Here is a 113,590-nt window from a genome sequence, read left to right as displayed (position 1 = left end):
CTCGATGCGGCCCTTGCTCATCACCACGATCCGGTCCGACAGCGCCATCGCCTCGGCCTGATCGTGGGTGACGAGGATGGTGGTGAGGCCGGTGCGCTCCTGAATGTCGCGCAACTCGCCCTGCATCTCCTCGCGCAGCTTGGCGTCGAGGTTGGACAGAGGTTCGTCGAGCAGCAGCAGATGCGGCTCGATCACCAGCGCCCGCGCCAGCGCGACGCGCTGCTGCTGGCCGCCGGACATGCGCTTCGGGTAGCGGTCGGCCATCGCCGACAGGCCCACGAGCTGGAGCGCCGCCGCGACGCGGCGATCGCGATCGGCGCGGTTCACCTTCCGCATCTCCAGCCCGAACCCGACGTTTTCCGCCACGGTCATGTGCGGGAAGAGCGCATAGCTCTGGAACACGATGCCGAGGCCGCGCCGGGCGGGATGCACCCGGGCCAGATCCTGGCCCTCGAGCAGGATCCGGCCGGAGGTCACGTCGACGAAGCCGGCGATCATCTGCAGCGTCGTCGTCTTCCCGCAGCCGGATGGCCCCAGCAGCGAGACGAACTCACCGCGCTCGATGTCGAGCGAGATGCCGTCGACGGCCGTGATGCTGTCGTAGACCTTGGTCAGGCGTTCGATCGTAAGGAAGCTCATCGACGGATCTCTCGTCCGGTGGACCCGCCCGCGCTCGCGGGCGGGCGTCGCGTTCGACGCTACGCCGCTCAGCGCTCGACCTCACGCGTCCAGCGGGTGTTCCACTCCTCGCGATGCTGGTTGACGTAGTCCCAGTCGACCTTGCGCAGCTTGCCGACCCGCTCCGGGCCGTAGGGAATGTCGGCGGCCTGCTCGTCGGTCAGCTTGGCGTTCTTGTTGACCGGACCGTAGCCGTAGCCGATGGCGAGCTTCTGCTGCACCTCGGGCGAGAGCAGGTACTGGAGGAACGCCTGTGCCTCCGGCTGGCTGCGGCCGGCGACCGGGCAGCCGAGAATGCCGAGCGCGACGGCACCCTCCTTGGGATAAACCATCTGGACCGGGAAGCCGGTCGTCTTCAGCGAGTTGATGCGCGCCGAGCCCCACACGCTGAGCACCGCCTGGCCGTTCTGGAACAGCGCGGTCATCTGACCGGGCGACGGCTCGTAGGCGAGGACGTTCGGGCCGATCTCGTCCGTGAAGGCCTTGAAACCCGGATCGATGTCCTGCTCGCTGCCGCCGGCCAGTCCCGCTTCCATGATGAGCGCGTGCAGGCCGTAGGTGTTGGACAGCGGCGGCACCACCAGCTTGCCCTTGTATTTCGCGTCCTTGAGGTCTGCCCAGGAGGTCGGGGCGTCCCAGCCCTGCTGCTTGAAGTAGTCGGTGTTGTACATCAGGCCGGTGGCGACCACGCCGAGCCCGGTGGCCTTGTTCCCGGAGACCTTGGCCGTGTCGTAGAGATCGCCGTAGACCGGCGCCGATGTCAGGTCCTGGCAGAGGCCGAGGGCGATCGCCTGGTACATCGGACCGTCGTCCATGATCGCGACGTCGATCTGCGGGCCGGACTTGGTGGCGACCAGCCGCGCCAGCGTGTCGGTCGAGTTGCCTGCCGTGTATTCGATGCGGACGTTGTGCTCCTTCTCGAAGGCCGGGAACACCTGCTCGCGCATCAGCTGCTCGAAGGAGCCACCATAAGCTGCGACGGAGAGAACCTTCTCCTGCGCGGCTGCCGTGGCCGCAGCCGAGAGCGTGAAGATCGCGGCCGAAGCCAGAAGGGTACGCCGAGTGCTCATCATCGCATCCTGTTCAGAAATTGCTCACACAAGAAGCTTTCAAAACTGGGCGACATAAGTCAAATACGTTTTCAGACCAACTCCATTATAGAATGTTATAGGTTGGAAGGATAGGACGCGTGTTGAAGAGTCGCCAGCTCGAGGCCTTCCGAGCCGTCATCCTGATCGGATCGGCCTCCGAGGCGGCCGCCTCGCTGGGGATCAGCCAACCGGCCGTCAGCCGCCTGATCGCCGATCTCGAGCAGCAGTTGAAGCTGCAGCTGTTCGAGCGACGCGGCGGCAAACTCCTGCCGACGGCCGACGGGATCACGCTCTACCGCGAGGTGGATCGCTCCTTCGTCGGCCTCGAACGCATCGAACTTGCCGCGCGCGACATCCGGGAGCGGCGAGGCGGCGCACTCCGGGTGGCCGGTCTGCCGGCTCTGGCCGGGAGCTTCCTGCCCGGCGTCGTCGCCGAGTTCGTCAAGGAGCGGCCGGCCGTCGACATCACCCTCTATGGCATGACGTCGCCTTCGGTCCTCGACTGGGTCGTCGCGGGCCGCTGCGACGTCGGCTTCGTCCAGGAGCGCATTCCGCACTCCGCGATCGTCTCGGAAGATCTTCCGGCGGTCCCGGGCGTCTTCGCCGCGCCTGTCGGCCATCCGCTTCTCGCCAAGGAGACCATCGTTCCGCAGGACCTGCACGGATGCGACCTCGTCGCACTCGCCGGCCCGTCGCTGATGCGCAGCAAATTCGACGCGGTGATGACCACCCATTCGGTCCTGCCGGTGATCCGGGCCGAAACTCCGCTGACGATGATCGCCTGCGGCCTGGTCAGCGCCGGTCTCGGCTGCGCCATCGTCGACTTCTTCACCGCCCGCCACATCCGCTGGCCGAACGTCGAACTGCGGCCCTTCCGGCCGACCATCACCTTCGAGTGGTCGCTGATCACGCCCGGCTTCTCGGCGTCCTCATCGATTTCGCGCGAGTTCATCGAGACGTTCCACCGGCGGTTTCGCGCCAGGATCGCGGAGTTCGACGGGTGATCCGGCACCCGCCGCTGAGGTGGCCCACCGGCACGGGACCCCTCGCACAGAGGGGCGGAGACCCACATGTGGTCGCTCGCCTCGACCGGCGGTCGAGCGCCGAGCCGGTTCGAAAAAGCGAGCGGTTCAGTTCAACCGCGCTCCTATGGCTTTGTCGAACAGGTGGATGCCGCCCGCCGGGAAGGCGAAGGGGACGACGTCACCCTCGCGGACGGCCGGACATCCCCGGAGCGTGGCTGTGACGGCCGTCGTTCCGACCTTTCCGAACACCTGCAGGTCGGCACCCTTCGGCTCGATCATGTCCACCCAATCCCGACCGGCACCCTGCGCAACATCTACAGAATAGGCGGGCGGTGCTGACCGCGCTGGTGACGGTCGACCTTCCGGGCCGCTCCAAGCGCCTCAACATCTCGATGGACGAGCGCCTGATGGACCGGGTGGATGCCCGCGCGGCCGCACTCGGCAAGAGCCGCCCGGCCTTTCTCGCGCTGGCGGCGCGCCAGCGCCTGCAGGAGAGCGCCTGACGGGGCAAGAGATCCCGATCTGCGCCATGCAATGGACGTCGGCCGCTGGCACCTTTTCTCGGGCCTCGTCCGAGCGGCAGAGGCAGGGCCCGCGGCGCGGTCGAGGATCGCGGCGGGGGCGCCGCCGTCACCCGTCAGATCGCGCCGACGCTCTCCTGACCCGCGGCCTGCGAGCGGCGCATCGTCTGACCCCTTGAGCGGAGCGCCTTGGCGGGCCACCGACCTGTCGCCGCCAGCGGTCGGAGTCCGTCGGCCCGACACGGAAGGAATCGTGTCAGGCGCTTTCGCCGTCCGCGCCGCCCGCGCCTCGCTTGTAGAAGCGCCGGATCGCAAGGTTGGAGGAGCGGATGTCGAGCTTGATGGCCCAGCGCGCGGCGGCCGGATCCCGCCGTGCGACGGCGTCGATGGCCTCGCCGTGGATACGGACACCGGCATGGAACAGCCGGTCGAACAGTGCCGCGTCCGTGCGCGCCGAGGCGACGATCGGACCGGTCCGCAGCCAGAGCGTCGAGACGACGTCGAGCAGCTGCGGATACCCCGCTCCGCGATAGAGTTCGAAGTGGAACGCCTGGTTGCTCGCCAGCGCCGCCTCGAGATCGTCGGCGCGCAGCGCCTGCGCAATGCCGTCGTTGTGGTGCCGCAGCAGATCGATCAGCTTCGGGTCTTTCGGCGCGCTCGCAGCCCGCTCGGCAGCATAGCCCTCGAGCTGCATGCGGATGCGGATGTAGTTTTCGTGATCCGTCGCCTGGTAGGGGACCACCCGCAGGCTTCGGGGCCCCGACTGTTCGAGAGCACGCTCGGCGATCAGCCGCGCCACCGCGTCGCGCACCGGCATCGGGCTGGTCCCGAGGACCTCGGCCAGGCCGCGGATGGAGACCTGTTCGCCGGGCAGGAATTCGCCCCGCAGGAGCCCCAGTCGGAGGCTCTGGTAGACCCGTTCCTGCACCGTCGTGACGTCGACGGGTGCAAGCGTGCTCTTTTTCCTCGGCGGATCGAAGGTACTCACGTGCTGGGGGCCTCGCTGGGCTCGGTCTGCAGATCGTCCGGTCGCCATTGCTCGAACGGTCGGGGGTGCGGCGCGCGCCGGCCTTGATACACTGCCCCGGGGGGAACGTAAGTTCCATGATATGGGCCCGCCCTCCTCGGCAACCACCACGATGTTCAGCCGGAAAGTGAGATCACACATCAGATATCTTTACGACTGACGATGATGTGGTAGTCTTGCCTCGCTGCCCGGAGGAGGGCCGCCTCCCCACGCGGGAGAGGCGGCAGCGGCAGCGGACAGGGAACTCTGGGAGGAGACCACCGTGCATCGCCTTGCTTTTCTCGCGGCAGCGTCAGCTGTCGCCCTTGCCGCGCCCGCGCAGGCCGAACCGCTGAAGATCGGCATCATCGAGAGCCTGTCGGGCGCGCAGACCTCGACCGGGCGCCTCTACGCCAACGCCGTCGAGTACGGCGTCGACCAGATCAACAAGGCCGGCGGCTTCAACGGGGAGCCGGTGCAGGTCACCGAGTACGACAATGCCGGCGGCGCGCCGGAAGCGGCCGACAAGTTCCGCCAGGCCGTCGCCGACGGCGTCGACATCATCTTCCAGGGCGCCTCGTCGGCGATCGCCGGCCAGCTGACCGAGGACGTGCGCAAGCACAACATCCGCAATGCCGGCCACGAGGTGATGTTCATCAATCTCGGCGGCGAAGCGATGGAACTGACCGGCGAGAAGTGCCAGTTCTACCACTTCCGCTTCACCACGACCGCGCCGATGCGCGTGAACGCGCTGGTGAACGCGATGAAGGCGGACGGAGACCTTGGCACCAAGGTCTACTCGATCAACCAGAACTACTCCTGGGGCCAGGACATGCAGAAGGCGGTCGAGGCCGCCGCCGACACCGGCGGCTACGAGGTCGTCGGCGAGGTCCTGCACGACGTCAACAAGATCCAGGACTTCGCGCCCTTCGTGGCGCGCATCAAGGCCGCCGCTCCCGACACCGTCTTCACCGGCAACTGGTCGAACGACCTCCTGCTCCTGATGAAGGCCACCGGCGACGCCGGGCTCGACGTCACCTTCGCGACCGCCTTCCTCGACCAGCCCGGCAACATCGCCAATGCCGGCAAGACCGCGATCGGCCACTACATCGCCAACAACTACGACAACGCCGCCAGCGACGGCAAATTCGCCGAGGACTACAAGGCGGCGACCGGCCACTATCCGATCTTCGTCGAGGGGCATTCCGCCTTCGCGCTGGCGCAGTTGAAGCAGGCGCTCGACACGCTCGACTTCGGCGGCGGCGAGATCGACGTGACCAAGATCGCGCTCGCGCTGGAAGACTCGACCTATGACAGCCCGGTCGGGCCGAGCTCGGTGCGCAAGGCGGACCATCAGACGATCCGCCCGGTGGTCGTCTCGAAGGTGGTCGAGAACCCGAAATATCCGGCCGACGACACCGACATGGGGTTCCAGACGGTGAAGGTCGTTCCCGGCGAGGACGCGATCTATCCGGTGCAGGACAGCTGCCAGATGAAGCGTCCGGGCGAATAGCCGGCCTGTCCTGCGGATCCGGCCGGACATCGCTCCGGCCGGCGACCGCTGCACGATCCTGTGCGGGAAGCCCTCGATGGAATTTGCGATCGTCTCCACGCTCAACGGCGTGACCTACGGCCTGTTGCTGTTCATGGTCTCGGCCGGATTGACGCTGATCTTCGGCATGATGGGCGTCCTGAACTTCGCCCATGCCTCCTTCTACATGCTCGGCGCGTACGTCGCCTATGCGGTGTCGTCGGCCTTCGGCTTTCTGGCCGGGCTGGTGGTGGCGCCGATCCTCGTCGGCATCGTCGGCATGCTGGTCGAGCGCTTCCTGCTGCCGCGCGTCCACGCCCACGGCCACGCCCACGAGCTGCTGCTGACCTTCGGCCTGGCGCTGATCATCGAGGAGCTGATCAAGCTGTTCTTCGGCGACTTCCCGGTGAACTACCAGATGCCGGGTGACCTGCGCTTCTCCGCCTTCACGATCTTCGGCAGCGACTATCCCTTCTACCGCCTGTTCATCGGCGGCATGGCGGTGGTGATGTTCGCCCTTCTCTGGCTGCTCCTGACGCGGACCCGCACCGGCATCGTCGTGCGGGCCGCCGAGCGTCTGCCCGCGATGGCCGAGGCGCTGGGGCACAACATCCCCGTGGTCTTCATGGCCGTCTTCGGCACCGGCGCGGCGCTGGCGGGCCTTGCGGGTGCGGTGGCGGGCGCGTTCTACCCGACCAATCCCAACATGGGGATCGAGCTCGGGGTGATCGTCTTCGTGGTGGTGGTGGTCGGCGGCCTCGGCTCGCTCAAGGGCTCGCTCCTCGCCTCGCTGCTGATCGGCCTCTTCTCCTCGTTCGCCGTCGGCCTCGACTGGTCGCTGGCGGGTCTGTTCGGGCTCGTCGGGCTCGGCGACTGGGCCCGCGCCATCGGCGGTCTGATGACGCTGAAGCTGTCTTCCGTCAGCGCCACCATCCCGTTCGCGCTGATGCTCCTCGTTCTTCTGGTGCGGCCGGCGGGCCTGATGGGCGAGCGCAACTGACATGGGGTCCATGCGCATCCTCGCCCTTCTCGCCGTGCTGCTGGCGCTCCTGATCGCCGTGCCGCCCTTCCTCGACCTGTCCTGGCAGAACGCCCTGGTGAACGTGCTGATCGCCAGCCTCTTCGCCCTCGCCTTCAACCTCCTCGCCGGACAGGCGGGCCTCCTCTCCTTCGGCCACGCCGCCTATTTCGGCATCGGCGCCTTCGCGGCGCTGCATCTGATGATCGCCGTGGAGGACGGGCTCGCCTTCCCGACCCCGCTCCTGCCGCTCGCCGGCGCCGCGGCCGGATTCCTCGCGGGGCTGGTCGCCGGCTATTTCGCGACGATGCGCTCCGGCGTCTATTTCGCCCTCGTGACGCTCGCCATCGCCGAGCTGCTCCACTCGCTGGCGCCGCATCTTGCCGGCACCTTCGGCGGCGAGGCCGGCATCTCCTCGATGCGCATGCCCTGGCAGGGCATCGTCTTCGGCTCGATGCTCGAGGTGTACTACCTGACGCTCGGCTGGGTGATGCTCTGCGGCCTCGGGCTCTGGGCCTACACCCGCACGCCCTTCGGCCGGCTGACGCTGGCGCTGCGCGACAACGAGCAGCGGGTGCTCTTCCTCGGCTATGACGCCCACCGCGCCAAGGTCGTCGTCTTCGCCATCTCCGCGATGGCGTCCGGCGTCGCCGGGTCGCTGCTGGCGATCTCCAACGAGACGGCGAACTACTCGCTGTTTGCGACCGACGTCTCGGCGCAGGTGGTGCTGCAGACCTTCGTCGGCGGCTCCACCGTCTTCTTCGGCCCGGTGATCGGCGCGACGCTCTTCACGCTGTTCTCCTTCCTGATCTCCGACCTGACGCGATCCTGGGTGTTCTACCAGGGGCTGATCTTCGTCCTGGTGATGCTCTTTGCCCCGACCGGGATCGGCGGCATCCTCTACGAACTCGTCCGGCACCGCCGGCAGCTCGACTGGTCGCGGCTGGCCTGGCCCGCCCTGCAGTCGATCCTCGGTGGGCTGCTGCTCGCCGGCGGCATCGTCTATCTCACCGAGACGGCGGCGGTCCTGTTCGGTCAGGACTACGCCATGCGGCGATCGGGCGCCGCCGGCGCTCTGCCGCCATACGAGCTCTTCGGCATCGGCTGGGAGCCTGCCGGCGTCCTCACCTGGCTGCTGCCGGCCGTCCTCCTGCTCGGCGGCGGCGGGCTGCTCGTCGCGGGCCGTCGGCAGATCGACGGGGTGCGGGGCCGACGGAGTGCCCCGGCGGCGGATGCCGCTCCGCTCGGAGGTACGCCATGAGCCCGACGACGAACCCGCCGGCGTTGCGGCTCGCCGCGGTCAGCAAGTCGTTCGGCCCGATCGACGTGCTGCAGAAGCTCGACCTCGACATCGCGCCGGGCGAGCGCCACGCGGTGATCGGCCCGAACGGCGCCGGGAAGTCCACCCTTTTCAACCTTATCTCCGGCCTGTTCGCGCCCTCGTCCGGCGACATCGCACTCAACGGGCGGAGCATCGCCGGCCTGTCGCCGCACCGCATCAACCGGGCGGGGCTGGCACGCTCCTTCCAGATCACCAACATCTTCCACCGCCTCAGCGTGTTCGAGAACGTGCGGATCGGCGTCTTGGCGCGCCACCGCGTGCGCTACGGCCTGTTCCGCTCGGTGGCGCACATGCGCGCGGTGAACGAGGAGAGCGCGGCCGTGCTTGCCCGTGTCGGCCTAGAGCCGCGCGCCGACACGCTCGCCGGCGATCTGACCTATTCGGAGCAGCGCGCCCTCGAGATCGGGATGACGCTCACCACCGGTGCCGAGGTGATCCTCCTGGACGAGCCGACCGCCGGCATGTCGCGCGAGGAGACTGCGCAGGCGGCCGAGCTGATCCGCTCCGTCACCGCGGGCAAGACGCTGCTGATGGTCGAGCACGACATGAGTGTCGTCTTCAGCCTCTGCGACCGGGTGTCGGTGCTGGTCTATGGCAGCATCCTCGCCACCGACACGCCCGAGCGCATCAGCGCCAACCGGGCGGTGCAGGAAGCCTATCTCGGCGAGGAGACGTCATGAGCCTGCTCGAGGTGCGCGGGCTGCACGCCCACTACGGCAAGAGCCACATCCTGCACGGCATCGACATGGAGGTGCCGCAAGCCACCATCGTCTCGCTCCTCGGCCGCAATGGCTCGGGCCGCTCGACGCTCCTGAAGGCGATGATGGGCCTCGTGCCGCCGACCGCAGGAACGGTGACGCTCGACGGCACCCAGCTCGCCGGCCGGCGGCCCTTCGACATCTGCCGCAAGGGCATCGGGTACGTGCCGGAGGAGCGGCTGGTCTTTCCCAACCTGACGGTCGAGGAAAATCTCGCGATGGGCAGCCAGAAGGGCGCCGCCGGCGCGCCGCGCTGGTCGATCGAGGAGATGTACGCGTACTTTCCACGCCTGAAGGAGCGGCGCGCCATCCGGGCCGGCTACCTCTCCGGCGGCGAGCAGCAGATGCTGACCATCTGCCGCTCGCTGCTCGGCAATCCGCGGGTGCTTCTGATCGACGAGCCGACGGAGGGCCTCGCCCCGCGCATCGTCGACGTCGTGATGGAGGTGATCCTCGACATCGGCCGGCGCGGCGTTGCGGTCGTGCTGGTGGAGCAGAAGCTGACGATCGCCCTCAAGGTCGCCGAAGAGGTCATGGTGATGGGCCATGGCGAACTCGTCTTCCGGGGCTCGCCCGCCGAACTCGACGCAGCGCCGCAGGTGCGGCGCAACTGGCTGGAAGTGGCCTGACGTGCCACTCCGCGAACCTACCGACGGACAGCCCATGAGCATGATCGAACGGATGCGCCCGCGTCCCAATCTGCGGGTGCTGGTCACCGCCGGCGCCTCCGGCATCGGCGCGGCGATCGCCGAAGCCTTTCTCCAAGCCGATGCGAAGGTGATGATCTGCGACATCGACGAGGCTGCCCTCGCCGCCTTCGCGGCCAGACACCCCAGGGTCGAGGCGCTGCGCGCCGACGTCTCCGACGCGGCAGAGGTCGACGCCCTGTTCGATGCCGCGAGCGACCGGTTGGGCGGGCTCGACGTTCTCGTCAACAATGCCGGGATCGCCGGTCCGACCGGTGCGATCGACGCTGTCCCGCTCGACGAGATCCGCCGCACGCTCGACATCGACCTGATGGGCCCGTTCCTCGTGCTGCGCCGCGCCGCGCCGCTGCTGCGTCGGAGCGAGGCGGGTGCCATCGTCAACATCTCCTCGGTCGCCGGGCGGCTCGGTTATGCGCTGCGCACCCCTTATTCCGCCGCAAAGTGGGGCATCGTCGGCCTCACCGCGAGCCTTGCCAAGGAGATGGGGCCCGACGGCATCCGGGTGAACGCCATCCTGCCCGGCGTGGTGCGCGGCGCGCGCATCGAGGGCGTCATCCGCGAGCGGGCCGCGGCCTCCGGGCGGAGCTACGAGGACATGGAGGCGCAGTACCTCGCCAACATTTCGCTGCGCCGGATGGTCGAGCCGGAGGACGTCGCCGGCCTCGCGCTGTTCCTCTGTTCGCCGGCGGGCGCCAACATTTCCGGCCAGGCGATCAGCGTCTGCGGCAACGTCGAAACCATCTGAGCCGCCGAGAGGAAGAAGACCGTGGCAAGCCCCCGCAAAGTCATCATCACCTGCGCCATCACCGGCGGCATCCACACGCCCAGCATGTCGCCGCACCTGCCGGTCACGCCGGACGAGATCACCGAGCAGGCGCTGGAGGCGGCGAAGGCCGGGGCGGCGATCCTGCACCTGCACGCCCGCGACCCGCAGGACGGACGACCGACGCAGGACCCGGCGGCCTTCGCCGCCTTCCTGCCGCGCATCAAGCAGGCGAGCGACGCGGTGATCAACCTCACCACAGGCGGCAGCCCGGTGATGACCGTCGAGGAACGCCTGCAGCCGGCGAAGACCTTTCAGCCGGAGGTCGCCTCGCTCAACATGGGATCGATGAATTTCGGCCTGTTCCCGATGCTCGGCCGTTATGCTGAGTTCCAGCACGACTGGGAGCCGGCCTATCTGGAAAAGACCCGCGACACCGTCTTCCGCAACACCTTCAAGGACATCGAGCACATCCTCGAAACCTGTTCCGGGAACGGCACGCGCTTCGAGTTCGAGTGCTACGACATCGGTCACCTCTATACGCTCGCGCATTTCCTCGACCGCGGCCTCGTGAAGGCGCCGCTGTTCGTGCAGTCGGTGTTCGGCATCCTCGGCGGCATCGGCACGCATGCCGAGGACGTGGCGCACATGCGCCGCACCGCTGACCGGCTGTTCGGCGGCGACTATGTCTGGTCGGTGCTCGGCGCCGGACGGCACCAGCTGCCGATCACCACGATGGCCGCGGCGATGGGCGGCAATGTCCGGGTCGGACTGGAGGACTCGCTCTGGAACGGCCCCGGCCAGCTGGCCGGGTCGAATGCCGCACAGGTGCGGCGCATCCGGCAGGTGCTGGACGGCCTCGGGCTGGAGGTTGCGTCCCCGACGGAAGCCCGCGAACTGTTGTCGCTCAAAGGCGGCGACCGGGTGAACTTCTGAGCGCCGGAACTGGAGACGATGCATGACGAGTGAATTCGAAGGGCGCGTGGCGATCGTCACGGGCGCCGGCGCCGGGCTCGGCCGCTCCCACGCCCTGGCGCTGGCGGAAGCGGGCGCGCGGGTCGTCGTCAACGACATCGCCGGCCCGGATGGGGCCGCCGGCGAAGCCGCACTGTCCGTCGTCCGCGAGATCGAAGCGCTCGGCGGCGAGGCCGTCGCCGAACCCGCCGACGTCTCCCGCTTCGCCGAGGTCGAGGCCATGGCCGAGCGCGTGGTCGCACGCTGGGGCCGGATCGACATCCTCGTCAACAATGCCGGCATCCTGCGCGACCGGTCCTTCGCCAAGATGGAGATGACGGACTTCGACGCCGTTGTCGCCGTCCACCTCACCGGATCGGCGAACTGCTGCCGCGCGGTCTGGGAGACGATGCGGCAGCAGGGCTACGGGCGGATCGTGCTCACCACCTCCTGCTCCGGCCTCTACGGCAATTTCGGCCAGGCCAACTACGCCGCGGCCAAGACCGGCATGATCGGCCTGATGACGACGCTGCAGCAGGAGGGCGAAAAGCATGGCATTCGCGTCAACTGCCTCTCGCCGCTCGCGACGACGGGCATGACCGAGGGCCTGTTCGCGGCCGGCGACGCCGCCCTTCTCACGCCGGAGGCGGTCTCTCCGGCGGTCGTCTACATGGCCTCGCAGGAGGCGCCGGAAAAGACGATCATCGGCGCCGGCGCCGGCGCCTACACCGTGGTGCACGTGGTCGAGACGGCGGGGGTGTACCTGCCGCCCGGCGCCCGCACGCCCGCCGACTTCAGCGCCGCCTTCGCGCAGATGAGCGACCTGTCCACCGCCCGGTCCTTCGCGACCGGCTTCGACCAGGGCGGTGGCTTCATCGAGGCCGTCAACCGCGAGCGCGTCGCGACCGCCTGAGGACTGGCGCGACGGGACGCTTCGAGCGACGCCGTCGCGGCTTCGACCGTCACGGCTCGCGGTCGAGGCGGCGGGCCGCAAGCACCCTGCGCAGCCGGATGTCGCGGTCCTCGACCAGCGCCCGCACCGGGCGGCCGGCATAGGAGCGCTCCACCGCCTCCGTCACGCGCGCCTGGACGCCGGCATCGGGAACCGGGCTCCCGAGGTCGCCCCAGAGGCGCTCCTGCATCGGCGCGAACATCTCCCAGAAGCCTGCCATGCCGCGCTCGCCCCCGGCGAGATGGTAGGTGAGGAACGGCCCCATCAGCGCCCAGCGCAGGCCCGGGCCCTCGCTCACCGCCCGGTCGATGTCCTCGGCGGAGGCGACGCCGCTCTCGAGGAGGTGGACCGCCTCGCGGAAGATCGCGGCCTGCAGCCGATTGGCGACGTGGCCGTAGAGCTCCTTGTTCAACCGGATCGGCACCTTGCCGACGCGGCCGTAGAAGGCTTCGGCGGTGGCGAGAGCGGTCTCCCGCGTTGCTTCCCCGCCCGCCACTTCCACCAGCGGCACGAGATGCGGCGGATTGAAGGGATGGCCGAGGACCACCCGGCCCGGATCGGCGCAGGCGCTCTGCATGGCGGTGACGGAGATCGCCGACGAGCTCGAAGCGATCACGGCGTGCGCCGGCGCCGCGGCATCGATGCGGCGCATCAGCTCGATCTTGGCGTCCTGCCGCTCGATGGCGTTCTCCTGGACGAAGTCGGCCGCCGCGCAGGCCGCCGCGAGATCGGACGCGAAGCGCAGGGTCCCGCGCTCGCCCCGGGCGAGGACGGCATCCGGAAGCGAGGGCCAGAACCGCTCGACCGCCGCACTCAGCTCGGCCTCGGCCCCCTCGCGGATGTCGGTCGCCATCACGTCGAATCCATGCGCCAGAAACAGGCAGGACCAGCTCGCGCCGATGATCCCGGTTCCAACGACTGCGACCGTTCGGATCTCTTGCAAGGTGCTCTCCGTCGTTCCCCTGGCGACTCACCCGAGTGTATCAGGCGCAGTCGGGACTCGCGGGCACGATCTGGGCGAGCGCTGCCCGGACAGCCCGTGAACATCCTTCGGGCGTGACCTGAGCAGATCGAGGACAATGGTGATCCCGACTGGATTCGAACCAGTGACCCTCAGATTAGGAATCTGATGCTCTATCCTGCTGAGCTACGGGACCACGCGCGCGCACCCTAGTCGAAAGCCTCTCATGAGCCAAGCGCGACGGCGGCCGGGACAGGCGCAGGGGCCGCCTCACATCGCCTCCTCCGGCTCCTGCACGACGACGATCGCCTCGCCCCGCCGCGCATGGATCTCGATCGCCCCGAGCGCCTCGTTCGACAGCGTGAGGATCGAATGCGGCGGCACGCTCACCTCCGTCAGCGGCCACTTCGCGCCGGCGATCGTCAGGCCGTCGAGATCGCCGAAGTGCAGGACCGAGAAGGTCTGCCCGGGCGAGAGCTCGAACCGCCGCCGTTCGTTGCCGAGCGGCCAGCCGGTCTCCTCCCCGCTCGCCAGCGTCACCGCGATGCCGCGCGCGGCATAGCGCAGCGCCAGGATCAGGTGCATGAAGGCGTGGTCGCTGCGCGGGCCACCGAAGGCGCCGACGAGGATCAGGCTTGTCGCGCCGCGCTCGATCGCCGCCTCGATGGCGAGTTCGCCGTCGGTGCGATCCTTGTCGCGTGGAAAGATCCGGCGCTCGACGGGCGGCAGCAGGGCGGCCAGCGCCGGCGGCATCGAATCGAAGTCGCCGACCCAGAGCTCCGGCGTCAGGCCGAGGGTCGCGGCATGGCGCATGCCCTCGTCCGCGGCGATGACGTGGCTGCCCGCGACGCGCGCCGCAAGGCGCGTCGTCGGGCGGATCGGACCGGCAAGGAGAATGGTGAAGCAGCTCATCTCAGCGGGGGTAGATCGCTTTGGGCGCGGAGGGAAGCCGGCGCGCCGCCAGCGCCGCCCTCGTGCCGCTTCGCCACCGCCAGCGGCCGGCCCGCGCCGGCTTGCCCTGCCGGGATGGCTCGCCTAAGTCAGGACTGCTCGCACGGGGTGCCATGGCCGTTCTGCCTTGGCTGAGAGGCATGCTGCCAACCCGCCGAACCTGATCCGGATCGTACCGGCGGAGGGATGGGAGCGGTCGCGGACCTCCAGGGAGCTTCGATCGCATCCCCCCTCCCCGACAGTGGAGGAAGACCGATGCGCCGCCCGACCCACACCGCCACCCTCGGCCTCGCCCTGGCCCTCCCGATTCTCGCCGGTGCGACGGCGCAGGCACAGGAGAAGCCCGTTCTGACCGTCTACACCTATGAGAGCTTCACGGCCGACTGGGGCCCGGGGCCCGAGGTCAAGCAGGGCTTCGAGGCGACCTGCGGCTGCACCCTGCGCTTCGTCGGGCTGGAGGATGGGGTCGCCATCCTCAACCGGCTGAAGCTCGAAGGCGCCTCAACGGATGCCGATGTCGTGCTCGGGCTCGACACCAGCCTCCTCGCCGAGGCGAAGGCGACGGGGCTGTTCGCCGAGAGCGGCGTCGACATGACCCCCGTCAGCGTGCCCGGCGGCTACAGCGACCCGGTCTTCGTGCCGTTCGACTATGGCTGGTTCGCCGTCGTCTACGACAGCGAGGTGATCAAGACCCCGCCGACGAGCCTCGAGGCCCTCGTCTCGGGTGACCCCGGCCAGAAGATCGCCATCGAGGACCCGCGCACCTCGACCCCCGGCCTCGGGCTCCTGCTCTGGATGAAGGCGGTCTACGGCGACGATGCCGCGGCGAAGTGGAAGCAGCTGTCCGGCCGCATCCTCACCGTCACCCCCGGCTGGAGCGAGGCCTATGGGCTCCTGACCAGCGGCGAGGCGCCGATGGTGCTGAGCTACACCACCTCGCCGGCCTACCACCTGATCGAGGAGAGCAGCGACCGCTACAAGGCGGCCGCCTTCTCCGAAGGGCACTACATCCAGGTCGAGGTCGCGGCCCGTACGGCCAAGTCGGACCAGCCCGATCTGGCGAGCCGGTTCCTGACCTATCTCGTCAGCCCCGATGTGCAGAACGTCCTGCCGACGACCAACTGGATGATGCCGGCCGCCCAGACCGACAAGCCCCTGCCCGCTGCCTTCGGCACCCTGGTGAAGCCGGAGAAGACGCTGATGCTCGATCCGCAGGCGGTCGCCGACCACCGGCGCGCTTGGACGGACGAGTGGCTGCAGGCGCTCGGCCGCTGACGGACGGCCGGCGGTGACGCGACGCGCGGATCGCGGCTGGCGCCTCGCGGCGGCCGCGACGGCAGGGATGTCGCTCGCGCTGTTCCTCGGGGGCGCGCTTGCCGCGCTCCTCGCGACGCCGGGGGTGCGCCTCGATCCCGTCGGCGTCCTCGCCGATCCCTACCTGCGCTCCGTCGTGCTGTTCACGCTCGAGCAGGCGAGCCTGTCGACGCTGCTGTCGGTCGCCGGCGCCCTGCCGCTGGCGCTGGCGCTGCATCGCACCCGGTTCGCCGGACGCGGCCTGCTGCTCCGGCTGTTCCTGCTGCCGCAGGCGCTGCCCGTGCTCGTCGGGGCGCTCGCCATCATCGCCGTCTGGGGCCGCAACGGCATCATGTCCAACGGGCTCGCCGGCCTCGGTCTGCCGCGGCTCGACGTCTACGGGCTGCCCGGCATCCTGATCGCGCACGTCTTCTTCAACCTGCCGCTCGCCACGCGCCTGATGGTGGCCGCGCTCGACGCGGTGCCGGCCGAAAGCTGGCGGCTCGCCGGGCAACTCGCCTTTCCGCCCGCGACCACCTTCCGGGTGATCGAATGGCCCGCGATCCGCCGGGCGCTGCCCGGCGCAGCGAGCCTCGTCTTCATGCTCTGCGCGACCTCGTTCACGCTCGTCCTGACGCTCGGCGGCGGCCCCGCCGCGACGACGCTCGAGGTCGCGATCTACCAGGCCTTGCGTTACGACTTCGATCCCGGGCGCGCGGTCGTCCTCGCCCTGGTGCAGGTCGTCCTGACGGGACTCGTCCTCGCGCTCCTCCTGCGCCTGAACACCGCTCCGGCCAACGGCTTCAGCCTCGGGCGCCGTCCGGTGCGCCATGACGGCCCGTCCCTCCCAGTCCGCACGGCGGCCATCGTGATCCTGAGCCTTGGCGGCGGCTTCGTCCTCTCGCCCTTCGCCGCGGTGGTGGCGCGCGGGCTGGCGGCGGACCTTCCGCGTCTCCTCGGGGAAGCGGCGGTGCAGGATGCGGCGCTGACGAGCCTCCTTGTCGCGACGGCCGCGGCCACGCTGGCGCTTGCGCTGTCGACGGCCTTGCTGCTCGCCGTCTACGCTCCGCGCGCCACCGCCGGCTCCGCGACCGCTCACTCCAGGGCGCGCCTCCTCGACCACGCCGGCGGGCTGGTGCTGGTGGTGCCGCCCGTGGTGATCGGCGCCGGCTGGTTCCTGGCGCTGCGGCAGGTCGCGGATGTCTTCGCCGCCGCCCCGGTCGTGGTTGTGGCGATCAACGCGGTGATGGCGATGCCCTTCGTCCTGCGCATCCTCGGCCCGGCGCTCGCGACCTCGGCTGCGCGCCACGACCGGCTGGCCGAGAGCCTCGGCCTCTACGGCCTCGCCCGGCTGCGCCACGTCGAATGGCCGGCCGTGCGCGGTCCGCTCGGGCTCGCCTTTGCCTTCGCGCTTGCGCTGTCCCTCGGCGATCTCGGTGCGGCCGCGTTGTTCGGCAGCGAGAACTTCACCACCCTGCCTCTGCTGCTGCTCAATCGCATGGGCAGCTATCGTACGGCCGACGCGGCCGGGCTCGCCTTGATCCTCGGGGTGTCGTGCCTGGCGCTGATGCTCTGCGCCGAGCGGGCCTTCGCGCCGCGGGAGAATGTCGCGTGAGCGCCGCCGCCCCGCCCGCACTTGTCTTCGACCGCGTCACCTTCGCCTACCAGGGCGCGGTGATGCGGTTCGATCTTGCGGTCCCGGCCGGCGAATGGCTGGCGATCATCGGGCCGAGCGGCGCCGGCAAGTCCACCCTCCTCGATCTCGCGGCCGGTTTCGTCGCGCCCGACGCGGGCCGCATCCGGATCGGTGATGCCGACGTCACGACGCTGCCGCCGTCCGAGCGGCCGGTGTCGTTCGTCTTTCAGGAGAACAACCTCTTCGCCCATCTGACGGCCGCCGAAAACGTCGCGCTCGGCCTCGCGCCGCGCCTGCGGCTGTCGCGCGCGGTCCGGGCGAAGGCCGGCGAGGCGCTGGCGGCCGTCGGCCTCGCGGGCTTCGAGCGGCGCCGGCCGGGCGAGATGTCGGGCGGCGAGCGGCAGCGTGTCGCCCTTGCCCGCGCATTCCTGCGCGATCGACCGCTGATTCTCCTCGACGAGCCCTTCGCCGCGCTGGGGCCAGCCCTGCGCCTGGAGATGCTGCACCTCCTGCAGAACCTGCGGGCGCGGAACGGCGCCCGACCGACGACGATCCTGATGGTCACCCACCAGCCCGAGGATGCACGCGGCTTCGCCGACCGCACCGCCTTCGTCGGCGAAGGGCAGATCCGGGCGCTCGGGCCGACCGCCGCGATCCTGTCGGGGGCCGACGACCCGGCCGTGGCCGCCTATCTCGGGCGCGCCTGATCTCGCCACGGCGGCACGCGGGAGGGTCGACCTCCGTCGGGCCGGCGACGCATTTCAGGCGGATTTCGCCGCTACCCGCGTCCATGGCGAAGGCGCGCGCCTGGCCGGAGCAGCCGATCCGCATTTTGCCGGCGGCTGTGGCGCAGCGACACTTTGAAGTCCGTGCGCGTTGGTCTAGGCATCGGGATCGTTGTTGACGGTGAGTGGGACGGGCATGGCGTCGACACCCTTGGGGGACGCACGCGAAACTTCTGGAGCGCAGAAGGCAGGGCGGGCGCCGCGGAGCGCCGCCGCGCCCGTGGCCGCGCTCGTCCTTCTTGCGGCCGCCCTGTCCGGCTGTACCTCACTCGGCGCCGGGCTCGAACAGGCTGCCGACGGCGTCGATCCCTCGCCGGTGCAGTCCGGCTACCTGCCGACGCCGCGCAACCCGGTCGATTTCGACACCGTGCGCGCCAACGACCCGCAGTCCTCGATCGGCCAGAGCCAGCATCCGAAGATTCTCGCGGCCTATGGCGGCGCCTATTCGGACACCAAGCTGGAGCAGACACTCGCCGGCATCGTCGGGCGGCTCGCCGAGGTGCCGGACGATCCCTCCCGCGCCTACTCGATCACGGTGCTGAATTCGCCCAACGTCAACGCCTTCGCGCTGCCGGGCGGCTATCTCTACGTGACGCGCGGGCTTCTGGCGCTGGCCAACGATTCGGCCGAGGTCGCCGCCGTCCTCGCCCACGAAATGGGGCACGTCACCGCCAATCATGGCATCGAGCGCCAGCAGCGCGAGCAGGCGGCCGAGCTTGCCGGCCGCGTCGTGTCGGAGGTGCTCGCCAGCGACAGTGCCGGCCAGGCCGCGCTGGCGCGCAGCCGTCTCAGCCTCGCCAGCTTCTCCCGCAACCAGGAGCTCCAGGCGGACGCGCTCGGCATCCGCCAGACCGGCCGTGCGGGCTACGATCCCTATGCCGCCGCCCGCTTCCTCAAGGCGATGGAGTCCTATTCGAACTTCCGCAACGCCTTCCAGGCGGAAAACCCGGATCTCGACTTCCTCGCCTCGCATCCGGCGGCGCCGCAGCGCATTGAGCTCGCCGAGCGCCATGCCCGCGTGTTCGGCCCGCCGGGCACCGGCATCACGGACCGTGACCGCTACCTTGCAGGCATCGACGGCATGCTGTTCGGCGATTCGGCCGCCGAGGGCTACGTGCGCGGACGGCGCTTCTTCCACCCCGGCCTCGGCATCACCTTCCAGGTGCCGGATGGGTTCGTCATCGACAACACTGCCGAGGCGGTGCTTGCGACCGGCCCCGGTGACGTCGCGATCCGCTTCGACGGCGTGGCGCTCCCCTCGAGCATGAGTCTCACCGACTACGTCAACAGCGGCTGGATCGGCGGGCTCGACAAGGCCAGCATCCGCCAGGAGAAGGTGGGGGACCTCGATGCGGTGACGGCGCGTGCCGCCGGCGGCGAATACGTGTTCGACGTCACGGTGATCCGCGTCGGCAACCAGGCCTACCGCTTCCTGACGGCGCTGCCGACCAGTGCCGCCCCGAGCCTCACGGCGACAGCCGAGACCGTCGGCCGCTCCTTCCGGCTGCTGACGCCGGCCGAGAAGGATGCGCTGAAGCCGCTGCGGATCCGCGTCGTCACCGCCAGGGCCGGTGACACGCAGACCTCCCTTTCGAACAAGATGCAGGGCGTCGACCGGGAGATCGAGATGTTCCGCCTCCTGAACGATCTCGACGAGTCGTCGCAGGTCAGAGCCGGCGAGAAGTACAAGATCGTCGCCGAGTGAGTCAGCCGGCGTCGGGGCCGAGCCGTCGCGGAAATACGAAGCGGCCCGGCATCGCCTGCCGGGCCGCTTCGCGTGTCCCGTACGTCGTCCGCGTCGTCGTCAGCTCACATAGGCGGCCTGATCCGGATTGGTCTGCAGCAGCGCGTTGCGCAGCTTCTCCAGCGCGCGGGTCTCGATCTGGCGCACCCGCTCCTTGGAGATGCCGAGCTTGCTGCCGAGCGCCTCCAGCGTCGCGCCGTCGTCCTGCAGCCGGCGCTCGCGAATGATCTTCAGCTCCCGCTCGGACAGGACGTCGAGCGCGCTGTGCAGCCAGTGCACCCGGCGCTCGTCGTCGATCGAGCTCGAGACCATCTCGTCCGGCAGCGGGTCGCTCGCGACGAGAAAGTCCTGCCGGTCGGCGCTGCCGGATTCGTCCTCGATCAGCGGCGCGTTGAGCGAAGAGTCCGGACCCGAAAGGCGCGAGTCCATCAGCGCGACGTCGCCTTCGGACACCTTCAGCGCGGTGGCGATCTCGCGATACATCGCGGTTCCGGACAGGCTCTCCGATCCCTGGCTGAGCCGCGCCCGGAGGCGGCGCAGGTTGAAGAACAGCGCCTTCTGTGCCGACGAGGTGCCGCCCCGCACGATCGACCAGTTGCGCAGGATGTAGTCCTGGATCGAAGCCCGGATCCACCAGGTGGCATAGGTCGAGAAGCGCACTTCCCGCTCCGGCTCGAAGCGCGCGGCCGCCTCGAGGAGGCCGACATGGCCCTCCTGGATCAGGTCGTTCATCGGCAGGCCGAAGTGCCGGAACTTCGAGGCCATCGAAATGACCAGGCGCATGTGTGCGGCGGTGATCTTGTGAAGCGCGTCCTGGTCCCGGTTCTCCTTCCACCGGACCGCAAGCTCGTACTCCTCTTCGCGCTGCAGATAAGGGGCGGCCATCGCGGCCCGGATCATCACACGACGCGCGGATTGGGATTTCATGTCTTGCCTCCGATGACGAACTCATTGCGGCACAGGCGTGCGAACGAAGCTGCGTCCGCGCGACGAGTGATGACGCAACGCGGCAGGAGCGCAGAACGTTCCCGGAGGGTGAAACTTTTTGGAGCGAAATAGAGAGCCGCGTCGAAACGACAAGGGGCAGGTGGCCGGCAGCTCGATGAGAGGGTTAGCATTAGCAGCTTCGCCAACCCGGGGATAGCCGGTGACCCGAACAAAAAATGCCGGCCCGCAAGGCGGACCGGCATCTCGTGCATTCATCCGGCGAGCCGCGCGGCGCGGCCCGCAGCTCGATCTCAGGCGGCTTCTTCCTGCTCGGCGTCCTCGTCGGTCTCCGCCGTCTTGGCACCGCGCTTCGGCCCCTTGTTGAGGTTCTGCTCGATCAGACGGACGGCTTCGGTCTCGGACACCGCATTCACGGCGGCGAGCTCGCGCGCCATGCGGCCGAGCGCCGCCTCGTAGAGCTGGCGCTCCGAGTAGGACTGCTCGGGCTGGCTCTCGGCGCGATAGAGGTCGCGGACCACCTCGGCGATTGCGATCAGGTCGCCGGAGTTGATCTTGGCGTCGTATTCCTGCGCGCGGCGGCTCCACATCGTGCGCTTCACGCGGGCGCGGCCCTGCACCACCTTCAGCGCGCGTTCGACGAAATCGGTCTCGGACAGCTTGCGCATGCCGACGGCCTCGGCCTTGGCGACCGGGACCTTGAGGCGCATCTTGTCCTTCTCGAAGTCGATCACGTAGAGTTCCAGGCGCAGCCCCGCAACTTCCTGCTCTTCGATCGCCACGATCTGGCCGACGCCGTGGGCAGGATAAACGATGCTCTCGCCGGTCTTGAAAGCCTGCCGCTGAGACGTCTTCTTCTGGCTGCTCATACGCTTGTCAAACTCCCTGTTGTGCCCGGCCGCCTCAGCCGCTAGACACTGACGGTGCGTCGCACCGCCGACCGCAACGAACTCCACCAAAGCGGAGCCACAGCCGCATCTCGAAGAGACCCGCTCAAGAACCGTAAGACCGGATAAAAGGGCTTGCCGCGACCACGTCGCCAAGCTAGCGGGAAACTGTCCTTTCGGATGATGCTTCGAGCGGCTCTGCCGGCCCGAAGGAGCTTTGTGCTCGACTGTGACAATAATGCTACCGCATCACAGCCGAAAATTCAAGGATTTCCTACTTGCCGCCGATGATGGCCCGCCTAACGATCCAGCGGGCGGATTTGCGGTGACGGGACGCCAGGTCAGTCGCCCTGGCCGCGCTCGGCAGAGAAGTACTTTTCGAACTTGCCCGTCTCGCCGTCGTGCTCCTTGGCATCGGCCGGCGCCTCACGCTTGATCGTGATGTTGGGCCACTTCTCGGCGTATTCCGCGTTGACCTGCAACCACTTGTCGAGGTTGGGCTCGGTGTCCGGCTTGATCGCTTCGGCCGGGCATTCGGGCTCGCAGACACCGCAATCGATGCATTCGTCCGGGTGAATGACGAGCATGTTCTCGCCCTCGTAGAAGCAGTCCACCGGACAGACCTCGACGCAATCCATGTACTTGCAGCGGATGCAGTTGTCGGTCACGACATAGGTCATTCGGTCATCCCCGGACTGAAACTGGGCGCGTGCTCGAGCGGCGGCCGCGTAAATAATTGGCCGCCCGAACCCGGGACGTAACCGGTCGTCCGGACCCTTTCAAGGGCAAAGCAGCGCGCCGACAGGGGCTCAAGCGGAATGTCATTCCCTGGGACAGATCGTCACGGCTTGGCGTTCGACCGCGAGGGCAGGCGCTCGGATCTCATGTCACCGCGGCATCGGCACCCGGTTCAGCGTCCGGAGCAACCGCGAGGTCCTCGTAGAGCAGCCGTGCCTCGGACGCGGGACCGCGCCGGGCGCCGCCATCGACGATCTTCAGCACGCGCACGCCCCCGTTCAGGCTGATCGTCAGAACGTCGCCAGGCCGCACGACGCGGGCGGCCTGGGTGACTTTGATCCGGTTGACGCGCACGCCGCCGGAGAGTGCGAGCTTCTGCGCAAGGCTGCGCGATTTCACCAGGCGCGCGAAGAACAGCCACTTGTCGATGCGCTGCTCGTTCACGCCGCCGACCTACTTCCCGAGCTTGTCGCGAAGCGCGGCGAGCTTGGCGAACGGCGAGTCCGGATCGACCCGCTGTGGCCGCGCCGGCGCCTTGTCGAACCGCGGCCGTTCGTTGCGCTCGCCCTGCGGCCGCTCCCCCTGCCCGCGCTCGCCCGAGCCCTTGCCACGCTTGCCGGCGGACTTGTCGAAACGCGGTGCGCGCTCGTCGCCATCGCCGCCCCGCTCCGGGCGCGGCCGGCGCTGACGGTCGGGACGCTCGGAGCGCTCGCCGTGCGCCTGTCCGACACCGCCCTCGCCCTCGGCCCGCTCGCCGCGACGTCCGCCGCCGAAGCGGCGATTGGCCTGACCGCCGCGTTCGCCGTGGCGGGCCCCGCCGCGCCCCTCGAACCGCTGCGGCCGCCAGAGCTGCACGGGCTTGGCCTCCGGCGCCTCCACGGGCTCCGCTGGAACGGGCTCGGCCGACGCGACAGCTTCGGATGCGGGTTCGGAAACGGCCGAAGGAGCCTCGGCGGGCTCAGCCTCGACGGCGGACGTCGCCGGTTCGGCCTCGGCGGGAGGCGGGGTCGTCACGGTCGCCGGGGTTTCGGCAGTCGCAGCGGTCGTCTCGGTCGGCTCGGCGGTCGGATCGGTCGGCGGGACGACGGCTGGATCGAGCCCATCAGCCTCGTCACCCGAAGTCGGCGCCGCATCGGCCGCCGGCGCGGCGTCCAGTGCATCCGGCGCGACCGCACTCGTCGGGGGCTCCGCCGCATCTTCTGCGCCGCCCGCGGTCACGGCCTCGGTTGCGACGGCATCGCCGCCGCCCTGAGCCGCCGAGGCAGGCGCAGCCTCTGCGGTCTGCGCTGCCTTCGCGGACTCCGCTGCGACCGCCGCCGCATCCTGTTCGGCGAGGAGCTTCTGCACCTCGGCGTTGTCGACGGTCTGCGCGCGATAGCCGAGGCCCTTGAGGATCTCGTCCATGTCCTCGGCGGTCGCGCCGAGGATCGACATCATCGCCGGCGTGACGATGAACTCGCGGCCGTTATAGGCCCCGTCCGGCCGCCGGCCGGTGCCGGGCTTCCAGGCGAGCGCCGGACGGATCAGGTCGGCGAGGCGCTCCAGGATGTCCACCCGCACGGCGCGGCGGCCGAGCACGCGGTAGCCGGCGAGCGGGTAGAAGATCGGATCGAAGGCGGGATCGGGCGCGACCGAGGTGCGGCCGGTCGCCAGTAGCTGCGTCACGTCACCGAAGCCCGGCTTCTCGCGGCCGTCACTGGCGATCGCCCAGAGCAGGGTCAGGAGACCTGCAGGCGCGGGCTTGATCAGCGCGGGAACGAAGATGTGGTAGGCGCCGAAGCGCACGCCGAGCTTGCGCAGGGCCGCCCGCGCATCCTGGTCGAGCGAGCGGACCTCCTCGGCGACCTCGCGGCGCTGGATCAGCCCGTAGGATTCCGCCAGCCGGTAGCCGAGTCCCTTGGCCGTGCCTTCGAGACCGTCACCGGACTTCAGATCGACCAGCGGCTTCAGAAGCGTCGACACCTGGTAGGTCAGGAACCGATCGGCGCGCGCTGCGACCTTATCGCGCGACGGACCCGTCAGCTGCTCGTCGGCGAACAGCACCGCGCGCGGCTTCAGCGGGTCCTCGCCGGATGTCAGCGCGGCGATGGGGGCGCCGAGCCAGCGCAGCAGCCCATCCGAGCCGAGGGCCAGGTCGCCGTTCGGGGCATTGGCGAAACGCTCGGCCCGGGTGTCGAACTCGCCGGCCAGCGCCTTCTGAGCGGCGGCGCGGACGGCCTTGGCGTCCTGTCCGTCGGCCTTCGAATCCGGCGTGAACCGGAATCCCTGCAGCTCGCCGACGTGATGGCCCTCCACCATCACGCTGCCGTCGCCGGCAATCTCAGCTTCCATGAGCGCGTTCTCTCTCAGCCGCTTCATCAAGACGCTTGTCCTGCGATCAACGAAGCGTTTCGTCAACCGGTCATGCAGTGCGTCGGACAGACGGTCTTCGATGCTCCGGGTGTTTTCCTGCCAGTGTGTCGGATCGGCCAGCCAGCCCGGACGATGCGAGATGTAGGTCCAGGTGCGGATTTCGGCGATACGCTGGGAGAGCGTGTCGATGTCCCCCTCGGTCCGGTCGGCGCGGCGCACCTGCGCGGCCATGTAGTCTTCCGACACATGGCCGTGGGCGACGAGGTCGGCATAGATCGACGCGATGATCTCCGCATGCTGGGCCGGCGCGATGCGACGGTAGTCGGGAAGCTTGCATGCCTCCCAGAGCAGCTCCACGCGGCGTGCGTCGGTGGCGCGCTCCACCACGTCGCGATCGCGGGACAGGAACTCAAGCGCCCGCTGGTCGACCGCAGGCAGCGCGCGCGTCAGTGCGCCGACGGGCGGCACGCGGTCCAGGCTCGCCTTGAGGCGGTCGATCGAGCCGAAGTCGAGATCGCGGCTGCGCCACTGCACCGTGCGCACGGGCTGGAAGGCGTGGGCTTCGAGGGCCTCGACGATCTCCGGCTCGAAGGGATCGACCTGGCCGGTGACGCCGAAGGTGCCGTCGCGCACGTGGCGGCCGGCGCGCCCGGCGATCTGGCCGAGCTCGGCAGGCGCGAGCCTGCGGTACTGGAAGCCGTCGTATTTCCAGTCCTGGGCGAAGGCGACATGGTCGAGATCGAGATTGAGGCCCATCCCGATCGCGTCGGTGGCGACCAGAAAGTCGACCTCGCCGGCCTGATAGAGTTCGACCTGAGCGTTGCGGGTCCGCGGGCTGAGCGCGCCGAGGACCACCGCCGCGCCGCCCCGCTGCCGGCGGATGAGCTCCGCGATCGCGTAGACCTCCTCGGCCGAGAACGCGACGATCGCCGTGCGGCGCGGCAGCCGGGTGATCTTCCTGGCGCCATCGTAGAAGAGGTTCGACATGCGCGGCCGCGTGACGACCGAGAGGCCCTTGAGCAGTTGCTCGAGGACGCCGCGCATCGTGCCGGCGCCGAGCAGCAGCGTCTCCTCGCGTCCGCGCGTGTGCAGGATGCGGTCGGTGAAGACGTGGCCGCGCTCCAGGTCGGCCGCCAGCTGCACCTCGTCGATCGCGACGAAGGCGGTGCCGGGATCGCGCGGCATCGCCTCGACGGTGCACACGGAATAGCGCGCGTTCGGAGGCTTGATCTTCTCTTCGCCGGTGATCAGCGAGACGGCGCCGGGGCCGACCCGCTCCACCACCCGCTGATAGACCTCCCGCGCCAACAGCCGCAGCGGCAGGCCGATCACGCCGCTGGAGTGGGCGACCATCCGCTCGATCGCGAGAAAGGTCTTGCCGGTGTTGGTCGGCCCCAGCACCGCAGTGACACCACGGCCCTCGAACGCTGCGTCGTGAAGATGCGACTGAGAAGGAAGGTGTGCGTCCATCATGTCTGGAGCATAGGTGGGACCGGACGGACGAAACGCAAACGCGCGATCCACCGCGACGGTCACCGCTGTCACAGAAAAAGGCCGCCCGGCAAGACCGGACGGCCTCTTATGAACAGTGGGCCGCGGGGATCAGCGGACCGCGACGACTTCGCCGCTGTAGCGGTCGACGTCGACCCGGATGTCATCGCCGCGACGGTCGAAGCCGTCCACGCGGTAGATGTTGCGCACGCGTCGCACCTCGTCAATGTCGCGCATGCCCTGGCGCCGAGCGATACGGACGGCGTCGTTCTCGCTGATCTCGCGCGGCGGACGGCGATCCCGTCCCGGAGGCGGCGGACCACGATGATCGTCGCGGCGCGGATCGAGGAGGCGCACGCCGTCCTTGCCGATGACGATGTCCTGGGCAAGCGCCGGCAGGACGGCAGTCGAGGCGACGGCAAGCGCCAGACCGGCAATCAATGTCTTCTTGTACATGACGGGCACTCCCTGACTTCTTCCTAGAGCCAATGGCCTAATCGGCCTGTGAACTCCCGGAAGCTGCCGAAGTTCCTCGCATCGAAGCGGCGGCAGCGCACGTCGCCGCGATCAGACCAAGTATTGACCCCCATTGGCCGACAGGGTCGAGCCGGTGATGTAGCCGGAGTCGTCGGAGGCGAGGAACAGGACGCAGCGCGCCACCTCGCCCGGCTGGCCGAGGCGACCCACCGGGATGTGCGGCAGGATCTTCCGGTCGAGCACCTCTTGCGGGATCGCGCTCACCATCTCCGTGGCGACGTAGCCGGGGCAGACGGCGTTGACGGTGATTCCCTTGGATGCGCCCTCGAGCGCCAGCGACTTGGTGAAGCCGATCTCGCCGGCCTTGGCCGCCGCATAGTTGGCCTGGCCCGCCTGCCCCTTCTGACCGTTGATCGAGGAGATGTTGACGATCCGGCCGAAGCCGCGGGTCCGCATCCCCTCCCACACCTGCCGGGTCATGTTGAACAGCCCGGTGAGGTTGGTGTCGATGACGGCGTGCCAGTGCTCCGGGGTCATCTTGTGGAACATCGTGTCCTTGGTGACCCCGGCGTTGTTGATGAGCACCTCGATCGGACCGAGATCGGCCTCGACCCGCGCGACGCCCTCCGCACAGGCGTCAAAGCTCGACACGTCCCAGCGGTAGACGGAGATGCCTGTCTCGACACGGAAGGCCTCGGCGGCCTGTTCGTTGCCCGCATAGCTGGAAGCCACCCGATATCCTGCCGACTGCAGCGCCACGGCGATTGCGGCGCCGATGCCACGGGTTCCTCCGGTCACGATCGCAACCCGACCCATCCTGCGTCCTCCCTGTGTTCGGGTGACCTTGTACCGGTCACTCCATGTCGCGCTACCTGACGGGCAAGAAGCGTGCCGCTACCGCGTCGCACCCATTGAGGCCTTCCCGGCGCGCGGGTCGCTCTCGCCCGGCGGTCGTGCAGCCCCCGCGGCGGCGGGTCGACACCCCGTGGCGTCAGAGCCCCTCGAGGCACATGGCGACCCCCATGCCGCCGCCGATGCAGAGCGTCGCAAGGCCCTTCTTCGCCCCGCGGCGCTTCATCTCGAACAGGAGCGTGTTGAGGATGCGCGCGCCCGAGGCGCCGATCGGATGGCCGATGGCGATCGCTCCGCCATTGACGTTGACGATGTCGGGATTCCAGCCGAGCTCCTTGTTGACCGCGCAGGCCTGCGCGGCGAAGGCCTCGTTGGCCTCCACGAGGTCGAGGTCGCCGACTGACCAGCCGGCCTTCTCGAGTGCCCGGCGCGAGGCGGGGATCGGGCCGGTGCCCATGACCGCCGGATCGACACCGGCGGTCGCCCAGGAGACGATCCGCGCCAGCGGCCGGATGCCCCGACGCTCGGCCTCGCTCTCGCGCATCAGCACGGCGGCGGCGGCGCCATCGTTGATGCCGGAGGCGTTGGCGGCGGTCACCGAGCCTTCCTTGTCGAAGGCCGGGCGGAGCTTGGCCACCCTGTCGAGGGTGGTGCCCGGCTTGATGTACTCGTCGGCCTCGACGACCGTATGGCCCTTGCGCCCCTTGACCGTGAAGGCGACGATCTCGTCCTTGAAGCGGCCCGCCGCCTGCGCCGCCTCGGCCTTGTTCTGCGAGGCGACGGCGAACTCGTCCTGCTGATCGCGGGTGATCTGCCACTGGCGCGAGACGTTCTCGGCGGTGATGCCCATGTGGTATCCGTTGAAGGCGTCGATCAAGCCGTCCTTCAGCATGGTGTCGACCATCGCGAGGTCGCCCATCTTCTGCCCCTGGCGCAGATGCGCCGCGTGCGGCGCCATCGACATCGACTCCTGGCCGCCGGCCACGATGATCTCGGCGTCGCCGGTCAGGATCTGTTGCAGGCCGATCGCCACGGCGCGCAGGCCCGAGCCGCAGAGCTGGTTGAGGCCCCAGGCGGTGGTCTCCTTCGGGCAGCCGGCGGCCATTGCCGCCTGCCGCGCCGGGTTCTGGCCCTCTGCGGCGGTCAGAATCTGGCCCATGATGACCTCGTCCACCTCGCCGGCCGCGACACCCGCGCGCGCCAGCGCCTCGCGGATGGCGGTGGCGCCGAGTTCATGCGCCGGGACCGAGGCGAACGCGCCGTTGAAGGCGCCGACCGGGGTGCGCGCGGCGCCGGCGATGACGACTGACTGTCCGTTGGTCATGGACTTTCCTCCCGCTGCTGCGTCTGGCGCCCGTCCGCCCGACGCGTCATGGTTGTTGTCGCCGAGGCGGGTCGCCGAAGTCAAACCGGATGCGACGCCGACCGGCGCCGCCACTCGCTAATACATACTGCCGGAGCCGCGGCGCGTCAGCCGATGATGCACCGCCGTTGGCGTGGCATTGCTTTTGTGCCTATGGTTTGTGCGCGGGCGCAACACAAAGACGCACCGCAAGAGCTCAGCGTAGGAGGGCGAGCCATGGCCAAAGCGGCGGACACCGTCACCGTCATAAAGAAGTACGCGAACCGGCGGCTCTACAACACCGGCACCAGCACCTACGTGACGCTGGAAAATCTCGCGGCCATGGTGAAGCGGAACGAGGAATTCGTGGTTCAGGACGCCAAGACGGGCGAGGACATCACCCACTCCGTCCTGACGCAGATCATCTTCGAACAGGAGAACAAGGGCGGGCAGAACCTGATGCCGATCGCCTTCCTGCGGCAGCTGATCCGCTTCTACGGCGACCAGATGCAGATGGTGATCCCGAGCTATCTGGAGCAGTCGATGTCGGCGCTGGCGCGCGAGCAGGAAAACTGGCGCGATCAGATGAAGGACAGCGTCGGCCAGTCGCCGATGCAGCTGATGGAAGCCCAGGTGCGCCGCAACACCGAGCTGTTCCGCCAGGCGATGACGATGTTCAACCCCTTCATGGCGGGCGCCATGCCACGCACCGAAGGCGGACGCGGGACAGAGAGCGCCGGAGGCTCGCCCGACGACCTTGCGGCGATGCGCCAGCAGATCGATGCCATGCAGCGCCGCCTCGAGGAGATGGACAAGCGCAAGCCGGGCTGACCCGAGTCGTCGCGCCGGGAGGGTCGCGACGCCGCTTCGAGCAATCGCCACAAAGCGAAAAGGCCGGGCGTCAGCCCGGCCTTTTCCATTTCCAGTTCCGGCACCAGACCGGAACGGTGGTGTCAGGCCTTGTCCTTGACCGTGAGGACCTGGCGGCCGCGATACATGCCGGTCTTCAGGTCGACGTGGTGCGGGCGGCGCAGCTCGCCGGTGTTCTTGTCCTCGATGTAGGTCGGCGCCGTCAGCGCATCCGCCGAACGGCGCATGCCGCGCTTGGAGGGCGAGGTCTTGCGTTTGGGTACTGCCATGGTCCTGCTCCGTGCATTCCTGCGGCCCCGCCTCGGCGACGCCCGATCGATCCTTGTGATCCCCGGTCCGGCCGCAGAGCCTGACGCTGCCAGCGGTCGCGCGCCGGATGGCGTCTCCGCGCAACGTTCGACCATGACCGCGCTATGACGGGAATTGCGCGTGCCCATAGCAAACCCATGCGCGGTTGAAAAGGCCCGGGACGGTTCAACGTCAGCGACTCGCGCTCTTCACGCAGCCGACATAGTCGCCCGAGGCGCGGGCGCGGGCCTCGATGGTGCGGGCCAGCCGCGACAGGCCGCGCCCGGGCTTGGCCGGGTTGCGGCTCTGGGGCGCCGGCAGGGTCACCGCCAGAAGCGCCGCCTGGCGGGGTGTCAGCCGCGAGGCCGGAACCTTGAAGTAGTGCTGCGCGGCAGCCTCGACGCCGTACACGCCCTCGTCCCATTCGACGATGTTGAGATAGATCTCGATCAGGCGCCGCTTCGACAGGATGGCGTCGGCATAGAGGGCGAGCGGCGCTTCCAGCACCTTGCGCACATAGGAGCGGCTGGTCCAGAGGAAGAGGTTCTTCATGGTCTGCATCGTGATCGTCGAGGCGCCGCGGGTCGCCTCACCCGACGCGGCCGCGTCGACCACCTCCGACATCGCGCCCCAGTCGATCCCGTCATGCTCGCAGAAGCGACCGTCCTCCGACATCATCACCGAATAGACCAGCACCGGCGCGATCGCATCGAGCCTCACCCAGACGCGCTCGCTGTCCTGGAAGGTGAAGTGGTCGTAGAGCATCAGCGTCGAAACCGGATGCACGGCCGGAATCGCATACACCGGCACCAGCACCAGCGGTACGGCGACCAGACAGGCCAGCACCATTGCGGCAATGCGCAAAGTCCGTCCGAACATGCCTAAGATCTGTTTCGGCAAAAGGCCGCGTCCGCGCGGAATGGAGAAGGGCCGCCTTTACTTATCGGCGCTAAAATCAAGGTGCAATGCCGCCAGCTCATTCGCGACAGCCTATCCGCGAAAATAAGTCAGACGAAGCACTACTGGCGGGAGGAATGATACGACACCATGAATCAATCGGCTCTCGAAACAAAATTGGATGACGTCGCCAAGGCGGTCGGAAGTGTTCTCGACGATGTTCTGGGCTCCCACCAGTTGGTCGCCGGCACTCCGCATCGTCTCCTCAACGCCATGCGCCATGGCGTGCTCAACGGCGGCAAGCGGCTGCGCCCGTTTCTCGTGGTCGAGGCCGCAAAACTGTTCGGCGCCGATGCGCGCAGCGCGCTCCAGATCGGTGCGGCGCTCGAGTGCATCCACTCCTACTCGCTGATCCACGACGACCTGCCGGCGATGGACGACGACGACCTGCGCCGCGGCCAGCCGACGGTGCACAAGGCCTATGACGAGGCGACGGCGATCCTCGCCGGCGACGCGCTGCTGACCCTCGGCTTCGGCATGGTCGGGGCGATGGAGAGCCTCGCGCCGCAAATCCGCGTCAAGCTCGTCGCGATGCTGGCCAAGCGCGCCGGCGCGCCCGGCATGGTGGGGGGTCAGATGCTGGACGTCGCAACGCCGACGCATCGCCAGAGCGAACTCGAGATCACCCGCATGCAGGCGATGAAGACCGGCGCGCTGATCGCATTCGCCTGCGAGGCGGGCGCGGTGGTCGCCGACGCGCCGGACGAGGATCGCAAGCGTCTGCGCCGCTTCGGCGAGATCTGCGGCCTCGCCTTCCAGCTCGCCGACGACCTCCTCGACGAGACCGGCGATGCGACCTCGCTCGGCAAGGCGACCGGCAAGGATCAGGCGCGCGGCAAGCAGACGCTGTCGGCCCTGCACGGCCGGGACTGGGCCGTCCAGCGGCTGGACGCGCTCGTCGGCGAGGCCGAGGAGGTGCTGGCCCCATATGGCGACAAGGCGGCCACGCTGCTCGAGGCGATGCGCTTCGTCGCCTGGCGCCAGCGCTGACGCCGGCCGCGCGCGGGGCGGCCGGAAAGCCGCGCCGAAGCGTCCGGGCGCCTCAGTTCTTGTAGACGGCGCAGGCGCCGCCGGCGCCGCGCAAGCGATCGCAGAGCGCATTCGCCTCGCCGCGCGTGTCGGCGCCGACCCGTACGGCCCAGATCGAGCGGCGGGCCATGCCGTTGCGCTCGCGCATGACGATCGGCTTTCTGCCCGACAGCACCGCAGGATAGGCGCTCTGGGCGTGGCGGAACATCTTCATCGCCACCGACTGGCTGAAGTGACCCGCCACCTGCACGCCCCAGGGCTGCATCGGAGCCGTGTCCACCGACGCGAAGACCGACCGCGTCTTCATCACCGGAAGCTTGCGGCACGCCTCCGCAAACGGCGTGCCGGCCTCGAGCGGCTTCAGCTCGACCTCATGGCCGGCCTCGCGGAACCAGTCCACCGGATGAGCGGCGATGGAAAGGACATAGTCCTCCGTTTCGGCGGCGAGCGTCGCCTCGTCGTCGAGCCAGGCCTTCACGCGGTTGATGCCGCCGTTGTAGGCCGCTGCCGCCAGCCCCCAGTTGCCGAGCTCGTCGTGCAGGTCCTTGAGGTAGAGCGCCGAGTGGCGGATCGCTTCGACCGCGTCGTAGGGATTGGAAAGTCCGCGTTCACGGGCCGTATAGGGCATGAACTGGGCGATGCCCTGGGCGCCGACCGGCGACAGGGCGGCAATGTCGAAGCGGCTCTCCTTCCAGATCAGCCGTGCGAAGAAGGCCGGTGTCATCCCGGTCGCACGGGCGTTCGCCTGGATCAGGTCGCAGATTCCGCCGGTGTCGAGGGGTGCCGGCCTGGCGGCGGGCGGCGACGAAGGGTTGAGTTTCGACGCGGCGTCGGCGGGTGCGGTCTCCCCGGGCGCAGCGTCGCCGGTACGCTCAGCAGATGCCTGCGCTCGTCCCGCCGCGGGTGCGGCGAGCGCGAGCCCGACCGCTGCAGCCACGAGGATCCGCCGCACCGCGCATGCCCGAAGGTGCCGTGTCATCGCGCCTCGCGTCCGATTGAATCTCCTGCCTCGGAAGAGAATGGGACTGCCTACTCCGCCGCCGTGCGCGTGCCGAACCGGGCCTCGATGTAGTCCGCGACCATCGCCTGGAACTCGGCGGCGATGTTCGGCCCGCGCAGCGTCACCGTCTTCTTGCCGTCGACGAAGACGGGCGCGGCCGGCGTCTCGCCGGTGCCCGGGAGCGAGATGCCGATATCGGCGTGCTTCGACTCGCCCGGTCCGTTGACGATGCACCCCATCACCGCGACGTTCAGCGCCTCGACGCCCGGATAGCGCTCGCGCCACAGCGGCATGTTGCGACGGATGTCGTTCTGGATCGTCTCGGCGAGCTCCTGGAACACGGTCGAGGTGGTCCGCCCGCAGCCCGGGCAGGCGGCCACGATGGGAATGAACTGGCGGAAGCCCATCACCTGCAGGAGCTCCTGCGCCACCTGCACCTCGCGGGTCCGGTCGCCGCCGGGCTCGGGCGTCAGCGATACGCGGATGGTGTCGCCGATGCCCTCCTGCAGCAGGATGCCCATTGCCGCCGAGGACGCGACGATCCCCTTGGTGCCCATGCCCGCCTCGGTGAGACCGAGATGCAGCGCGAGATCGGTGCGGCGCGACAGGTCGCGGTAGACCGCGATGAGGTCCTGCACCTGGCTGACCTTGGCCGACAGGATGATCTTGTCGCGCGACAGGCCGGTCTCCTCGGCGAGTTGCGCCGAGAGCAGCGCCGACTGGATGATCGCCTCGCGCGTCACCGCGCGCGCCGAGCGCGGCTGCGCCAGCGCCTGGTTCTCGTCCATCAGCCGGGTCAGCAGGTCCTGGTCGAGCGAGCCCCAGTTGACGCCGATCCGCACCGGCTTGTTCCAGCGGATCGCCGTCTCGACGATCTCGATGAACTGCCGGTCCTTCTTGTCCTTGAAGCCGACATTGCCGGGATTGATCCGGTATTTCGCCAAGGCCTCGGCACAGGCGGGATGATCGGCGAGGAGCTTGTGGCCGATGTAGTGGAAGTCGCCGACGAGCGGCACGTACACGCCGAGCCGCTCCAGCCGCTCGCGGATGCGCGGCACGGCGGCGGCGGCCTCGTCCCGGTCGACGGTGATCCGCACGATCTCCGAGCCGGCCTTGGCGAGTGCGGCGACCTGCGCCACGGTCGAGTCGACGTCGGCGGTGTCGGTGTTGGTCATCGACTGGACGACGACCGGCGCACTTCCGCCGACCTGCACGCCGCCGACGCGCACGCCGACCGTCGGGCGGCGCGGCAGGGGATCGGCGAGGAGGGGTTCGATCGGGGCCTGGATCGTCATGGCGCGCTTTCGGCTGCGAAGGGTCCGCGGCAACAGGTGGCGTGCGGCGGCGGCCCTGTCAAATCCACGCAAAGCGTGTCGCCGCGATGACACAGTGCCCGACGATGCGCGTACGGCGGCAGTGCGGCATCTTGTGGCACGCTGCGCCGTCCTCTAAGGAACACGCACACGAACGCGAACCGGGGAGACGTGCATGCCGATGCTGAACAACGTTGTCCCTCCCTGCTCCGGCCGCAGCTGACAGCCTGCAGCCGTCCGAGCCCGCCGGGCTCCGCCGCTTCGTTTTGCTGACCTTCCCCTTCGTCTGATCCGTCATTCGACCGGCCGGCCAGCTCGTTCCTCCCTTCGAGACTGGAGCCGCCGTGCCGCTCGGGCCGGTGGATCGACGATGACCCTTCTGACCTTCTTCGGGCGCGGCAGCGCGTTCCGCGACGTTCTCGGCTTCACATTCAAGCACTGGCGGCGGCAGCCGCTGCGGGCCTCGGCGATCGCCGCGGCGATCATCGGCGCAACCCTCGCCGACGTGATGACCCCCCTCTTCTCGGGCCGGCTCGTCAGCGCCGTCGCAGGCGGCTCCGCCCACGAACCAGCCGCCTGGGACGCAGCGATGTCCGCGTTCACGATGCTGGTCGCCTTGGCGCTCGTCACTGTCGTTCTGCGCTACTTCGCCTTCAACGGCATCACCGTCCTGACGCTGCGCATCATGCGCGACGTCGCAGCCGACGCCTTCTATCGGGTGCAGCGCTTCTCGACCGACTGGCATGCCAACAGCTTCGCCGGATCGACCGTGCGCAAGGTCACGCGCGGCATGTGGGCGCTCGACCTCCTCGACGACACGATCCTGCTCGCGCTGTTGCCGGCGGCCGTGATGCTGGCCGGCACGACGGTGCTCCTCGGCTGGTACTGGCCGCTGCTCGGGCTCGCGGTCGCCGTCGGCGCGATTCTCTACATCACCCTCACGCTCAGCCTGTCGCTCGGCTTCGTCGCGCCGGCTGCCCGGCTCGCCAACAGCTGGGACACGCGTCTCGGCGGTGCGCTCGCCGACGCCATCTCGTGCAACGCTGTCGTCAAGGCCTTCGGCGCCGAGGCGCGCGAGGACGCCCGGCTCGGCCGGGTGACCGCCAAGTGGCAGGCGCGCACCGGCCGCACCTGGCGCCGCGGCACGGTGAACGGCACGGCGCAGATGTCGATGCTCCTTGTCCTGCGCGCCGCGGTGATCGGGCTGGCCGTCCTGTTCTGGGTCGAAGGCGCCGCCGGTCCCGGCGACCTCGCCTTCGTGCTGACCTCGTTCTTCGTGCTGCAGGGCTATCTGCGCGAGATCGGCCAGCACATCCGCAACCTGCAGCGCTCGGTTAACGACATGGAAGAGCTGGTCGAGATGCACCGCCAGCCCCTCGGCGTCGTCGATGCACCGGACGCGCGGCCGATCGCGATCACCCGCGGCCGGATCGAGTTCGATCGCGTCACCTTCCACTACGGGGCGCACACGACACCGCTCTACCGCGACCTCTCGCTCGTCATCGAGGCGGGCGAGCGGGTCGGGCTCGTCGGCCATTCCGGCTCGGGCAAGACCACCTTCGTCAAGCTGATCCAGCGCCTCTACGACGTCAGCGGCGGCCAGATCCGTATCGACGGGCAGGACGTGGCGCAGGCCGCGCAGGCGTCGCTGCGGACGCAGATCGCCATCGTCCAGCAGGAGCCGATCCTGTTCCACCGTTCGCTCGCCGAGAACATCGCCTATGGCCGGCCGGGCGCCTCGATGGCCGACATCGTCGCGGCCGCCGAACTCGCCAATGCGCATGACTTCATCGCGCAGCTGCCGAAGGGCTACGGCACGCTCGTCGGCGAGCGTGGCGTCAAGCTCTCGGGCGGCGAGCGCCAGCGGGTCGCGATCGCGCGGGCCTTCCTGGCCGACGCGCCGATCCTGATCCTCGACGAGGCCACCTCCTCGCTGGACTCTGAATCGGAGCTCCTGATCCAGGAGGCGATGGAGCGGCTGATGCAGGGGCGCACGACCCTGGTGATCGCCCACCGGCTCTCGACGGTGCGCGCGCTCGACCGCCTGCTGGTCTTCGACAGGGGCCAAGTGGTGGAAGAAGGCGACCATGCGGCGCTGGTCGCCCGGCCGAACGGCATCTACCGCCGGCTCTTCGAGCGGCAGGCGCTGGAGCTGGTGCGCGGGCTTCAGCCGCAGGACGAAGCGCTGCGCGCGGGGTGAAGTGCGGGCGTGGCCGGGCTATGTCCGGCCACGCCGCGATGCCTGCCGTTCCTGCGAGAGACGAACCATGCAGTCCTTCGAACTTCTTTTCGCGCTGTGTGCCGGCGCCATCCTCGTCCTGCTGCTGGCGGTGCTCCCGGTCTGGCCCTGGGCGAAACGGTGGGGGCACAGACCGGCGCTCGCGCTCGGCGTCCTCCTCACCCTCTTCGTGGTGCTCGTGGCGATCGTCGGTGCTTGACCTCGACGGAGCCGGCGACGCGCGCAGCGCGCGGTCGGCCGCCTCCAACTCTGGCGGTGACGCATGCGGCAACGGAACCAATACCCGGCTAACGAGTTTGTGGCAGCGACGCCCCTCACGGGCCCTGGAGAGCTCTCATGTCCCTCGGCACAATCCTTCTGATCATCGTCATCCTGCTGCTCATCGGCGCGGTCCCGTCCTGGCCGTACTCGCGGGGCTGGGGCTACGGCCCGTCGGGCATTCTCGGCCTCGTGCTCGTCGTCATCCTGATCCTGTTCCTGCTCGGCCGGATCTGACGCCCTCCGATCTCAGGCGTCGCCGGTTATCCGGTCGGCGACGCCGATGATCCTCGCGAAGGCGAAGGTCACGAGAAGAAAGCAGGCGAGCGTCAGGAAGACGGGCGTGAAGCCCGTGTGCTCGGCGATGACGCCGATGAGCGACGGCGCGAGCAGCGTGCCGGAATAGCCGAGCGTGGTGACCACGCTGATCCCGATGCCGGGTTTCAGACCCGGCAGATTGCCGGCCGCCGAAAAGGCGATCGGCACCATGTTGGAAATCCCGACCCCCATCAGGGCGAAGCCGCAGAGCGCGAGCTCGATCGTCGGCGAAAGCGCGGCGACGATCAGCCCGAGCGCGGCCGCGAGGCTGCAGACCCTGGCGGTCACGACTGCGCCGAGGCGTCCGCGCACCGCATCGCCCGCAAAGCGGAAGCTCGCCATGGTCAGCGAGAAGGCCGCGAAGGCAAAGCCGGTGACGGTGGTGCCGGCGTCGAGTTCGTCCTGCAGATAGACGCCGCCCCAGTCGAGCACTGCGCCCTCCGGGATCATCGCGAACAGCGCGAACAGACCGACCACCACCGCGCGCAGGACGCCGGCGCGCCCTGAGACGAGCGCGGCAGCGGCGGTCTCCATCCCCTCGCCCGGTATGCCCCCTGCGCTCGGCGCGTGATGGTCGTCGAGGCCCCGCCTGACCCAGCCGGTCACCAGCGCAAGGGTGACGAGTCCGACGAGCGCTGCGTGTTCGGCGGCGCCGAGCCGAGCGATGATCCAGCCTCCCGTGCCCGCGCCGAAGAGGCCGCCGAGGCTCCAGAAGCCATGGCACGAGGACATGATCGCACGGGGGAGCCGCCGCTCGAGAGACACGGCATTGGCGTTCATCGCGACGTCCATGCCGCCGGCCATCGCGCCGGTGAAGAGAACGGCGAGGGCCACGAGCGGAAGGCCGGGTGCGAGCGCGATCGCCGGCAGGCCGAAGGCAAGCAGCACGCCGCAGCCCAGCATCGGGCGGCGCGACCCGCCGGCCGCGATCATGCGGCCGACGATGGGCATGGCGATCACCGCGCCGACGCCGAAGGTGAGGATCAAGAGGCCAAGGACCGACTTCGAGAGCGTCAGCCGCTCGGCCAGCACCGGGATCTGCGGCGCCCAGCTGCCGATCAGAAAGCCGTTGGCGAGGAAGGCCGCGGAGACGGCAAGCCGGTGTGGCGATGCAAAGCCCCGCCCCGGCGCCCGCGCACCGCGCAAATTCTGTTCCATGCCGATTCCCGCCGCTCGAAGTCCCCTTGGGGCACGCCGCCCGTCTTAGAGCGCTTCAGGGTCATACGGAACCGGTTCTGTTTCTCCGCGAGCGCGCCGCGCCGCAAGAAGGGCGGCGCGGGTCGTACCGCGGTACGGCCAAGTCCGTCCGATGTCGCGGGCCCGCTTTGCGGGAAACCGAAGGCCCGAGCCTGTTCGGGTCAGATCCTTCAGTCTTCGTCTCGACCGTACCCCGGTACGACCGTCACCGAAGTCCTCGACCCTGGAGCGAACGCGCTCCGGCAGGACGGTTCCGCGTGACCCTGAAGCGCTCGGGCCTTGGCAGAGCTCAGGTGGAATAGACCACGAGCAGGTCCTTGGCGTCGATCTGGTCGCCGACCTTTACGTTGACGGCTTCGACCGTGCCGGCGCGCTCGGCGTGCAGCGCGGTCTCCATCTTCATGGCCTCGATCGAGAGGAGGACGTCGCCCGCCGTCACCGCCTGCCCGGGCGTTACGCCGACGGTCGACACGACCCCCGGCATCGGCGCGCCCACCTGGGCCGGATTGCCCGGCTCCGCCTTCGGCCGCACCCGGCTGCCGGCCGCGCCATGCGCCCGGTCCGGAACCTTGATGCGCCGCGGCTGGCCGTTCAGCTCGAAGAACACCGCGCGCATCCCCTGCTCGTCGGTTTCGCCGTAGCCGAGGCAGCGGATGACGAGCGTCTTGCCGCGCTCGATGTCGATCAGCACCTCCTCCTCGATGCCGAGGCCGTAGAAATACGCGGGTGTCGGCAGCGAGGAGACCGGACCGTAGAGCTCCTGCGCCGCGGCGAAGTCGATGAACACCTTGGGATACATGAGGTAGGAGGCGAACTCCTGGTCGCTCGCCGCCCGAGCAAGCTTCGTTTCCAGCTCGCCGCGCATGGCCGCGAGATCGGCGTCCGGCAGAAGCGATCCCGGCCGCACGGTGATCGGCGCCTCGCCCTTCAGCACCTTCTTCTGGATGCCCTCCGGCCAGCCGCCCGGCGGCTGTCCAAGATCGCCGCGCAGCATCGAGATGACCGAGTCGGGGAAGGCGAAATCGCGCTGGGGGTCCTCGACATCGGCGACCGTCAGGTCCTGGCTCACCATCATCAGCGCCATGTCGCCGACGACCTTGGAGGACGGCGTCACCTTGACGATGTCGCCGAACATCCGGTTCACGTCGGCGTAGGTCTGCGCCACCTGATGCCAGCGGCTTTCAAGGCCGAGCGAGCGTGCCTGCTCCTTCAGGTTGGTGAACTGGCCTCCCGGCATCTCATGCAGATAGACCTCGGAGGCCGGTCCCTTCAGGTCGCTCTCGAACGCAGCGTACTGGTTGCGCACCGCCTCCCAGTAGAACGAGATGCGCCGGATGGCGTCCGACGACAGCCCGGGATCGCGCTCGGTGCCGGACAGCGCTTCCACGATCGAGCCGAGGCAGGGCTGCGAGGTGGCGCCCGAGACGGCGTCCATCGCGGCATCGACGGCATCGACCCCGGCCTCCACCGCGGCGAGCACGGACGCTGCCCCGATGCCCGAGGTGTCGTGGGTGTGGAAGTGGATCGGCAGCCCGACCGCCTCGCGCAGCGCCTTGAACAGGACGCGCGCGGCCGCCGGCTTCATCAGCCCGGCCATGTCCTTGACGCCGAGGATGTGGGCGCCCGCCGCCTCGAGCTCCTTGGCCAAGGCGACGTAGTAGGCGAGGTCGTATTTCGACCGGGCGGAATCGAGGAGGTCCGCCGTGTAGCAGAGCGTGCCCTCGCAGAGCTTGTCCGCCTCCTGCACCGCGTCCATCGCAACGCGCATGTTCTCGACCCAGTTCAGGCAGTCGAAGACGCGGAAGAGGTCGACGCCGCCTTTCGCGGCCTCGGCGACGAAGAGCTTCACCACGTTGTCCGGATAATTGGTGTAGCCGACGCCGTTGGAGCCGCGCAGCAGCATCTGCAGGAGGATGTTCGGCGCCTTCTCGCGGATCAGCGCCAGCCGTTCCCAGGGATCCTCGGTCAGGAAGCGCATGGCGACGTCGAAGGTCGCACCGCCCCAGCATTCGAGGCTGAGAAGCTGCGGCAGGCCGCGCGCATAGGCGTCGGCAATGCCGGCGATGTCGTGGGTGCGCATCCGCGTGGCGAGCAGCGACTGGTGGCCGTCGCGCATCGTCGTGTCGGTGACGAGCACCTGAGGCTGCTCGCGCATCCAGGCGGCAAAGCCCGCCGGCCCGAGGGCATCGAGCCGTTGCCGGCTGCCCTCGGCGAGCGGCGCCTCGAACAGCGGCGCGACGGGGCGCAGGAGGTCGGGGCTCGGCCGCGCCCGGTTCTTGGTCTCGGGATGGCCGTTCACCGTCACGTCGGCGAGATAGGTCATCAGCTTGGTCGCGCGGTCGCGGCGCTTGACCTGCTGGAACAGCTCCGGCGTCGTGTCGATGAAGCGCGTGGTGTAGCTGTTGTCCCGGAACTTCGGGTTGCCGATGATCGCCTCGAGGAAGGTGAGATTCGTCGCGACGCCCCGGATGCGGAACTCGCGCAGCGCCCGGTCCATGCGGGCGATTGCCTCCTCGGCGGTCGGCGCCCAGGCCGTCACCTTCTCGAGCAGGGGATCGTAGTAGCGGGTGATCACCGCGCCGGAATAGGCGGTGCCGCCGTCCAGCCGGATGCCGAAGCCGGTGGCGCCGCGATAGGCGGTGATGCGGCCGTAGTCGGGAATGAAGTTGTGCTCCGGATCCTCGGTGGTGATCCGGCACTGCAGGGCATGGCCATGGAGCCGGATGTCCTCCTGCCGCGGCACGCCGGACTCGGGGCTGCCGATCGCCGCCCCGTCGAGGATGTGGATCTGCGCCTTGACGATGTCGATGCCCGTCACCTCCTCGGTGACGGTGTGCTCGACCTGGATGCGCGGATTGACCTCGATGAAGTAGAAGGCGCCGGTGTCGGCATCCATCAGGAACTCAACCGTGCCGGCCCCGACATAGGCCGTCGCCTCGCCGATCCGGCGCGCGTGGGCGGCGAGCTCGCGCCGCTGCCCGTCGTCGAGATACGGCGCCGGCGCCCGCTCCACGACCTTCTGGTTGCGCCGCTGGATCGAGCAGTCGCGCTCGAAGAGGTCGACGACCGTGCCGTGCGTGTCGCCGAGGATCTGCACCTCGACGTGGCGGGCGCGCTCGACCAGCTTCTCCAGATAGACCTCGTCCTTGCCGAAGGCGGCCCGCGCCTCGCGCTTGGCCTCGACCACCTCGCGCTCGAGGTCAGCCTCGGCGCGGATCGCCCGCATGCCGCGCCCGCCGCCGCCCCACGAGGCCTTCAGCATCACCGGGTAGCCCACATCGGCGGCCATCCGCCGGACCGCCGCCATGTCGTCCGGCAGCGGCTCGGTCGCCGGCACCACCGGCACGCCGATCTCGACCGCGAGATTGCGCGCCGCCACCTTGTTGCCGAGCCGGCGCATCGTCTCCGGCGACGGGCCGATGAAGGTGATGCCGTTCGCCGCGCAGGCTTCGGCGAACTCCGGGCTCTCCGACAGGAGCCCATAGCCCGGATGTATCGCGTCGGCTTCGGACAGTTTCGCGACGCGGATGATCTCGTCGATCGACAGATAGCTCTCGATCGGCCCGAGATCGCGCGGAAGATGCGCACCGCGACCGACCTGATAGCTCTCGTCGGCCTTGAAGCGGTGCAGCGCGAGCTTGTCCTCCTCCGCCCAGATGGCGACGGTCTTGAGGCCAAGCTCGTTGGCGGCGCGAAACACCCGGATCGCGATCTCCGAGCGGTTGGCGACGAGAATCTTGCGGATGGGCACGGGCGACACTCTCCTCGTCAACGGCCGCGCGAGGACGGCAGTCTGCACACGATTGCGACGAGAGTTGCGCCGGATCAGCAATTTCGCAAGTGCGAAGCCTTAACGCTGTTTGCCGCGCGCGGGCCACCGTCAAGGTTCCGTTAACCATGACGCCCTATGCTCGCCCCAAGCGACGTCTGCCGTCGCACCCGAGCGATCAGCGAACCTGGCGGCATCATGGTCTCGACTCTCCTCAGCTACCGGCTCTACAGCGCCAATCTGGAGCGCAGCCTCGCGACCGTGACGGGCAACGCGGCCAACAAACGGGCAGGCGACTACTACGCCGACAACATCGGCAAGGTGCAGAGCGTCGACGACTTCATCTCCGACTTCCGCCTCTACAGCTATGCGATGAAGGCCTACGGGCTCGACGAGCAGATCAACCAGCAGGGCTTCATGCGCAAGGTGCTGGAGAGCGACCTGTCCGATGCGAACAGCTTCGCCAACCGGCTGGTCGACAAGAAGTTCGTCGCCTTCGCCAAGGCCTTCAACTTCGGCAGCGACGGCAAGATCAACGTCGATGTCGCGGCGCAGACGGCACTTCAGGAAGACACTACGGTCGACGCCTATTCCGAGGCCCGCGTGCGCAACGCCGCCGCCGCCGAGACCGAGGGCACATACTTCAAGAGCCAGCTGTCGACGATCACCACCGTCGATCAGCTGGTGAACAATGACCGCCTGTTCGACTACGCCCTGAAGGCCTTCGGGATCGACCCGACCTACATGTCGAAGTCCTACGTGAAGGAGGCGCTCACCGCCGACCGGTCGGACAAGACCGCCTACATCTCGAGCACCGCCAACAGCAAGTTCTTCGACCTCGCGACCCAGCTCGGCTTCGGCCCGTCGGGCAGCGCCACCGCGCAGACCTCGAACGCCACTGTCCTCGACGACACCGTCTACCGCTACAACGAGACGACCGGGAACGGCACCGGAGCGGCCGCCGTCCAGTACAAGACGGATTATTTCGAGAACACCATCGGCAACGTCACGCAGGTCACCGACCTCACCGGCAACGAGAAGCTGCTCGACTACGTCGTTACGGCCTTCGGCTTCAATCCCGACGCCGTTTCCGCCGGGACGATCGTCAACGTCCTGAAGATGGGCGACACCTACATCGACGGTCTCAACGCCTCGGCGAGCGACACCGCGAAGTACAAGGCGATGTACGCGGCCTTCAACTTCAACACCGACGGCAGCGTCGGTGCGGGCGGTCCGATTTCGGCCGCCGGCATCGAGACGGTGAAGGACGGCTACCAGGCGCACTACCTCGACAGCGTGAAGCAGAACGACGACCTCGACACCTCGATCTTCCGCCTCGAGTCCCGCAAGGTAACGAGCGTCGACGACCTCCTGCGCGACAAGTCGATGTACGAGTACGTGCTGACCGCCTACGGCTTCGATCCCAAGACGATCTCCAGGACCGATGTCCGCAAGATCCTTCTCAGCGACGCCTCCGATCCCAAGAGCTATGCCAGCAAGCAGAAGGACAGCCGCTACACCGACCTCGCAGCCGCCTTCAACTTCGGTGCGGACGGCAAGATCCAGGGCCAGCGACTGGCTCAGTCGACCAGCGAGCAGCAGTCGCTCGCGACCGAATACGTCAAGGCGCTCGGCAGCAATGCGAGCCAGATCCAGAAGGACAACGCCAAAGAGGAGGTCCAGTACTACCTGGACACGATGCCGACCATCACCAGCCTCGACGAGTTCGTCGCCGACAAGAAGCTGACGAGCTTCGTCCTGAAGGCCCACGGCCTGGAGGACCAGACCGTCACGCCGGCGATGTGGAAGAAGATCCTGACCAGCGACCTCGCCGACAAGTCGAGCTACGTCTACTCGCAGGACAGTCGCTTCCAGGAAATCGCGATGAGCTTCAACTTCGAGACGGATGGCTCGATCGCGCTCGGCGATACCGCCCAGAACGCCGCCAAGGTGGTCCAGACGCAGGATCTCTATGCCCGCCTGACGCTCGAGACGAACGTCGGCGACCAGAGCGAGGGCGCGCGCCTCGCGCTCTACTTCCAGCGCGTCGCACCCAATCTCAACAGCGCCTACGACATCCTCGCCGACAAGGCCGCCTTCGAGGTCGTGCGCACCGCGCTCGGGCTGCCGGCCAGCATGTCCCAGGCCGATCTCGACGTGCAGGCGCGCGTTCTCCAGAAGAAGCTGGACATCGCCGACTTCCACGACCCGAAATCGCTCGACAAGTTCATCTCGCGCTTCGCCGCCATGTACGATGTGCAGAACGACAACTCGGCCTCGAGCAACCCGGCGCTGATCCTGCTCGGCGGGTCCTCCGCGTCCTCCGGCGACGGCACCAACATCCTCGCCTATCTCTGAGGCCGGCAGCGCCTTCGCGGCGCTGCCTGGCTCAGCCGCGGTTGCGCAGCAGCGGCGTCTTGCGCGACCAACCGACCCGCTTCTCCTCGCGCACGAAGGTGAAGAGGCCGGAGCAGCCGACCATCGCCATGCCGGCGACGCTGATCGCGTCGGGATATTCGCCGAAGAAGGCGGCCCCGAGCAGCGCCGCCCAGATGATCTGGCTGTACTGCGTGGGCGCGACCCGGGCGGCAGGTGCGGTGCGGGTGGCGAACACGATGCACAGGTGCCCGAGACCGGCGGCGAGTCCCCCCAGGAGAAGCACGGCGAAATCGCCTCGTCCCGGATGGACGTAGGTGGTCGCCATCAGGACGCCGTTGACCGCGACCGCGCTCACCAGCACCGCGCCGATCAGCGTGATCCGCCGCTCGCTCGGGCCGAGGACGCGGAGCACGATGACCGTGACCGCGCCGCAGACCGCGCAGCCGAAGGCGGCGAAATGGCCCGGCAGGATCTCGCGGAAGCCGGGACGCACCACGAGGAGCACGCCGCACAGGCCGAGCAGCACCGCCGACCAGCGCTTCCAGCCGATCGTCTCCTTCAGGACGAGCCGCGAGAAGATCGTGACCAGCACCGGCAGGAGGAAGATCAGGGCATAGGCCTCGGCCAGCGGCAGCGTCGTGAAGGCGATTACCGAGAGGATGCCGCCGGTGGTGCCGCTGACGGCGCGCACGAGCACGAGCCAGGGCCGCGTCGGCCTGAGGATGCTCGCCCAGTCGTCCTCCGGTCGCTTGGTCAGGAGCGTCGGCACGAGCGCGAAGAGCGAGACGAAGAAGCCGATCTCGAACACCGGCAGCGTGTCGCCGAGCGCCTTCACCGAGGCGTCGCCGCAGGAGAAGGACAGATAGGCCATGAAGGCGAGGAGGATGCCGACCTGCATCGTGACGGGCTCGGGGGGAGGCGGCGCAGCCGGCGAGCGGACGACGCGGGAAGATGATTCGCAGACGTCATCGCTGATGGGCCGATGCGAAGCACCCCGCAATCCATGCCTGCGAGCTCGCCGATCACTTTTCCACCGGCCCCGGCGGCACTCCGTGACTCGCCGTCGGTGCCATCGGCTCCTCGTCAGCCAGACCGGCCGCGGTCGCGGCGGCACTGACGTGGCGACGAAAAGAGACTAAGCTGAGGCGACGAACTGTCGGGAGGCGGGCCATGCAGCGCGTGATCGAGACGGTAAGCCTGCGGCACCTCGTCGTCGCGGGATGTGTCCTCCTGGCGGCGCTCTTCGCCATCGGCTGGACGATGCGGGTGCCGCCCGCCGAGACGCCCTATGTGAAGATCGTCGGCAGCGGCTTCATGTTCAACTACCGCGTCGCCGACGCCTATTACGGCTTCACCGCCGTCGTCATGAAACCGGTGCGGGCCTTCTCCACCCTCGAGGCCGACTTCGACGATCCTGCCGGGGGGCCGCCGCACCATGTCAGCCAGGTGCTGACGCCGAGAAGCAATCGCTATGGCGTCCGATCTCCGCCGTTGCACGGCATCGAAAAGGGCAAGCCCTATGCGGTGCACGTGCGGCTGAAGCAGTGGGGCGACGGCGCCATCCTCTACGAGGGCAGGTTCACCGTGGCCTCCGACATGGACGACCAGGTGATGCCGAAGGCGCCGCTGACCATCGGCCCCGGCTATACCCGCAACCCCGCGCTGGAGCCGACCTCGGGCGGCTGAGCCTGCCGGCGCAGTCGACGGTCAGACCGTCGGCGGCTCCTTCGGCGGCGTCACCGCGTCGACGTCGAGCATCCGGCGCTCGACGTCGGACACGAAGGCGAGGTCCATCAGCTTCTGCACCTGGGCCGCATGGCGGAAGTCGGGTGCGCCGTTCTCGCCGGTGAGGAGCGCGAGCACGAAACGCTCGGCGTTCTTCGGCGTCGGCGGGCACTCGAGCGATCGCCAGGTCTGCGTCTCGATGTCCGGCCCGAGGCAGACCTGCATCGTCGAGTCCTGCTGGTTGGCCCAGATCTTCAGGGCCCCGGTCTCGCCATAGATCACCATGTCGAGGTCGTTGGCCTTGCCGGTCGCAAAGCGCGACATGTGGATCACGCCGAGCGCGCCGTTCTCGTACTCCACCGTCATCGCACAGGAGTCGTTGGCGTCGAGCCTGTAGGCGCCGATGGCGTTGCCCTCGGCCTTGTCGAAGGTCTTCAGGCGCGCCTGCATGCCCTTGATCGCGAGCCCGGTGCCGAAGGAGGCGAAGTCGAGGATGTGGATGCCGATGTCGCCGAGGACGCCCTTCGAGCCGTGCTCGGAGGACAGGCGCCAGAGCCAGCGCTCATCGGTGCGCCAGTCGCCCCAGTGCTTGCCGGTGAGCCAGCTCTGCATGTAGCCGGCATCGACATGGCGCACCGCCCCGATCTGCCCCTCCGCGATCATCCTGCGCGCCATCTGGATGGCATGGGCATTGCGGTAGGTGAGGTTGACCATGTTGACCACGCCCGCCCGCTCTGCGGCCTCGGTCATCTCCATGGCGTCCTGGTAGTTCAGCGCCAGCGGCTTTTCGCAGAAGACGTGCTTGCCGGCCGCGATCGCCTTCAGCGTCGTTGGCTTGTGCACCGGGTCGGGCGTCGCATTGACCACGGCGTCGAACTCGCCCCAGGCGAGCGCCGCATCGAGGTCGTCGAACACCGTCTCGATCTTGTGCAACTCGGCAAAGGCGCTGACGCGCTCGCGATTGATGTCGCAGGCGGCGACGACGCTGCAGCCGGGAATGGCGCTGAAATGCTCGGCATGGCGATGGGCAATCCCGCCGGTGCCGAGGATCATGATCCGCTTGTCGGTCATCGTGTCTGCGTGGTCCTCACGTTCGGCCCAAGTTGTTCGGCGCGCGGACGCCGATCCGCTCGCGCGCTTCGCCCACCGGCACGTTCGGCGCCTTGGCGACATCGGCCCACGGCTTCACCGGGTTGTACGCCCAACGCACCGCATTGCGCAGCACCGTCTGGATCGCCGGCTCGTGATAGATCGGGTAGGTCTCGTGCCCGGGGCGGAAGTAGAAGATCTTCCCGGCGCCGCGCTGGTAGGTGAGGCCGGATCGGAACACCTCGCCGCCCTCGAACCAGGAGATGAAGACCGTCTCCATCGGCTCCGGCACCAGGAACGGCTCGCCGTACATCTCCGCCCGCGGCAGCTCGATGCAAGGCCCGATCCCCTGTGCGATCGGATGCGAGCGGTTGATCGCCCAGAGCCGTTCCCGTTCGTCGGCCACACGCCATCGCAGCGAGCAGGGCGTGCCCATCAGCCGCTTGAAGATCTTCGAGTAATGGCCGGAGTGGAGGACGATCAGGCCCATCCCCTCGTGCACCCGCTGGGCCACGCGCTCGACCACCGCATCGTCGACCTCGTCATGCGCCTTGTGGCCCCACCAGAGGAGGACGTCGGTCTGGTCCAGCCGCGCCTGCGGCAGGCCGTGCTCGGGCTCCGGCAGCGTCGCGGTGGATACCTCGAACTCGGGATCCTCCCGCAATGCGCCGGCGATCGCGGCATGGATGCCGTCGGGATAGAGGCCGGTGACGGTCGCGTTCTCCCGTTCGTGCTTGAACTCGTTCCAGACGACCGTGCGGATCGACATGGCCTCCTCCTCCCCTCGCTTTCGTTACGACGCCCCGTCGCCGCCGATGCCGGAGGTCAGCAGTGCCACGGGCAGGACCGAGAGAACCTCCCGGACCAGAAGCCGACCCGAAGCCTGCATCGGCCGGCCCGTCAGCGCGTCGGTGAAGACGAGATCCCGCAGGGCGTCGGGCAGCACCACGGTCGTGTCCTGCCAGGCGTCCGGCGGCGGCAGGGGGTTCTCGGCGCCGCCCATCAAGGCGAGCACGAGGCGCGGCGCCAGCACGACCGCAGCACTCTCGGCGTCGAGGCGTGCGAAGGCGACGAGATGCTCGGCCATCGCACCTTCGACCTCGAGCGGCAGGTAGTCGCCGGCGGTGAACAGCGATGGGGCCGCCGCGCGCACCTTCAGCGCCGCGGCGGTCAGCTTCGCCTTGATGCGCCCGTCCCGCCAGTCGGCTAATGCGTCCGCCAGCGTCGCCCCGTCCTCGATCCCGCGGCCGCGGCCTTCGATGTCGACGTCGCGGCGGTTGTCGGGATCGACGAGGCTGTGGTCGTAGAACTCGGTGCCCTGGTAGATGTCCGGCACGCCCGGCACCGTGAACTTCAGCAGCGTCTGCGACAAGGTGTTGACGACGCCGGCGACGACGAAGGGCTGGATGTCCGCCCAGAAGGTGGCGAGGGCATCGCCGCTCCGCCCGGCGTCGAGCACCGCCTCGACGAAGTCGCGGATCGGCGCCTCGAAGGGCGCCGAAGGCGAGGTCCAGCTGGTGTAGCGCTTGGCTTCGCGCACCGCCTTCTCCATGAAGGCGTTGAGGCGCCCGGCCAGCTCGTGCCGCGTCGTCCGGTCGGAGGGGTCGAAGTCCGGCGGCAGGACCCCGACGAGCGATTGGTAGAACATCCATTCGCTGGCCGGGTCCGGGGACACCAGCCCCTCCTCGAGCTCCCGCCGGAACGGCGCGAGCATCCGGGCGAAGCGGCGGGCAATGTCCTCCCAGCGCTCCGGCGCCTCGCTCAGCGTGTAGAGACGGGCGCGAGCATCCTCGGCCCGCTTGGTGTCGTGGGTGGAGGTCGCGAGGAGGCCGAAGGGCTGATCCTCCAGCCGCACCGCCATTTCGCGGTGGAAGTCCTCGACCGTCCCGCCGTAGTGATCCGGCTCGCCGCCGACCTCGTTGAGCGCGATGAGCCGGTTGTAGCGATAGAACACGGTGTCCTCGACCGCCTTGGCCATCACCGCGCCCGTCGTCTGCTGAAAGCGCCGGGTGAAGTCGAGCGCGCCGGCAACGTCGAGGCCGTCCTCGAAGTCAAGCTTGAGGAGGCGGCCGATGAAGTCCACCGGCTCGTCGGCATCGATCCTCCGGCTCGCCTTGGCGCGCTCCACCACGCCGTCGATGACGGAATGGTCCTCGGACGGCACCCCCTCGACGCTGACATAGGTGCGGTAGACCGGAAGCTCGGTGGCGATCTCGACGATCGCGCGCGCCATCGTGTCGGGGCCGAGGTCGCGGGTGGACAATCCCCGGCTCGCAACCGCGATCGCCTCATTGGTGAGATAGAGGAGTTCGCCGGCAAGGTTGTGCGAGAAGATCTCCCGCTTCTGGCGGGCGATCATCGCCCGGAGGTTCTCCTCCTCGCCGATGAAGCCGGTGTAGGCGCGCGTCATCGCCCCTTCCCTGGAGGCGTCGACGTAAAGGCCGGCGAGCGCGGTGATGAACTCGTAGCCGGTCGTGCCCTCGATGTCCCAGCGCCGGCGGAGCCGCTCCGGCCCGGTCAGGATCTTCTCCACATGGATCGACAGGTTGCGCCGGACTCCATGGAAGGCCTGCTTGAGGTCGCCGAGATAGGCGCGCGGGTCGCCGAGCCCGTCGACGTGGTCGATGCGGATCCCGTCCAGGCGGCGCTCGCGCGCAAGGCGGATGACCGTGCGGTGTGAGTCCTGGAATACGCGCCGCCGCTCCTGGCGCACCCCAATGAGGTCGGTGATCTCGAAGAAGCGGCGATAGGTCAGCTTTTCGCGTGCCGTCCGCCACCAGGCGAGCCGCCAGTGCTGGGCCTCGTGCAGGAGGTGCAGTGCATTGTGATCGCGGTTGATCGCCTCGACACCCGCCTTCAGCGCGCTGCGGAAGCTCTCATCCTCCATGTGCTCGGCGAGGCGCTCTGTCAGCTCCTGCTGGTCCCACGGCGTCGCCACGGCGAGGCGGCGCAGCAGCCGGTCGCGCTCCTCGTGATCGAGGTAGCCGAAGACGTGGCCGAGCGTGCGCGGATCCAGCGGCAGCTGGTATCCGGCCGCATCGAAGCGCAACGTGCCGCGCGCCTCGTCGAGAATCACCGACAGGTCGCCGTCGCGCAGCGCGTCGCCGTACGGCTTGCCGAGGACGGGGACGAGGATCTTCTCGGCCATCCACGACATGTCGAAGACGTCGCGGTAGCGCGAGTCGGCGCCCCACGCGAGCACGTCCTCCCACCAGGCGTTCTCCGAGCTGACGCCCATGTGGTTCGGCACGAAGTCGAGGATCAGCCCGACGCCGTTCTCGATCAGCGCGTCGCTCATCTTCAGGAAGCCGGACTCGCCGCCGAGTTCGTCCTCGAAGCGGTTGTAGTCGACGACGTCGTAGCCGTGGGTCGAGCCCGGCGCCGCCGCGAAGATCGGCGACGCATAAAGGTGGCTCACCCCGAGGCGCTTCAGATAGGGCGCGAGATGGGTGGCACTGCCGAAATCGGTTCCGGAGCGGAACTGGAGCCGATAGGTCGCAACGAGCGGGTGGTTCATGATTTGAAGGGTGCACTCATGAGAGGCGCCGAGATGGCGCGTGGCGGGCTTGGTTCTGGCAAGACGAGACGAGACGGACGAGCGCGTGGCCTGAGCGGGCGGCCTGCCGATGCACCCGATCGGCTGCGATCGTGCTCCCTGCGCCCGGCCTTTCGACTTCGACCATGATCGACGTCCTTTAGGCGTTCCCGTCCGCGTTCGGTCGTTCCTGCCGCATCGCCGCGGCAAGGCTGCGGAACCGCTCGTGGGTGGGCAGCGCCTCGAGCGGCACGATCGAGCGGATGCGCCAGTTCGGATACTCGTCGGTGGTGCCCGGCAGGTTCGGCTGCCGTTCGGCGCCGATCATGTCGTCGAGCTGCACGGCGACCAGCCGGCTGCGGGTGCGGGCGATGAAGCGATGGATGGCATCGACCATCGACGTCGGAACCTCAGGCGGCATCGAGTCCTCGCCGCTGGCGATCCGGTCGAACGCCTCGGGCAGCAGCCCCGCCTCCTTCAGCGCCAGGACCAGGGCCCGCCGGTCGCGCCGACGCTCGTCCCAGGTGCGCTCCGTCGCCTCCGCATCCTGCCGTCCGGTGTCGGCGCGCAGTTGCATGTCGGTTCCCTTCCACCAGCCGCGCAGCGTCGGCAGGTCGTGGGTGGAGATGCAGGCGAGCGCGATCTCCGGATAGGCCTCCGGCATCAGGAAGCCCGTCTCGCCGTGCCGCTCGAAATAGAGCAGCCGGTAGGACAGGATCTTCGCCTCCCCCATCGTGTGGCGGAAGCCGGGCGGCACCGTTCCGAGGTCCTCGCCGATGACGATGCACTGGTTCGCCTGCGACGTTTCGGCGACGACGTCCACGGTCCGGCCGAGGGGGAAGCGGACATAGCCGCCGCCATGGGCGTCGACCCCGGTCGGGATCCACCAGAGCCGCGCCAGGCCCATGGCATGATCGATGCGCACCGCGCCGGCGTTGCGCATCAGCGCCTCCACCGCTTCGCGAAGCGGCGCGAAACCGTGTTCGGCGAGCCCCTTCGGCGAGAGCGGCGCGATGCCCCAGTCCTGGCCGGAGGAGTTGAACATGTCGGGCGGCGAGCCGATCCGCGCATCGCGGATGGTGAGCTCCGGCGCCGCCCAGGTGTCGGCGCCGTCGGGAGAGACACCGACGGCGAAGTCGAGATAGAGGCCGATCGACATGCCGGCAGCAACCGCGCGCGCCTGCGCCGCCGCCAGCTGCTCCTCGGCCTGGTACTGCAGCCAGCTGTGGAAGAGGATCGCCTCCTCGTTCTCGGCGGCGAAGGCACGGACGGCGTCGCCGCCGCGGTCCTTGAACTCGTCCGGCCAGGTGTGCCAGCCGCTGTAGTGGCCTTCGCGGGTCATCATGTCGGCCGACAGCGCCTCGAACAGCGCGAAGTCGCGCAGGCCCTCGTCGCCACCGGCACAGAACGCGACGAACCCCTCGTCCTGCCGGATCGCCTCGAAGCGCTGCCGGAAGATCGCTTGGAGCAGCGCGGTCTTCAGCGCGCCCATCTTCGGGTAGTCGACGAGTTCACCGTCCAGGTCCTCGAACCGCTCCGGCTCGCTCCGGCGCAGCGCCTCGATCGCCTCCGGGCCACCGTCGAGCTGGTCGATCGCGATGTAGAACGGGTTGAGAAAGCGCCGGCTCGAGGGTGCATAGGGGCTGAACCGGCCGGGATCGCTGAGGAACAGCGCGTGGAGCGGGTTCACGCCGACGAAGCTTGCGCCCTCCGGGCCGCCGATTTCGGCGAGCCGCGCGAGATCCTCGAAATCGCCGATCCCGAGGCTGCGCCCCGAGCGCAGGCTATAGAGCTGGCAGGCGATGCCCCAGGCACCCGCCTCGGGAAACTTGGGGAGATAACAGCTCTGCGACGGGGCATCCGCCGCCTCGTCGAAGCTGCCGGCCGGCCCCTGCTCCGGATCGACGCCGAGCACGCGCAGCAGCGCGGTCTTGGCGGTGTCGTCGATGATGTGCCGCTCGCCGAGTTCGGAGATGTAGGCGAGCTGGATGCCGTGGCTCTCGGCGAGCCGGTCGAGCGCGTCACTCATGGCTGCTCCCGATCTGAAGGGTCTTGGCGAAGCGAAAGACGACGGAGGGACCCGGCAGCACACCGGTCTTCAAGGCCTCGGCCGCGCCGGCCTCGTGCTCGAACAGGACGTCGCCGCCCATCGCCTCGTCGGGCGTGACATCGGCCGGCAGCTTCCACGGCTCGTCGTCGAGATTGGCGAAGAGATGCAGGACGTGGCCGCCGCCGAGGGTCCAGCTGACGGCGAAGGCGTCGGTGTCGTCGGAGACGTCGCACTTGCCGCAGTCGCCCGGCGCGTCCTTGAGAAGCGGCATGATCCGCTCGCGGCGCAGGCGCAGGAGTTGGGACACGAAGGCGAGGTGACGGCGATAGGTCGCGCGACCGTGCGTCGACCAGTCGATCTTGCACTGCAGGAAGGTGCTCTCGCTGTTCGGGTCCGGGATCAGCTTGCGGTTGTCCGGATTGCGGAAGGCGGCGAATTTCTTGAACTCCGACCGCCGGCCCTCGCGCACGATCTCGCCGAGTTCGCCGTGGAAGTCGGTGAAGAAGCAGAAGGGGTTGGTCTCGCCATACTCCTCGCCCATGAACATCAGCGGGATCTGGGGCGACAGGAACAGGATCGCCTGCAGCATCTCCACCATGCGTTTGGAGGCGAGATCGGTGAGGCGGTCGCCGAAGGCGCGGTTGCCGATCTGGTCGTGGTTCTGGATGAAGTTGACGAAAGCGACCGGCGGCAGGTGGCCGGACGGAAAACCGACGTCCTCGTCGCGGTGCCTGGAGTGCTGCCCCTGGAAGACGAAGCCGGTTGCGAGACTCCGGGCCATCTGCTTCACGGCGCTGCGGGCGTAATCCTGGTAGTAGCTCTCGCTCTCCTTGGTGGCGACGACATGAGCGGTGTGGTGGAAGTCGTCGTTCCACTCGCCGCTGACCAGAGCCGGCTCGCCATCCGGCTTGCGCTCGATGTGCCAGGTGATGTTGCGTGCGTCCTCGGAGGTCAGATGCACGTGCCGGTCCTTGATCGTCTCGCGCACCGCGGCGGCGAGCTCGCGGATCAATGGCTCGTCGGTCATGTCCTCGATCGAGTCGATGGCGTCGAGCCGCAGCCCGTCGATCCGGTATTCCTGCAGCCAGTAGAGCGCGTTCTGAATCATGAAGTCGCGCACCGCCTTCTGGTCGTAGGCAATGGCCGCGCCCCAGGCCGTGTGGATCTCCGGGTGGAAGAAGCCGGGCGCATAGGCGCCGATGTAATTCCCGTCCGGGCCGAAGTGATTGTAGACGACGTCGAGGAAGACCATCAGCCCGCGCTCGTGCGCCGCATCGACCAGACGCTTCAGTCCCTCGACGCCGCCATAGGCTTCGTGCGGACAGTACAGCAGCACACCATCATAGCCCCAGCCGCGCCGCCCCCCGAACTGCGCCACCGGCATCAGCTCGATGGCGGTGATGCCGGTCTCCTTCAGGTAGTCCAGCTTCTCGATGATCGCCTCGAAGGTGCCCTCCGGCGTGAAGGTGCCGGTGTGCAGCTCGTAGAACACGCTCTCGTGCCACGGACGGCCCTTCCAGCCGGCCGTTTTCCACGTGAAGGCCCTCGGGTCGACGAGCCGCGACAGGCCGTGCACGTCGTCGACCTGCGCCCGCGCCGCCGGGTCCGGTACTGTCAGGTCGCCGTTGACCCTGAAGCCGTAAGCATCGCCGTCGCGCACCTCGTTCGTCGCGACGCTCCACCAGCCGTCCTCGCTCTTGTCCATCGGAACGAAACGCCGCTCGGCGTTCGCCTGCTCGATGGCGAGCTCGACCGTCTGACACTCGGGGGCCCAGAGACGAAACAGGACGTCGTTCTCGCGAATGGTCGCGCCCCAGGAAGTCTCGTAGGCAAAGCCATTGGCTGCTGTCATTGCGTCCCGGCGCCGTCCGGCGCCCCTTCTGAGATTCGCGGGCAACCGGCGCCGCCCCACATTGTCCGCGGGCGACGTCGCGGTCGGGTATCGCATGTGCGCTTGCCCCACACATGCCCCGATGCCGCTCCGCCGCCATACTCGCGGGCCGTATCGTCACTAATCAGAGCGCGCGCTGCAGCTTTCCAGTGGGGCGCATCGTCTTTTCTGTCGGCGGATCAGTTGCCGCCGAACGGCCAGAGCGAGCGACGGCGCTCGCGCTGGATCGCTGCCGGGCCCCGTTGGCCGGTGACGAGCACCTCGGTGCCCGCGCCGAGGGCATGCCCCACCCGGCCATGGACGAGGTCGTGGATGAAGCCGAGCTTCTCGATCACTTTCGGGCCGAGCACGAAGGGATAGAGATCCTGCTGGCCCATCGCCCGGTTGAAGGAGTTCAGCGCCATCGCCAGCGGCAGCCAGGCATCGGTGATCTGCGTGATCGAGACCTGCGGATCGAACACGTCGAAGTCGAGCCGGGTGCGCAGGAGATCGTTTTCGGGAATGCGCGGGCTGACGGTGACGCCCCAGCTGTGGCCGGTGTTCATCGTCTCGACGATGTGCAGGTAATGCGCCCAGGTCTCGGCGAAGTCTTCCCAGGCGTGGGCGCCGGCATAGGAGGAGACGTACTCGTCCTGCCAGTTCGGCTTCGGCCCGTTGGCGTAGTGACGCTGCAAGGCCTCGCCGTAATCCTCTTCGTCGTTGCCGAACATGGCACGGCATTCGGCAAGCGCACCACCGTCGCGCACCAGCCGGTCCCAGTACCAGTGGCCGATCTCGTGGCGGAAATGGCCGAGCAGCGTGCGGTACGGTTCGCCCATCGCTGCACGGCGTTTCTCGCGTTCGGCATCATCGGCCTCGGCAAGGGCAATGGTGATCAACCCGTTGTCGTGGCCGGTCATCACAGCCTCGCCGCCCTCGTCCGAAAGGAACTCGAAGCCCAGGCCCTCGGGATGCTCGTCGCGCGTGACGAGCGGCAGCTTCAGGCGCAGGAGCGTGTAGAACAGACGGTGCTTGGCCGCCTCCATCTTCCCCCATAGCAGGACGTTGTTGGCGTCCGACAGGTTCGGGATGACGAGATTGTGGCGGCAGGCGAGGCAGAGCGCGTCCGTACCCTCGGCCGGCACCAGCCAGTTGCAGACACCGTGCGTGAAGTTCTCGCAGTAGCGCCAGCGGCGTTCGCTGGCGCCCTTGCCGGCCTCCGTCCAGATCCCGCCCTCCGGCTCGAGCGCGAGCATGGCGAGGTCCTGCGGCTCGAAGCCGAGCGCGTGGCCGCAGCGTTCGCAGACGACATTGGCGAAGAACGCGACCTGATCGCAGAACGGGCAGGAGAACAGCTTCATCGGGAAAGTCCGGGGTGTGCGCGGCATGCCGGTCGCATGCGCCGCAGGAATGCGCGCACTGGTCGCGGGTTCCTGCGGTTGCGAAGAAAGACGAAGCTTGCCGATCGTGTGTCGGCTGAAGACTGCTGCGCCCCGTTGGCGCGTCAGCCGCGTCCAGCCTCTTATCCGCTTCAAGCGCGCCGCAAAACATCGCATAATGCGGCCATGACCGAACTTCTTCGCCAAGCGATCGATCGCCTTCGCGTCCTGCCTGCGGAACGACAGGACGAGTATGCCCGTGTCCTGTTGCGTCTCGCCGGAGCCGACGATCAGGCCTACGAGCTAACGGCGGACGAGCTGGCCGATCTTGCGGAAGCGGACACAGAGGTTGCGCGCGGGGAGTTTGCGAGTGACAGGGAGGTCGCTGCAGTTTTCTCCAAATTCGCGACTTGAGACTTCGCTACACCCGCACGGCTCTCCGCCAGATCGAGCAGGCGCTGTCCTTCATTTCCAAGCGTTCTCCACAAGGGGCGGCGGGTCTTGCCAGGCGCATCGCCTCAGCGCTTGCTGTGGTGCTGGATCATCCGCTGGTCGCCCAGGCGACCAGTCGCCCTGGCGACCAGTCGCCCTGGCGTACGGCGTCTCGTACTTTCGCCCTACCCTTACGTCGTGTTCTACCGTGTTGCCGCGACGGAGATCGTCATCCTCCGCTTCCGACACACCGCACGGAAACCGCTTCCTGACGGTTGAGGAATGACGCGCGGTCTGCCCGCATGGGCTCCAGACGTCATGCGCCTCCGCTTCAGGAAGCGTGATCGTCCGCGGGCTGGGCCCGTCTCGCGCTTGCCGCACCGCAAGCATACGGTATGGTCGGCGAAGATCCCGCGCTCCCGCCACGAGACCCGATGTCGATCCTCGCCGCCCTGAACCACGTCACGCACTACACCTACGACCGGCCGGTCACGCTGGGGCCGCAGCTGATCCGCCTGCGGCCGGCGCCGCATTCGCGCACCCGCGTGCCGTCCTATTCGCTGAAGATCACGCCCGAGACCCACTTCATCAATTGGCAGCAGGACCCCTTCGGCAACTACCTCGCCCGTCTCGTCTTCCCGGAGAAGACCCGCGAGTTCCGCATCGAGGTCGATCTTCTCGCCGACATGACGGTCTACAACCCCTTCGACTTCTTCGTCGAGGAGGCGGCCGAAACCTGGCCCTTCACCTATGCCGAGGACCTCGCCAGCGATCTCAAGGCCTATCTCGCGCCGGAGCCGGCCGGGCCGCTGCTGCAGCGCTTCCTGCATGAGCTCGACCGCAGCCAGACGCGCACGGTCGACTTCCTGGTCGGCCTGAACCAGACCCTGTCGAGCCACGTCGACTACCTGATCCGCATGGAGCCCGGCGTGCAGGCGCCGGAGGAGACGCTGAAGAAGGGATCCGGCTCCTGCCGCGACTCCTCCTGGCTGCTGGTCCAGATCCTGCGCCATCTCGGCTTTGCCGCCCGCTTCGTCTCCGGCTACCTGATCCAGCTGAAGCCGGACATCGTCGCGCTGGACGGGCCGAAGGGCACCGACCACGACTTCACCGACCTGCACGCCTGGGCCGAAGTCTACCTGCCGGGTGCCGGCTGGGTCGGCCTCGACCCGACCTCTGGCCTCCTCACCGGCGAGAGTCACGTGCCGCTCGCCGCGACGCCGCACTACCGCTCGGCGGCGCCGATCTCGGGCGGAGTCGACTACGCGGAAGTCGAGTTCGCCTTCGACATGACGGTGCAGCGCATCGCCGAGCGCCCGCGCGTCTCCTACCCGTTCTCCGAGGAGAGCTGGACGGCGCTCGACACCCTCGGCGCCGCGGTCGACGCCGACCTGCAGGCGATGGACGTGCGTCTGACGATGGGCGGCGAGCCGACCTTCGTGTCGATCGACGACTTCCAGTCGGAGGAGTGGAACGCCTCGGCCACCGGCCCGCAGAAGCGGGCGCTCGCCGACGACCTGATCCGCCGGCTGCGCGAGCGCTTCGCCCCGGGCGGCTTCCTGCACTACGGCCAGGGCAAGTGGTATCCCGGCGAGACGCTACCGCGCTGGACCTTCTCGCTGTTCTGGCGCAAGGACGGCGTCCCGGTCTGGCAGAACGCCGAGCTGGTGGCGCGCGAGACGGCGGACGAGCCGGTCGGGCCGGCCCAGTCCGAGCGCTTCACCCGGCGGCTGGCAGAGGTGCTGAGCCTGCCGGTCGACAACGTCCTGCCGGCCTATGAGGACGCCGCCTACTGGCTGGCGCGCGAGGCGCAGCTGCCCGTCAACGTCGATCCGAGCGAGTCCAAGCTGGAGGACCGCGAGGAGCGCGCCCGGCTTGCGACGGTCTTCAACCGCGGCCTTTCCACCCCGACCGGCCATGTCCTGCCGGTGCAGGCCTGGCAGGCACGCGACGGGCGATCGCGGTGGATTTCCGAGCGCTGGCGCACCCGCCGCAAGCACCTCTTCTTGGTGCCCGGCGACTCCTCCCTCGGCTACCGCCTGCCCCTCGCCTCGCTCCCGCATCTTTCGGCGGCCGACTATCCCTTCATCCACCCGGCCGATCCGACGCAGGGCTTCCCGCCGCTGCCGCCGGTCAACCGCCAACTCTGGGGCCGGGTGGAGATGCAGCAGAGCCAGGGCGTCGACGCCATGGCCCAATCCATGGGCGACATGCGCCAGTCGCAGCCGCCGCTGGGCGCGGGCGACGGGCCGTCGAACGCTGCCGGCCAGACCCAATCCTACGGCACGCCGGGATCCGGGCCCGGCGAGATCGAAGGCCACGTGCGAACCGCGCTGTCGATCGAGCCGCGCGACGGCAAGCTCTGCGTCTTCATGCCGCCGCTCGAGAGCGCCGAGGCCTATCTCGATCTGCTGACGGCGGTGGAGGCGGTCGCCGCCGCCGAGGGCCTGCCGGTGCAGATCGAAGGGTACGGCCCACCGCACGACCCGCGCCTCAACGTCATCCGCGTCGCGCCCGATCCCGGCGTCATCGAGGTGAACATCCACCCGTCGGCGAGCTGGCCCGACAGCGTCGCCATCACCACCGCGGTCTACGAGGCGGCACGCCAGTCGCGGCTCGGCACCGACAAGTTCATGATCGACGGCAAGCATGCCGGCACCGGCGGCGGCAATCACGTGGTCGTCGGCGGCGCGACGCCGACCGACTCGCCCTTCCTGCGCCGGCCCGACCTGTTGAAGTCGCTGGTGCTGCACTGGCAGCGCCATCCCTCGCTGTCCTACCTCTTCTCCGGCCTCTTCATCGGCCCAACGAGCCAGGCGCCGCGCGTCGACGAGGCGCGCCACGACCAGCTCTACGAGCTGGAGATCGCGATGGCGCAGGTCACCGGGCCGAACGCGACCGTGCCGCCCTGGCTGACCGACCGGCTGTTCCGCAACCTCCTCGTGGACGTGACCGGCAACACGCACCGCTCCGAGATCTGCATCGACAAGCTCTATTCGCCGGACGGGCCGACCGGACGGCTCGGCCTCGTCGAGTTCCGCGGCTTCGAGATGCCGCCGGACGCGCGCATGAGCCTCGCGCAGCAGCTGCTCATCCGGGCGCTGATCGCCAAGTTCTGGAAGACCCCGGAGGATGGCCGCTTCGCCCGCTGGGGCACCGCGCTGCACGACCGCTTCATGCTGCCGGCCTTCCTCTGGCAGGACTTTCTCGACGTGCTCGCCGATCTCGGCCGGGCCGGCTACCCGATGCGGCCGGAGTGGTTCGAGGCGCAGGCCGAGTTCCGCTTCCCCTTCTGCGGCCGCATCGAACGGGAGGGCGTGGCGCTCGAGCTGCGCCAGGCGCTGGAGCCCTGGCACGTCATGGGCGAGACCGGCGCGATCGGCGGCACCGTGCGCTTCGTCGATTCCTCGGTCGAGCGACTGCAGGTGAAGCTCACCAATCACGATCCTGCCCGCCACATCGTCACGTGCAACGGGCGGCCCGTGCCGCTGGCCGCCCTCGATGCGGCGAACGCGGTGGCCGGAGTGCGCTTCAAGGCCTGGCAGCCGGCGACGGGCCTGCACCCGACGATCCCGGTGCACGCGCCGCTGACCTTCGACATCTACGACCGCTGGTCGAAGCGCTCGCTCGGCGGCTGCGTCTACCACGTCGCCCATCCGGGCGGGCGCAACTACGACACCTTCCCGGTCAACGCCTACGAGGCGGAGGCCCGGCGGCTGGCGCGCTTCGAGGACATCGGTCACACGCCCGGCGGCTTCGAGCCGTTGCGGGAGATCCCCGATCCGTCCTTCCCGCTGACGCTCGACCTTCGCCGGCCGGCGCATCTCGCCGTCTGACCGGATGCAGACCTCGGGCACGAGCGGGTCGGCACGGGAGGCCGGCCTCGGCGCGCTGTTGCGCGCCTACCGGCCGGCACCCGGACGCTTCGACGAGATGCTCGGGCCGGACGGCGCGGTGCGTCCGCACTATCAGGCGCTGGCGGAACAGCTCGCCGCAATGCCGGGAGAGGAGCGCCTGCGGCGCTTCGCCCGTGCCGGCCAATACCTGCGCGAAGCCGGGGTCTTCTATCGCGTCTATGGCGGCGGTGCGGGCGGCGAAGGCGAGCACGTCTGGCCGCTGGCCCACCCGCCGCTGATCCTGGAGCGGCGGGAGTGGGACGGCCTCGCGGCCGGCCTCGTCGAGCGCGCCGGCTTTCTGGAGCGGCTCCTCGCCGACCTCTTCGGCGAGCGCCGGCTGATCGCGGACGGGGTGCTGCCGGGCCGGCTGCTCGGGGCCAACCCCGAGTTCCTGCGCCCGCTCGCGGACCAGGCGCTGGGCGGCGAGCCGCTGATCCGTTTCATCGCGGTGGACCTCGGCCGGACGCCGGACGGACGGTGGATCGTCCTTGGCGATCGCACGCAAGCCCCCTCCGGCGCAGGCTTCGCGCTGGAAAACCGTGTCGCGGCGACCGCTGCGTTTCCCGAACTCGCCCGGCAGTTGGGGGTCGAGCGGCTGGCCGGCTTCTTCTCGCGGTTCCGCGACGGGCTCCTGGCGCTGGACGGACGCGAAGACGCGCGCATCGGGCTCCTGACGCCAGGCCCCTACAACGAGACCTATTTCGAGCACGCCTATCTCGCCCGCTACCTCGGCTTCACCCTCGTGGAGGGCGGCGATCTCGTCGCCGGGCCGGAAGGGCTGGCGATCCGCACGATCGGCGGCCGCCTGCCGATCCGCGTCCTCTGGCGGCGCCTCGACGCCGACTTCGCCGATCCGCTCGAACTCTACGCGGGCTCGGCGATCGGCACGCCGGGGCTGGTGCGCGCGGTGCGCGCCGGCCGGCTGCACCTCGCCAACGCGCTCGGCTCCGGCCTGCTCGAATCGCGGGCCCTGCTCGCCCTTCAGCCGCAGCTTGCCGCGGCGCTTCTCGGGGCACCCCTTCGCCTGCCGGTGCGGCGAACGCGCTGGCCCGGCGGCGACACGGTCCCGCAACCGCGGGAGCATGCCGCGGCCTGGGATCGCCGGCCGGCACTGCCGCCGGCGATGGGCGCGCCGCGCGGGCCAGGGGGCCTTCGCCTCATGGACGACGACGATGCCTGGGTCGTCGAGCAGCAGCGCTCGCCCCTCTCCACCATGCCGGTCTTCGTCGATGGCGTCCTGCAGCCGCGGCCGTTGGCGCTGCGGGTGTTCCTCGCCCGCGATGCGGAAGGCTGGCACGTCATGCCCGGCGGCTTCGCGCGCATTGCCGAAGACGACGGGGCGGATGCGATGTCGATGCAGGCCGGCGGCCTCTCGGCCGACGTCTGGGTCACCGGCGATGGTGCATCGCCGTCGCTCACGCTGCTGGCGCAGGGCAGGCCGAGCACGGTTCGACGCGATGCCGGCGCGCTGCCGGCGCGAGCGGCCGACAACCTGTTCTGGCTGGGGCGCTATGCCGAACGGCTGGAAGGTGCGACACGGCTCCTGCGCCTGCACGCCGGCCGCTGCGCGGAGGCCGGCGAGGCCGATGCGCTGGCCGAGCGGACGGCGGCGCTGCTGCGGATCCATGGCATCGATCCGAGCACGCCGACGCCGGGCCTTGCAGCTCTGACCGCGATGACGCGGGAGCCCGCCTCGCGCATCCGCGACCGGTTCTCGCCGGACGCCTGGCGGCTGCTCGGCGAGATCGCCGAGCGTCTGGAGGCGGCGGGCCCGGCGCCCGACCCGACCCTGGCCGCCGGACTTCTCACCCGCCTGTCGGGCTTTGCCGGTCTCGTCGCCGACAACATGTACCGCCTTGCCGGCTGGCACCTCCTGCAATGCGGAAGACTGATCGAGCGAGGCCAGGCGACGGCACGCACCGCCCGGGCGCTGCTTGCGCAGGATACGCCGGAAGGGGCCTTCGAGGCCCTGCTCGAACTGACCGACAGCCGCATGACCTACCGCCGCAGCCACTCGGTCACCCTTGCCGCGGACGCGGTGATCGACCTGACGCTGCTCGATCCCTTGAACCCGCGCTCGCTCGTCTCGCAGGCGGAGCTCCTGGTGCAGGAGCTGCTCCAGCTCACACCGGCGGGCGCCGCGGGATCGCCGGCTCCGGCCGCCGAGCACCTGCGCGACGCGCTCCGCGCGTTCGTACCCGGCACGTTGGACGACGCCGCGCTGGAGCGCGTCGCCAGCGATTTCGCCAGTCTGTCGGACCGGATCCTCGAGCGCTACGTGACGGCGCCGCCCGCCGCCTGAACGCTTTCGCCGATCAGCGCGAGCAGCGAGGCCGCGGCGCGGCTCTGGAAGCGCTGCCGATGACGCAGGCCGTAGAAGGGGCGGGAGCCGAGATCGAGCGGCAGCGCCACGAGCGTGCCCGCCGCGATCGCGGGCGCGACCACGTGCTGGGACAGGGCGCCGAGCCCGGCGCCCGCCTCGACGGCGGTCCGCACCGCCTCGTTCGACGGCAGCACGAGCGTGACGTCCAGCGCCTGCGAATCGACGCCCAGCCGCGCCATTGCCGCGTTGAACACCGAGCGCGTGCCCGAGCCCTGCTCACGCATCACCCAGCGCGCCGCGCGCAGCGCGTTCGGGCGCACGGACGTCGGTCCGGGCGGGGCACTCACCAGAAGCAAGCGGTCCTCCGACAGACGCCAGCGCTTGAGCCGCGCATCCTCGGCCTCGCCCTCGACGAAGCCGAGTTCCGCGTCGCCGTCGCGCACCGCCGCAGCGGCCTGCTCGGTGTTGCCGATGGCGACCTCCAGCGACAGGCGCGGGTGTGCGTCGTGAAACCGGGCGAGGAGCGGCGGCAGCCAGTAGGCGGCGATGGTCTGGCTGGCGACGAGGCGGAGCGTCCCCCGCTCGAGCCCGGCGAGTTCGTCGAGCGCCTGCTCGGCGGCGACCACTCGCGCCAGCACCCCACGCGCCTCGTCCAGAAACGTGCGACCCGCTTCGGTGAGCACGATACCGCGGCCGATCCGGTCGAACAGCCGCACGTCGTGCCGCTCCTCGAGCGCGGCGATCGCTGCGCTCGCCGCCGACTGCGTCAGGTTCAGCGCCCGCGCCGCAGCAGTGACGTGCTGGCGGTCGGCGACGGCCACGAAAACACGGAGCTGTTCGAGCGTCATTGATTGCCTGCATCGATCGATATGACTGAAACTATGCGTTGGAACGATGAATAAGCAAGGCTTAGGCGTGGCGGTGTGAAAGGCGCCCTCCATGCACTCCGCAACCTCCCGATCACTCCCCGCCGCCCGCCTGAACCGCCTCGCGCTCGCGCTTCCCGGCCTCGTCCTGTGCGGTGCCGTCGCAACGCTCGCGGTCGGTCTCGAGGCGGCGGAGATCGACGTCGCCGGCAAGGCGTGGCTGGAAGCGCTGGTGCTCGCGATCCTGCTCGGCACCGTGCTGCGCGCCATCTGGCAGCCGGGAAGTCGGTGGCAGCCCGGGATTGCCTTCACGGCCAAGATCCCGCTCGAGATCGCCGTGATGCTGCTCGGCGCCTCGCTCAGCGCCGAGACGCTGCGGGCCGCGGGACCGACACTGCTGGCCGGCATAGCCGTCACCGTCGCCCTGGCGATCGTCTGCGGCGTCCTGATCGGGCGCGTTCTCGGCCTGTCGCGGCGCATGGCGATCCTCATCGCCAGCGGCAACGCGATCTGCGGCAACTCGGCGATCGCCGCAGTCGCACCGGTGATCGACGCCGATGGCGAGGACGTGGCGGCGGCAATCGCCTTTACCGCCGTCCTCGGCATCCTCGTGGTGCTCGGCCTGCCGGTGCTCGGCTGGAGGCTCGGCCTCGGCCCGGTCGGCTTCGGCGGCCTTGCCGGCCTCACGGTCTACGCCGTGCCGCAGGTCATCGCCGCCGCCGCGCCCTTCGGAGCGACGGCCATCCAGGCCGCGACGCTGGTCAAGCTGGTGCGGGTGCTGATGCTCGGCCCGGTCTGTCTCGTCCTGTCGCTCCTCGTGGCCCGCAAGCCTGCCGCGGCCGGCACGCCACTCCGACCGATCGCCTTCGGCCAGATGGTGCCCTGGTTCATTCTCGGCTTCCTCGGGCTCATGGCGCTGCGCTCGCTCGATCTCGTGCCGGCCGTGCTGCTCGGCCCGATCCATGCGCTGACGACGGCCCTGACGATCCTGTCGATGGCCGCCCTCGGGCTGATGGCCGATCTGCGTTCGCTCGCCCGCTCGGGCTGGCGGGTGATCGCCACGGCCATCCTGTCGCTCGCCGTGCTTGGGCTCCTGTCGATGCTGACCCTCGCGCTGGTCGGCCTGGGCTGACGCGCCGGGCGGCGTGCTTGCGGGCTTTCGCGGCGGCCGGAAAGGCCGTAAGCCCGCACGAGGAGGGCGCGCCGCCCGCGCGCGGATCGGCTTGCAGTACGACGTCACGCTCTTTCTCGAATATCTCTATCCGCAGGCCGTGGTGGACGCACGCCACAGGCTGTGCGCGACGCCCCGCCGCGACGACGGCCAGCGCGTGCTGAGCGCCGAACTGGCGATCCGTCCCGAGCCGGACGAACTCGTCGCGGAGGCCGACTTCTTCGGCAACGCCACGCACTCCCTGCTGCAACACCGCCCGCACGAGAGGTTCGCGATCACGATGACGGCCCGCGTCGCCGTCGCCCGGCAGATGCCGGTGCTGGGCGCCACGCCCCCGGCGGTGGATGTCGCGCGGCAGGCCCTCGATGCCCGCGACCTCGGCCCGGCCTCGCCGCTGCACTTCGTCTCGGCGAGCCGCGCCGTCCGCCTGACGCCACCGCTCGCGGCCTATGCGCGAGAGACGCTGGCGGGCTACTCCTGTCTCGGCGACGGCGTGCTGGCGCTCGCGCGGCGCATCCGGGACGAATTTGCCTACCGGCCGGGCGTGACCGACGTCACGACCGAGGTCGCCGCCGCCTTCGAGCGTCGGGAGGGCGTCTGCCAGGACTTCGCGCAGGTGATGATCGCGGCGCTGCGCGGCGCCGGTATCCCCGCCGCCTATGTCGGCGGCTTCCTGCGCACCGATCCGCCGCCCGGCCAGATGCGCATCCTCGGCATCGACCAGATGCACGCCTGGGTGAAGGTCTGGCTCGGCGAGACCGCCGGCTGGGCCGGCTTCGATCCGACCAACGGCATCCTGGCGCTCGACGATCACATCGAGCTGTCGATCGGCCGTGATTATGCCGACGCGCCGCCGGTGTCAGGAGTGCTCACGACCTCGGGCCAGCACTTCGCCCGGCACTATGTCGACGTCATCCCGTGGGACGAACCGGCCGGCGCGGGGCCGTAGCCGGCTCAGCTGCTCAAGCCGCCGAACAGCGTCGGCACGTCCAGCGGGCGGAAGCCATAGTGCTCGACCCAGCGCACGTCGGCGTCGAAGAAGGCGCGAAGATCCGGCATGCCGTATTTCAGCATCGCGATGCGGTCGATGCCCATGCCCCAGGCAAAGCCCTGATACTCGTCGGGGTCGAGCCCGCAATTGCGCAGCACGTTCGGATGCACCATGCCGCAGCCGAGGATCTCCATCCAGTCGGTGCCCTCGCCGAAGCGGATCTCCGAGCCCGAGCGGTCGCACTGGATGTCGACCTCGAGGCTCGGCTCGGTGAAGGGGAAGAAGGAGGGGCGGAAGCGCATCTTGAGCGACGGAACCTCGAAGAACGCCTTGCAGAACTCCTCCAGCACCCACTTCATGTTGGCGACGTTGGCCGTCCGGTCGATGACGAGCCCCTCGACCTGATGGAACATCGGCGAGTGGGTGGCGTCCGAATCCTGCCGATAGGTCTTGCCGGGGATGACGATGCGGATCGGCGGCTTCTGCGCCTGCATGGTGCGGATCTGCACCGGCGAGGTGTGGGTACGCAGCACCTTGCGCTCGCCGTTGGCGTCCGGCTTCAGGAAGAAGGTGTCGTGCATCTCGCGGGCCGGATGCCCTTCCGGAAAGTTCAGCGCCGTGAAGTTGTAGTAGTCGGTCTCGATGTCGGGCCCCTCGGCGATCGAGAAGCCCATGTCGGCGAAGATCGCGGTGATCTCGTCGATCACCTGGCTGATCGGGTGGATGCGCCCGCGGGACACGGGGGATGAGCGGACAGGAAGCGTCACGTCCACCGCCTCGGCGGTCAGGCGTGCGGCGATCGCCGCATCGGCCAGCGCCTCGCGCCGCGCCGCGAGGCGCTCGGCGATCCGGTCGCGCAGGCCGTTCAGCTTCGGCCCCTCCTCGCGCCGCTCCTCCGGGCTCATCCTGCCGAGGCCCTTGAGGAGCTCGGAGATCTCGCCCTTCTTGCCGAGCGCGGCGACGCGGATCGTCTCCAGCGCGGCCTCGTCGCTGGCGGCGTCGATCTCGGCGGCGAGCCGCGTCTCGAGGGCGGAAAGGTCGGTCATCGTCATCTCGGCTCGATTGACATTCGGGTCGGGCGCTTGACGGCGCCCTGCCGCCGCGTTCCATACCGGCTCCGGCGCCGCCTTTGCAATCGGCAGCGACCGGACCGCCCGGCACGGCGATGGCAGGCGCCCTGTCCGATCTCGGGTCGGTCTCGTTTGGAACCAACCGAGCCGCGGCTCGTCATCGTCCGTGTCTTGCAAGGGAGAGGCCATGTCACCGCGTCAGATCGTACTCGAAGTCATCGCCGTCCTGTCTGGTGCGATCCTCGCCCTCCTCGTCACCGCGCTCATCGCCTGGATCTTCGCCGGCAGCGACTTCTTCGCCATCGCGGCCTCCATCGGCCGGCTCCTGACCGCGCTCGTCACCGTCGCCCTCTTCGCGGTGCTCTATGCCTATCTGCCGCCGACGCCGGCCGCCCTCGCCTCCTTCTTCATCGGCATTCTCCTCCCGGCGGTGTTCGCCCGCTATGCCTTCGACGACGGCACCGGCTGGGCCGGCGTGCTGATCGAGCACATCGTGTTCTCGCTGGTGGCCCTCCTCACCTACCGCTGGGTCCATGCGAAGGGGACCGCCCGCACTCTGGCGGCGGAGGTTGCCGACAGGCTCTGACGATGCCATGAGCGTGCGAATGCCCGAGACCTGTTCGAAAGAAGCCGCCCGCTCATGAAGTTCACCCTGTCCTGGCTGAAGGAGCACCTCGAGACCGACGCCCCGCTGGCCGAGATCGCCGATCGCCTGACCGCCATCGGCCTCGAGGTGGAAGGGATCGACGACAAGGCGGCGCTGCGGCCCTTCCGCATCGCCCGCGTCCTGACCGCCGAGCGCCATCCGGACGCCGACAAGCTGCAGGTGCTGACCGTCCAGGCGGGGGGAGACGTCAATGGCGGCCAGCCTCTGCAGGTCGTCTGCGGCGCGCCGAACGCGCGTGCCGGCATGGTCGGCGTGCTGGCGCTGCCCGGCGCGTACGTTCCCGGCATCGACACGACAATCGGCGTCGGCAAGATCCGCGGCGTCGAGTCGAACGGCATGATGTGCTCGGAGCGCGAGCTGCAGCTCTCCGAGGAGCACAACGGCATCATCGAGCTGCCTGAGGATGCGCCGGTCGGCAGGCCCTTTGCCGACTGGGCGGCCCTCGCCGACCCGGTGATCGAGATCAACCTCACGCCGAACCGCCCCGACGCGACCGCCATCTCCGGCATCGCGCGCGACCTCGCCGCTTCCGGCCTCGGCCGGCTGAAGACGGAGACGCCCGAGACGATCCCGGGCGACGGCGCTTGCCCGGTCGGCGTGCGGCTGGACTTCCCGGACGGCGGGCCGCTCTGCCTCGGCTTCGGGCTTCGGCTCGTGCGCGGGGTTCGGAACGGTCCTTCGCCCGAGTGGATGCAGCGCCGGCTGAAGGCCATCGGCCTGCGCCCGATCAACGCGCTGGTCGACATCACCAACTACCTCACCTTCGACCGCGGGCGGCCGCTGCACGTCTTCGACGCCGCCAAGGTCACGGGCGACCTCGTGGTCCGCAATGCCCGCGAGGGCGAGAGCCTTCTCGCGCTCGACGGTCGGACCTACGACCTCAAGCCCGGCATGTGCGTCATCGCCGACGACGCAGGCGTCGAATCGATCGCCGGCATCATGGGCGGCGAGCACTCCGGCTGCGACGACGCCACCACCGACGTCCTGATCGAGTCGGCGCTCTGGGAGCCGCTGAACGTCGCCCGCACCGGCCGTGCACTCGGCATCATCACCGACGCGCGCTACCGCTTCGAGCGCGGCGTCGATCCGGCCTTCACGCTGCCGGGTCTTGAACTCGCCACCCGCCTCGTCATCGAACTGTGCGGGGGCACGCCGTCGGAGGTCGTCGCCACCGGCTTCGGCGAACCGGCGCAGAAGCGCCTGAGCCTGCCGCTCGGCGAGGTCGAGCGGCTGACGGGCCTTGCCGTCCCGGCGGACGAGCAGGCGGACATCCTCGACCGCCTCGGCTTCGCGCCGACGCGCACGGGAGAGACGATCGGCGTGATCGTGCCGACCTGGCGACCGGATGTCGAGGGCAAGGCCGACCTCGTCGAGGAGGTCATGCGCCTGAAGGGCGTCGATCGGATCGCTCCCTCGCCCCTGCCTCGGACCGACGCGGTCGCAGGCCGCATCCTGACGCTGCCGCAGATCCGCGACCGCGCGGCCCGTCGGGCCCTCGCGTCCCGCGGCATGGTCGAGGCCGTGACCTACAGCTTCATTTCCGAGACCGAGGCGAGGGCCTTCGGCGGCGGCGCGGCCGAGCTCGCGCTCGAAAACCCGATCGCCGCGGACATGTCGGACATGCGCCCGTCGCTGCTGCCGGGCCTTCTGAAGGCCGCCGGCCGCAACGCGGCGCGCGGCTTCGGCGACACCGCCCTCTTCGAGGTTGCCGGTGTCTATCGCTCGGACCGGCCGGACGGCCAGCGCCGGGTGGCCGGCGGCATCCGCCGCGGTACGGCCGGCGTCTCGGGCGGCGGCCGCGCCTGGAACGGCACCGCTCCGTCGGTCGGCGTCTTCGATGCCAAGGCCGACGCCATCGCCGCGCTGGAGGCGGCCGGCGCGCCGGTCGAGCGTCTGCAGGTCGAGGCGCCGGCGAGCGAGTGGTATCATCCGGGCCGGTCCGGGCGCATCAAGCTCGGCCCGAAGGTGGTGCTCGCCGAGTTCGGCGAGTTCCATCCGAAGGTGCTCAGGACCCTCGACGTCTCCGGCGCCTTCTGCGGCTTCGAGGTGTTTCTCGACGCGATCCCCGAGCCGCGCGTGAAGCCGACGCGCACCAAGCCGGTGCTGCAGCTCTCCACCTTCCAGCCGGTGCGGCGCGACTTCGCCTTCGTCGTCGATGCCGGCGTCGAGGCGCTGAAGCTCGTGCGGGCCGCCGAGGGTGCCGACAGGACACTCGTCACGGAGGTGCGGGTGTTCGACGTGTTCGCCGGCGCGAGCCTCGGCGAGGGCCGCAAGTCGATCGCCATCGAGGTCACCCTGCAGCCGACCGATCGCACGCTGACCGACGAGGAGCTCGAGGCGGTTTCGGCGAAGATCGTGGCACAGGTGGAGAAGGCGACCGGCGGCACGCTGCGCGCATGAGCGGCCCGCCGCCTTTCAAGCCGCTTGGCGGCGGGCGGGTCGTGCAAGGGTGCGGGTGTGACGCCTGCGCATCGCTCCGGCAATTTCACCGCATGGCGCGTTGAATTTGAAGCCGCCGCTCCTCTCATGTAGAGGGGAGCGCCGACCCGGAGGCTCCCGGGCAACAGCAAGGCAGGACGTCATGGACCGCATTCGCATCCGCGGAGGCAACGCGCTCAACGGGACGATCCCGATCTCGGGCGCAAAGAACGCCACGCTGCCGCTGATGATCGCCTCGCTCCTTACCGACGACACGCTGACGCTCGAGAACGTGCCGCATCTGGCCGACGTCGAGCAGCTGATCCGCATCCTCGGCAACCACGGCGTCGACTACACCGTCAGCGGCAAGCGTCTGGCGCACGACACCTCGACCGGCCGCACCATCCATTTCAGCGCCCGCAACATCGTCGACACCACCGCACCCTACGAGCTCGTCTCCAAGATGCGCGCCTCGTTCTGGGTGATCGGGCCGCTGCTTGCCCGCATGGGGCAGGCGCGTGTCTCGCTGCCGGGCGGCTGCGCCATTGGCACGCGGCCGGTGGATCTCTTCATCGACGGACTGCAGGCGCTCGGCGCCAGGATCGACATCGATGGCGGCTACGTCGCCGCCGAGGCCAAGGGCGGCCTGATCGGCACCCGCTACGTCTTCCCCAAGGTCTCGGTCGGCGCCACCCACGTGATGCTGATGGCGGCCTCGCTCGCCAAGGGCGAGACGGTGATCGAGAACGCCGCGCGCGAGCCGGAGATCGTCGATCTCGCCACCTGCCTCAACGCAATGGGCGCCCGGATCGAGGGCGCCGGCACGCCGACCATCCGGATCGAGGGCGTGACGGCGCTGTCCGGTGCGCGGCACCGCGTCATGCCGGATCGCATCGAGACCGGGACCTACGCCATCGCGGCCGCGATGGCCGGCGGCGACGTCACCCTCGAGCATACCAGGGGCGACTACCTGCAAGCCGCGCTCGTCGCGCTCGGTGAGGCCGGCGCGGAAGTGACAGCGACGCCGAACGGCGTGCGCATCGTGCGCAATGGCGGCGGCGTGCATCCGGTGGACGTCGTGACCGACCCGTTCCCGGGCTTCCCGACCGACCTGCAGGCGCAGTTCATGGCCCTGATGACGCGCGCCAACGGCGTCTCGCACATCACCGAAACGATCTTCGAGAACCGGTTCATGCATGTGCAGGAGCTCGCGCGGCTCGGCGCAAAGATCTCGCTCTCCGGCCAGGTCGCCCGCATCGAGGGCGTGCCGCGGCTCGCCGGCGCGCCGGTGATGGCGACCGATCTGCGCGCGTCCGTGTCGCTGGTGATCGCGGGTCTGGCGGCAGAGGGAGAGACGATGGTCAATCGCGTCTACCACCTCGATCGCGGCTTCGAGCGGCTCGAGGAGAAGCTGTCGGCCTGTGGCGCCGAGGTCGAGCGCATCTCCGGCTGAGGCAGTCGACTTGAACGAGGCGGCCGCGGCCAGCGTCTGCAGGCCGTCCGGTACGCTTGCTTTTTTGGCGGGAAAGTCCGATTTAGGGCCCGATCTTCAAATTCGGCGCCGTGCCGGGTCACGGCCGCACGAGGGCTACGGATGGATATCCGGGCCCGTCATCACATCGAGGTAAGAAAACCGCATGGCGAAAGAAGAAGTTCTCGAATTTCCGGGGACGGTGACCGAACTCCTCCCGAATGCGACCTTCCGCATCAAGCTCGAGAACGACCACGAGATCATCGCCCACACCGCCGGCCGGATGCGCAAGAACCGCATCCGCGTCCTCACCGGCGACAAGGTGCTGGTCGAGATGACTCCCTACGACCTGACCAAGGGTCGCATCACCTACCGCTTCAAGTAACACCGCCGCCCGCGCGATGGCTGTCCAGCAAAAGCTCGTCCTCGCATCCGGCTCGCCTCGCCGCCTGGCCCTGCTGCAGCAGGCCGGCATCGAGCCGGCGCGCCTCCTGCCGACCGATCTCGACGAGACGCCGGAGCGCAGCGAGCACCCGCGATCGCTCGCAAAGCGCCTGTGCAAGGCGAAGGCCGAGGCGGCGCTGTCGGTGCTGAACGAGCGGGACGAGGCGGCCGGCACCATCATCCTCGCCGCCGACACGGTGGTGTCGGTCGGGCGGCAGATCCTGCCGAAGGCCGAGATGGTCGAGGATGCGGTCGCCAACTTGCGCATTCTCTCCGGTCGCACCCATCGCGTCTACACAGGCCTCTGCCTGATCGGCGCCGGCGGTGTCCTGCGCCAGCGACTGGTCGAGACGCGCGTGCGCTTCAAGCGGCTGACCCGGCAGGACATCGAGACCTACGCCGCGTCCGACGAATGGCGCGGCAAGGCCGGCGGCTACGCCATCCAGGGCCTCGCGGGCAGCTTCGTGGTGCGTCTCGTCGGCTCCTACACCAATGTCGTCGGCTTGCCGCTCTACGAGACCCTGGCGCTGCTGTCGGGCGAAGGCTTCGACGTCTACGCCCGCTGGCGGCCGGAGGCCGCGGACGACGTCGCTGCATGACGCGGGCCGATCCCAAGGTGACGCCGCTGCGCCCGAAGCGGAGCTGCCCGGAATGCGGCCGCCCGTCGGAGCGGGCGACCTATCCGTTCTGCTCGCCCCGCTGCAAGGCGATCGACCTGAACCGCTGGCTGTCGGGCAGCTATGTCATACCCGCCAGCGAGGATGAGCCGCCGGCCGATCCCCCGACCGACGACTGACCGCCCTCGACGGCCTGCGCTCGCAGGGCGCTGACGAACCGTGGCGTCCTTGGCCGCCGATCGCTTCCAGCTTTTCACCCTTCTCCCTGCCCGCCGGCTCCGCCTGCCTTGCCGCACGGCGATCGCGCAACGCCGTTGCGGCCGACCGACCCGCAGCGCCAGCCGCGATGTTGCATCGCCGCTCTCCGTGGCTTGCGCTGCGTCCCCGCCACCTCTAACTTAGAATCATTCTAATGAGGGGACTGCCATGGAGCTGTCGCTGGGCCGACGGCCGCGCATCGAAGATCTGACCGAAGCCCAGATCCTGGCGCTCGCGATCGGTGCGGAGGAGGAGGACGCGCGGATCTATCGCGACTATGCCGAGGCGCTCCGCGAGGACTTCCCGGCGAGCGCGGCCGTCTTCGACGACATGGCAGCGGAAGAGGACGAGCACCGCCGCCTGCTGATCGAGCGCTTCCGCGCGAGCTATGGCGAGCGCATCCCGCTGGTGCGGCGCGCCGACGTCGCCGGCTTCTATCACCGGCGTGCCGACTGGCTCGTCCGTCCTCTCGGCATTGAGGCGGTGCGCGCGTCGGTCGCGCATATGGAGCGCCAGTCGGCCGACTTCTACCGCAAGGCAGCGCGGCATGTGCAGGACGCGCAGACCCGCCGACTGCTTGGCGACCTCGCGACGGCCGAAGCGGGACACGAGGCGACGGCGCTCGTCTCCGCGGAGCGGCACCTGACCGCAGAGGCCAAGGCCACCGAAGCGGAGACCGAGCGCCGGGCCTTCGTGCTGACCTACGTTCAGCCCGGTCTTGCGGGCCTGATGGACGGGTCGGTGTCGACGCTCGCACCGATCTTCGCGGCCGCCTTCGCCACCCGCGATCCGGCGCAGACGCTGCTGGTCGGCCTTGCCGCGGCGATCGGCGCCGGCATTTCGATGGGCTTCACCGAAGCCGTCAGCGACGACGGCGTCCTGTCGGGCCGCGGTTCGCCACTGAAGCGCGGCCTCGCCTGCGGGATCATGACCGCCATCGGCGGTCTCGGCCACGCCCTGCCCTACCTGATCCCCGACTTCTGGACGGCGACGGCGCTCGCCTTCGCCGTGGTCTTCGTCGAGCTCTGGGCGATCGCCTTCGTGCAGAGCCGCTACATGGACACGCCGCTGTGGCGGGCAGCCATCCAGGTGATCCTCGGTGGCGCCCTGGTCTTTGCCACCGGCATCGTCATCGGCGCCGCCTGATCGCGGCGCCGTCTTCGCCTACTCCTTGACCGCAGCGACCAGAACGTCGCTGCCGTCCTCGATGGTGTCCCATACCCCGGAGTTCGAGACGCTCTGGCGCTTCATGAAGCGGTAGGAGCTCTCCCGCCACGGCTTGATGCGCCAGTTGAGGTTGTCGAGGATGAAGTCGCCGATGGTGCTGCGCAAGGTGAGCACCGCATGGCCCTCGCCGTCCGGCTTCTTGACCACGGTGATCAGGAGATCGGACAGCGAGATGCCGGCCTCGTGCAGCAGCTTGCGCTTCTCGAGAACGTAGTCCTCGCAGTCGCCGGCGCCGTTAGGGTAAGTCCAGCGCTCCTCGACCCCATAGAGCTCCTGGTCGGACTCCGGCTTGATCGCCATGTTGGTCTGCACGTTGATCGCCGCGATCAACTGCATCAGCTGGGGGGTCAGTTGCACCGGCCCGCCGATCGGCTTGTTGTCGCCGCACTCCTGCGGCCGCTCCTTGCAGAAGCGATAGTGCCCGATCGGCTGCGTGGTCTTCCCACCGATCGTCATGAATGCAGACTTGTCCTGATCGATACTGTCAGCCGCCGCCGGAACTAAAGACGACAGACAAAGCAGAACCGCTGCACTAAATGCGCGAACCCCTCGCATTGCTTACCCCCGCCCCGGATTTTTCTTTTTTATCCTTCTCCGATGGTGGGGGCGGACTTGAAAACTGTCAATGCACTCCCAGAGGCAGTGCCTACACAACGAACAGCTTGGCTCAAGTTTCTCGATCTTGCCAGATGCAAGACAGCAACGCCGAGGTGCAAAGCGGTCACCCGGCGCTCACGAGCCGGCTGATTCTCTCGGCAAATCCATAGGTTTCAGGGGTCTATCGAGTTGTGTCGCAGCGCGGCAACAGCCGGATGGCAAATCGATGACAGCATGGAACCAACTGCGGCAAGGCTCGAGCCTCAGCCGTTCCGAGCTGCACTCACAAGTCCGTCGAGAGCCTGCTCCATGCGCAAAAGGTCGGCCTCGCGCGACAGGCGATGGTCGCCGTCCCGCACCAGCGTCAGGATCACGCCGTCGGACGGCAGGTGCGACACCAGCTCGAGCGCGTGGCTGTAGGGCACGTCCGGATCGGCCATGCCCTGGATGATGTGCACCGGGCAGCCGGTCTCGATCGTGCCTTGCATCACCGCGTTCGCACGCCCGTCCTCGAACAGCGCGCGGGTGTAGACGTTCGGCTCGTCCGAGTAGCCGGAAGGCTCGGCGATGAATCCCTCTGCGGCGAGCGCCCGGCGCTGCGCCGCAGTGAGTTGCGGCTCCATCAGCCGGCTGGTGAAGTCGGGCGCGGGCGCGAGAAGCAGGAGGCCGCGGACCGCCGAGGCGCCCGCCGCACGGCGGCGCTGGATCAGCCGCAGGGCGATCCAGGCGCCCATCGAGGAGCCGACCAGGATCACCGGCCCGTCGACGGCCTCGGCCAGCACCGCCTCGGCATCCTCCACCCAGTGCGAGATCGTCCCGTCCTCGAAGCGGCCGCCCGACTCGCCGTGGCCGGAATAGTCGAACCGGCAGGCGGCGAGCCCGCGCGCGGCGGCGAAGGCGACGAGACGCTCCGCCTTGGTGCCGCGCATGTCCGAGCGATAGCCGCCGAGCCAGACGAGGGTCGGCCCCTCGCCCGCGAGGCTGCGATACGCGATGGGCCGCGCATCGGCGCCGACACCGACCTCAAGAAAACGGGTTGCGCTTTCGGCACTGATCTCGGTCATCCTGCAATCCTTGCGGTTCTTCGCGAAAAGCGGTCCGGGGGCGGTGAAAAGCCCTCGCGGGAATGCTATATCAACACACGGAGACATCGCTTCGGCCATCGAGGTCGCACCGCCGGGACGCCGGCCGTCGAATCTGGCCGGCCCTGTAATCCAGAACCAAGCGCGTCGTCTACAGAGGAGACAACGACCATTCGCAGACCATTCCGTGCACCGCCGGTGCAGAAGACCGGGCCAAATTCCAATCGCGACATCCGCGTGCCGGTCATCCAGCTGATCGACTCCGAGGGGCAGAACCGCGGCCAGGTACCGACCGCAGACGCGCTCGCCATGGCCGAAGAGGCCGGCCTCGACCTCGTCGAGATCGTGCCGAACGCCAATCCCCCCGTGTGCAAGATCCTCGATCTCGGCAAACTCAAATACGAGAAGCAGAAGAAGGACGCCGAAGCACGCAAGCGCACCAAGACCATCGAGATCAAGGAGATCAAGATGCGTCCGAACATCGACGACCACGACTATGAGACGAAGATGAAGGCCGTGCGCCGCTTCTTCGAAGAGGGCGACAAGGTGAAGGTCACCCTGCGCTTCCGTGGCCGCGAGATGGCGCACCAGGAGCTCGGCATGCAGCTTCTGAACCGCGTGCGCGAGGAGACGGCCGAGATCTCCAAGGTCGAGGCCGAGCCGAAGCTCGAGGGCCGGCAGATGATGATGGTGCTCTCGCCGCGCTGAACGTCGCCTGCCCGTCGTGCCGCGCGCCGCCACCCGGCGCGTGACCTCCGTCTCGCCGCGCCCGAAGGATTGCATCGGGCGCCGTGGGCCGCTATAAGCCCGCCCGTTGTATGGAGCCGTCCGGCAGGGCATGCCGTGTCGGTTCACAATGCTGTCGCGACCTCCCCGACCTCGTGGATGTGGCCAGCCCGGCTCGCGCCGGACGGCCGCGGCGTCGCGATCCTTCTGACAAGGAGAGCAAAATGCCCAAGATGAAGACCAAATCGAGCGCCAAGAAGCGCTTCAGGTTCACCGCCACCGGCAAGGTCAAGGCGCAGCCCGCGGGCAAGCGCCACGGCATGATCAAGCGGTCGAACGACTTCATTCGCGACGCGCGCGGGACGATGATCCTGTCGCCGGCCGACGAGAAGATCGTCAAGATCTACATGCCCTACAACCGCTGAGCGGACACTGAAGCTTAAAGGAGCTCGATCATGGCACGAGTGAAGCGCGGCGTAACCGCCCACGCCAAGCACAAGAAGGTTCTGGAGCAGGCCAAGGGCTTCCGGGGCCGCCGCAAGAACACCATCCGCACCGCCAAGGCCGCCGTCGACCGCGCCAAGCAGTACGCGACCCGCGATCGCCGCACGCGCAAGCGCAACTTCCGCGCCCTGTGGATCCAGCGCATCAATGCCGGCGTGCGCGAGCACGGCCTGACCTATGGCCGCTTCATCGACGGCCTGATCAAGGCCGGCATCGAGGTCGACCGCAAGGTGCTGTCGGACATCGCGATCCATGAGCCGGAGGCCTTCGCGGCGCTCTGCGCCGAGGCGAAGACTGCGCTGGCCTACCTGAAGGACACCGGCTTCGCCAACGAGTACGAGCGCGCCACGGGCGAGGCCCGCGCCGCCGCCTGAGGCCGACGCCTCTTCGTATCCGAGATCGAAGGCCCGTGCCGCGAGAGCGGCGCGGGCCTTTTTCGCGTCGAGGTCTGTCTGGGGCCCGCCCGCCGGCCGCGAGAGCGACCGCTCCCGGCTCGTCATGCGTCGATGCGCGGGACCGCAGTCTCGCAGACGACGCACCGGCTCCTGCTTCCGCACCGACCGGGCTTGCAGCGGACGAGTTATGTCGATAACTCTCGACATATGGACACATCTGAAGCGATCGACATCTTCTCCGCGCTGGCACAGCCGACGCGCCTCGACGCCTTCCGGCTGCTCGTCCGGCACGAGCCGTTGGGCCTGGCGGCGGGCGAGCTCGCGCGCCGCCTGGACGTCCCGCACAACACCCTCTCCTCGCATCTGTCGATCCTCGCTCGCACCGGGCTCGTGCGGGCCGAGCGCCAGAGCCGGTCGGTGATCTACCGGGCCGACCCGGAGCAGGCGCGGGCCATCGCGAGCTTTCTCCTGGAGAACTGCTGCGGCGGCGACGCCGACTCCTGCCCTCCACTCGACATCCGTGACCGTCCCCCTCCCGGGAATCCGGCATGAGCGCCTTCTCCCCCGCCCGACGCGTCGCCGCCGAATTTCTCGGCACCGCCCTCCTCGTGGCGGCTGTCGTCGGCTCCGGCATCATGGCCGACCGGCTGACTGCCGACGGGGCGATCGCGCTGCTCGGCAATGCGCTGGCGACCGGCGCAATCGTCGTCTGCCTGATCACCGTGTTCGGCCCGATCTCGGGCGCCCATTTCAATCCGGCGGTGACCCTCGTCGTTCTCGGCCGCGGCTCGATCTCGGCTCGGATGGCCGGCGCCTATCTCGGCGCGCAGGTCGTCGGCGGCGTGGCCGGCACGCTGCTCGCGCACGCCATGTTCGAGCTGTCGCTCGTCCAGCTTTCCACGACGATCCGCACCGGCGGCGCGCAGTGGCTGGCGGAGGCGGTGGCGACGTTCGGCCTTCTCGCCGTCATCCTCGGCGGCATCCGTTTCAACCCGGTGGCGATTCCCTGGCTGGTCGGCCTCTACATCACCGCCGCCTACTGGTGGACGGCCTCGACGTCCTTCGCCAACCCGGCGGTCGCGCTGGCCCGCTCGTTGACGGACACCTTCTCGGGCATCCGCCCCGCCGACGTGCCCGGCTTCGTCCTGGCCGAGCTCGCCGGCGCGACAGCCGCTGCGACGCTCTTCGGCTGGCTGCTCGCACCCGATCGCAGCGGCCTGCGCCAGGCGCTGCCAGCGCCGGCGGCAGACACGTCCACGGCTTGAAAAAAGGCAGAAGAATGCCCGTCACGATCTATCACAACCCCGCCTGCGGCACCTCCCGCAACACGCTGGCGATGATCCGCGCCTCCGGCGAGAAGCCTGATGTGATCGAGTATCTGAAGACGCCGCCGAGCCGCGAGACGCTTGTCGGGCTTCTAGCCCGCATGGGCATGGCACCGCGCGCCCTGCTGCGCCGCAAGGGCACGCCCTATGAGGAGCTCGGCCTCGACGATCCGGCGCTGACCGACGACCAGCTGCTCGACGCGATGACGGCTCACCCGATCCTGATCAACCGGCCGATCGTCGTCACCGACAAGGGCGTGCGGCTGTGCCGTCCCTCCGAGGCCGTGCTCGACCTCCTCGACGCGCCCGTCGCCGCCTTCACGAAGGAGGACGGGCAGATGGTGAGCCCGAGCCGGCCATGATGGATGAAAGACCGGCCGCGCCACCGGCCGAAGAGGACCTGCCGGCGGCCGATCCCGCACAGTTGCACGCGATTGACGCGTCGAAGCTTGCCGGCACCGACGCGCCCCAGCATCCGCCGCGCATCCTGCTGCTCTACGGCTCGCTGAGGGCGCGCTCCTACTCGCGCCTCGCCGCCGAGGAGGCCGGCCGCTTGCTCCGCCGCTTCGGCTGCGAGACGCGCTTCTTCGATCCGCATGGCCTGCCGCTGCCGGACGGCGCGCCGGCCGATCACCCGAAGGTTGCCGAGCTTCGCGATCTCGCGACCTGGGCCGAGGGCATGGTCTGGTCGTCGCCCGAGCGGCACGGGGCGATGACCGCGGTGATGAAGGCGCAGATCGACTGGCTGCCGCTTGCGCTCGGCGGCATCCGCCCGACCCAGGGCAAGACGCTGGCGCTGATCGAGGTCTCCGGCGGCTCGCAGAGCTTCAATGCGCTGAACCAGATGCGCGTCCTCGGCCGCTGGATGCGGATGGTCACGATCCCGAACCAATCCTCCGTCGCGAAGGCCTTCAACGAGTTCGACGAAGCCGGCCGGATGCGGCGCTCGTCCTATTACGCGCGCATCGTCGACGTGTGCGAGGAACTGGTGAAGTTCACGCACCTGGTGCGCGGCCGCTCGGCCTACCTGACCGACCGCTATTCCGAGCGGGTCGAAAGCGCCGAGGCGCTCGCCCGACGGGTCTCCCAGGACGCATCGTGAGCACGATCGGCGCGCCGCAACGGCCGGCGCCGCGCGGCCTGATGCCGGGGCTCGGGATCGTCCAGATCTTCGCCTGGGGCTCCAGCTACTACCTGCCGGCGGTCCTGTCCGCCTCGATCGCGGACGACACCGGTTGGCCGCTCGCCTGGGTCGTCGGTGGCCTCTCCGTCGGACTCCTCGCCTCCGGCCTCCTCGCCCCGGCGGTCGGCGCCCGGATCAAGCGGCATGGCGGGCGCCCGGTGATGGCGGCGGGCGCACTCGGCCTGGCGGCGGGTCTCGTCGCGCTGGCCCTCGCCCCGACCCTGCCGCTCTTCTATCTCGCCTGGCTGCTCCTCGGCTGCGGCATGAGCGCGAGCCTCTACGACGCCGCCTTCTCCACCCTCGGCGGCATCTACGGCGCCGAGAGCCGTCCCGCCATCGGCCGGCTGACCCTCTTCGGCGGCTTTGCCAGCACCGTCTGCTGGCCGCTCAGTTCGCTGCTTGCCGCCCATCTCGGCTGGCGCGGCGCCTGCATCGCCTATGCCGTCATCCAGCTGCTCGTCGCGCTGCCGCTGATCCTTTTCGCGCTGCCGCGCCAGGCAAGGCCGGGGGGCGCTGCCGGTCAACGAGCGAAGCCCCTGCCGGACAGGCGCTTCACCGGGCCGCTGCGCCGCGCCTTCCTGCTGATGTCGCTCATCGTGCCGATCGGCGGCGTCGTCGCCTCGCTGATGTCGGTCTACCTGATCGCCCTGCTCGAGGCGCGGGGCGTGTCGCACGCGCTCGCCGTCAGCTTCGGCACGCTGATCGGTCCGGCTCAGGTCGGTGCACGGATCATCGAGCTCTCCTTCGGCACGCGCTACCACCCGATCTGGACGCTCGCCGCCGCGTCCGCGCTCGTCGCCTGCGGCGTGTCGCTGCTGGCGGCCGGTCCCTTCGTGGCGGCGGTCGCGCTCGTCCTCTTCGGTGCCGGCAACGGCATCTGGTCGATCGCCCGCGGCACCCTGCCGCTCGCGCTGTTCGGTCCCGACCTCTATCCGCCCGTCATGGGGCGGCTGGCGCTGCCGTCCTTCCTTGCGTCGGCGGCGACGCCGGCGCTCGGTGGCGTGATCGTCGGCAGCCTCGGAGCCGCCGGCATCTTCGCCGTCCAGATCGTCCTCGCTCTCGTCAATCTCGGGCTGATCGCGCTCCTCTGGCGCGCCGCAAGATCGGTCGAGTGACGAACGCCTCGGCTTGCGGCCTTAGTCCGGCTCCGTCCCGTTCGACGGGCCGGCGGCGTCCTTCGGCGTGACGACCGATGGCTCGAAGAGCTTCAGCACATTGGCATTGGTGGCGTTCAGGATCTGAAGCGCGTTGAGCGCCAGCTGCTGCTTGGCCTGCAGCGCCGTCACGCGCGCCTGCTCGGCGTTGAGATCGGCCATCGTCAGCCTGTCGGCCGCGCCGCTCAGCATCGCCTGGAGGCCGGCAAGAAAGTCGGTCTGGTCGTCGATGCGCGCCTGCGCGGCCGTCAGCAGCCGGCCCGCCGTCATGACGTCGGCAAGTCGCTGTCGCACGCCGGCCGACAGGGCGTCGAGGAACAGGTTGCGCTCGCCCCCGTCGAGATCGGTGAAGAAGGTCCCGGTGAGGTCGATCTGATCGAGCGAGAGATCGCTGCCGGTGAACCGGATGGTGCCGGAAGACAGGTTGCTGACCGCCGGCGTTCCGCCGCCGGCCACGACGATCGCGAGCCGCTTGCCCCGGTAGGCGGTGCTGACGCCGGTGACACCGGCATCGGCGAGCGCCCGGTCGAAGACCTTGGCGAGTTGCGCGGCGGTCTCGATCCGGCCGCTGCCGGCGACGTAGCCGTCCTCGCCGGCGAGCGCTGCGTCCACCGTCGCCTCGTCGATCACCACATGCTTGGTCGCGCCTCCGTTCGCCGCGACGTCGAAGGCGATCGTCGCGTGGCCCTCGACGGCGATCGGAGCGGTGAAATCGGCGCCCGTCAGGAAGACGCGCGAGGCGGCGCCGGCATGGGCGGTCACGTTGGTCAGCGCGATGCTGCCCGCGCCCGCCGCATCCCGCGTGAAGGTGAGGCGGCCGCCGCTCTGGCCGACGGTCACGCCCGCGATGCCGGCCTGCGCCAGCGCCTCCTGCACCACGGCCGCATAGCTCGCCGCGTCGGCGATCCGACCGCTGCCGGCGACGTAGCCGCTTCGTCCGGCCAAGGCCGCGTCGATCACCGATTTGTCGATCGTGACGGCCTTGGCGGCCCCGCCGTCGAGCCCAAGGTCGAAGGTCAGGGAGGCGCCGTCCTCGATCGTCATAGGGCCGGAAAAGGCACTGCCTGCCGTCGTGACCGCCCGGGTCGCCACGGCATTCGTCGAGACGTTGCCGAAGCCGACGCTGCCTGTGCCGGCCACCGTGCGGGTGAGGGTGATCCGCTGCCCGCTCGCCGCCGCCGTGACGCCGGTGACGCCCGCCGCGACGAGCCCGGCATTCACCACTTGAGCGAGCCGGCCGGCGGAGGAGATGACGCCGTCGGTGCCGAGGACCGACTGGACGAGGTCGTGGGTCAGCGCAACGCGCGTCGTGGCGCCGTCGACGGTGACGTCGAAATCGAGCTCGGCATTCGGTGCGATGGTGATCGGGCCGGAAAAGTTCGAGCCGGTTGTCACCGAGGCGGCGACGTCGGTGGCGGTGGCGGTGACGCCGCCGAGGCCGAGGGTCCCGCTGGTCGCGTTCCAGCCTGTCTTGGTGAAGACCAGGCGGTTGCCGCTCGCGACCACGGACACGTTGCGCACATTGGCGTCCGACAGCGCCTGCTGGACGACCAGCGCATAGGCGGCGGTCGAGGCGATGACGCCACTTCCCGGCGTATAGCCCCCTCGGCCCGCCAGCGCGTCGTCGACGGTGTCCCTGTCGATGCGGATTGCCGTCGCGCTGCCGTCGATGAGGAGGTTGAACCCGATCGCGGCGCCGTCCTCGATCGTGATCGGCCCGCCGAATCCCGAGCCGGTGGTCACGCTCGCGGCGACTGCGGCATTGCCGGTGGCCGACCCTGTGGCAAAGCCCGGATTGGCCGCGACGACGCCGTTGCCGTTCGAGGCAGCCACGCTGATGACGGCGATGTCGCCGTTGGCGACCTTGGTGTAGACGAGGACGTGGTTCGTGCCGTCCTCGAGCCCCGCACCATAGGAGCCGCCGTAGCCGGCCGACGCGATGGCGCCGTTGATCGCCGAGGCAAGGCTGGCCTCGTTGGTGACCCCCGTCAGCAGGACGGTGACGTCGACCAGTTCGATGCGGTTGGAGGCGTCGCGGCCGGCGATGCGCAGCTGCAACCGGTCGCTCTGATCGATCTGGCTGAGATCCGGGCTGCGCGAGATCTGGGCTGTGACCCCCCTGCCGCCGATGGTGGCGTTCGGCGATGAGTTCCAGGAGTATTGGGTCGAGAGATTGAGGGTCGATGTGGTCTTGTCGTCGCCGTCCAGCATCGTCACGCCGGTGACGCTGAGGCTCTGCGCGGCTCCGGTCGAGACGCTCGAGATGCTGATCGTGTTGTCGGCCGCGACCCTGGCGGTCAGCTGGCCGTTGCCATAGGCGGTGTCGAGGGCCCGCTGCAGTTCGCTCTGCAGCGTCGCCGCGCTGCTGACGTTGCGCATGTAGACGTTGAGGGTGCGGCTGACGCCGTTGTAGGTCGTCTGCATCTGCGCGGTGTCGCCGGACAGATAGCCGAGGCCGTTCGCCGTGCCGACGACGGCCGTGGCGGGCGTCGCCGCGGCCCCGGCCACGGCGCTCGCCGAACCGGAGAGACCCGCCGTCGACGGCGGCTGCCGGTCGATGGCGCCGCTCACCGAAGGCGTGCCGGAGAGGCCGGCGGTGGAGGGCACGACGGCGTCGAGGCCCGCCGCCGCGCTCGCCGTACCGCCGAGCCCGGCGAGCGAGGGGCCGACGCCGCTGTTGGGCGTCGTCTCGCTCGGCACGCCAGAGAGGAAATCGAGGCTCGGCGCCGGATCGATCAGGCCGTTCAGCCCCGACAGGTCGAGGCCGCGCTGCAGGAGGCCGCTCGCTGCGCTGCCGCTGTCGTAGAGCGCGATCTGGGACCGGTCGATGCCGACCGGCGCGATTTCGGGCGTCGACCCGCCGACATCGCTGAAGGGCCAGAACTCACGGGATGCGTAGCCGCTGGCGTCGCTGTCGGTGCGCAGGAGATTGTTGCCGAGGTGGACCGCGCCGCTCGACAGCATCCGCAGCCTGTCGCGCAAGGTGTCAAGGCTCGACTGAACAGCAGCGAGGTCGGCGCCTGGAGCCTGCGCGGCCGTCAGCTGCGCCCCGATCTCGCCAAGGACCTTCTGCACCGGGCCGAGTTGCGCCTGCGCGGAGACGATCAGCGCCGTGGTCGCATCGAACCGATCCTGCAGATAGCCGAAATACTCCGCTTTCGACCGAAGGCCGAGGGCGCTCGACCAGCTCCTCACGCCATCGGCCGGTCGCTCGACCTTCAGACCGGTCGTCAGACGATGGCGGGCGGCGGCGGCGCTTGTGCGCGAGTGTTGAAGCAGCTGGAGTGCGGCTCTCGCGCTGACGGACGGCACGGCCGTGTTCATGACGTCTCCCACGGCAAGCCGCAGCTCGCCGACGTCGGTCGCGAAGCAAAGGCCGGCATATCATTCGCCTGGCAGATAAGCGGGCGGATCTGAACCGCACCTTGCCCAACCTTAACGGATCTGAATCAAGCTTTAACGTGTGATCCGCAGGAGCCGGCTTTGCAGAGCCCTCGACCGCAACGCAAAATATTTGCGACACACACCCGGCCGCGCAGCAACTGCAAGGACAAGCCCGGCAAGTCGCCGACTTCTCGCCGGCGGCGAGCCTTCTCGGAAAGCCTACAACCTCAGATCGTCCCGGCATCCTCTTGCCGCTCCTTCGTGGCAAGAAGACATTTACCAAAGCTGCACATGCTTCATGCAGCCTTGCGAACATCACAGCGAATTAACCGTGCCCCTTTATGACCAGAGAGCACAGACGTGGGCGGGTTGGTTGATGCTCAGGCGATATATCAGAAGCCGAAGCGGCAACTTCGCGATCATCAGCAGCATCCTGATGGTGCCCCTGATCTTCTCGGTCGGTGCGGCGATCGATCTGGCGCGCCAGTATACGGCCCACTCCCACCTCCAGGATCTCGCCGACGACACCGCGCTTGCCCTCGCGGCGTCGAACCAGACCGACCTCGGCGCGCTGCAGGCGATGGCGGCGCGGTATGTCGGTGCGAACGAAGCGGCCAATTCGGTCAGGAACGTCGCGCTGACGAGCCTCGACGTCACCGACAAGCAGGTGCAGATCGGCCTGCACGGCGACATGCCGACCGCCTTCATGTCGCTCGCCCATTATCCGACGCTCGACGTCGACGTGAACGCGGTGGCGGTCCGTCAGAACGCGTCCGTCGAGGTCGCGCTGGTGCTCGACAACACCTGGTCCATGTCCAAGCAGATCAACGGCCAGAGCAAGCTCGACATTCTCAAGGACTCGGCCAGGGACCTCGTTGGTTCCGTGCTCATCGACGGAGCCTCCAACGTCAAGGTCGCGCTCGTTCCCTACGCGGACTACGTCAATATCGGCCTGCAGTACCGCGGCGCCTCCTGGCTGAACCTGCCGGCGGACGGCGAGCGTCCGAGCAGCGAGGTCTGCGAGATGATCGACGGCAGGCAGGCCTGCCACGCCAACGCGCCGACCTACAGCTGCACCACGATGATCGACGGCGTCGTTACCCCCTCGACCTGCGGCGGCCAATGCACGGACGTGGAATACATCCAGTACGACACCCCGCAGGAGGTCTGCCACCAGATCCCGGCGGTCAAGTGGTTCGGCTGCGTCGGCTCGCGCATCCAGGGCAACGACCGCCTCAACGACTCGGCACCCTATTCGCCCTACCCGGCAATGGTGGCCACCGGCCAGCAGTGTCCGAACCCGCTGGTGCCGCTGACCCAGGACAAGTCGAAGCTGCTCGATGCGGTCGACAGCATGATCATCAGCATCGGCGGCTACAAACCCGACACCTACATTCCGGCCGGGCTGATCTGGGGCCTCAATGCCCTGTCGCCGTCCGAACCTCTCTCCGAAGGCAAGGCGTACGATGCGGCGAACAAGGATCCGCACAAGATCCTCGTTCTGATGACGGACGGCGACAACACCATGCAGTTCGACGGCACCGACGGCACCCACGACAAGATCGATCTCGAGGCGCCAGGGGCCGCCACACGCGTGGCTCAGACCAATGCCGACACGGCACAGATCTGCAGCTACATCAAATCGAAGGGCATCGAGATCTACACGGTGACCTTCCTCGTCGACAACGCTGCCGCACACAACCTCCTCGACGGCTGCGCCACCGACAGCGCGCATTACTACGATGCGTCCGACCGCGAGGCGCTGCACTCCGCCTTCAACAAGATCGCCTTCGACATCTCGCGCGTCCGCCTGGCGCAATGAGACCCTTGCGCGACAGTCCCTCTCAAGGACGCGGCGCGGGCGTGCCGCCGCGCGCCAGCGGTCGGATGCGCCGCTTCGGGCGGGACCGCGCCGGCGTCACCGCGATCGAGTTCGCGATCCTCGCCGTCCCGTTCCTGATGATCGTCTTCGCGACGCTTGAGACGGCGGCGGCGTTTCTTGCCGAGCTCACCCTGGACCATGCGGTTCAGCGTGTGTCGCGTCTGGTGCGGGTCGGCGAGATCCGGAGCGGTGACGAGGCTAAGTTCAAGTCGGCGCTGTGCGCCAATGCCAAGCTGCTGCTCAGTTGCGACGATATCAAATACGACCTGCGCAGTTACCCGAGCTTTGGCGACATACCGACGGCTGCACCGGTCAGCGACGGAACGCTCGCCTCCGGCGGTTTCGGCTTCGAGCCGGGCGGCGCCGAGGCGGTCACGGCCCTGCGGGTCTACTACGAGTGGCCGATCTTCACCGACCTCATCCGACGCTACATCGCCAATACGGCGGACGGCGCGTATCTCCTGTCGAGCGTCAGCGTCTTCAAGACCGAGCCCTACGAATGATGCTCCGCCACGGCTCCCTGCCGCGCCGCCGGCGAACTTTCCTGCGCGACCGGTCCGCCGTCGGGGCCGTCGAGTTCGCGATCGTCGCGCCGCTCCTCCTGCTCCTCTACATGGGCGTCGTCGAAACGACGCTGGCCGTCACCGCGCATCGCAAGGTGCAGCACTCGGCGGCGGCCATGGCCGACCTCGTCACCCTCCAGCCGGAGGTGACGCCGGCAATGATCGAAGACTTCTACAAGGCCGCTGCCGCCATCATCCAGCCGAACGAGACCTCCGGCTTCAGTGTCAGGATTTCCGGCATCGAGATCGATGCGGCCGGCCAGGCAACCGTCGCATGGTCCTGGACCCATCAGGCGGCGGCTCCGACGAAGGGCAGCGCGGTCGAGCTGCCCGACGACCTCAAGCCGTTCCGCAGCCGCTTCCTGATCTATGCGCAGACGAGCTACCCGTACAAGCCGCTCGGCCTCCTCGGCTTCCAGACGCCGATCCCGATGACTGGCAGCAGCTATTACAGCATCCGCGGCGCCAGCGCCGTCGAATGCCCCGCCTGCAGCTGACCGACCTCGCCCGCACGCACCGGACGGACGCGTGACCCGCAAGGCCATCCCGTCCTGATCCAGCCACGGCGAAGAGGCACGCCATGGGCGCGACGTAAGGCGGTATCGTTTCGATCGAACCGGAAGCGGACGGCCGTGCGTCGCGCGACCGATCAGGCCGAGGGCGCCGGTGCGCCCCAGCGCAGCCCGCCCATGACCAGCGAGACGAGGCGGCGCGAGCGCTCGCGCCAGTCCGGCGTGTCCGGCGCCTTGAAGATCCCGGAGATCGCCTGCAGCACGTCGGCACTGTCGAGGTCGCTGCGGATGGAACCCTCGGCGATCGCGGCCTGCATCAGCTTGTCGAGCGAGTCCGTCATGAAGCCGGAAAACTCGCTGAAGAACTTCGGATTGGCGCTGGCGATCAGGTGCAGGCTGTCCATCATGCCGCGCTTGGCCGCCGCGTAATCCAGCAGCCTCAGCAGCCATGCCTCCAGCGCGGCGACCGGCGCCCGATCGCTCAGGAACCCATCGGCGGCGTCCGAAAGCGCCTTCACCTCGCGCGCATAGACCACCTCGACCAGCCGCTCGCGGGTCGGGAAATGCCGATAAAGCGTGCCAATGCCGACATCGGCACGGCGGGCAATGTCCTCGAGCGACGTGCCGACCCCGTGCTCGGCGAACGCGGTACCCGCGACGGCGATCAGCCGGTCGCGGTTGCGGCGCGCATCGGCGCGCAGCGGCCGCTCCCGCCGCTGCGTCCCGGCTTCCGCCGCCAGATCTGCGCCGCCTTCGTCCAAAATCCGCGCGCTCCCTCGGCACCGGCCTTGCCAGCCGGATGGAATGGGTCTAAATCATAACCGGAGGCGCCCTCCGCTTTCAAGCGGGCCCCGCCTTTTACCGCTTATCCCACCGCCTGCCGCGGTTGTCACGGTTTCGAGGAACGAGGCGTCGCGCCACACAGGCACATGGTCACGCCCCACCCGAATCACAAGCCGCCGGAGCACGGAATTCATCTGATGACAGACACCATAAAGCTCGACATCAACGGCAAGGCCTTCACGCTCGCAGCCGAGCCACGGGTCACGCTGCTCGACGCGCTGCGCGAGCATCTCGGCCTGACCGGCACCAAGAAGGGCTGCGACCAGGGCCAGTGCGGCGCCTGCACCGTCCACCTCGATGGCGAGCGCGTGCTCGCCTGCCTGACCCTCGCCGCGCAGGCCGAGGGCAAGGCGGTCACCACGATCGAGGGCCTCGCCGGAGAGGACGGCACCTTGCACGCCGTGCAGGCGGCCTTCCTCGAGCACGACGCCTTCCAGTGCGGCTACTGCACGCCCGGCCAGATCATGTCGGCCGTCGCCTGCATCAGGGAAGGCCATGCCGGCTCCGACGCCGAGATCCGCGAATACATGAGCGGCAATCTCTGCCGCTGCGGCGCCTATCCCCACATCGTCGCCGCGGTGCGACAGGCCGCGGAGGCCGTACGATGAAGCCCTTCACCTATTCCCGCGCCGCCTCGCTCGACGAATCGCGTACGGCGACCACCGTCGCCGGCGCGGCGCTCCTCGCCGGCGGCACCAGCCTGCTCGACCTCGCCAAGTGCGGCGTCACCGAGCCGGAGCAGGTCGTCGACATCACCCGCCTCGACGGGCTCGACACGATCCAGGCGAGCTCCGAGGGCGCCCGCTTCGGCGCGCTGGCCAGGATGAGCCGCGTTGCGGCCCATGCCGACGTGCTCGCGAACTTCCCGGCCGTCGCCCAGTCGCTGTCGCTCGCCGCCTCGGCGCAGCTGCGCAACATGGCGACGCTCGGCGGCAACCTGATGCAGCGCACGCGCTGCGGCTATTTCCGCGACCCGCGCGCCTTCCCCAACTGCAACAAGCGCAACCCGGGGAGCGGCTGCGCGGCGCTCGGCGGCGTCACCCGCAACCACGCCGTCCTCGGCACCAGCGAGGCCTGCATCGCCAGCTATCCCGGCGATCTCGCCACCGTGCTCGTCGCCTTCGACGCAGTCGTCCATCTCGGCGAGCGGGCCGTGCCGGCGGACGACTTCTTCCTCCTGCCCGGCGACACGCCGGACGTGGAGCATCCGATCCAGCCGGGCGAGGTGATCACCGCGATCAGCATTCCGGGCTCCGCCGCGGCGAAGCGTTCGACCTATCTCAAGGTGCGCGACCGCCAGTCCTACGAGTTCGCCGCGGCGAGTGCGGCGGTGGGCCTCGAACTCGAAGCCGATGGCCGCACCATCCGCGACCTGCGCGTCGCGCTCGGTGGCGTGGCATCCAAGCCCTGGCGCTCCCGCGCGGTGGAAGCGGAGCTGATCGGCAAGTCGCTCACCGAAGAAGCCGTCTGCGCCGCCAGCTGGCGCGCCGTCGACGGTGCCGTCCCGCACGGCGACAACGCCTACAAGATCGAACTTGCGCCGCGCGTCGTCGCGCGCGCCATCCTCTCGCTTGGAGGTCTCGCATGACTCCCCTCGACATGCCCATGAAGCACGGCGATGCCGGCGACGGCGCCAGCATCGGCCAGCGCCTGTCGCGCCACGACGGCAAGCTGAAGATCACCGGCTCGGCCGACTATGCGCTCGAGCGTCAGTTCGAACATGCCGCCTATGCCGTCCTCGTGCCGGCGACCATCGGGGCCGGGCGCGTCGTGTCGGTCGACACGGCCGCGGCGCTCGCCGCCGGCGCGATCCTGGTCCTCACCCCGGAGGACGATCTCGGCCTTGCCCAGGCCACGACCTTCACCGGCCAGCGGCCGGAGGGCGCCTTCCTGCCGCTGCCGCACGAGATCCGCTTCGACGGCCAGTCGGTGGCCCTCGTCGTCGCCGAGAGCCTCGAGGCGGCGACCGAAGCCGCCCGCCGCATCAAGGTCACCTATGAGGCCGCGCCGGTCACCGCGAGTCTCGTGCAGACGCCGGAAGACGCCGGCACGGTCGGCGAGCAGTTCAACGTCGCGTGGGGCGATGCGCAGGCCGCCTATGCCGATGCGCCGGTCAAGATCGAGGCCGATTACCACACGCCGCGCGAATACCATGCGGCGATGGAGCCGCACGGGCTGATCGCCAAGTGGGACGGCGACAGGCTGACCGTCTGGCAGCCGAGCCAGTGGGTCCATGCAATGGCCCGCAACTACTCCGACTGGTTCGGCATCCCGATGGAGGACGTGCGCGTCGTCTCGCCCTATGTCGGCGGCGGCTTCGGCTCCAAGGGCTTCAACTACGGCTGGGAGGCACTCGTCCCCGCGGCCGCGCGCAGGCTCGGACGCCCGGTGAAGCTCGCCCTCTCGCGTCCGCAGAACTTCAACCTCTACGGCGGGCGCGCTTCGACCCGCCAGACGCTGAAGCTCGGCGCGACGAAGGATGGCATGCTGCAGTCGATCCTGCTGACAGGCGCCAGCGAGACCTCCACCTATGGCGTCTGGCCGGAGCAGGTCGGCGCGGCGACGCCGCTGATGTACGGCACGCCGAACTACCGCGGCCAGCAGCGCATCGTGCAGGTCAACACCGTCACGCCCGGCGCCCTGCGCGGCCCCGGCAAGGCGCCGAGCGCCTTCGGCATCGAGAGCGCCATGGACGAGCTCGCCTATGCCGTCGGCGTCGATCCGCTGGAGATCCGGCTGCGCAACCAGCCGGACCACGACCGGATGTCGAACAAGCCCTGGTCCACCCGCCGGCTGCGCGAGGCGCTGACCGAGGGCGCCGCCGCCTTCGGCTGGGACAAGCGCCCGATGGCGCCGCGCTCGATGCGCGACGGGCATCAGCTGATCGGCTGGGGCGTCGCCACCGGCACCTTCCCGGTGATCCGCAACTACGGCGAGGCCGAGATTCGCGTCACCGCCGAAGGCCGCGTCGAGGTGGTCAGCGGGGCGACCGACATCGGCCAGGGCACCTACACGGTGCTCGCGCAGACCGCCGCCGACGCCTTCGGCGTGCCGGTGGACGAGGTCTCGGTTCGCCTGGGCGACTCCTCGCTGCCAGGCTCCCCGGTCGCCGGCGGCTCCAAGCTCGCGGGCGTCATGACCGGCGCCGTCCACAAGGCGGCGACCGCGGCCCGCGAGGAGCTGATCGGCCTCGCGCTGACCCATCCGGACTCGCCGTTCCACGGCATCGAGGCCAACACGCTGGAGCTGAAGGGCGGCCGGCTGACCCCGCCGCGCGCCGACGCGCCGAACGTGACGGTCGCCGAGCTGTTGCGCGCGATCGGCCGCGACGGGCTGACGGTGCGCCGCGACACACTGCCGGAGGACATGCAGTCGCCCGAGGAGCGCAAGCGCGCCTGGACGACGATGACCACCGCACAGGGCCCGACGGTCGGCGACTACTCGCAGCACTCCTGGTGCGCGCATTTCGCCGAGGTTCGGGTCGACGAGGACTTCGGCACGGTCCGCGTGTCACGCATCGTCTCGGCCTTCGACTGCGGCCTGCTCTACAACCCGAAGCTCGTCGAGAGCCAGTGGCAGGGCGGCATCATCATGGGCATCGGCATGGCGCTCTTCGAGGAGGGCCTCGTCGACGCCCGCAATGGCCGCGTCGTCAACAACAATCTCGGCGACTACCTCGTGCCGACCAATGCGGACGTGCCGGAGATCCAGGTGATCTCGGTCGGCATCCCCGACACCAATGCCTCCCTGCTTGGCGGCAAGGGTGTCGGCGAGGTCGGCATCGTCGGCGTCGCGCCGGCGATCGCCAACGCGGTGTTCCACGCGACCGGCAAGCGGGTGCGCGATCTGCCGATCACCCTGGAGAAGCTGATCTGAGGAAGCTGACGCCCCGGCCCGGAAACCTCGTGCACGGTATCCCGGATGATCCCGTGCGCGCCACCGTCGGCCAGATGACCGGCGCAGCGGAGGCCTCGGCCTTCCACAACGCGCTCGACATGCAGCATCGCGGCAGCCGCAGGGCCGCCGCGACCTTGAAGACCCTTCGGGTCCGCTGAAACGAAAGAAGCCCGCCGGCGCCTCACGACGCCGGCGGGCTTCCTGCATCTAAGAAGCACGTCCGGTGAATGCCGGATCGCTCTCGCTCAGTAGACGGTGACGTCGAAGCCGAACCACTTCTCCGACAGCGACTTGATGGTGCCGTCGTCCTTGGCCGCCGCGATCGCCTTGTCGAACATCGCCTTGAGGTCGGTGTCCTCCTTGCGCAGGCCCATCGAGGAGCCCTTGCCGAGCATGCCGCCCTGGAAGCGCGGCCCGACCGGCTCCATGCCCTCGTTGCCGTTCTCCTTCGCCGCCGTCGTGACATAGGCCATCGAGGCCATGATCGCATCGACGCGGCCCGACATCAGGTCGAGGTCGTGCTCCTGCGTCTTGCCATATTCGCGAATCTCGGCGACGTCGGCGAAGTACTTCTGCAGGAAGCCTTCGGCGATCGACGAGGACTGGACGCCGATCACCTTGCCCTTGAAGGCCGGCTTGATCTCCTCGATCGCCTTCTCGCTCTCCTCGGGCTTGGAGCCCAGCGCGAACACCTCGCCGGACAGCGGCAGCTTGGCAAGGTCGCTGTCCTTCAGGACGGCGAAGGTCTGGCCGGTGGAGCCGTAGGGCTCGGAGAAAGCGATCACCTCCTCGCGCTTGGCCGTCGCCGACATGCCGGACATGATGGCGTCGAACTTGCCGGCCTGCAGCGCCGGGATGATGCCGTCCCAGCTCTGCACCACCCACTCGCACTTCACCTCCATGCGCTTGCACAGGTCGGCGGCCAGATCGATCTCGAAGCCTTCGAGGGTGCCGTCGGCCTTGGTGGCGTTCCACGGCGGGAAGGCGCCCTCGGTGCCGAGCTTCACGGTCTGCCAGTCCTTGGCCTCGGCGACGCCGGCCAGGAGGCTCGTCGCCGTCAGCGCGACGGCCGCGAGCTTCATCAGAGTCTTCATGCACCCTCTCCTTCTGTTGTTCTGTCGGTCCTGGTCGTACCCGTTCCGCCGGTCAGCCGGCGATGAACCTCTGGAAGCGCTCCGAGCCGCCGCCGCCGAACAGCGCGTCCGGCGCGCCCTCCGCCTCGATCAGCCCCTGGTGGAGGAAGACGACGCGGTTCGAGACGTCGCGCGCAAAGCCCATCTCGTGCGTCACCACCAGCATCGTGCGGCCCTCTTCGGCGAGGCCGCGCATCACCCGCAGCACCTCGCCCACGAGCTCGGGATCGAGCGCCGAGGTCGGCTCGTCGAACAGCATCAGCGCCGGGCGCTGCGCCAGCGCCCGTGCGATCGCCGCCCGCTGCTGCTGGCCGCCCGACAGATGCGCCGGATAGTGGTCGCGCTTGTCGGCGATGCCGACCTTTTCGAGCAGGCCCAGCGCCTCCTCGACGCATTCGCGCTTCGGGCGTCCCTGCACGTGGATCGGCGCCTCGACGACGTTCTCGAGCACCGTCTTGTGGGACCAGAGGTTGAAGCTCTGGAACACCATGCCGACCCGCGAGCGGATGCGATCGACCTGCCGGCGGTCGGCCGGTCGGCTCTCGCCGTTGCGCCCCCGCACGAGCGCGATGGTCTCGCCGCCGACCGTCACCGTGCCGGAGGTCGGCACCTCGAGCATGTTGATGCAGCGCAGCATCGTCGACTTGCCGGAGCCGGAGGCGCCGAGGATGGAGACGACCTCGCCCTCGCGCGCTTCGAGCGAGATGCCCTTCAGCACCTCCAGCGCGCCGAAGCGCTTGTGCAGGTCGGTGAGCCGCACGGCAGCGGCCGTCCCGGTCGAAGGAAGGCCGGTCACGCGCGGTCTCCGATGAGGGCATCCGACGGCAGCACCACCCCGTCCGGCCGGGCGCGCAGATGCGGCGTCAGCCAGTGCTCCGCGAGGAGGATGATGCGGGTCAGGACGAAGTTGATGACGAGGTAGATCGCGCCGGCGACGACGAAGACCTCGATCACCCGGTAGGTGTCCGAGATCATCTTGGCGGCGAGGCCGGTGATCTCCATGAGGGTGATGATCGAGGCGAGCGAGGTCGCCTTCACCATCAGGATCAGCTCGGTGCCGTAGGCCGGCAGCGCCTGGCGGATGGCCAGCGGCAGCACGATCCGGCGAAACAACAGCAGGCCCGACATGCCGCAGGCTCGGGCCGCCTCCAGCTGGCCCTGCGGAACCGAGAGCAGCCCGCCGCGCACCACCTCGCTCGCATAGGCGCCGGTGTTGAGCGACAGCGCGATGATCGCGCACCAGAAGGGCTCGCGCAGGATCGGCCAGGCGAACGAGTGCCGCACCTCCGGAAACTGGCTGAGCCCGTAATAGATGATGAAGATCTGCACGAGCAGCGGCGTGCCGCGGAAGACGAAGACGTAGCCGCGCGCCAGCCAGTCGAGCGGCAGGATGCCGGAGAGTCGCATCCCGGCGAGCGCGAAGGCGAACACGGCGCCGATCCCGGTCGAGAGGAACGCGAGCGTCAGCGTCAGCGGCACGCCCGGCAGCAGCCGCTGCAGCGCCTCGATGAAGAAGTCGAGGCTCATGCCGGCCGCCTCGCGACGCCGCGGCGGTAATGCATCTCGGCCCGGCGGAAGCCGAAGCCCGAGATCGAGGTGATGGCGAGGTAGAGGAGGCCGGCCGCGGCGTAGAAGTAGAAGGGCTCGCGGGTCGAACCCGCGCCGACCTGGCTCTGCCGCAGGAGCTCGACCGTGCCGGTCACCGAGACCAGCGCCGACTCCTTCAGGACGATCTGCCAGACATTGCCGAGGCCCGGCAGCGCATGGCGCAGCACCAGCGGCGCGATGATCCGGCGGAAGCGCAGCAAGGGCCGCATGCCGCAGGCGACCGCCGCCTCGATCTCGCCCGGTTGCACCGCCCGGTAGGCGCCGCGAAAGACCTCGGTGTGCTGCGCGCCCGACACGACGCCGATCGCGAGCGCGCCGGCGGCAAAGCCCGGCAGGCCGATGAAGCCCTCGCTGCCGAACAGCCGGCCGGCGGCCGTCAGCACCGAGCTGCCGCCGAAATAGAAGAGGTAGATGACGAGGAGGTCGGGAATGCCGCGCAGCACCGTGGTGTAGACGTCGGCGACGATGCGCGCGAGCCGGTTGCCGGCGATCTTGGCGAGCGCGGCGACCGCGCCGAAGACGGCGCCGATGGCAAAGCCGCAGACCGCGACGGCGAGCGTCATCAGGGCGCCGAAGAGCATCGCCGCGCCCCAGCCGCCGGGTCCGAAGCTCATCAGCTCGAAGAAGCCCGGCTGGTTCATGGAGAAACGAGTCCAGCGCAGGCAGCGGACACCGGCGCGACCGGGCGCCTGTGGCGAAGGGCAGTGGCGCCGCCCCGCATCACCGCGCGGCGTCCGCGGACGCGACCGGCAGCTCCGGCTCGACGTCGTCGGGGATCGGATTGACGAAGGGCCGGCCCTCGCGGCGCGCGGCGAAATCGGCCTTCGCCGCGGCGATCTCGGCCGGATCGGCGAAGAGCGCCGCCGCCGTCGCGGCCATCACCTTTGCGGCGTGTTCCATGCCCTTGTGCGCCGCCGGCGCCTTGCCCTGCGCGACGAGTTGCCAGGAGTGGCCGGGCGTGCCGATCGCATAGGTCGCGCCGCGCATCTGCACGGTCGGCACCACCCAGGACACCGTCCCGACGTCGGTGGAGCCGACATGCGTGCCGTCGCCGCTCTCCGGTGGAAAGATCGCGTCGCAGAGCGCAATGTCCGTTCGCGGCTTGAGGCCGAAGCGGGCGAAGGCCGACTTGATGTCCTCCGGCGTCAGAGTCGCCTGGATCTGCCGTGCGAAGGCCTCGTCCTCGGCATCGAACACCGGCGGTCCGAGCCGTTCCAGCTCGCGGTGCATCAGCTGCTCGAGCGGGGTGTTGCCGACGAGATTGGCGTCGCCCGAGACGATGCGGCTCGTCACCGTCGTGCCGGTCATCAGCGCCGCGCCCCTGGCGACGTCCTGCACGCGGGCGAGCAGCTGGTGCAGCTCGTCGAGCTCGCGCGCCCGGATCAGGTAGCGCACGCTCGCCTTCGCCTGCACCACGTTCGGCGCGACGCCGCCGGTGTCGATGACCGCGTAGTGGATGCGCGCGGAGGACGGCATGTGCTCGCGCATGTAGTTGACGCCGACGCTCATCAGTTCGACCGCGTCGAGGGCAGAGCGGCCGAGTTCGGGCGACGCCGCCGCGTGCGACGCGCGGCCCTTGAAGTCGAAGATCACCTCGTTGCAGGCGAGCGAGATCGGGTTGTTGACCCCGGCGAACGGCGCCGGATGCCAGGAGATCGCGACGTCGACGTCGTCGAAGACGCCGGCGCGCACCATGAAACCCTTGGCCGAGCCGCCCTCTTCCGCCGGGCAGCCGTAGTAGCGCACCCGGCCGGGCAGGCCATTGGAGGCAAGCCAGTTCTTCACCGCCGTCGCGGCGAGCAGCGAGCCGGAGCCGAGGAGATTGTGGCCGCAGCCATGGCCGTTGGCCGAGCCGTCCATCGGTCGCTGCTCGGCGATTCCCGCCGCCTGACTGAGGCCCGGCAACGCGTCGTATTCGCCGAGGATGGCGATCACCGGACCGCCCTCGCCCGCCTCGCCCGCCACCGCCGTCGGCAGGCCCGCGATCCCCGCCTCGGCCCGGAACCCCTGCGCCCTCAACATCGCAAGATGTTCGGCGGAGGAGCGGACCTCTGCGTAGTTCAGCTCCGGCATCCCCCAGATCCGGTCGGAAAGTTCGACGAACGCCTGCCGCTTGGCGTCCACCTGCGTCCAGATCTCGGCTTCGTTTCTCATCGGTCCCCACGGATGGATGCGGCCACGCGTGGCGGCGCATCTTCTGCATCTGAATTGGCGCCAATCAAATGCACGCTTTGTCAGGTTGTGCAATATTATGATCCGCCCAAACTTTCAGCATACACGGGCGATTGTGCCGGCGTCTGCGAAGCTGTTGAGGCGCCCCGCTTGAGGTGCGGCAGGACATGGACAAGCAACTCTACCGCGACGTCGCCGATCGGATTGCTGAGGACGTCCGCGCGCGCCGTTTCCAGCCGGGGAGCTGGCTGAAGCAGATCGAGCTGCAGGAGCGCTACGGCTGCAGCCGCGCCGAAGTGCGCAAGGCTCTGGAGAAGCTCGCGCACCGCCGCATGCTGCAATACATTCCCAACCGCGGCTACTACGTCTATCCGGAAGACAGCGAGAAGGATTTCGAGATCCTGGAGATCCGGATCCTCCTGGAGACGGCCGCCGCCGAGCGGATGATCACCCAGGCCCGGGCGACGGTGATCGACGACCTGCTGAGCCTCGCGCAGCATTTCGACGCGCTGATCTCGACCGGCTCGATCATGGCGATCTACGAGGCGAACCTCGCCTTCCATCGGGCGCTGCTGGCGAGCGCCGGCAACCGCCAGCTTGTCGAACTGGTGGACGAGTTGCGGCTTCGCACGTCCTCCGCCCCCGCCTCGCAGTGGGCGACGCGCCTGCGCATCGAGCAGTCGAGCCGGGAGCATTTCGAGATGGTGGACCGTCTGGCCGCCCGCGATGCCGAGGGTCTGCGCCGCGTGATCACGGCGCACATCAGGCAATCGTCCCCCGACTGATCGAGGCCGTCGATCCGCTATTCGGCGGGCGTGATGGGCACCGAACGCAGGACAGCGGACGTCTCCCGCGCGCTGCCGGCGAGCGACTGGCCGCGCCAGGTCGCGCGACCGGCGGCGGCGTAGTTCACCAAGGCCGCCGAAACCGCCCCGGCCGTACCCGCGAGGAGCCAGCCGAGCCCGAGGCCGTCGAGCGACGAGCCGACGATCTCGCTGACCAGCGCGCCGCCGCTGCAGCAGATCCAGAACGTCAGAAGTCCGCGCAACGCGTTCCGGCCGGTGAGGCGCCGGTCGCGGAAGGTGAGCGCATTGTTGAGGACGAAGTTGGTCGTCATGGCGCACAGCGTCGCGGCCGCCTGCGCCGCCCAGAAGGGCAGTTCGAAGGCGGCGAGGGCGAGCGAGAGGATCGCGAGGTGCACCCCGAGGCCCGAGGCGCCGATCATGGCGAACAGGCAGAAGCGCGTGGGAATGAGGCCGTTGGTGCGCTTTTCGACGAGCAGGGCCAGCAGTTCCACCACGACGCGCGCATCGAGCTTCGATTCGCCGCCGATGCGCGGGCGAAGCGCCGTCCGGACCTCCGAGAGCGTCGGGCGCCGCCGGCCGGAGGCGAGGAGGTCGACGAGGATCTTGAAGCCGACTCCGCTCAGCCTGTTGCGGGCGCGCTCGTACCAGGACCGGCGCATCACGAAGAAGCCGCTCAGGGGATCGCTGGAGTAGACGCCGAGGGTGACGAAGGTGGCGAGCGTCGCCAGGCGGCTGCCGACATCGCGCAGTCCGGTCAGGCCACTCGGCCCCTTCCTGAGGTAGCGGCTGGCGATGACGATGTCGGTCGCTTCGTCCGCGAGCATGTCCAGCATCGCCGGAAGCAGGCCGGCCTCGTGCTGGCCGTCACCGTCCATGATGGCGAGAACCTCGCCCTTGGCCTCGTCCCAGCCGGCGATCGCCGCGGAGGCAAGGCCCCGTGGCCCGCTGCGCCGAACCAGCCGAACCGCCGGGCAGAGGGCCGCGAAGGCGCGCACGGCATTGGCCGTCGCCTCGTCCGGCGAATCGTCGACCACCAGGATCTCGTGCCGGACGCCGCGCAGCACTGCTTCCACTTCGCGCAGGACGGGGCCGATGGAGTCCGCCTCGTTCAGCGTGCAGATGACCAGCGACAGCTCGGGACGGTCATGTGCCGGCATGCTGCCGCCGGAGGACGGGTTTTCGCAGCGCATCAGACGGCTCCGGCAGCGGTCGCGCCCCGGTCGGCGCGCGGTTCGAGGAACCGCAGCGGCGCCGGGCGGCTCTCCGATAGCGGCGCCGGCTGCAAGCCGCGCCGGACGAGGACCGCGTAGACGATGGCGACCACCGGCGGCGCGAGCGGCAGATGCAGGTATTCGCCGGCCGGCAGCATGAGCATCGGCGCGACGCAGCCGGCAAGGACTGCGATCTTCTCGTAGGGCCTGAATCCGGTGGTCGAGCCGGATCGGATCAGGAGGGCAAGCGGAATCGCCAGAAGCGTCAGGTCGTAGACGAGCACGAACGGCGTCGTCAGGAGCGTCGCGGCCACGAGCACGGCGCCGAGATCCAACGGATCGGGCCGCGCCCGCGCGACGCGCACCACGAACCCCGCAGCAACGGCTGCCGCAATCGCCTGCGCCGAGGCGGCGAGCCCGGCGCCGCCGCCGAGAAGCTTCACCCCGGCATAGACACTCGCCATCTTCCAGGAGGAGACGAGGTCGTCGGTCAGGACCCGCTGGGCCAGCGCCGAGTTGGCGAAGAAGGCCTCCCAGGTCTGCCACCCGAACAGCGCGAGCGAGACGAGCATCAGGAGGGCCGCCGTGGCGGCGGTGACGAAGAAGGTCCGCCAGTAGCCGCCCGCCGCCAGCGCCAGCGGCAGGAGGATGGCCAGCTGCGGCTTGAAGACGAGACATCCGAAGGCGAGACCGGCCACGAGCGGGCGCCCCCGCAGAAGCATGAGGCCCGCAGCCATCACGGCGGCGGACAGATATCCGTTCTGCCCGTAGGCGGCATTCAGCCCGATCGCCGGGAAGGTGAAGCAGAGCACGCGGCGCCAGCCGATCGACGGCGGCAGCAGGCGCCACAAGGCCGCCAGATACGGTGCGGCGGTCGCCAGCAACCACAGCCAGCACGACGCGCCGAGCGGCAGCAGGGCGAGCGGCAGGCAGATCATCAGGAAGACCGGCGGATAGAAGAAGGCGTAATAGGGGATCGCCGCTTCGCCGTAGGCCAGGCGCTCGACCGCACCGTGCGCCTTCGGCACGTAGGCGAGCTCCGGCGTGCCGTCCAGCGCCAACCGGGACGCAGACCAGAAGCTGACGAAATCGTTGTTGAACGGATCCGGTCCGGACATCCCGCCACGGCCGTGAACGATCAGCGCCGACAGCGCGAAGGCGACGGCCACGAGCAGGAGGACGATGCTGTAGCGCATGGCGCGGGCGCGATCGAGCCACGTCGCGTCACGCAGCGCTGAATCCCACCAAGACGGTTTCATGAGCGGATTGGCCGGCGCTGTCATCGGCACCGATTATCGTCACCTGACCTTTCGAAAGGCTGAAGTCGCGTTGGCGGTCTTTAGTCACCGGGCCGACCGGCGGGCCGGCGTTGAACAATGTCAGAGCGGGATCACCAGCGGTGTGCCGGTCACCGGATCCGGCTGGACCAGCGCCCTCAGGCCGAAGGCCTGGTCCAGATGCTCGGCCGTCAGCACCGCGTCCGGCGCGCCTTGCGCCACCGCACCGTCCGATCCGAGGAGCACGAGGTGATCGCAGAAGCGGGCCGCGAGGTTGAGATCGTGCAGCACGCTGACGACGGTCGTGCCGGCGTCCCGGTTGCGCCGGCGCAGCAGCGACAGCACCTCGATCTGGTGCGGCAGGTCGAGAAACGTCGTCGGCTCGTCGAGCAAAAGGAGCGGCGTCGCCTGCGCCAGCACCAGCGCCAGCCAGGCCCGCTGCCGCTGACCGCCGGACAGTTCGGCGAGCGGCCGGTCGGCGAGGCCTTTCATCGCCACCGCCTCGAGCGCGGCCGCGCAGGCCTCCACGTCAGCCCTCGTCCACGGCGACAGGAGGCCGCGCCAAGGGGCCCGGCCGCGCTTGACGAGGTCGCCGACGGTGATGCCGTCCGGGGCGAGCGGCGCCTGCGGCAGGATCGCGAGGCGCCGGGCGAGCGCCTTGGTGTCCTGGCGGTGGAGATCCCGGCCGGCCAGCGTGACGCGGCCGGCGAGCGGCCGGATGAGACGCGCAAAGGCCTTCAGGAGGGTCGACTTGCCGCAGCCGTTCGGGCCGAGGATGGCCGTCACGCGGCCGGAGGGCAGGGTCAGCGACAGGTCCTCCAGCACGTGGCGATCGCCATAGCCGAGGGTGAGCCGGTCGGCGCTGAGGGTGGTGTCGATCACAGCTCGCCCTTTTCCATTTCGCGTGACAGGCGCCACAGGAGGTACGGCGCGCCGAGCACGCCGGTGAAGACACCGATCGGCAGCTGAATGCCGGGCAGCGCGACGCGCGAGGCGAGATCGGCAAGGAGGGTGACCGCCGCCCCGGCGCCGGCCGCCGCCATCAGCCGGCCACGCACGCCCCTCGCCCCGGTGAGCCGCGCGCCGAGCGGTCCAGCCATCAGCGCGACGAAGGGCACGGGTCCCGCGACCGCGACGCCGGCCGCCGCCAGTCCTACCCCGGTTGCCGCGACGCCGAGGCGGGCCCGCCCGACACGCAGGCCGAGCCCGGCGGCAAGGTCGTCGCCGAGCGAAAGAAGATCGAGCGCCCGCCCCTGCAGCGCGAGCAGCGCGGCGAGGGCGCCGCCGACACACCAGACTTGCATGGCCTGTCCCCAGTCCCGCGCGGCGAGCGAGCCGGTGAGCCACCGCTGGGCCTCGGCGGCCTCGGCGCCGGGCAGGCGCGTCATCAGCAGCGTGCCGAACGCCGAGATCGTGAAGCCGGTGCCGATGCCGACGAGGATCACGGTGATCGGCACCAGGCCTCTCCCCTGCCGGTGCGCCAGGACGGCCACCAGCACCGCCGTCGCCAGTCCGCCCGCGGCCCCCACCAGCGGCAGCGGCAGCGTCAGGCCGAGCGTCAGCGAGAGGAGGATCGCCAGACCTGCGCCGGAGGTGAAGCCGAGGAGATCGGGCGCCGCGAGTGGGTTGCGCAGAAGCGTCTGGAACGCCGCGCCCGACAGGCCGAGTGCCGCGCCGGCGCCGAGCGCGACGGCTGCCCGCGGCGCCCGGATCACCCGCACCGTCAGCGCGCCCGGTCCGCCCCCCCCGATCATTCCCTGCCAGAGATCGCCGAGCCCGAGCGGCACCTCGCCGATCAGGATCGAGGCGGCGCTTGCCACGAGCAGCACGGCAAGGAGGACGATCGCCCCCTTCATGTCGTCGCCCCCGGGCGCAGCCGACGCGCGATGACCACGAAGACCGGTCCGCCGACCAGTGCCGTCATGATCCCGGCGCGGATCTCGGCTGGCGGGAGGACCAGCCGGCCCAGCGTGTCGGCCAGGAGCAGGATGCTCGCGCCGAGCCCGGCCGCAGCGACGAGTTCGAGCCGCAGGACGTTGCCGGCGATGCGGCGCGCCAGCGGCGGCACCATCAGGCCGAGGAAGGCGATCGGCCCGGCGATCGCGACGGCGGCGCCGGTGAGCAGCGTTACCGCGGCGAGCGCGAGCGCCTGCACCCGGCCCGGCCGGACACCGAGGCCGCGCGACAGCGCCCCGCCGAGCATCAGCAGCTCGAGTCGCGGCGCCGCGGCGAGCGCCACGAGCGCGCCGAGGCCCGCCGTGAGGCTCATTGCGCCGATCGGCCGCTCCGCCGCGACGGAGAGCGAGCCGGCGATCCAGAAGCGCAGGACGTCGAGCGTCTCGCCCCGCACGAGGACGATCGCCGAGACCAGCGACAGGAGCAGCGCGTTCAGCGCCGCGCCGGCGAGCGTGAGGCGCACCGGGCCCGCGTCTCCCCTGAGGCCGCCGCCGAGCGCGAACACGGCGAGCGCCGCGATGCCGGCGCCGGGAAAGGCGAGCGCGGCGACCGTGCCGGCATCGGCCTGCCCCAGGATCAGCGCGCCGAGCACCACCGCGAAGGCGGCACCGGCGTTGATGCCGAGAATGCCGGGATCGGCGAGCGGATTGCGGGTGAGCGCCGCCATCACCGTGCCCGCCATGCCGAGCGCCGCGCCCGCCACGAGCCCGGCGGCGAGCCGCGGCAGGCGGATCCAGAGGACCGTCACATGGGACGGGTCGAGCGGGTCGGGCGCAGTCACCGCCCGCCAGAGCTCCAGGAGCGTCACCGTGCGCACGCCGAGCAGCAGCGCGAAGAGAACGGCGAGGACGATCAGCCCCGCCAGCAGCCACCAGCGCGTCATGGCGCGAGTCCCGCTTCGGCCGCCGAAGCGACCACTGTTGCCGGCACGCCGTCGATGGCTGCGGCGAGATCGGCCTCGAGCCGCTCCAGCGCGAAGGGCATCGACAGGACGCTGCCATGCGACAGCGCTCCGGCGACGAGGGGGCCGGCAAAGACCTCCCGCCCCTCGCGGTGGGCGCGGAGCGTCCGGCGCATCGGCAGCGCGACGAGATCCGGCACCTCGGCGAAGGACGAGATCCACAGGAGGATATCGGCATCGAGCGGCGACAGGTCCTCCGGCGACAGCGCCCCGTAGAAGCCGTCGTCCGCGCCCATCCTTTCGACGACCGGCGTCGGCGCGAGGCCGAGGTCGCGCAGGAAGCGCGCGCGGGTGTCGCCGCCGACGAAGGCGCCGCTCTCGCCGGCCCAGTGATAGGCGGCGACGGCGGTCCGGCCGGCCCAGCCGGGATTGCGGGCCTTTGCCGCCGCGAAGCGCGCCCATGTCGCCGCGACCAGCTCCTCGGCTGTCCCGCTGCGCCCCAGCGCGCGGCCGATCGTGCGGGTCATCGCCTCCCAGGGCGTGCCATAGGCCGGGAAGCGTGCCTCGTGCATCAGCACCGGCGCGATGCGCGACAGGACGTCGTATTCGGCGCGCGAGATGCTGGACCCGATCGCCACCACGAGATCGGGTCGGAGGGCCGCGACCCGCTCCATCGACACCTCGCCGGTGAAGAGGTCCGGCTCGGCGCCGTGGAGGTAGGGCTGTGCCCAGGGCCAGACGCCGAACGGGTGGTCGCCGTACCAGTAGCGCACGGCGAGCGGCGGCACGCCCAGCGCCAGCAGCGTGTCGTGCGTGGTGTAGCCGAGCGAGACGACACGCCGCGCCGGCGCCGGCAGCACGGTCTCGCCGAAGGCATGGACGAAGCGCAGGTCGTCCGCCGCCGCCGTAGATAAGGCGGTCGCGGTAGACAGCAGCGGCGCAAGGAGGCTGGCGCCAAGTCCGCGAAGGACCCGGCGGCGGTTCGGGGTCACCAGCTGTATTTCAACGTCCCCAGGATCTTGCGACGATCGCCGTAATAGGCGGTGCCGTAATAGGCGGTCGAGACGTATTTCTCGTCGAAGAGGTTGGTCGCGTGCACGGCGAGATCGACATGCTCGGTCGCCTTGTAGTCGATTGCGGCGTCGACGACGGTATGGCTACCCACCTCGACGGTGTTCGCGTCGTCGCCGAAGGTCTCGCCGACATAACGCACGCCGGCGCCGAGGGTGAGGTCGCCGCGCATCCCCTCACCCGGGATCGTGTAGTCGAGCCAGGCGGAGGCGAGATGCTGCGGGGTCGATGCCGGCCGGTTGCCGACATTGCCGCCGAGCCCGTCCTCCTCGATCTCCGCGTCCCAGTAGCTGTAGGCGAGCGTCAGGTTCAGCCGGTCGTCGAGCGCCATCTTGCCCTCCAGCTCGACACCGCGCACCCGCACCTCGCCGATCTGGCGGCGCAGGGTGGGCGTGACGTAGCTCGGCACGTTGGTCTGGGCGAGGTCGAACAGCGCGAGGGTGAAGAGGGCGTCATAGGCGTCCGGCGCGTATTTGACGCCGACCTCGTACTGCGTGCCCTCCTGCGGATCGAACACCTGGCCCGAGCTGATCAGCGGCTGGAAGCTCTCGGCGTAGTTGCCGTAGACGGCCACCTCCGGCGTGACCTTGTAGGTCAATCCGGCGCGCTTGGTGAAGGCGCTCTCGGTATCGCCGTCGACGGCACCGGTGTCGTGGCTCTCCTGACGCGTGTCGACCGTGTCCCAGCGGCCACCGAGCGTGAGGATCCAGCGGTCGTCGAAGGTCAGCTCCTCCTGACCATAGACCCCGGTGCGGTTCTGCCGGATGTCCTGGTCGAGATAGGGTCCGAGGCTGATGCAAGCCCGGCCGCAATAGACCGGATCGAAGATGTCGATCCCCGGCGCCGTGCCGAGCAGCGCCAGCTCGTCCAGCGTGTCGTGGACATAGTCGAGCCCGATCAGCGTCTTGAAGTCGAAGCGGTCCCAGCTCGTGTCGTACTGGAGCTGGTTGTCGATCGCGAAGCGGTCCACCTCGCCGTCGACCGAGAAGGCGGTGCGATCGATGCTCGGATCGAGCTGGGCGCCATAGACCTGCCGGTAGTCGAGATCGATATGGCTGTAGCGCGCGTTCGACCGAAGGCTGACTCCGTTGTCGAAGTGGTGCTCGAACAGGTACCCGATGTTGTATTCACGGGAGTCGAAGGCGTTGAAGTCGGGCTCGCCGGTGAAGGTGTCGGTATCGATGTCGACCCCCACCGGGAAGCCGTAGGCGGTGTTGCCGTTGCGCTTGTTGTAGTCGCCGAGGATCGTCAGGCTGGTGGCCGCATCCGGGCTCCAGGTCAGCGCCGGCGCGACATAGAGACGGTCGTCGCTCGAGTAGTCGCCGCGGTCGGAGGCGTCCTGGCCGAGCGCCGTGACGCGATAGCTCCATATGCCCTCGGCGTCGATCGGCCCGCCGAAGTCGGTGCCGACCTCCACGTGCTCGTCGCCGAAGGTCGTGAAGACTTCGCCGAAGCTGCGATCCTGGGGCCGCTTGGTGATGGCGTTGACGAGGCCGCCCGGCGCGTTCAGCCCGAACAGCGTCGAGGTCGACCCCTTGAGCACCTCGATCCGCTGCAGGCCGTACGGCTCCAGCCGGCTCGCCGTCCAGCCGAGGATCGGCATCGGCAGCCCGTCGCGATAGGTGCCGAGCGAGGTCTCGTCGAAGCCGCGGATCTTAAAGAAGTCGTAGCGGTCGTCGGAGCCGTAGGTGTCCGTCGCGACACTCGAGGTGTAGGTCAGAGCCTGCTGCACGTCCTCCACATTGCGCCGCTCGAGTTCCTGTTCCGTGATCACCGAGACGGAGGCCGGCTGGTCGACGATCGGCGTATCGGTCTTGCTGCCGGTCGCCGAGCGCCGGGCAACGATGCTGTCATCCGGGCCGACGGTGCCGCCACCCTGTCCCTCGACGACCACCGTGTCGAGCTGCACGGTCGCGCCGGCGTCCTGCGCGAAGGCGGCCGGGGCCTGCGCGAGTGCGCTGCCGCACATGAGTACGGCCCAGACACGCGCACTGCGCCCCGCTGGCCGCTGCACACGAGCGTGTGCGCCGCTGGTTCGGCTGTCCATCCTGATCCCCTCGCCCCGGCGCCGACCCCCGTCGGCGCTCCCGTCGCAAAACATGAGCAACGCAGTCAGGTATTAAAACATGAGGATTGGAGTCAAGTATTCTCGCCGAGATTCCTCAGGACGGAGGGCGAGCGTCGATGCGACCGGGGTTCGGGTGTATCAGGCCGTCAGGTCGGCGGCTGCGACACGTGCGACACCGGCCGACGCCATATCGGCGAGAGCCCGCGCAAGCGAGCCGTCGGCGTCGATCGCGCGGCAGGCATCCTCGATCACGACCGTCTCGAATCCCGCCTTTCGCGCATCGAGCGCGCTCCAGGCCACGCAGAAGTCCGTCGCGAGGCCGGCGAGGAAGACACGGGAGATGCCGCGCGCCCGAAGGTAGGCGGCAAGGCCCGTGGTGGTGCCGTCCGCCTCGGCAAAGGCCGAGTAGCTGTCCGACTGCGGGTGGAAGCCCTTGCGGATGATCAGCTGCGCTCGCGGCAGTTCGAGTCGCGCCGCGAGTTCGGCGCCGCGGGTGCCCTGCACGCAGTGGTCCGGCCAGAGCACCTGCCGGCCATAGGCGAGTCCGGTGGTCTCGAAGGGCCGCTTGCCCGGATGGCTGGAGGCGAAGGAGACGTGGCCGGGCGTGTGCCAGTCCTGCGTCAGAACGACGTTGGCAAAGCGCGCGGCAAGCTGGTTGACGACGGGCACGATCGCGTCGCCGTCGGCAACCGCGAGGCTCCCGCCCGGCAGGAAGTCGTTCTGCACGTCGATCACCAGAAGCGCAGCGGTCTCATCCGTCGGCGTCATCGCGGTCTCCCTGTCCCTCGCCCGTCGCTGCACCGGTACGGCACTCAGGCCCGCCGGCTTGGCGCGCGGGCGCGACCCGGTCGAGCCGCCCGACACCTCACCGTTCGACGAAGGCCTTCTCGATCACATAGGCGCCGGGCGTCGTGTGGCTCCCCTCGTCGAAGCCGCGGCTTTCGAGGAGCGCCTGCGTGTCGGCGAGCATCTCCGGGCTGCCGCAGATCATCGCCCGGTCCTCGGCCGGATCGAGCGCGGGCAGACCGAACTCCTCGGCGATCTTGCCGGAGGCGAGGAGGTCGGTGACCCGGCCGCGATTGCGGAAGGGCTCGCGCGTCACGGTCGGATAATAAAGGAGCTGTTCGCTCGCAAGCTCGCCGAGATACTCGTGCGCAGCGAGTTCGGCGACGTGCTTCTCGCCGTAGGCGAGTTCGGCGACGCTCCGGCAGCCATGCACCAGCACGATCCGCTCGAAGCGCTCGTAGGCCTCCGGATCCTTGATGACGCTGACGAAGGGGGCAAGCCCGGTGCCGGTGGCGAGCAGATAGAGATTGCGGCCGGGCTTGAGGCTGTCCTGAACGAGCGTGCCGGTCGGCTTGCGCCCCACGATCACCGTGTCGCCCGGCACGATCTCCTTCAGCCGCGAGGTCAGCGCACCGTTCGCCACCTTGATGGAGTAGAACTCCAGCGTCTCCTCGTAGTTGGCGCTGGCCACCGAGTAGGCGCGCAACAGCGGCTTGCCGTCGATCGGGAGGCCGATCATCACGAACTGGCCGTTGAGGAAGCGGAAGCCGGCGTCGCGCGTGGTGGTGAAGCTGAACAGCGTGTCCGTCCAGTGCTTCACGTCGAGCACGCGTTCTTCGAAGAAGGCTGCCATCCAGAACCTCTGCTGCGTCGGCCGGTGCACTGCCGGTCGGGCAATGCTGCGGATGCACATGGGGATCGCACCGGCGGACCGAAAGGGCTGCCGGACGGGCATGTCTCCCCGGGCGCCGCGCGCGACGGCCTGACTATGGCGCCGCAGCCGCGGAGTCAAACCGCGGCACGCCCGGCAGCGCGGACCGATCTCTCGAACACTGTCAGGCGTCGCGGGAGGGCGGTGCCTCGCCGTTGCCGATGTCCCAGAACAGCCCGGCCATGATGGCCATGCCTTCCTCGGCCACACGGACCAGCATGTGCTCGTCGGGCGCGTGCTGCGAGCAGGACGGGTGCGAGTGCGGGATCCACACCGTCGGCAGCCCCAGCGTCTCGGCGAACACCTCGTTCGGCAGTGATCCGCCGAGATTGGGCAGCAGCGAAGGCGGCTTGCCGGTCGTGCGTTCGATCGAGGCGACGGCCAGCCGCACCCAATCGTTGTCCGGGTCGGTGCGCGTCGCCTTGAAGAAGCCGCGCTTCATCGGCTCGATCGCCACGTCCGCGAAGCCGTGCGCATCCAGATGCTCGCGCAGCGCCGGCAGGATGCGCTCCCGATCCACGCCGACGACGTAGCGCAGCTGGCAGGTCGCCCGCGCCGACCCCGGCACCGCGTTGACCGGCGCCTCCGGCCGGCCGCACAGGAAGGCGAGAATCTCCAGATTGCACCAGCCGAAGACCTGCTCGGGCGCGCTGAGGCCCGGCTCGCCCCAGTCCGGCTCAATCGCCGGCTCGTCGGGACCGCGCTCGAGCCGGATCGTCTTGAGCGCCGCCCGCACGTTCGCCGGGATCTCGCCCGGCGTCCAGTCGCGGATCAGGATGCGGCCCCGTGCGTCGGTCAGCGTCGCCAGCGCATGCGCAAGACGGATACCCGGATTGACGAGGAGCCCGCCCCAGTTGCCCGAGTGGTGCGCGCCCTCGCGATAGTCGCAGACGAGGTGGAACCCCATGCCGCCGCGGGCGCCGAGGAAAATCGTTGGATCGTCGGTCGAGCTCCGCGGTCCATCGGAGGCGATCAGCACGTCCGCCTTCAACCGCTCCCGGTTCGCCTCGGCGATCTCCTCGAGGCCGGGCGAGCCGGATTCCTCGCCCATCTCGATCAGCACCTTGACGTTGAAGCCGAGCTGGCCCCGCGCCTTGAGAACCGTGCGCAGCGCCGCGAGGTTGATCGTGTGCTGGCCCTTGTTGTCGACGGTGCCGCGCCCGTAGAGACGCCCGTCCGCTTCCTCGAGCGTCCACGGGTCGCGCCCCGCCGACCAGTCGCCCGCCATGCCCCACAGGACGTCGCCATGGCCGTAGGTGAGGATCGTCGGCAAAGCCGGATCCTCGATCCGCTCGGCGTAGAGGACCGGCAGGCGCGCCAGCGCCGGGTTCGACCAGATCTCGCAGGCAAAGCCGATCGCCTCGAGGGCGGGACGGATCTCGCCGTCGAGGTAGCGGCGATGATCCGCCGCCGAATCCTGCCGCGGACTCTCGCTCGGCACGGCGATACGGCGCGCAAGCTCCTCGGCAAAGCCGCCACCGGCGACGTGAGCGCGGGCGGCCGCCACGACGGCCTCCCGGTTGGGTTCGGCGGCACTCATACGCGATACTCCATGCTCGGGGGTCCGTAATGCCCCGTCGCCCCTTGGCCGCTCGAAGCGCGGCAAGGGTCGAGGGAACCGACCGAGCCGTCATGGAGACCGCTGCGACCTCATATTGCAAGGCCGCATTGCGCCAGCGGGCGTCAATCCCGCTTTGCGACGGACGAAGCCTCGGGGTGCGCAGCGACAGCAGCCGGAGGCCACGCCCCGGCCGCGTCGCGGTTCAGCGGTCGAGCCGCTCCATCTGCTTCAGCGAGAAGAGCTGCGCGAAGCAGGGCGTCAGCAGGCGATCGTGCCGCAAGGCGAGGAAAGCCTCGTCCGCGAGGCTCTGGAGCCTCTCTTCGTTGATCGAGAGGAGGCCGTGAATGGTGCGGTTGTCGCCGCCGGGCTTCTTGTTTTCGATCGTGATGTTGTGGAAGAGGTCGAGGTCCATCAGTCGTTTGACGAAGGCTTCGGTGCGCTTGCTCGCGCGGAAGTACTCGTTGGTGAAGCCGATCACCTCGTCGAGCGCCGTGGTGCTCGAGCCGTCCTCGGCAAAGAGCGGTTCGCCCTGTTCGGCACCCAGCGCATCGGCACCCTCTTCGACACAGATCACCGCCTCCTCTCCGCCGGTCTCGCCGAGAATGAAGGGATAGCGGCGCAGATAGGCCGGCACGTAGCCGCCCGTCCAACGCCCGCCGTCGCCGACGAAGCCGTTGCGGCCCGCGTCGAGGCTCATCAGGAACACGGGCGAGATCGTCCCACCGCTGGGCAGGAAGACGATCGGGAGCTCGCTGGCAGCAGCCGTGAACTCCTCGTGCAATGCCGGTATGAACTGCGAATTCCGCGAAAAGCCGAAGCTCTTGCGCGATCCGGAGCCGGCGGCGCGATGCTTCTCGCGATCGAGAAGCACCGGATTGGTGTAGAAAAGCGGCTTTGGCGTCGGGTCCGCTGCGGGTTGCGACATGGGTCGTGTCCTTGCTGTGCGTGGCCTTGGGGAGCGGGATCTGGTCCCGGTGGGGCGCCCGGGCGCCGTATTGCGATCTCGCTGGGTCATCGAGCCCTCAGAACACCGTCGCGACGATGCGCCCGTAGAAGACGGCATCCGACACGTCGGCGTCGATGTCCTTGTGCAGCGGCACGCCGACCGACAGCTCGGCGCGCATCCGCCCGTTCCAGCTGTAGTTCAGACCGGCGCCCGCCGAGACCAGCGTCGGCTGGTCGATGGTGTTCGAGAAGGCCGTCCCTGCGTCGACGAAGCCGAAGACCTCGAGGCCTTCGACGAACTTGGACAGGCTTCGATAGAGCTCGACGCTGCCGACGACGCCCTTCTCGCCCGACGCCGTGCTCTGGGCATAGCCGCGAACGCTCTGGGGGCCGCCTGCCTGAAACAGGTCGGCCCCCGGAACGAGGTCGGCGTCGCTGTACTGCGCATTCATCCGCGCGATCGCCAGCGTGTCCGCATCGATGAGCAGCGAGGCGTTCGCCTGCAGGTTCAGGAGCGTATAGTTCAGCTCGGTCTCGGCAATGCCGAGATCGGCGTGCGTCACCGCGATGTTCGGCGTCACCTGAAGCGTCAGGCTGCTGCCGAGATAGCTTGCCGTCAGCCCCAGATTGAGCTTCTCGATGCGGTCGTCCGAGACCTGGACGCCGACCTGGGTCGACCGCGACAGGCTGTAGGAGGTGCCGAGGCTGCCCTGCAGGAAGTAGGGACCGTCGCTGTAGAGGGCCTGCGAGAGCGCCCCCGAGAACAGATAGGTCTCGCCGGTGATGTCGAGGTCGGTGAAGGCCCCGTTGACGATGCGGATCGCCGAGCGGCTGGCCGACAGGTCGAGCCGCGTGCCGTAGGGCGACAGCGCCAGATCGTAGTCGACGTTGCCGTAGAGGTTGCCTTCCGCATAGAGGCCGTAGCCGCTGAGCCGATCGTCGATGCCGAGCAGGCCGTAATGCTGGAAGTAGGCCCCGATCTCGTATTCGCCGACGCTCTCCACCCCCTGGTTGTCGACGTAGATCTGCAGGCTGTTCTCCGGCGGCTCGCGCAGCGCCAGCGCGACGTCGGTCTGGCCGAACCCTTTGCCGGCCTGGAGCGAGGCCTGGATCTGGGCGAGGCTCGTGCGGTTGAACCGGTCGATCCGGCGCGTCAGGTCCGGTGCATCGACGACGGCGCCGGCGGGCGGCACGACGGGGGCGAGAAGCGAGGCGCGCAAGGTCTTGCGGCCGGTCACCGCCACGTCGCCGAGGCGCCCTTCGACCAGGGTCACGTCGAGCACGCCGTCGTTCAGATCCTGCGGCTGCAGGACGGCGCTCGCCGTGACGAAGCCCCGGTCGGCGTAGAGGAGATTGACGGCGTTCGCGATGTCCTGGAGCTGCGACAGATCCACCTGGCGCCCGACATAACGCTGGCGAATCGCCTCCAGATCGGCGGCGGGAAGCAGCGCCGACGGCGTAAAGACCACGTCTTTCAGAAGAAAGGTCGGACCGCCCTTCGGCAGGGTGATCGGCGGCGCGATCGGCGTCGGCGTCAGCGCAGGGGTCTCGCTGCCGGCGGTCGGCGGCGCCTCGAGCACCTGGTCGCGGGTGTCCCGGTTCTGCCGCGCGACGGCGGCGGGATCGGACTGCGTCGGCAGCGCCTGCGCGCCCGCCGCACCCGCCGTCAGCACGACCCACGACGCCATCAGGAGCGATGCCGCGACAACCTCATGCCTTCGCATCGTCTCAGTTCGTCTCCGCTGCGCCGTCGGTCAGATTGACCGCCGCCGAGAGGTTCGTACCGCCGGTGGGTGCGGTCCCGGACTGCCCGGGCGCCCCGCCGCCGCCGACGATGATCGAACTGCCGAGGCCGCCGCTGCGGCCGAAGGACCGGGAGAGCGATCGCCCGATGCCGCGCACCACCGCCACGCCCTGCGACAGCACGTTGCTCACCATGATGTCGAGCGGTGAACCCGGTTGCCGGTCCACGCGGCGGGCCGAACTCGTGGTGACCGCGCCGTCATGGACGATGCCGATCGACTGGTTCGGCGCATAGAGCTGAACGTCCACGCCGCGCGGGCGCGGAACAGCGCTCAGGTTGTCGACGAGGAGCGTACGGGTCGGTGTCATCATGCTCAGCGTCTCTACCACATAAGCCGAGCCGATGGCGAAGCGGTCGGACGAGAAGCCGAGACTGCCGGTGACGAGGCTGAGACGATCGATCTGCGGCCGCGTGGCGTCGATGCGCATCGTCACCTGACGGGCCGGCGCGCCAGTCCGCCCCGTGACCGTCAAGCGCTGCGTGCTGGGGTTGAGGAAGCGCGTCGTGCCGACACGGATCTCGTCACCGAGGAACGCGGCACGGTCATCGACGACCGCGCGATCGATGTCGATCGCGGCGCCGGTCGCCGCGAGGCTGCGAGCCTGCACCGCACCGACGGCAACACCTGCGCCCGCCGTCAGGTTCATCGTCTCGCCGCTCGTCAGCGCGGCTGCACGCAGCCGGCCTCCGGCCGCCGCCGTGACCGCACCGACCGCCTCGACGCGATCGAGATCGATGGCCGCCGCGGCACCGATGCGGACCACGCCTGCGCTCGTCAGCGTCCCGCCGGTCACATGGCCGCCAGTGGACGCCACCGTAATGCCGCCCGTGCCGGTGGTCTCAAGCTTTCCAAAACCGAGATCGCCGGCCGAGGTCCAGTCCTGGTCGCCGGAGGTCGTCACCGAGCCGAGCGTCAGGCCCGCACCCGACGAGGCCGTCACCGATCCCGCCGACAGCGTGTCGAAGCGCCCGTCCCCGGCCGAGGAGGCCACGAGCGCTCCGCCGATATCGCCCGCCGTTACCGTCAGCGCACCCGCCGAGGTCAGGCCTGCGCTGCCCGCCGTCAGGCTGGCGAAGCGGGCCTCGCCCACGACCGAGGTCGCCGTCAGCGCCTCGGCCACCGTCGCCGTGCCGAGATCCATCGACGCCGCCGTCAGCGCCGCGCTGCCGGCCGACAGCCTCGTGCCCGTCAGGGCACCGCCCGCCGTCAGTGTCGCCGGGCCCGTCGTCGCGATCGTGTCGAAGCCGAGCGCCCCGCCGGCATCGGCCATCAGCGAAGCCGCCTGCACCGTGCCGAAGCCGAGGTCGCCCCCCGCATCGGCCGCGAGCGTGCCCGCCGTCACCGTCCTGGTCTTGAGGTTCGAGCCGGCCGACAGCCGCGCGTCGGCGGCCGCCGT

General features: G+C 69.2%; 101 protein-coding genes, 1 tRNA gene and 1 riboswitch (1 of these 103 cut by a window edge). Of the genes, 51 read left to right on the top strand and 51 right to left on the bottom strand.

Annotated features, from left to right (window positions below; all coding sequences use genetic code 11):
• Nucleotides 1–639, bottom strand: the 5' portion of a protein-coding gene (locus tag NPA30_RS00510; RefSeq protein ID WP_256800363.1) for an ABC transporter ATP-binding protein. Its footprint begins 396 nt before the window's first position; the window shows 639 of its 1,035 coding nt (coding positions 1–639); its start codon is at nucleotides 637–639; its stop codon lies off the left edge, out of view.
• Between the two features lie 68 nt (nucleotides 640–707).
• A complete protein-coding gene (locus NPA30_RS00505; protein ID WP_256800362.1) occupies nucleotides 708–1,748 on the bottom strand; it encodes an ABC transporter substrate-binding protein in 1,041 nt (346 codons plus the stop codon).
• A 119-nt stretch (nucleotides 1,749–1,867) separates the two neighbouring features.
• Between NPA30_RS00505 and NPA30_RS00500 the strand changes: the two genes are divergently transcribed.
• From NPA30_RS00500 to NPA30_RS00490, 3 genes are all read left to right on the top strand, one after another.
• Nucleotides 1,868–2,773, top strand: coding sequence for a LysR substrate-binding domain-containing protein (locus NPA30_RS00500; RefSeq protein ID WP_256800361.1), 906 nt, complete (start codon nucleotides 1,868–1,870; stop codon nucleotides 2,771–2,773).
• A gap of 66 nt (nucleotides 2,774–2,839) precedes the next feature.
• On the top strand, nucleotides 2,840–3,133 hold the full coding sequence (locus tag NPA30_RS00495) for a hypothetical protein (protein ID WP_256800360.1): 294 nt from the start codon (nucleotides 2,840–2,842) through the stop codon (nucleotides 3,131–3,133).
• Complete coding sequence (locus NPA30_RS00490; protein ID WP_256800359.1) at nucleotides 3,127–3,297, top strand: type II toxin-antitoxin system HicB family antitoxin; 171 nt, start codon at nucleotides 3,127–3,129, stop codon at nucleotides 3,295–3,297. The genes NPA30_RS00495 and NPA30_RS00490 overlap by 7 nt, the downstream gene beginning before the upstream one ends.
• Before the next feature lie 274 nt (nucleotides 3,298–3,571).
• Here the strand turns inward: NPA30_RS00490 and NPA30_RS00485 are convergent, their stop codons facing one another.
• Nucleotides 3,572–4,303, bottom strand: a complete 732-nt coding sequence (locus NPA30_RS00485) for a GntR family transcriptional regulator (RefSeq protein ID WP_256800358.1) — start codon at nucleotides 4,301–4,303, stop codon at nucleotides 3,572–3,574.
• 301 nt (nucleotides 4,304–4,604) lie between these two features.
• Here NPA30_RS00485 and NPA30_RS00480 point away from each other — a divergent pair, with 301 nt between their 5' ends.
• From NPA30_RS00480 to NPA30_RS00445, 8 genes are all read left to right on the top strand, one after another.
• Nucleotides 4,605–5,834 (top strand): branched-chain amino acid ABC transporter substrate-binding protein, encoded by a 1,230-nt coding sequence (locus tag NPA30_RS00480; protein ID WP_256800357.1) that lies wholly within the window; start codon nucleotides 4,605–4,607, stop codon nucleotides 5,832–5,834.
• 76 nt (nucleotides 5,835–5,910) lie between these two features.
• Nucleotides 5,911–6,852: a branched-chain amino acid ABC transporter permease gene (locus NPA30_RS00475; RefSeq protein WP_256800355.1), complete on the top strand. Its 942-nt coding sequence runs from the start codon at nucleotides 5,911–5,913 to the stop codon at nucleotides 6,850–6,852.
• A 1-nt stretch (nucleotide 6,853) separates the two neighbouring features.
• Nucleotides 6,854–8,131 carry a branched-chain amino acid ABC transporter permease gene (locus NPA30_RS00470; RefSeq protein ID WP_256800354.1) on the top strand — a complete coding sequence of 426 codons (1,278 nt, stop codon included), beginning with the start codon at nucleotides 6,854–6,856 and terminating at the stop codon, nucleotides 8,129–8,131.
• Nucleotides 8,128–8,892, top strand: coding sequence for an ABC transporter ATP-binding protein (locus NPA30_RS00465; protein WP_256800353.1), 765 nt, complete (start codon nucleotides 8,128–8,130; stop codon nucleotides 8,890–8,892). The genes NPA30_RS00470 and NPA30_RS00465 overlap by 4 nt, the downstream gene beginning before the upstream one ends.
• Nucleotides 8,889–9,599, top strand: a complete 711-nt coding sequence (locus NPA30_RS00460; RefSeq protein WP_256800352.1) for an ABC transporter ATP-binding protein — start codon at nucleotides 8,889–8,891, stop codon at nucleotides 9,597–9,599. The genes NPA30_RS00465 and NPA30_RS00460 overlap by 4 nt, the downstream gene beginning before the upstream one ends.
• 34 nt (nucleotides 9,600–9,633) lie before the next feature.
• Complete coding sequence (locus NPA30_RS00455; RefSeq protein WP_256800351.1) at nucleotides 9,634–10,422, top strand: SDR family oxidoreductase; 789 nt, start codon at nucleotides 9,634–9,636, stop codon at nucleotides 10,420–10,422.
• Nucleotides 10,423–10,443: 21 nt separating this feature from the next.
• Nucleotides 10,444–11,376: a BKACE family enzyme gene (locus NPA30_RS00450; protein ID WP_256800350.1), complete on the top strand. Its 933-nt coding sequence runs from the start codon at nucleotides 10,444–10,446 to the stop codon at nucleotides 11,374–11,376.
• Between the two features lie 22 nt (nucleotides 11,377–11,398).
• Entirely contained in the window at nucleotides 11,399–12,307 is a 909-nt protein-coding gene (locus NPA30_RS00445; protein WP_256800349.1) for an SDR family NAD(P)-dependent oxidoreductase, read from the top strand.
• Nucleotides 12,308–12,356: 49 nt separating this feature from the next.
• On the opposite strand, the gene NPA30_RS00440 is transcribed toward NPA30_RS00445, so the two are convergent.
• From NPA30_RS00440 to NPA30_RS00430, 3 genes are all read right to left on the bottom strand, one after another.
• On the bottom strand, nucleotides 12,357–13,289 hold the full coding sequence (locus NPA30_RS00440; RefSeq protein ID WP_256800348.1) for a 3-hydroxyacyl-CoA dehydrogenase NAD-binding domain-containing protein: 933 nt from the start codon (nucleotides 13,287–13,289) through the stop codon (nucleotides 12,357–12,359).
• Nucleotides 13,290–13,426: 137 nt separating this feature from the next.
• A tRNA-Arg gene (locus tag NPA30_RS00435) sits at nucleotides 13,427–13,503 on the bottom strand.
• Between the two features lie 74 nt (nucleotides 13,504–13,577).
• Nucleotides 13,578–14,219, bottom strand: coding sequence for a thiamine diphosphokinase (locus tag NPA30_RS00430; protein ID WP_256800347.1), 642 nt, complete (start codon nucleotides 14,217–14,219; stop codon nucleotides 13,578–13,580).
• A gap of 133 nt (nucleotides 14,220–14,352) precedes the next feature.
• Nucleotides 14,353–14,462: riboswitch (TPP riboswitch) on the top strand.
• 51 nt (nucleotides 14,463–14,513) lie between these two features.
• Between NPA30_RS00430 and thiB the strand changes: the two genes are divergently transcribed.
• From thiB to NPA30_RS00410, 4 genes are all read left to right on the top strand, one after another.
• Nucleotides 14,514–15,533 carry a thiamine ABC transporter substrate binding subunit gene (gene thiB, locus NPA30_RS00425; protein WP_256800346.1) on the top strand — a complete coding sequence of 340 codons (1,020 nt, stop codon included), beginning with the start codon at nucleotides 14,514–14,516 and terminating at the stop codon, nucleotides 15,531–15,533.
• A gap of 13 nt (nucleotides 15,534–15,546) precedes the next feature.
• Nucleotides 15,547–17,166, top strand: coding sequence for a thiamine/thiamine pyrophosphate ABC transporter permease (thiP, locus tag NPA30_RS00420; protein ID WP_372338717.1), 1,620 nt, complete (start codon nucleotides 15,547–15,549; stop codon nucleotides 17,164–17,166).
• Nucleotides 17,163–17,894, top strand: coding sequence for a thiamine ABC transporter ATP-binding protein (thiQ, locus tag NPA30_RS00415; protein WP_256800345.1), 732 nt, complete (start codon nucleotides 17,163–17,165; stop codon nucleotides 17,892–17,894). Before thiP ends, thiQ begins: the two co-directional genes overlap by 4 nt.
• Before the next feature lie 214 nt (nucleotides 17,895–18,108).
• A complete protein-coding gene (locus NPA30_RS00410; protein ID WP_256800344.1) occupies nucleotides 18,109–19,677 on the top strand; it encodes a M48 family metalloprotease in 1,569 nt (522 codons plus the stop codon).
• 99 nt (nucleotides 19,678–19,776) lie between these two features.
• On the opposite strand, the gene NPA30_RS00405 is transcribed toward NPA30_RS00410, so the two are convergent.
• From NPA30_RS00405 to NPA30_RS00370, 8 genes are all read right to left on the bottom strand, one after another.
• The gene (locus NPA30_RS00405; protein WP_256800343.1) at nucleotides 19,777–20,643 is read right to left on the bottom strand and encodes an RNA polymerase factor sigma-32; all 867 of its coding nucleotides are present in this window, start codon (nucleotides 20,641–20,643) and stop codon (nucleotides 19,777–19,779) included.
• A 311-nt stretch (nucleotides 20,644–20,954) separates the two neighbouring features.
• Entirely contained in the window at nucleotides 20,955–21,530 is a 576-nt protein-coding gene (locus NPA30_RS00400) for a CarD family transcriptional regulator (RefSeq protein WP_256800342.1), read from the bottom strand.
• Nucleotides 21,531–21,889: 359 nt separating this feature from the next.
• Entirely contained in the window at nucleotides 21,890–22,228 is a 339-nt protein-coding gene (fdxA, locus tag NPA30_RS00395) for a ferredoxin FdxA (RefSeq protein WP_256800341.1), read from the bottom strand.
• A 202-nt stretch (nucleotides 22,229–22,430) separates the two neighbouring features.
• Nucleotides 22,431–22,730: an RNA-binding S4 domain-containing protein gene (locus NPA30_RS00390; RefSeq protein WP_256800340.1), complete on the bottom strand. Its 300-nt coding sequence runs from the start codon at nucleotides 22,728–22,730 to the stop codon at nucleotides 22,431–22,433.
• Nucleotides 22,731–22,739: 9 nt separating this feature from the next.
• Nucleotides 22,740–26,111: a helicase-related protein gene (locus NPA30_RS00385; RefSeq protein ID WP_256800339.1), complete on the bottom strand. Its 3,372-nt coding sequence runs from the start codon at nucleotides 26,109–26,111 to the stop codon at nucleotides 22,740–22,742.
• A 129-nt stretch (nucleotides 26,112–26,240) separates the two neighbouring features.
• The gene (locus NPA30_RS00380; protein ID WP_256800338.1) at nucleotides 26,241–26,585 is read right to left on the bottom strand and encodes a PepSY domain-containing protein; all 345 of its coding nucleotides are present in this window, start codon (nucleotides 26,583–26,585) and stop codon (nucleotides 26,241–26,243) included.
• Between the two features lie 111 nt (nucleotides 26,586–26,696).
• The gene (gene phbB, locus NPA30_RS00375) at nucleotides 26,697–27,422 is read right to left on the bottom strand and encodes an acetoacetyl-CoA reductase (protein ID WP_256800337.1); all 726 of its coding nucleotides are present in this window, start codon (nucleotides 27,420–27,422) and stop codon (nucleotides 26,697–26,699) included.
• Nucleotides 27,423–27,597: 175 nt separating this feature from the next.
• Nucleotides 27,598–28,782 (bottom strand): acetyl-CoA C-acetyltransferase, encoded by a 1,185-nt coding sequence (locus tag NPA30_RS00370; protein ID WP_256800336.1) that lies wholly within the window; start codon nucleotides 28,780–28,782, stop codon nucleotides 27,598–27,600.
• Between the two features lie 255 nt (nucleotides 28,783–29,037).
• On the opposite strand from NPA30_RS00370, the gene phaR reads away from it, so the two are divergent.
• Nucleotides 29,038–29,631, top strand: a complete 594-nt coding sequence (gene phaR / locus NPA30_RS00365; protein ID WP_256800335.1) for a polyhydroxyalkanoate synthesis repressor PhaR — start codon at nucleotides 29,038–29,040, stop codon at nucleotides 29,629–29,631.
• A 122-nt stretch (nucleotides 29,632–29,753) separates the two neighbouring features.
• On the opposite strand, the gene rpmF is transcribed toward phaR, so the two are convergent.
• Nucleotides 29,754–29,939 carry a 50S ribosomal protein L32 gene (rpmF, locus tag NPA30_RS00360; protein WP_256800334.1) on the bottom strand — a complete coding sequence of 62 codons (186 nt, stop codon included), beginning with the start codon at nucleotides 29,937–29,939 and terminating at the stop codon, nucleotides 29,754–29,756.
• A gap of 211 nt (nucleotides 29,940–30,150) precedes the next feature.
• Nucleotides 30,151–30,837: a monofunctional biosynthetic peptidoglycan transglycosylase gene (gene mtgA / locus NPA30_RS00355; RefSeq protein WP_256800333.1), complete on the bottom strand. Its 687-nt coding sequence runs from the start codon at nucleotides 30,835–30,837 to the stop codon at nucleotides 30,151–30,153.
• A 168-nt stretch (nucleotides 30,838–31,005) separates the two neighbouring features.
• Between mtgA and NPA30_RS00350 the strand changes: the two genes are divergently transcribed.
• A complete protein-coding gene (locus NPA30_RS00350) occupies nucleotides 31,006–31,905 on the top strand; it encodes a polyprenyl synthetase family protein (RefSeq protein ID WP_256800331.1) in 900 nt (299 codons plus the stop codon).
• A 52-nt stretch (nucleotides 31,906–31,957) separates the two neighbouring features.
• Here NPA30_RS00350 and NPA30_RS00345 read toward each other — a convergent pair whose 3' ends face one another.
• Both NPA30_RS00345 and ispG read right to left on the bottom strand, forming a co-directional pair.
• Nucleotides 31,958–32,881 carry a lytic transglycosylase domain-containing protein gene (locus tag NPA30_RS00345; RefSeq protein WP_256800329.1) on the bottom strand — a complete coding sequence of 308 codons (924 nt, stop codon included), beginning with the start codon at nucleotides 32,879–32,881 and terminating at the stop codon, nucleotides 31,958–31,960.
• Nucleotides 32,882–32,973: 92 nt separating this feature from the next.
• Nucleotides 32,974–34,239 (bottom strand): flavodoxin-dependent (E)-4-hydroxy-3-methylbut-2-enyl-diphosphate synthase, encoded by a 1,266-nt coding sequence (gene ispG, locus NPA30_RS00340; RefSeq protein WP_256800327.1) that lies wholly within the window; start codon nucleotides 34,237–34,239, stop codon nucleotides 32,974–32,976.
• Nucleotides 34,240–34,627: 388 nt separating this feature from the next.
• Here ispG and NPA30_RS00335 point away from each other — a divergent pair, with 388 nt between their 5' ends.
• The 3 genes from NPA30_RS00335 to NPA30_RS00325 all read left to right on the top strand — a co-directional run bounded on the left by NPA30_RS00335 (nucleotide 34,628) and on the right by NPA30_RS00325 (nucleotide 36,991).
• Nucleotides 34,628–36,457, top strand: coding sequence for an ABC transporter ATP-binding protein (locus NPA30_RS00335; RefSeq protein WP_256800326.1), 1,830 nt, complete (start codon nucleotides 34,628–34,630; stop codon nucleotides 36,455–36,457).
• A gap of 67 nt (nucleotides 36,458–36,524) precedes the next feature.
• A complete protein-coding gene (locus tag NPA30_RS00330; protein ID WP_256800324.1) occupies nucleotides 36,525–36,695 on the top strand; it encodes a DUF3309 family protein in 171 nt (56 codons plus the stop codon).
• A gap of 137 nt (nucleotides 36,696–36,832) precedes the next feature.
• The gene (locus NPA30_RS00325) at nucleotides 36,833–36,991 is read left to right on the top strand and encodes a DUF3309 family protein (protein ID WP_256800322.1); all 159 of its coding nucleotides are present in this window, start codon (nucleotides 36,833–36,835) and stop codon (nucleotides 36,989–36,991) included.
• Nucleotides 36,992–37,003: 12 nt separating this feature from the next.
• Here the strand turns inward: NPA30_RS00325 and NPA30_RS00320 are convergent, their stop codons facing one another.
• Both NPA30_RS00320 and pyc read right to left on the bottom strand, forming a co-directional pair.
• Complete coding sequence (locus tag NPA30_RS00320) at nucleotides 37,004–38,230, bottom strand: MFS transporter (RefSeq protein WP_256800320.1); 1,227 nt, start codon at nucleotides 38,228–38,230, stop codon at nucleotides 37,004–37,006.
• Nucleotides 38,231–38,558: 328 nt separating this feature from the next.
• Nucleotides 38,559–42,020 carry a pyruvate carboxylase gene (gene pyc / locus NPA30_RS00315; RefSeq protein ID WP_256800318.1) on the bottom strand — a complete coding sequence of 1,154 codons (3,462 nt, stop codon included), beginning with the start codon at nucleotides 42,018–42,020 and terminating at the stop codon, nucleotides 38,559–38,561.
• Nucleotides 42,021–42,236: 216 nt separating this feature from the next.
• Between pyc and NPA30_RS00310 the strand changes: the two genes are divergently transcribed.
• Nucleotides 42,237–44,396, top strand: coding sequence for a DUF1217 domain-containing protein (locus NPA30_RS00310; RefSeq protein ID WP_256800317.1), 2,160 nt, complete (start codon nucleotides 42,237–42,239; stop codon nucleotides 44,394–44,396).
• Between the two features lie 31 nt (nucleotides 44,397–44,427).
• Here NPA30_RS00310 and NPA30_RS00305 read toward each other — a convergent pair whose 3' ends face one another.
• Nucleotides 44,428–45,315: a DMT family transporter gene (locus NPA30_RS00305; RefSeq protein WP_256800316.1), complete on the bottom strand. Its 888-nt coding sequence runs from the start codon at nucleotides 45,313–45,315 to the stop codon at nucleotides 44,428–44,430.
• 272 nt (nucleotides 45,316–45,587) lie between these two features.
• Between NPA30_RS00305 and NPA30_RS00300 the strand changes: the two genes are divergently transcribed.
• Nucleotides 45,588–46,103: a hypothetical protein gene (locus NPA30_RS00300; RefSeq protein WP_256800315.1), complete on the top strand. Its 516-nt coding sequence runs from the start codon at nucleotides 45,588–45,590 to the stop codon at nucleotides 46,101–46,103.
• Nucleotides 46,104–46,124: 21 nt separating this feature from the next.
• Here the strand turns inward: NPA30_RS00300 and NPA30_RS00295 are convergent, their stop codons facing one another.
• The 6 genes from NPA30_RS00295 to NPA30_RS00270 all read right to left on the bottom strand — a co-directional run bounded on the left by NPA30_RS00295 (nucleotide 46,125) and on the right by NPA30_RS00270 (nucleotide 56,047).
• Nucleotides 46,125–47,213, bottom strand: a complete 1,089-nt coding sequence (locus tag NPA30_RS00295; protein ID WP_256800314.1) for a Gfo/Idh/MocA family protein — start codon at nucleotides 47,211–47,213, stop codon at nucleotides 46,125–46,127.
• A 16-nt stretch (nucleotides 47,214–47,229) separates the two neighbouring features.
• Nucleotides 47,230–48,000, bottom strand: a complete 771-nt coding sequence (locus NPA30_RS00290; protein ID WP_256800313.1) for a ThuA domain-containing protein — start codon at nucleotides 47,998–48,000, stop codon at nucleotides 47,230–47,232.
• Between the two features lie 24 nt (nucleotides 48,001–48,024).
• Nucleotides 48,025–50,748 (bottom strand): malto-oligosyltrehalose synthase, encoded by a 2,724-nt coding sequence (treY, locus tag NPA30_RS00285; RefSeq protein WP_256800312.1) that lies wholly within the window; start codon nucleotides 50,746–50,748, stop codon nucleotides 48,025–48,027.
• A 178-nt stretch (nucleotides 50,749–50,926) separates the two neighbouring features.
• On the bottom strand, nucleotides 50,927–52,795 hold the full coding sequence (gene malQ / locus NPA30_RS00280; protein ID WP_256800311.1) for a 4-alpha-glucanotransferase: 1,869 nt from the start codon (nucleotides 52,793–52,795) through the stop codon (nucleotides 50,927–50,929).
• Nucleotides 52,788–54,668 carry a malto-oligosyltrehalose trehalohydrolase gene (gene treZ, locus NPA30_RS00275; protein ID WP_256800310.1) on the bottom strand — a complete coding sequence of 627 codons (1,881 nt, stop codon included), beginning with the start codon at nucleotides 54,666–54,668 and terminating at the stop codon, nucleotides 52,788–52,790. The genes malQ and treZ overlap by 8 nt, the downstream gene beginning before the upstream one ends.
• A 218-nt stretch (nucleotides 54,669–54,886) precedes the next feature.
• A complete protein-coding gene (locus NPA30_RS00270; RefSeq protein WP_256800309.1) occupies nucleotides 54,887–56,047 on the bottom strand; it encodes a zinc-binding metallopeptidase family protein in 1,161 nt (386 codons plus the stop codon).
• Nucleotides 56,048–56,251: 204 nt separating this feature from the next.
• Between NPA30_RS00270 and NPA30_RS00265 the strand changes: the two genes are divergently transcribed.
• The 4 genes from NPA30_RS00265 (at nucleotide 56,252) to NPA30_RS00250 (ending at nucleotide 62,695) form a co-directional block, all read left to right on the top strand.
• Nucleotides 56,252–56,479, top strand: coding sequence for a hypothetical protein (locus tag NPA30_RS00265; protein ID WP_256800308.1), 228 nt, complete (start codon nucleotides 56,252–56,254; stop codon nucleotides 56,477–56,479).
• Nucleotides 56,480–56,566: 87 nt separating this feature from the next.
• Nucleotides 56,567–56,776 (top strand): type II toxin-antitoxin system RelE/ParE family toxin, encoded by a 210-nt coding sequence (locus tag NPA30_RS00260; protein WP_306228611.1) that lies wholly within the window; start codon nucleotides 56,567–56,569, stop codon nucleotides 56,774–56,776.
• Between the two features lie 155 nt (nucleotides 56,777–56,931).
• Nucleotides 56,932–60,333, top strand: coding sequence for a transglutaminase family protein (locus NPA30_RS00255; protein ID WP_256800307.1), 3,402 nt, complete (start codon nucleotides 56,932–56,934; stop codon nucleotides 60,331–60,333).
• 4 nt (nucleotides 60,334–60,337) lie between these two features.
• Nucleotides 60,338–62,695 carry a circularly permuted type 2 ATP-grasp protein gene (locus NPA30_RS00250; protein ID WP_256800306.1) on the top strand — a complete coding sequence of 786 codons (2,358 nt, stop codon included), beginning with the start codon at nucleotides 60,338–60,340 and terminating at the stop codon, nucleotides 62,693–62,695.
• Here NPA30_RS00250 and NPA30_RS00245 read toward each other — a convergent pair.
• On the bottom strand, nucleotides 62,668–63,564 hold the full coding sequence (locus NPA30_RS00245; protein WP_256800304.1) for a LysR family transcriptional regulator: 897 nt from the start codon (nucleotides 63,562–63,564) through the stop codon (nucleotides 62,668–62,670). The two genes, NPA30_RS00250 and NPA30_RS00245, sit on opposite strands and share 28 nt — an antisense overlap.
• A 91-nt stretch (nucleotides 63,565–63,655) precedes the next feature.
• Between NPA30_RS00245 and NPA30_RS00240 the strand changes: the two genes are divergently transcribed.
• Entirely contained in the window at nucleotides 63,656–64,714 is a 1,059-nt protein-coding gene (locus NPA30_RS00240) for a YeiH family protein (RefSeq protein WP_256800301.1), read from the top strand.
• Between the two features lie 91 nt (nucleotides 64,715–64,805).
• Nucleotides 64,806–65,702 carry a transglutaminase family protein gene (locus tag NPA30_RS00235; protein ID WP_256800300.1) on the top strand — a complete coding sequence of 299 codons (897 nt, stop codon included), beginning with the start codon at nucleotides 64,806–64,808 and terminating at the stop codon, nucleotides 65,700–65,702.
• A 5-nt stretch (nucleotides 65,703–65,707) separates the two neighbouring features.
• Here NPA30_RS00235 and pheS read toward each other — a convergent pair whose 3' ends face one another.
• Nucleotides 65,708–66,790: a phenylalanine--tRNA ligase subunit alpha gene (gene pheS / locus NPA30_RS00230; RefSeq protein WP_256800299.1), complete on the bottom strand. Its 1,083-nt coding sequence runs from the start codon at nucleotides 66,788–66,790 to the stop codon at nucleotides 65,708–65,710.
• Between the two features lie 211 nt (nucleotides 66,791–67,001).
• On the opposite strand from pheS, the gene NPA30_RS00225 reads away from it, so the two are divergent.
• The 7 genes from NPA30_RS00225 (at nucleotide 67,002) to mbfA (ending at nucleotide 73,835) form a co-directional block, all read left to right on the top strand.
• Nucleotides 67,002–67,400: a hypothetical protein gene (locus NPA30_RS00225; protein WP_256800298.1), complete on the top strand. Its 399-nt coding sequence runs from the start codon at nucleotides 67,002–67,004 to the stop codon at nucleotides 67,398–67,400.
• 54 nt (nucleotides 67,401–67,454) lie between these two features.
• On the top strand, nucleotides 67,455–69,881 hold the full coding sequence (pheT, locus tag NPA30_RS00220) for a phenylalanine--tRNA ligase subunit beta (protein WP_256800296.1): 2,427 nt from the start codon (nucleotides 67,455–67,457) through the stop codon (nucleotides 69,879–69,881).
• Between the two features lie 181 nt (nucleotides 69,882–70,062).
• The gene (murA, locus tag NPA30_RS00215; protein ID WP_256800295.1) at nucleotides 70,063–71,352 is read left to right on the top strand and encodes a UDP-N-acetylglucosamine 1-carboxyvinyltransferase; all 1,290 of its coding nucleotides are present in this window, start codon (nucleotides 70,063–70,065) and stop codon (nucleotides 71,350–71,352) included.
• 184 nt (nucleotides 71,353–71,536) lie between these two features.
• A complete protein-coding gene (gene infA / locus NPA30_RS00210) occupies nucleotides 71,537–71,755 on the top strand; it encodes a translation initiation factor IF-1 (protein ID WP_055892241.1) in 219 nt (72 codons plus the stop codon).
• A 16-nt stretch (nucleotides 71,756–71,771) separates the two neighbouring features.
• A complete protein-coding gene (locus tag NPA30_RS00205; RefSeq protein WP_256800293.1) occupies nucleotides 71,772–72,413 on the top strand; it encodes a Maf-like protein in 642 nt (213 codons plus the stop codon).
• Entirely contained in the window at nucleotides 72,410–72,610 is a 201-nt protein-coding gene (yacG, locus tag NPA30_RS00200) for a DNA gyrase inhibitor YacG (protein WP_256800291.1), read from the top strand. The genes NPA30_RS00205 and yacG overlap by 4 nt, the downstream gene beginning before the upstream one ends.
• Before the next feature lie 247 nt (nucleotides 72,611–72,857).
• Nucleotides 72,858–73,835, top strand: a complete 978-nt coding sequence (mbfA, locus tag NPA30_RS00195) for an iron exporter MbfA (protein ID WP_256800290.1) — start codon at nucleotides 72,858–72,860, stop codon at nucleotides 73,833–73,835.
• An 18-nt stretch (nucleotides 73,836–73,853) separates the two neighbouring features.
• On the opposite strand, the gene NPA30_RS00190 is transcribed toward mbfA, so the two are convergent.
• Complete coding sequence (locus NPA30_RS00190; protein WP_256800289.1) at nucleotides 73,854–74,372, bottom strand: transglutaminase-like cysteine peptidase; 519 nt, start codon at nucleotides 74,370–74,372, stop codon at nucleotides 73,854–73,856.
• Nucleotides 74,373–74,776: 404 nt separating this feature from the next.
• A complete protein-coding gene (locus NPA30_RS00185) occupies nucleotides 74,777–75,577 on the bottom strand; it encodes an alpha/beta hydrolase (RefSeq protein WP_256800287.1) in 801 nt (266 codons plus the stop codon).
• A 189-nt stretch (nucleotides 75,578–75,766) separates the two neighbouring features.
• On the opposite strand from NPA30_RS00185, the gene infC reads away from it, so the two are divergent.
• The 8 genes from infC to NPA30_RS00145 all read left to right on the top strand — a co-directional run bounded on the left by infC (nucleotide 75,767) and on the right by NPA30_RS00145 (nucleotide 80,843).
• The gene (gene infC / locus NPA30_RS00180) at nucleotides 75,767–76,303 is read left to right on the top strand and encodes a translation initiation factor IF-3 (protein ID WP_256801513.1); all 537 of its coding nucleotides are present in this window, start codon (nucleotides 75,767–75,769) and stop codon (nucleotides 76,301–76,303) included.
• Nucleotides 76,304–76,545: 242 nt separating this feature from the next.
• Nucleotides 76,546–76,746 carry a 50S ribosomal protein L35 gene (gene rpmI / locus NPA30_RS00175; RefSeq protein ID WP_256800286.1) on the top strand — a complete coding sequence of 67 codons (201 nt, stop codon included), beginning with the start codon at nucleotides 76,546–76,548 and terminating at the stop codon, nucleotides 76,744–76,746.
• A gap of 30 nt (nucleotides 76,747–76,776) precedes the next feature.
• Nucleotides 76,777–77,199, top strand: coding sequence for a 50S ribosomal protein L20 (gene rplT, locus NPA30_RS00170; protein WP_256800285.1), 423 nt, complete (start codon nucleotides 76,777–76,779; stop codon nucleotides 77,197–77,199).
• A gap of 228 nt (nucleotides 77,200–77,427) precedes the next feature.
• Entirely contained in the window at nucleotides 77,428–77,772 is a 345-nt protein-coding gene (locus NPA30_RS00165; protein ID WP_256800284.1) for an ArsR/SmtB family transcription factor, read from the top strand.
• Entirely contained in the window at nucleotides 77,769–78,485 is a 717-nt protein-coding gene (locus NPA30_RS00160) for an aquaporin (RefSeq protein ID WP_256800283.1), read from the top strand. Before NPA30_RS00165 ends, NPA30_RS00160 begins: the two co-directional genes overlap by 4 nt.
• A 14-nt stretch (nucleotides 78,486–78,499) precedes the next feature.
• The gene (gene arsC / locus NPA30_RS00155; protein ID WP_256800282.1) at nucleotides 78,500–78,907 is read left to right on the top strand and encodes an arsenate reductase (glutaredoxin); all 408 of its coding nucleotides are present in this window, start codon (nucleotides 78,500–78,502) and stop codon (nucleotides 78,905–78,907) included.
• Complete coding sequence (gene arsH / locus NPA30_RS00150; protein ID WP_372338748.1) at nucleotides 78,907–79,647, top strand: arsenical resistance protein ArsH; 741 nt, start codon at nucleotides 78,907–78,909, stop codon at nucleotides 79,645–79,647. Before arsC ends, arsH begins: the two co-directional genes overlap by 1 nt.
• 41 nt (nucleotides 79,648–79,688) lie before the next feature.
• Entirely contained in the window at nucleotides 79,689–80,843 is a 1,155-nt protein-coding gene (locus NPA30_RS00145; protein WP_256801512.1) for an MFS transporter, read from the top strand.
• Nucleotides 80,844–80,864: 21 nt separating this feature from the next.
• Here NPA30_RS00145 and NPA30_RS00140 read toward each other — a convergent pair whose 3' ends face one another.
• Entirely contained in the window at nucleotides 80,865–84,206 is a 3,342-nt protein-coding gene (locus NPA30_RS00140) for a flagellin N-terminal helical domain-containing protein (protein WP_256800280.1), read from the bottom strand.
• A gap of 358 nt (nucleotides 84,207–84,564) precedes the next feature.
• On the opposite strand from NPA30_RS00140, the gene NPA30_RS00135 reads away from it, so the two are divergent.
• The 3 genes from NPA30_RS00135 to NPA30_RS00125 are packed head-to-tail and all read left to right on the top strand — an operon-like array spanning nucleotide 84,565 to nucleotide 87,208.
• The gene (locus tag NPA30_RS00135) at nucleotides 84,565–86,088 is read left to right on the top strand and encodes a pilus assembly protein TadG-related protein (protein WP_306228725.1); all 1,524 of its coding nucleotides are present in this window, start codon (nucleotides 84,565–84,567) and stop codon (nucleotides 86,086–86,088) included.
• A 5-nt stretch (nucleotides 86,089–86,093) separates the two neighbouring features.
• Complete coding sequence (locus tag NPA30_RS00130; protein ID WP_256800277.1) at nucleotides 86,094–86,651, top strand: TadE/TadG family type IV pilus assembly protein; 558 nt, start codon at nucleotides 86,094–86,096, stop codon at nucleotides 86,649–86,651.
• Nucleotides 86,648–87,208, top strand: a complete 561-nt coding sequence (locus NPA30_RS00125) for a TadE/TadG family type IV pilus assembly protein (RefSeq protein WP_256800275.1) — start codon at nucleotides 86,648–86,650, stop codon at nucleotides 87,206–87,208. The genes NPA30_RS00130 and NPA30_RS00125 overlap by 4 nt, the downstream gene beginning before the upstream one ends.
• Before the next feature lie 152 nt (nucleotides 87,209–87,360).
• On the opposite strand, the gene NPA30_RS00120 is transcribed toward NPA30_RS00125, so the two are convergent.
• A complete protein-coding gene (locus tag NPA30_RS00120) occupies nucleotides 87,361–87,984 on the bottom strand; it encodes a TetR/AcrR family transcriptional regulator (protein ID WP_256800273.1) in 624 nt (207 codons plus the stop codon).
• Between the two features lie 219 nt (nucleotides 87,985–88,203).
• Between NPA30_RS00120 and NPA30_RS00115 the strand changes: the two genes are divergently transcribed.
• From NPA30_RS00115 to NPA30_RS00100, 4 genes are read left to right on the top strand one after another with little or no spacing between them, the layout of a single operon-like run.
• Nucleotides 88,204–88,674, top strand: a complete 471-nt coding sequence (locus tag NPA30_RS00115; RefSeq protein WP_256800271.1) for a (2Fe-2S)-binding protein — start codon at nucleotides 88,204–88,206, stop codon at nucleotides 88,672–88,674.
• Complete coding sequence (locus NPA30_RS00110; protein WP_256800269.1) at nucleotides 88,671–89,654, top strand: FAD binding domain-containing protein; 984 nt, start codon at nucleotides 88,671–88,673, stop codon at nucleotides 89,652–89,654. Before NPA30_RS00115 ends, NPA30_RS00110 begins: the two co-directional genes overlap by 4 nt.
• Complete coding sequence (locus NPA30_RS00105) at nucleotides 89,651–91,942, top strand: xanthine dehydrogenase family protein molybdopterin-binding subunit (protein WP_256800268.1); 2,292 nt, start codon at nucleotides 89,651–89,653, stop codon at nucleotides 91,940–91,942. Before NPA30_RS00110 ends, NPA30_RS00105 begins: the two co-directional genes overlap by 4 nt.
• A gap of 53 nt (nucleotides 91,943–91,995) precedes the next feature.
• Nucleotides 91,996–92,121 carry a hypothetical protein gene (locus NPA30_RS00100; protein ID WP_256800267.1) on the top strand — a complete coding sequence of 42 codons (126 nt, stop codon included), beginning with the start codon at nucleotides 91,996–91,998 and terminating at the stop codon, nucleotides 92,119–92,121.
• An 87-nt stretch (nucleotides 92,122–92,208) separates the two neighbouring features.
• Here the strand turns inward: NPA30_RS00100 and NPA30_RS00095 are convergent, their stop codons facing one another.
• The 5 genes from NPA30_RS00095 to NPA30_RS00075 form a co-directional block, all read right to left on the bottom strand.
• A complete protein-coding gene (locus NPA30_RS00095) occupies nucleotides 92,209–93,057 on the bottom strand; it encodes a transporter substrate-binding domain-containing protein (RefSeq protein WP_256800266.1) in 849 nt (282 codons plus the stop codon).
• Between the two features lie 52 nt (nucleotides 93,058–93,109).
• A complete protein-coding gene (locus NPA30_RS00090) occupies nucleotides 93,110–93,892 on the bottom strand; it encodes an ABC transporter ATP-binding protein (RefSeq protein ID WP_256800265.1) in 783 nt (260 codons plus the stop codon).
• Nucleotides 93,889–94,623 (bottom strand): ABC transporter permease, encoded by a 735-nt coding sequence (locus NPA30_RS00085; protein ID WP_256800264.1) that lies wholly within the window; start codon nucleotides 94,621–94,623, stop codon nucleotides 93,889–93,891. The genes NPA30_RS00090 and NPA30_RS00085 overlap by 4 nt, the downstream gene beginning before the upstream one ends.
• Nucleotides 94,620–95,345 carry an ABC transporter permease gene (locus NPA30_RS00080; protein ID WP_256800262.1) on the bottom strand — a complete coding sequence of 242 codons (726 nt, stop codon included), beginning with the start codon at nucleotides 95,343–95,345 and terminating at the stop codon, nucleotides 94,620–94,622. The genes NPA30_RS00085 and NPA30_RS00080 overlap by 4 nt, the downstream gene beginning before the upstream one ends.
• Before the next feature lie 79 nt (nucleotides 95,346–95,424).
• A complete protein-coding gene (locus NPA30_RS00075) occupies nucleotides 95,425–96,858 on the bottom strand; it encodes a M20 family metallopeptidase (RefSeq protein ID WP_256800260.1) in 1,434 nt (477 codons plus the stop codon).
• A gap of 185 nt (nucleotides 96,859–97,043) precedes the next feature.
• On the opposite strand from NPA30_RS00075, the gene NPA30_RS00070 reads away from it, so the two are divergent.
• On the top strand, nucleotides 97,044–97,661 hold the full coding sequence (locus NPA30_RS00070; RefSeq protein ID WP_256800259.1) for a GntR family transcriptional regulator: 618 nt from the start codon (nucleotides 97,044–97,046) through the stop codon (nucleotides 97,659–97,661).
• Between the two features lie 17 nt (nucleotides 97,662–97,678).
• Here the strand turns inward: NPA30_RS00070 and NPA30_RS00065 are convergent, their stop codons facing one another.
• From NPA30_RS00065 to NPA30_RS00005, 13 genes are all read right to left on the bottom strand, one after another.
• Nucleotides 97,679–98,872, bottom strand: coding sequence for a glycosyltransferase (locus NPA30_RS00065; protein WP_256800258.1), 1,194 nt, complete (start codon nucleotides 98,870–98,872; stop codon nucleotides 97,679–97,681).
• Nucleotides 98,872–100,152: a glycosyltransferase family 87 protein gene (locus tag NPA30_RS00060; protein WP_256800256.1), complete on the bottom strand. Its 1,281-nt coding sequence runs from the start codon at nucleotides 100,150–100,152 to the stop codon at nucleotides 98,872–98,874. Before NPA30_RS00060 ends, NPA30_RS00065 begins: the two co-directional genes overlap by 1 nt.
• Nucleotides 100,153–100,272: 120 nt before the next feature.
• The gene (locus tag NPA30_RS00055; RefSeq protein WP_256800255.1) at nucleotides 100,273–101,052 is read right to left on the bottom strand and encodes an ABC transporter ATP-binding protein; all 780 of its coding nucleotides are present in this window, start codon (nucleotides 101,050–101,052) and stop codon (nucleotides 100,273–100,275) included.
• The gene (locus tag NPA30_RS00050) at nucleotides 101,049–102,026 is read right to left on the bottom strand and encodes an iron chelate uptake ABC transporter family permease subunit (RefSeq protein WP_256800254.1); all 978 of its coding nucleotides are present in this window, start codon (nucleotides 102,024–102,026) and stop codon (nucleotides 101,049–101,051) included. Before NPA30_RS00050 ends, NPA30_RS00055 begins: the two co-directional genes overlap by 4 nt.
• Entirely contained in the window at nucleotides 102,023–103,009 is a 987-nt protein-coding gene (locus NPA30_RS00045) for a FecCD family ABC transporter permease (RefSeq protein ID WP_256800253.1), read from the bottom strand. Before NPA30_RS00045 ends, NPA30_RS00050 begins: the two co-directional genes overlap by 4 nt.
• On the bottom strand, nucleotides 103,006–104,019 hold the full coding sequence (locus tag NPA30_RS00040; RefSeq protein ID WP_256800252.1) for an ABC transporter substrate-binding protein: 1,014 nt from the start codon (nucleotides 104,017–104,019) through the stop codon (nucleotides 103,006–103,008). Before NPA30_RS00040 ends, NPA30_RS00045 begins: the two co-directional genes overlap by 4 nt.
• Complete coding sequence (locus tag NPA30_RS00035; protein WP_256800251.1) at nucleotides 104,016–106,067, bottom strand: TonB-dependent siderophore receptor; 2,052 nt, start codon at nucleotides 106,065–106,067, stop codon at nucleotides 104,016–104,018. Before NPA30_RS00035 ends, NPA30_RS00040 begins: the two co-directional genes overlap by 4 nt.
• 237 nt (nucleotides 106,068–106,304) lie before the next feature.
• Entirely contained in the window at nucleotides 106,305–106,934 is a 630-nt protein-coding gene (gene pncA, locus NPA30_RS00030) for a bifunctional nicotinamidase/pyrazinamidase (RefSeq protein WP_256800249.1), read from the bottom strand.
• Nucleotides 106,935–107,031: 97 nt separating this feature from the next.
• Nucleotides 107,032–107,805: a ferredoxin--NADP reductase gene (locus NPA30_RS00025; protein ID WP_256800247.1), complete on the bottom strand. Its 774-nt coding sequence runs from the start codon at nucleotides 107,803–107,805 to the stop codon at nucleotides 107,032–107,034.
• A gap of 202 nt (nucleotides 107,806–108,007) precedes the next feature.
• Nucleotides 108,008–109,423: a M20 family metallopeptidase gene (locus NPA30_RS00020; RefSeq protein ID WP_256800246.1), complete on the bottom strand. Its 1,416-nt coding sequence runs from the start codon at nucleotides 109,421–109,423 to the stop codon at nucleotides 108,008–108,010.
• Between the two features lie 223 nt (nucleotides 109,424–109,646).
• Entirely contained in the window at nucleotides 109,647–110,369 is a 723-nt protein-coding gene (locus NPA30_RS00015; protein ID WP_256800245.1) for a SapC family protein, read from the bottom strand.
• Nucleotides 110,370–110,466: 97 nt separating this feature from the next.
• Nucleotides 110,467–112,077 carry a ShlB/FhaC/HecB family hemolysin secretion/activation protein gene (locus tag NPA30_RS00010; RefSeq protein ID WP_256800244.1) on the bottom strand — a complete coding sequence of 537 codons (1,611 nt, stop codon included), beginning with the start codon at nucleotides 112,075–112,077 and terminating at the stop codon, nucleotides 110,467–110,469.
• A 40-nt stretch (nucleotides 112,078–112,117) separates the two neighbouring features.
• On the bottom strand, nucleotides 112,118–113,590 hold a 1,473-nt coding region (locus tag NPA30_RS00005), incomplete at its 5' end, for a hypothetical protein (protein WP_256800243.1).

Origin of the sequence: Mangrovibrevibacter kandeliae (genome assembly GCF_024519155.1) — a bacterium.
Classification (GTDB): Bacteria; Pseudomonadota; Alphaproteobacteria; order Rhizobiales; family Rhizobiaceae; genus Mangrovibrevibacter; species Mangrovibrevibacter kandeliae.
Note: the sequence above shows the minus strand (reverse complement) of the source record. Positions and strands in the feature narration are given on the sequence as shown.

Bases quoted from the DNA above. Each gene is read 5' to 3' on its own strand.
- thiB (WP_256800346.1), top strand. From the start codon at position 14,514: ATGCGCCGCCCGACCCACACCGCCACCCTCGGCCTCGCCCTGGCCCTC.
- NPA30_RS00145 (WP_256801512.1), top strand. From the start codon at position 79,689: ATGCCGGGGCTCGGGATCGTCCAGATCTTCGCCTGGGGCTCCAGCTAC.
- NPA30_RS00135 (WP_306228725.1), top strand. From the start codon at position 84,565: ATGCAGCCTTGCGAACATCACAGCGAATTAACCGTGCCCCTTTATGAC.
- NPA30_RS00140 (WP_256800280.1), bottom strand. From the start codon at position 84,206: ATGAACACGGCCGTGCCGTCCGTCAGCGCGAGAGCCGCACTCCAGCTG.
- NPA30_RS00070 (WP_256800259.1), top strand. From the start codon at position 97,044: ATGGACAAGCAACTCTACCGCGACGTCGCCGATCGGATTGCTGAGGAC.
- yacG (WP_256800291.1), top strand. From the start codon at position 72,410: ATGACGCGGGCCGATCCCAAGGTGACGCCGCTGCGCCCGAAGCGGAGC.
- NPA30_RS00505 (WP_256800362.1), bottom strand. From the start codon at position 1,748: ATGAGCACTCGGCGTACCCTTCTGGCTTCGGCCGCGATCTTCACGCTC.
- NPA30_RS00470 (WP_256800354.1), top strand. From the start codon at position 6,854: ATGGGGTCCATGCGCATCCTCGCCCTTCTCGCCGTGCTGCTGGCGCTC.
- NPA30_RS00190 (WP_256800289.1), bottom strand. From the start codon at position 74,372: ATGACGATCGGTGGGAAGACCACGCAGCCGATCGGGCACTATCGCTTC.
- NPA30_RS00350 (WP_256800331.1), top strand. From the start codon at position 31,006: ATGAATCAATCGGCTCTCGAAACAAAATTGGATGACGTCGCCAAGGCG.
- phaR (WP_256800335.1), top strand. From the start codon at position 29,038: ATGGCCAAAGCGGCGGACACCGTCACCGTCATAAAGAAGTACGCGAAC.
- NPA30_RS00105 (WP_256800268.1), top strand. From the start codon at position 89,651: ATGACTCCCCTCGACATGCCCATGAAGCACGGCGATGCCGGCGACGGC.
- NPA30_RS00110 (WP_256800269.1), top strand. From the start codon at position 88,671: ATGAAGCCCTTCACCTATTCCCGCGCCGCCTCGCTCGACGAATCGCGT.
- NPA30_RS00335 (WP_256800326.1), top strand. From the start codon at position 34,628: ATGACCCTTCTGACCTTCTTCGGGCGCGGCAGCGCGTTCCGCGACGTT.
- NPA30_RS00265 (WP_256800308.1), top strand. From the start codon at position 56,252: ATGACCGAACTTCTTCGCCAAGCGATCGATCGCCTTCGCGTCCTGCCT.
- NPA30_RS00400 (WP_256800342.1), bottom strand. From the start codon at position 21,530: ATGAGCAGCCAGAAGAAGACGTCTCAGCGGCAGGCTTTCAAGACCGGC.
- NPA30_RS00295 (WP_256800314.1), bottom strand. From the start codon at position 47,213: ATGACCGACAAGCGGATCATGATCCTCGGCACCGGCGGGATTGCCCAT.
- rpmF (WP_256800334.1), bottom strand. From the start codon at position 29,939: ATGGCAGTACCCAAACGCAAGACCTCGCCCTCCAAGCGCGGCATGCGC.
- NPA30_RS00065 (WP_256800258.1), bottom strand. From the start codon at position 98,872: ATGCGCTGCGAAAACCCGTCCTCCGGCGGCAGCATGCCGGCACATGAC.
- NPA30_RS00255 (WP_256800307.1), top strand. From the start codon at position 56,932: ATGTCGATCCTCGCCGCCCTGAACCACGTCACGCACTACACCTACGAC.
- NPA30_RS00035 (WP_256800251.1), bottom strand. From the start codon at position 106,067: ATGTGCGGCAGCGCACTCGCGCAGGCCCCGGCCGCCTTCGCGCAGGAC.
- NPA30_RS00240 (WP_256800301.1), top strand. From the start codon at position 63,656: ATGCACTCCGCAACCTCCCGATCACTCCCCGCCGCCCGCCTGAACCGC.
- NPA30_RS00300 (WP_256800315.1), top strand. From the start codon at position 45,588: ATGCAGCGCGTGATCGAGACGGTAAGCCTGCGGCACCTCGTCGTCGCG.
- NPA30_RS00370 (WP_256800336.1), bottom strand. From the start codon at position 28,782: ATGACCAACGGACAGTCAGTCGTCATCGCCGGCGCCGCGCGCACCCCG.
- rplT (WP_256800285.1), top strand. From the start codon at position 76,777: ATGGCACGAGTGAAGCGCGGCGTAACCGCCCACGCCAAGCACAAGAAG.
- NPA30_RS00075 (WP_256800260.1), bottom strand. From the start codon at position 96,858: ATGAGAAACGAAGCCGAGATCTGGACGCAGGTGGACGCCAAGCGGCAG.
- NPA30_RS00320 (WP_256800320.1), bottom strand. From the start codon at position 38,230: ATGGAACAGAATTTGCGCGGTGCGCGGGCGCCGGGGCGGGGCTTTGCA.
- NPA30_RS00250 (WP_256800306.1), top strand. From the start codon at position 60,338: ATGCAGACCTCGGGCACGAGCGGGTCGGCACGGGAGGCCGGCCTCGGC.
- NPA30_RS00095 (WP_256800266.1), bottom strand. From the start codon at position 93,057: ATGAAGACTCTGATGAAGCTCGCGGCCGTCGCGCTGACGGCGACGAGC.
- NPA30_RS00225 (WP_256800298.1), top strand. From the start codon at position 67,002: ATGTCACCGCGTCAGATCGTACTCGAAGTCATCGCCGTCCTGTCTGGT.
- NPA30_RS00445 (WP_256800349.1), top strand. From the start codon at position 11,399: ATGACGAGTGAATTCGAAGGGCGCGTGGCGATCGTCACGGGCGCCGGC.
- NPA30_RS00185 (WP_256800287.1), bottom strand. From the start codon at position 75,577: ATGACCGAGATCAGTGCCGAAAGCGCAACCCGTTTTCTTGAGGTCGGT.
- NPA30_RS00405 (WP_256800343.1), bottom strand. From the start codon at position 20,643: ATGAAATCCCAATCCGCGCGTCGTGTGATGATCCGGGCCGCGATGGCC.
- NPA30_RS00465 (WP_256800353.1), top strand. From the start codon at position 8,128: ATGAGCCCGACGACGAACCCGCCGGCGTTGCGGCTCGCCGCGGTCAGC.
- NPA30_RS00165 (WP_256800284.1), top strand. From the start codon at position 77,428: ATGGACACATCTGAAGCGATCGACATCTTCTCCGCGCTGGCACAGCCG.
- NPA30_RS00125 (WP_256800275.1), top strand. From the start codon at position 86,648: ATGATGCTCCGCCACGGCTCCCTGCCGCGCCGCCGGCGAACTTTCCTG.
- NPA30_RS00085 (WP_256800264.1), bottom strand. From the start codon at position 94,623: ATGAGCCTCGACTTCTTCATCGAGGCGCTGCAGCGGCTGCTGCCGGGC.
- NPA30_RS00410 (WP_256800344.1), top strand. From the start codon at position 18,109: ATGGCGTCGACACCCTTGGGGGACGCACGCGAAACTTCTGGAGCGCAG.
- fdxA (WP_256800341.1), bottom strand. From the start codon at position 22,228: ATGACCTATGTCGTGACCGACAACTGCATCCGCTGCAAGTACATGGAT.
- treY (WP_256800312.1), bottom strand. From the start codon at position 50,748: ATGAACCACCCGCTCGTTGCGACCTATCGGCTCCAGTTCCGCTCCGGA.
- NPA30_RS00010 (WP_256800244.1), bottom strand. From the start codon at position 112,077: ATGGCGTCGTGGGTCGTGCTGACGGCGGGTGCGGCGGGCGCGCAGGCG.
- NPA30_RS00270 (WP_256800309.1), bottom strand. From the start codon at position 56,047: ATGAAGCTGTTCTCCTGCCCGTTCTGCGATCAGGTCGCGTTCTTCGCC.
- rpmI (WP_256800286.1), top strand. From the start codon at position 76,546: ATGCCCAAGATGAAGACCAAATCGAGCGCCAAGAAGCGCTTCAGGTTC.
- NPA30_RS00495 (WP_256800360.1), top strand. From the start codon at position 2,840: ATGTGGTCGCTCGCCTCGACCGGCGGTCGAGCGCCGAGCCGGTTCGAA.
- NPA30_RS00160 (WP_256800283.1), top strand. From the start codon at position 77,769: ATGAGCGCCTTCTCCCCCGCCCGACGCGTCGCCGCCGAATTTCTCGGC.
- NPA30_RS00310 (WP_256800317.1), top strand. From the start codon at position 42,237: ATGGTCTCGACTCTCCTCAGCTACCGGCTCTACAGCGCCAATCTGGAG.
- NPA30_RS00475 (WP_256800355.1), top strand. From the start codon at position 5,911: ATGGAATTTGCGATCGTCTCCACGCTCAACGGCGTGACCTACGGCCTG.
- arsH (WP_372338748.1), top strand. From the start codon at position 78,907: ATGGATGAAAGACCGGCCGCGCCACCGGCCGAAGAGGACCTGCCGGCG.
- NPA30_RS00015 (WP_256800245.1), bottom strand. From the start codon at position 110,369: ATGTCGCAACCCGCAGCGGACCCGACGCCAAAGCCGCTTTTCTACACC.
- phbB (WP_256800337.1), bottom strand. From the start codon at position 27,422: ATGGGTCGGGTTGCGATCGTGACCGGAGGAACCCGTGGCATCGGCGCC.
- ispG (WP_256800327.1), bottom strand. From the start codon at position 34,239: ATGACGATCCAGGCCCCGATCGAACCCCTCCTCGCCGATCCCCTGCCG.
- treZ (WP_256800310.1), bottom strand. From the start codon at position 54,668: ATGACAGCAGCCAATGGCTTTGCCTACGAGACTTCCTGGGGCGCGACC.
- infA (WP_055892241.1), top strand. From the start codon at position 71,537: ATGGCGAAAGAAGAAGTTCTCGAATTTCCGGGGACGGTGACCGAACTC.
- NPA30_RS00330 (WP_256800324.1), top strand. From the start codon at position 36,525: ATGCAGTCCTTCGAACTTCTTTTCGCGCTGTGTGCCGGCGCCATCCTC.
- NPA30_RS00305 (WP_256800316.1), bottom strand. From the start codon at position 45,315: ATGCAGGTCGGCATCCTCCTCGCCTTCATGGCCTATCTGTCCTTCTCC.
- NPA30_RS00045 (WP_256800253.1), bottom strand. From the start codon at position 103,009: ATGACGCGCTGGTGGCTGCTGGCGGGGCTGATCGTCCTCGCCGTTCTC.
- NPA30_RS00115 (WP_256800271.1), top strand. From the start codon at position 88,204: ATGACAGACACCATAAAGCTCGACATCAACGGCAAGGCCTTCACGCTC.
- NPA30_RS00325 (WP_256800322.1), top strand. From the start codon at position 36,833: ATGTCCCTCGGCACAATCCTTCTGATCATCGTCATCCTGCTGCTCATC.
- NPA30_RS00245 (WP_256800304.1), bottom strand. From the start codon at position 63,564: ATGACGCTCGAACAGCTCCGTGTTTTCGTGGCCGTCGCCGACCGCCAG.
- NPA30_RS00290 (WP_256800313.1), bottom strand. From the start codon at position 48,000: ATGTCGATCCGCACGGTCGTCTGGAACGAGTTCAAGCACGAACGGGAG.
- NPA30_RS00385 (WP_256800339.1), bottom strand. From the start codon at position 26,111: ATGATGGACGCACACCTTCCTTCTCAGTCGCATCTTCACGACGCAGCG.
- pheS (WP_256800299.1), bottom strand. From the start codon at position 66,790: ATGACCGACCTTTCCGCCCTCGAGACGCGGCTCGCCGCCGAGATCGAC.
- malQ (WP_256800311.1), bottom strand. From the start codon at position 52,795: ATGAGTGACGCGCTCGACCGGCTCGCCGAGAGCCACGGCATCCAGCTC.
- pheT (WP_256800296.1), top strand. From the start codon at position 67,455: ATGAAGTTCACCCTGTCCTGGCTGAAGGAGCACCTCGAGACCGACGCC.
- NPA30_RS00455 (WP_256800351.1), top strand. From the start codon at position 9,634: ATGAGCATGATCGAACGGATGCGCCCGCGTCCCAATCTGCGGGTGCTG.
- NPA30_RS00430 (WP_256800347.1), bottom strand. From the start codon at position 14,219: ATGAGCTGCTTCACCATTCTCCTTGCCGGTCCGATCCGCCCGACGACG.
- arsC (WP_256800282.1), top strand. From the start codon at position 78,500: ATGCCCGTCACGATCTATCACAACCCCGCCTGCGGCACCTCCCGCAAC.
- murA (WP_256800295.1), top strand. From the start codon at position 70,063: ATGGACCGCATTCGCATCCGCGGAGGCAACGCGCTCAACGGGACGATC.
- NPA30_RS00080 (WP_256800262.1), bottom strand. From the start codon at position 95,345: ATGAACCAGCCGGGCTTCTTCGAGCTGATGAGCTTCGGACCCGGCGGC.
- mtgA (WP_256800333.1), bottom strand. From the start codon at position 30,837: ATGTTCGGACGGACTTTGCGCATTGCCGCAATGGTGCTGGCCTGTCTG.
- NPA30_RS00060 (WP_256800256.1), bottom strand. From the start codon at position 100,152: ATGAAACCGTCTTGGTGGGATTCAGCGCTGCGTGACGCGACGTGGCTC.
- NPA30_RS00205 (WP_256800293.1), top strand. From the start codon at position 71,772: ATGGCTGTCCAGCAAAAGCTCGTCCTCGCATCCGGCTCGCCTCGCCGC.
- NPA30_RS00025 (WP_256800247.1), bottom strand. From the start codon at position 107,805: ATGGCAGCCTTCTTCGAAGAACGCGTGCTCGACGTGAAGCACTGGACG.
- pncA (WP_256800249.1), bottom strand. From the start codon at position 106,934: ATGACGCCGACGGATGAGACCGCTGCGCTTCTGGTGATCGACGTGCAG.
- NPA30_RS00050 (WP_256800254.1), bottom strand. From the start codon at position 102,026: ATGAAGGGGGCGATCGTCCTCCTTGCCGTGCTGCTCGTGGCAAGCGCC.
- mbfA (WP_256800290.1), top strand. From the start codon at position 72,858: ATGGAGCTGTCGCTGGGCCGACGGCCGCGCATCGAAGATCTGACCGAA.
- NPA30_RS00460 (WP_256800352.1), top strand. From the start codon at position 8,889: ATGAGCCTGCTCGAGGTGCGCGGGCTGCACGCCCACTACGGCAAGAGC.
- NPA30_RS00380 (WP_256800338.1), bottom strand. From the start codon at position 26,585: ATGTACAAGAAGACATTGATTGCCGGTCTGGCGCTTGCCGTCGCCTCG.
- NPA30_RS00020 (WP_256800246.1), bottom strand. From the start codon at position 109,423: ATGAGTGCCGCCGAACCCAACCGGGAGGCCGTCGTGGCGGCCGCCCGC.